The organism is Streptomyces canus, from assembly GCF_030815415.1.
GTDB lineage: Bacteria > Actinomycetota > Actinomycetes > Streptomycetales > Streptomycetaceae > Streptomyces > Streptomyces canus_F.
The window spans coordinates 1,145,268-1,258,356 of record NZ_JAUSWW010000001.1; the positions used below are offsets into that span (position 1 = coordinate 1,145,268).

Consider the following 113,089-nt stretch of genomic DNA (forward strand, 5'->3'; position numbering starts at 1 on the left):
ACGCGGCAGGTCAGCCACGGAGGCGGGACATGGTGGGGTCGAACAGGGGCTCCTCGGCGACGACGGCCTCGACGCGCTGGTCGAAGTAGCCGATGTGCACGGTGGTGCCCGGGGCGGCGAGTTCGGCGGGCAGCCAGGCGTAGGCGATGCCCTTGCCGATCGTGTAGCCGTAGGAGGCGCTGGTGACGTAGCCGACCGCGCGGTCCCCGTCGTACACCGGCTCCTTGCCGAGGACGACCGCCTGCGGGTCGTCGACGGTGAGGCAGGTCAGCTTGCGCCGCACGTTCTCCTTGCGGCGCTCCAGGGCCTCCTTGCCGATGAAGTCGCCCTTGTCGGGCTTGACGGCGAAGCCGACGCCGGCCTCGTAGGCGTCGTGCTCGTAGGTCATGTCGGTGCCGAAGGAGCGGTAGCCCTTCTCCAGGCGGAGGCTGTTGAAGGCGCCGCGGCCCGCGATGATCCCGCCGAGGGGCCTGGCGGCCTGCCAGAGGGTGTCCCAGAGTTTCTGGCCCTGGTCTGCGGTGGTGTAGAGCTCCCAGCCGAGTTCGCCGACGTAGGACAGGCGCATCGCGGTGACCGGGACGCTGCCGATGTAGGCGCGCTTGGCGCGGAAGTACTTCAGGCCGTCGTTGCTGAAGTCCTCGTCCGTCAAGGGCTGGAGGACCTTGCGGGCCAGTGGGCCCCACAGGCCGATGCAGCAGGTGCCGGGGGTGATGTCGCGGACCTGGACGGTGCCGTCGGCGGGGAGGCGGCGGGTGAGCCAGTCGAGGTCGAGGTTGCCGTTGGCGCCGACCTGGAAGAGGTCGCGGGCGAGGCGGGCAACGGTGATGTCGCTGCGGATGCCGCCGTCGTGGTCCAGCACCAGGGTGTACGTCACCGAGCCGACCGACTTGGCGACCTTGCCGGTGACCAGCCGCTCCAGGAAGTCCGCGGCACCGGGTCCGGCGACCTCCAGGCGCTTGAGGGCCGTCATGTCGTACATCGCGACGGTCTCGCGGGTCACCTGGGCTTCGGCGCCGACGATGGGCGACCAGTACCGCGCGGCCCAGTCGTTGGGCGTGGGGATGGAACGGCCCTCGACCAGGCCCGCGTTGGCCTCGTACCACTGGGGGCGCTCCCAGCCGTTCGCCTCCAGGAAGAAGGCGCCGTGCTCCTCCTGGCGGGCGTAGAAGGGGCTCTTGCGGATCGGGCGCGGGTGGCCGGAGGGCTGGAGGGGGTGGAGGATGTCGTAGACCTCGACGAAGTTCTGGCAGTCGCGGGCCAGGACGTACTCCGGGGCGAGCTGGTGCGGCTCGAAGCGGTTGACGTCGCACTCGTGCAGGTCGAAGGACGAGCAGTGGCCGTCCACCAGCCATTCGGCCATCGCCCGGCCGACGCCCGCGGAGTGGGTGACCCAGACCGCCTCGGCGACCCAGAAGCCCTTGACGTCCTGGGACTCGCCGAGCAGCGGGAAGTTGTCGGTGGTGAAGGAGAAGAGGCCGTTGATGCCCTCCTCGACCTTGGCGTCCTTCGTCACGGGGAGCAAGGACTGGGTCTCGGTCCAGGCCGGCTCGAAGTCCTCCTCGGTGAACTTCAGGACGGACGGCATGTCGTCGGCCTCGTCGACGGAGAGGATGTCGTCGGCCGTGATGGGCATCGGGCGGTGGCCGTAGTAGCCGATACCGATGGCGTCGAAGCGGTCGCGGTAGTAGAGGTCGGCGTCCTGGTGGCGCAGGATCGGGCGGACCGCCTCCTCGGTCTGGCCGGCGAGCGCCGGTACCGGGCCGGTCCAGGCGAGCTGGTGGGCGAGCGGGGTCAGCGGGAGGTTCATGCCGGCCATGCGGGCGATCTTCGGGCCCCAGATGCCGGCGCAGCACACGACGATGTCGGCGGGGATCTCGCCCTGGTCGGTGAGGACGCCGGTGACGCGGCCCTCGCTCTGCCGGACGTCGAGGACCTCGTGGCGGGCCAGGAAGCGTACGCCGCGTTCGGTGGCCCGGCGGATCTGCGCCTCGACGGCGAGGACGGCCTTGGCGAGGCCGTCCGTCGGGACCAGCAGACCGCCGAGGACCTTGTCCCGGTTGACCAGGGGGTGCTGCTCGACGCACTCGTCGGCGCTCAGCAGCCTGCTCTCGACGCCCCAGGCGGTGATCCAGCCGTGCCGGCGCCGCAGTTCCACCAGGCGCTCGGGGGTGGTCGCCACCTCCAGGCCGCCGACCTGGAGGAAGCAGGTCTTGCCGTCCACGTCGAGGGAGCAGAACTTCTCGACGGTGTAGCGGGCCAGCTCGGTCATGGTCTTGGAGGAGTTCGTCTGGAAGACCAGCCCCGGGGCGTGCGAGGAGGAACCGCCGGTGGCGGGCAGCGGGCCCTGGTCGACCACGGTCACCTCGGTCCAGCCGCGCGCGGAGATCTCGTCCGCGAGGGCCGCTCCCACGACGCCCGCTCCGATGATGACCACTCGGGGTCCCGCCATCGCCGCACCTCCGGATTGTTGACCAGCCGAGCCGATCGAGTTGCTGTCTGCGCAACGTGACTCAGGTTGCGCAACTCAATGTGCCTTCCGTGCAGGTGGGTGTCAAGGGGGCCGGGACCTCGGAAAACAGGGCGTGACACGGCAATGCCCGGTGGACGGTGCGCGCGGGGTGCGCACCGTCCACCGGGCATGTCCGACCGGTCTTCGACTCCTGGTCCGCCGGGGCTACTTGAGCCAGGCGTCCACCTTGTCGCGGTTGGCCTCGACCCACTTCTTGGCGGCCGCCTCGGGGGTCATCTTGTCGACCGCGATGTACTTCGCCACGACGTTCTGGTCGTCGTTGGTCCAGTTGAAGTTCTTCACCAGGTCATAGGCGGGGCTGCCGGACTTGGCGAACTTCGCACTGACGATCTTGTCCAGGTCGTATACGGGGTAGTCGCAGGCGACCTTCTCCGCGTCGGCGTCGCAGCCGTCCTTGTACGCGGGCAGTTCGACCTTCTTCAGCGGCACCTCGGACAGGAACCACTGCGGCTCGTAGAAGTAGCCGATCACCCATTCCTTGTTCTTCTCCGCATTGCGGAAGGCCTGGATGAGCGCGGTCTCGCTGCCCGCGTACACCACCTTGAAGTCCAGCTTCAGGTTCTTCACCAGGGCCTCGTCGTTGGTGACGTACGACGGGTCGCCGTCGAGGAGCTGGCCCTTGCCACCCGACTCGGAGGTCTTGAACTTCGACGCGTACTTGTTGAGGTTCTTGGAGTCGAGGATGTCGGGGTGCGCCTTGGCCAGCCACGGCGGCACGTACCAGCCGATGATGCCCTTGTTGCCGGTCGAGCCGGCCTCCACGGCGGTCTTCTGGTCGGTGATGTACTTCTTCTTCAGGTCGGGGTGGCCCCAGTTCTCCAGGACGGTGTCGACCTCACCGGTCCCGAAGCCCTGCCAGGCGATCTCTTCCTTCAGGTCCTTCGAGTTGACCTTGCAGCCGAGGTCGTTCTGCGCGACGTAGGCGACGACGGCCGCGTCCGCCTCGTAGCCCACCCACGGGTTGACCGCGAGGTTGAAGGTGCCGCACTTGCCCGACTCACCGGCCGCCGCGGAGTCGTCGCCGACCTTCGCGCCGCCGCAGGCCGTGAGGGTGAGGCCGAGTATCGCCACGCCGGCCGCGCCGGCCCGCCAATGTCTTGCCATGGTGTGGTGCTCCTTATGCGGAGGTGCGGCGAGCCGCTGCCTGAGTGATCCGGTCGAACATGACACCGAGAAGGACGATGGCGAGCCCCGCGGCGAGCCCCTTCCCGTACAGCTGTTGCTGTGAGAATCCGGCCACGACGTCGTAGCCGAGGGCGCCCGCGCCCACCAGGCCGCCCACCACGACCATCGACAGCACGTAGATCAGGCCCTGGTTGGTCGCGAGGGTCAGGGCGCTGCGTGCCATCGGCAGCTGGACCTTGGTGATGATCTGCCAGGTGTTGCACCCGGCGGAGGTGGCCGCCTCCACGGTGGTGGCGGGCACGTTCCGCACGCCGTCCGCGATGATCTTCATGGCGACGGGGGCGGCGTAGACGACGGCCGCGACGATCGCGGTGAAGCGGGTCGCGCCGAACAGGGCGAGGAACGGGACGAGATAGACGAACGGCGGCATGACCTGTGCCGCGTCCAGCGTGGGCCGCAGCAGCCGGTCCGCCAGGGCACTGCGTCCCATCCAGACGCCGAAGCAGATGCCGAGGAGCATCACGAGCACCGTGGCCACGGCGGTCGACGCGAGGGTCGTCATGCTGTCCGACCACACCCCGGTGCCGACGAGCAGCCCTACACACACCGCCGTGGTGATGCCGGCCCGCCATCCGCCGAGGACGACGCCGATCCCGATCAGGGCGGCTCCGACGAGCCACCACGGGGAGTCGGTGAGCAGCGACTGGAACGGGTTGAGCAGGCCGTTGGTGATGGCGTCCCGGAACGCGTTGGTCATACCCGACAGGTTGTCCTGCGCCCAGGTGGTCACGGTGTCCGCGCCGCTGCGGATGGCCCGGCCCGTGCCTCCCTCGCCGGGGAACTCCGCCGCCCACAGATAGGTGTGCGAGAGATAGATCAGGACCGCCGTGACCGCCGCGCCCGCGCCCAGCAGCGGGCGCCGCCAGGCCAGGAAGCGGTTCTTCGAGCGCCGCGCCGCCTCCGCGCGGGTGCTCGCCGCGGTGGTGACGCGGTCCAGCACGATCGCCAGGACGACGATGGCCAGGCCCGCGTTGAAGGCGGTCCCGACATCCAGCGACTGGAGTGCCTGCAGGACGGTCTTGCCGAGGCCGGGCGCGTCGATCAGGGCGGCGATGGTCACCATGGCCAGGGCGGCCATGATGGTCTGGTTCACGCCCATCACCACGGTCCGCTTGGACATCGGCAACAGCACCTTCGTCAGGGACTGCCGTCGGGTGGCGCCGAGCGAGTCGGCCGCCTCGACCGTGGTGTGCGGCACGGAGCGGATGGCGTGCGCGGTGATGCGGATCGTCGGCGGCGCCGCGTAGATCAGCGTGGCGATCGTGGCCGAGGCCGGGCCGATCTGGAAGAACAGGGTCAGCGGGGCCAGGTAGACGAGGGTCGGCATCGTCTGCATGAGGTCCAGGAAGGGCGTGACGATCCGGTCGAACCGGTCGGACAGCCCTGCCCACACGCCCAGCGGGATCGCGAACAGCAGCGCCACGAAGACCGCGGAGACGGTGAGCGCCAGGGTGTCCATGCTCTCCTGCCACAGGCCCTGCAGGCCCAGGAAGGTGAAGCCGGCCACCACAAGGAGCGCGACCCGCCAGTTGCCGACGGCCCAGGAGCCGAAGCCCACGATGCCGACGACGCCGAGCCAGCCGATCTGCGGGACGGGCCGGTCGCCGGTCGGCTGGGAGATCAGCTCCTGCACGAAGGTCACCACGTTGCCGATGACCAGGCGGATCTCGTTGAAGAAGTACAGGAAGAGCGGGTTGGAGTTGCGGTTCGCGCCGATGGAGTCGTTGACGTCGTTGAACCACCGGTGCAGATCGGTCAGGTCGGCCGCTGCCAGCGTGAGGGTCTGCTTGCCGCGCAGTACGGCGAAGAGCACCAGCCAGACGACGAGGATCGCGGCGATCACCATGGACCGGCTGACCCTGCGCACGGGTTTGACGGGCGCCGGCTCCTCCGCGGCCCCGGTCTTCTCCGGTTTCTCCATGACGACGGTCATTACGCGCCGCCTTCCTGCCCGGCGACCACCGCGAGGATCTCCTCGTCGCCGACGATGCCGAGCAGCTTGCCGTTCTCCACGACCTTGACCGGCTTGTCGGCCGCGAGCACCGCCCGGGTGGCCTCCTTGACCACGACGTCCGGACCCAGTTCGGGTCCGTCCAGTTCGTCGCCGTCCGCCGGCGGGCGCATGATCCACCGCAGGGTGAGCACATCGCCGCGCGGTACGTCCTTCACGAACTCGCGCACGTAGTCGTCGGCGGGGGCGCCGACGAGTTCGTCGCCGGTGCCGCACTGGACCATCTTGCCGTCGCGCATGATAAGGATGCGGTCGCCCAGCTTGAGGGCCTCGGAGAGGTCGTGGGTGATGAACACCATCGTCTTGCCGACCTCGTGGTGCAGCCGGATGACCTCGTTCTGCATGTCACGGCGGATCAGCGGGTCGAGCGCGGAGAACGGCTCGTCGAAGAAGAGGACGTCGGGGTCGCCCGCCAACGCCCGGGCCAGGCCCACGCGTTGCTGCATACCGCCGGAGAGCTGGTCGGGGTAGGAGTTCTCGTAGCCCGAGAGGCCGACGAGCTCGACGACCTCCAGGGCCCGCTTGTTCCGCTCGGCCCTGCTCATGCCGCGGATCTCCAGGCCGAACGACACGTTGTCGACGACGCGACGATGGGGCAGCAGACCGAAGTGCTGGAAGACCATGGAGAACTTGCGGCGCCGCAGATCGCGCAGCCGCCGGTCGTCGGCCTTGCGGATGTCCTCGCCCTCGAAGACGATCTCGCCGGCGGTGGGTTCGATCAGCCGGGTGAGACATCGCACCAGCGTGGACTTGCCGGAGCCCGACAGACCCATGACGACGAACACCTCACCGGGCGAGACGTCGAAGTGGACGTCGCGTACGGCGGCGGTGCACCCGGTGCGGTCCATGAGTTCGCGGCGGGTCAGGCCGCGCAGCTCCTCGGAGTCCGGCACCTGGTCCGCCTTCGGCCCGAACACCTTCCACAGCCGGCGCACGGATATGACCGGGGTGGAGCCCGAGTCCTGGGGCGTGCCGCGCCGCGGTGGCACCTCGGTCTGTGTGGTCACGTTCGACCTTCTTTCGGCGTTCAGCCGCTGAACCAGCGCTGCGGACGGGGTTGGATGTTCTGCCAGATGTGCTTGGGCTCTCGGTACTCGTTCAGGCCGGTCGGTCCCAGTTCCCGGCCCACGCCCGAGTGTCCGAAGCCACCCCATTCCGCTTGCGGCACATAGGGGTGGTAGTCGTTGATCCACACCGTGCCGTGCCGCAGCCGCCGGGCGACCCGCTGGGCCTTGCCGGCGTCCTGTGTCCACACGGCTCCGGCGAGTCCGTACTCGGTGTCGTTGGCGATGCGTACGGCGTCGTCCTCGTCGGTGAACCGCTCCACGGTGAGCACGGGTCCGAAGGACTCCTCGTGCACCACCCGCATGTCCTGCCGGCACTCGTCGAGCACGGTCGGCGGGTAGTAGTGGCCGTCCGCGAGGGCCGGGTCGTCGGGGCGCGCACCGCCGCAGCGCAGTACGGCGCCCTCGGCGAGGCCCGCGGCGACGTACGCCTCGACCTTCTCCAGGTGCTGCGCGGAGATCAGCGCACCGGTCTCCGCATGGGAGTCGAAGGGCCCGCCGAGGCGGATCAGACGGGCGCGGCGCACGACCTCGTCGACGAAGGCGTCGTGCAGGGAGTCCTCGACGATCAGCCGGGCGCCGGCCGAGCAGACCTGCCCGGAGTGCAGGAAGACGGCCGTGAGGGCGAAGTCGACGGCCGTTTCGAAGTCTGCGTCGGCGAAGACCACGTTGGGGTTCTTGCCGCCGAGTTCCAGCGCCACCTTCTTCACGCCCGCCGCGGCGGTCGCCATGATGCGCTTGCCGGTCTCCAGGCCTCCGGTGAAGGAGACCATGTCGACGGCCGGGTGCTCGGAGAGCGGTGCGCCCACCTCGGGGCCGGTGCCCAGGACGAGATTGGCGGCGCCGGCCGGGATGCCGGCCTCCTCGAGCGCCTTCATCAGCAGGATCGAGGTGGAGGGGGTGAGTTCGCTGGGCTTGAGGACGATCGTGTTGCCGGCCAGCAGAGCCGGGGCGACCTTCCAACTGGCTTGCAGCAAAGGGTAGTTCCACGGAGTGATCAGACCACACACGCCGACCGGCTCGTACACGACACGACTGACGGCGTCGTCGCGGCCGGTGTCGATCGCGCGGCCGGTGTCGGTGCCGCCGAGCCCGCCGTAGTAGCGGAAGCAGGAGACGACGTCGGCGATGTCGTACTCGCTCTCCACCAGGCGCTTGCCGGTGTCCAGCGACTCGGCGCGCGCGAACTCCTTGGCGTCGCGCTCGAGGATGTCGGCGGTACGCAGCAGCAGCGCGCCGCGCTCGCGTTCGGGGGTGCCGGGCCAGGGGCCTTCGTCGAAGGCGCGGCGGGCGGCGACGATCGCCGCTTCGGTGTCGGGGCGTGTCCCTTCCGAGACGGTCGCCGCGAGCGAGCCGTCAGCGGGACATCGGATCTCCCGGTGCCCGCCGGCCACCGGATCCCGCCATTCGCCAGCCACATACAGGTCTGCCACGCGCCGAGCCTTTCAACGGAAATTCGTTGCGCATCATGCACCCAATTGCTTGTGGTGGAACACAGTGGCGAATGTCCGGACAGACGTCAAGGGGTTCGCCGATGCCGTTCTCACCTTGAGACCACTTGCCCGACCACCCTTGACCGCGGGCCGCACCGAGCCGACCATGTTGCGTATCGCTCACCTTGTTGTGCAATACGCACCAACGGAGGCCGCACATGTCCCCTCGCCCACAACCAGGCCGTGAGTACGTCCTCACCCTCTCGTGTCCCGACAGCGCCGGGCTGGTCCACGCCGTGAGCGGCTTTCTCGTCAGGAACTCAGGAAACATCCTGGAAAGCCAGCAGTTCGACAACCGACTTCAGGGCCGGTTCTTCATGAGGGTCCACTTCGACGTTTCCGATCCGAACGCCGATCTGGAACATCTGCGTTACCGGTTCGGTCCGGTCGCCCAGGCCTACGGGATCACCTGGACGCTGAGCGACGCCTCGACCCCGACCCGGACGCTGATCATGGTGTCCAAGTTCGGCCACTGCCTCAACGACCTGCTGTTCCGCAAGCGCACCGGCTCCCTCAACATCGAGATCCCCGCGATCGTCTCCAATCACCGGGACTTCGAGGGGCTCGCGGAGACCTACGGCATCCCCTTCCACCACGTCCCGGTCACCCGGGACACCAAGGACCAGGCCGAGGCGCGCCTGCTGGAGCTGGTGCGCGACCTGGACATCGACCTGGTCGTGCTGGCCCGGTACATGCAGATCCTCTCCGACGACCTGTGCAAGCAGCTCGAGGGCCGCGCCATCAACATCCATCACTCCTTCCTCCCCAGTTTCAAGGGGGCCCGACCCTACGACCAGGCCTACCAGCGCGGAGTGAAGCTGGTCGGCGCGACGGCGCACTATGTGACCCCGGACCTGGACGAGGGCCAGATCATCGAGCAGGACGTGATCCGGGTGGACCACTCACTGGACCCCGGCGACCTGGTCACGGTCGGACGCGACGTGGAGGCACAGGTCCTCGCGCACGCGGTGAAGTGGCACAGCGAGAGCCGGGTGATGGTGGACGACAACCGCACGGTGGTCTTCCGCTGAGCGACACCGATAAAGGGGCGGGGCCGGATTACGGCCCCGCCCCCTTCGTATGCGAGTCGGTCAGCCGTCCAGCCGGTCGCGCAGCTCGCGACGCCACCGCTCCGTCTCGGCGATCTGGTTGAACGTGAACAGGTGCAGCCCGGCCACACCCGCCGAGGGCGCGGTGAGGGCCTGTTCGGCCCGGGTCAGCAGCCGTTCGGGCGCGTATCCGCCGGGTGCCGCGAACCGCACGAACCACGAAGGGTGCTTCGTCAGGAAGCGTGTCGACTCCCCCACTCCGATCTTCGTCGCCATGGCCAGCAGCTTGGCCCGCTGCACCGGCCCGGCGACGCCCACGTGCACCGGCAGGGTGACGTCGCGGCGCCGCAGCCGGACGATCCACTCCCCCAGGACCCGCGGATCGAAGCAGAGGTTGCTCACGACGTACGTGGCGTGCTCGCGCTTGTCCCACATCGACTGGATGGTGATGTCGTCGTGGATGAGGGGATGGCTCTCGGGATAGCCGGTGACGCCGACCCGTGCGAACGGGCTGCCCAGCTCGCCCAGGGCGCGCAGCACCGGCAGCGCGCCCTCGTAGGCGCCGGCGGGCGGATCGGCGTCCCCCGCGGGGACGAAGACGTCGTCGACGCCGGACTCACGGAGCCGGTCGGACACCTCTTTGAGATGGACCTCGTCGCGCAGCAGCCGCGCGGGCACGTGCGGGACCACCCGGTGGCCGTGCGCCGCGAGCCGCTCGGTCAGGGCGAGGGTCGGTTCCAGGCCCTTGACCGGCGACGCCGTCACGGTGACGACGACGTCGCGCGGCACATGGGCGAGCACCTTGTCCTCGGTCGCCCCGGCGGGCAGCACCTCGTAGCGGACGCTGTCCAGCAGCGCCCGTAGCCCTGTGGCGGCCAACGTCTATCCCGCCTGCTTCTGGGCGTCGCGGTGGCGGTAGAACACGGCCTTCGAGGGCGCGAGCGGTTCCTTGCCGAGGATCAGGTCGGCGGCCTTCTCCGCGACCATCATCACGGGGGCGTAGATGTTGCCGTTGGTGACGTACGGCATCACCGACGCGTCGACGACCCGCAGGCCCTCCACCCCGTGCACGCGCATGCTGGCGGGGTCGACGACGGACATCTCGTCGGTGCCCATCTTGCAGGTGCAGGACGGGTGCAGCGCGGTCTCGCCGTCCTTGGCGACCCAGGCGAGGATCTCCTCGTCGCTCTCCACCGACGGCCCGGGAGAGACCTCGCCGTCGTTGAAGGGGGCGAGCGCGGGCTGGTTGAGCAGCTTGCGGGCCACCCGGATCGCCTCGACCCATTCGCGGCGGTCCTGCTCGGTGGAGAGGTAGTTGAAGCGCAGGGCCGGGTGTTCGCGCGGGTCCTTGCTCTTGATCTTCACCGAGCCGATGGCGTCGGAGTACATGGGTCCGACGTGCACCTGGTAGCCGTGGCCGCCCGCGGGCACGGAGCCGTCGTAGCGGACCGCGATCGGCAGGAAGTGGAACATCAGATTGGGGTAGTCCACGTCGTCGTTGCTGCGGGCGAAGCCGCCGGCCTCGAAGTGGTTGGTGGCGGCCGGGCCCTTGCGGAAGAGCCACTGCAGGCCGATGAAGGGGGCGCGCCACTTCGCCAGGTAGGGCTGCATGGAGACAGGTTGTTTGCAGGCGTACTGGATGTACACCTCCAGGTGGTCCTGCATGTTCTCGCCGACACCGGGGAGGTCGTGGACGACGTCGATGCCGAGGGCGCGCAGCTCCTCGGCGTTGCCGATGCCGGAGAGCTGGAGCAGTTGCGGGGAGTTGATGGCGCCGCCGCACAGGATGACTTCCCTGGCGCGGACCTGCTGGGGGGCGCCCTTGCCGCGCTGGTACTCGACGCCGACGGCCTTCTTGCCCTCGAAGAGGACGCGGGTGACCAGGGCGCGGGTCTTGACGGTGAGGTTGGGGCGCTTGCGCACCGGCTTGAGGTACGCCTTGGAGGCCGACAGCCGGCGTCCGCGGTGGACGTTGCGGTCGAACTTGGCGAAGCCTTCCTGCCGGTAGCCGTTGACGTCGTCCGTGGGGGCGTAGCCGGCCTCCTCGGTGGCCTTCTGGAAGGCGGTGAAGAGCGGGTTGGTGGCGGGGCCGCGTTCGAGGACGAGGGGGCCGTCGTGGCCGCGGAACTCGTCGTCCGGGTCGGCGGCGAGACAGTTCTCCATCCGCCGGAAGTACGGCAGGCAGTGCGCGTAGTCCCAGGACTCCATGCCGGGGTCGGCCGCCCAGCGTTCGTAGTCCAGGGGGTTGCCGCGCTGGAAGATCATGCCGTTGATGCTGCTGGAGCCGCCCAGGACCTTGCCGCGGGCGTGGTAGACGCGGCGGCCGCCCATGTGGGGCTCGGGCTCGGACTCGTACTTCCAGTCGTAGAACCGGCTGCCGATGGGATACGTCAGCGCCGCGGGCATCTGGATGAAGACGTCCCACGGGTAGTCGGACCGGCCGGCCTCCAGTACCAGTACCCGGTTCGCCGGGTCCGCGGAGAGCCTGTTCGCCAGTGCGCTGCCGGCCGATCCGCCGCCGACGATGACGAAGTCGTATTGCAGGGGAGCCATGGTGCCTCGTCTCGCTCGCGCCGTAGATATGCGAGGCATGCTAGCGCCGTAGCGCTATACGCACCAGGTTGCGAACGGCGCAACTTCGGGGACCTTGTTTCAGTACCGTTACTTGCAGTCGTGTTGTTTACTACGCGTATAGTTTCACTGTGAGCAACTACAGCACTGACACAGAAACGTCGAATTCACAAGTCGGCGGCGTGCAGTCCGTGGACCGCGCCATCAGCGTCCTGGAGATCCTCGCTCAGCGTGGCGAGGCGGGCGTCAGTGAGGTGGCGGGCGAGATCGACGTCCACAAGTCCACCGCGTTCCGCCTGCTCGGCGCCCTGGAGGCGCGCGGTCTGGTGGAGCAGGCGGGCGAGCGGGGCAAGTACCGTCTCGGCTTCGGCATCGTGCGGCTGGCCGGCGCGGTGACCGGGCGTATCGACATCACCCAGCAGGGCCGCCCGGTCTGCGAGCGTCTCGCGGAGGAGATCGGCGAGACCGTCAACATCGCGGTCATGCAGGAGCACTACGCGATCAACCTGTACCAGGTGCGCGGTCCGGGGGCCGTCACCGCGCACAACTGGGTCGGCCAACTGACCCCGCTGCACGCCACGTCCAGCGGCAAGATCCTGCTGGCGCACATGCCGGCCAAGGAGCGCGCGACGCTGCTGAGCGAGACCGGCATGAAGAAGGTCACCGCGCGGACCATCACCGCGAAGACGAAGCTCGAGAAGAACCTCGCCGACGCCCGGGAGCGCGGCTACGCCTTCACCCTCGAGGAGCTGGAGATCGGCCTGCACGCCATGGCCGCCCCGGTCCGCAACCGCGACGGCGAGGTCATCGCCGCACTCAGCGCCTCCGGACCCGCGTACCGCTTCACCGAGGAGCGTCTGCACGAGCTCTCCCCGGTGCTCCTCAAGGGCGCCGAGGAGATCAGTCACCGGATGGGTTACCTGGGCTGAGTCACCCTAGGGGTGCGCCCAGACGCTCGTTCACCCAGTCGTGGAAGGCACCGATGTGGTGCTCACTGGGTACCAGGACGCCTCCCTTGGCGTACATCCGGGAGCTCATCCCGGGCTGTGTGCGTTCGCACGCGTCGAAGTCCTGCCGGTTGACCCGGTCGAAGAGCTCCACGGACCGGCTGACGTCCTTGCCGCTCTCGATGACGTGCGGGAGGTAGAGCCAGTCGCACTCGACGATCGTGCGGTCGACGGACACCGGATACATCCGGTGGAAGATCACATGGTCGGGGACCAGGTTGATGAACACCTGCGGCCTGACGGTGATCGCGTAGTAGCGCCGGTCCTGGTCCTCGGCCACCCCCGGAATGCGGTCCAGACCCTCCGAGCCGTCCACGGTGAAGCCCTGGACCTCCTCACCGAACTCGGCGCCGTGGCCCACGTAGTACTGCGCCGCGTAGCCGTCCGCGAACTCCGGGAGCACCTCGGTGAGTTCGGGGTGGATGGTCGCGCAGTGGTAGCACTCCATGAAGTTCTCGATGATGAGCTTCCAGTTGGCCTTCACGTCATAGACGATGCGCTTGCCGACCGACAGGTTGTCGATGTCGTAGCGCTCGATCGACTCCACGTCGCCGAGGCGGGAGACGACCTCACCGATGACGTCCTCCTCGAAGGACGGCGGGTTCTCCGCCAGGCACACCCACACATAGCCCAGCCATTCCCGCACGGCCACGCTCACCAGGCCGTACTCGGTGCGGCCGACGTCGGGCATCTTGGTCAGGTTGGGCGCCGCGACGAGCTTGCCGTCGAGGCCGTAGGTCCAGGCGTGGTACGGGCACTGGAAGGCCCGCTTGACCTCGCCGGACTCCTCCGTGCACAGCTTGGCGCCGCGGTGCCGGCAGACGTTGAAGTAGGCGCGGACGGAGTGGTCACGCGCCCGGGTGACGAGGATGCTCTCGCGGCCGACGTCGACGGTGCGGAAGGCGCCGGGCCTGGCCAGTTCGGAGGCGCGCGCGACGCAGAACCACATGGTCTCGAATATGCGCTCCTGCTCCTGCGCGAAGATCTGCGGATCCGTGTAGGAGGAGCCGGGGAGGGTGGCGATCAGGCTGTCCGGCAGACCGGTCGAGGTCACAGGGCACTCCTCGGGAAACGTCAGGGAGGGGTCATTCACGCGCCGGGAAGAGCGACTCCGGACGGTGTTCTGTATGGAGCAACGCTGCGTGCCATATGCAACCGCAGCATGGGATGCCTGAGAGGCGGTGTCAAGAGCCCGCGGCGGCGAGCTGCTTGCGCCAGCGCGTGAACAGCCGCGGCTGGTTCATACCGAGTACGGCGACCGGATCTCCGGCGCGCCGGTAGACGGCCAGCACGTCACGGTCGTCCGCGGTGCCCGCCTCTATGGTCACGCTGTCGGCGGCGGCCGCGTGCCCGACGAACTGGATCTTCACGCCGTACTGGTCGGACCAGAAATACGGCGGCCGGGGCACACCCGGTTCCAGCGCGCCGCCCGCCAGCAAGGTGGCGATCGCGGCGTCGGGCCGCTCCCGGGCGCCGGTCCAGTGCTCGACACGGCGGTGGAAGCCCGCGCGCGGGTCGTACCAGTTGGCGCAGTCACCGACCGCGACCACCCCGGCCAGCGTGGTGCGGCCGTCGGCCCCGCACTTGACGCCGTTGTCGAGTTCGACGCCCGATCCCGCCAGCCAGTCGACGCACGGACGTGCGCCCACGCCGACGACGACGATGTCGGCCGGGACGCTGCGGCCGTCCTCGAGCAGGACGGCGTCGACCCGGCTCTCCCCGCTCAGCCCTTTGACCCCCACGCCGCACAGCAGCCGTACGCCGTGGTCGGCGTGGAGGGCGGAGACGACGGCCCCCATGGTCTCCCCGAGCGGCGCCGCCAGCGGCGTCGGAGCCACCTCGACGACGGTCACGTGCAGACCGAGCGCGTACGCCGTGGAGGCGACCTCGGCGCCGATGAAGCCGCCGCCGATCACCACCAGCCGTCCACCGCGGGCCAGTTCGTCCCGCAGGGTGCGGGCGTCGTCCAGGGTCCGCAGGGTGTGCACTCCCGCCAGCCCCTCGGAGCCGGGGAGGGTGCGGGCCGCGGCGCCGGTCGCGATGACGATGCCGTCGGCGCGCACCTCACGTCCGTCGGCGAGCCGGACCGCGCGGTCCGTACGGTCGAGTCCGACGGCGCGGGTACCGAGCAGCCACTCCGCCCGCAGGTCCTCGTCACCGGCCTCCAGGGAGAGTTCGGTCTCGCCGAGGGTGCCGGCCAGGAACTCCTTGGAGAGCGGGGGCCGGTCGTAGGGCCGGTGGAGCTCGTCCCCGATGACGACGAGCCGTCCGTCGTAGCCCTGCTTGCGCAGTGAGCGCGCCGCCGACAGACCGGCCAGCGAGGCGCCGACCACGGCGACGGTCCTCACGCGGGACCCCCGGCGAGCCGGGCGGATATGCAGGGCGGGAGGTTGGGCGCCGCCGTGGACACCCGGACATAGACCATGCCGTCCTCGACGAAGACCTCGTGCGTCCGGACCGGCAGCTTGGCCGGCGGGGCGTCGACCGCGCCGGTCCTCAGGTCGAACTTCGAGGCGTGCAGCGGGCATTCCACCTCGCAGCCCTCCAGCCAGCCGTCGGCGAGCGAGGCGTCCTGGTGGGTGCAGGTGTCGTCGATGGCGTAGAGCTCGCCGTCGTCGGTGTGGAACACCGAGACCGGCGGGTCTGTGTCGAGCCGGTGGGCCTCACCTCGCGGGAGATCCGCGAGACGGCACGCGGGAATCATCATGACACCTCGGTGCGTATAGCGAAACGGATTGCGGTAAGCGCAACATCAGTCTGGGGTCGGCCAGAAACCTTGTCAAGGCATTCAGAGAGCACTGTGAGCCGATCGGTTTGTTGCGCACAACAGAACTAAGTCCACATAGAACAACAGCAGCCCGCCGTATCGGCTCACGACAACCGCGAGCCGATACGGCGGGTATGTACGGGTATATAGGGGACGTCCGCGGGCGTCAGAAACCGCGGTCGATCCACTCCTGCACATGCGGAGCCTCGGCGGCGACGGTGGTCGCGTCCCCGTGCCCGGTGTGCACGACGGTCTCGCCGGGCAGCGTGAGCAGCCGGTCCCGGATCGAGTCGACGATGGTCGGGAAGTGGCTGTACGACCGTCCCGTCGCCCCGGGTCCACCGGCGAACAGCGTGTCGCCGCTGAACAGCGCCGTCAGGGCGGGGGCGTGGAGGCAGACCGCACCTGGGGCGTGCCCGGGGGTGTGCAGCACGGTCAGTTCGACGCCGGCCACCGCGAGGACCCAGCCATCGGCCAGTTCACCGTCGGGCGAGCGGTCGGGGTGGGTCTGCTTCCACAGCGGCAGGTCGTCCGGGTGGAGCAGGATCGGGGCGCCGGTGCGCTGCGCGAGTGCGGGCGCCGCGTCGATGTGGTCGTTGTGGGCGTGGGTGCACACGATCGCCCGCACGGTGCGTCCGCCGACGGCCGCCGCGATGGCCTCGGCGTCGTGCGCGGCGTCGATGACGATCACCTCGTCGTCGTCGCCGACGATCCACACGTTGTTGTCGACGTCCCAGGTGCCGCCGTCCAGCGAGAACGTGCCCGAGGTGACGAGGTGTTCGATGCGGGCGGCCATCAGAACACCACCACCGAGCGCAGGACGTCGCCGCCGTGCATCCGCTCGAAGGCCTTCTCCACCTCGTCGAGGGCTATGGTCTCCGTGACGAAGGCGTCCAGGTTCAGGCGGCCCTGAAGATAGAGGTCGACGAGCATCGGGAAGTCCCGCGAGGGCAGGCAGTCGCCGTACCAGGAGGACTTCAGCGAACCGCCGCGACCGAAAACGTCCAGGAGGGGGAGTTCGAGCTTCATCTCCGGCGTGGGCACGCCGACGAGCACGACCGTTCCGGCGAGGTCACGGGCGTAGAAGGCCTGCCGGTACGTCTCGGGGCGGCCGACCGCCTCGATGACGACGTCGGCGCCGAAGCCGCCGGTCAGCTCACGGATCGCCTCGACCGCGTCGGCGTTCCTGGAGTTGACGGTGTGGGTCGCGCCCAGCTTCTTGGCGGTCTCCAGCTTGTTGTCGTCGATGTCGACGGCGATGATCCGCGATGCGCCCGCGAGGCCGGCCCCCACGACCGCCGCGTCCCCGACGCCCCCGCAGCCGATCACCGCGACCGTGTCACCGCGTCCGACGTTGCCGGTGTTGATGGCGGCGCCGATGCCCGCCATCACCCCGCACCCCAGCAGGCCCACGGCCGCCGCCGACGCTGCGGGGTCGACCTTCGTGCACTGCCCCGCCGCCACCAGCGTCTTCTCCGCGAAGGCGCCGATACCCAGCGCCGGCGACAGCTCGGTGCCGTCGAGCAAGGTCATCTTCTGCTTCGCGTTGTGGGTGTCGAAGCAGTACCACGGCCGTCCTCGCAGACACGCCCGGCACTGACCGCACACCGCGCGCCAGTTGAGGATCACGAAGTCACCGGGGGCTACATCGGTGACGCCCTCCCCCACCGCCTCCACGACGCCCGCCGCCTCATGGCCCAGCAGGAAGGGGAAGTCGTCGTTGATGCCGCCCTCGCGATAGTGCAGATCGGTGTGGCAGACCCCGCAGGCCTCGACCTTCACCAGCGCCTCGCCCGGCCCCGGGTCGGGCACGATGATCGTCTCCAGGCTGACGGGGGCGCCCTTGCCCCGCGCGACGACAGCACGCACCTGGTGCGTCATGGCCACTCCTCGGCTGGTCGAGACTCGAATCAGATGTTGCTCATTACGGCACGCATCTCATGTGTCGCAACACAGCATCATGCAGCGCCGAGCGGCGGTCAAGGCACACGACGGGGGGTTCTGACGGCTGTACGGCTCCACTGCCGAGCAGCGCGAACGCCGAGGATGGTGAGGTTCTGCGGGTCGGTGAGTCCGTCGTGGCACCCGGCCTGCCGCCGACGAGCAGCGGCAGACCGGGGACCCGTCGACTTCCGCTTGCGGCTATGCGGCCGAGCCGAAGTCCTGCGTCCAGTAGTAGCCCGGCTGGGCCAGACCGATACCGATCTCCTTGAAGCCGCAGTTGAGGATGTTGGCCCGGTGACCGGAGCTGTTCATCCAGCCGTCCATGACGCTCTCGGGGGCGTTGTACCCGTAGGCGACGTTCTCGCCCGCCGACCTGAACTTGTACCCGACGCGGGCGAGCCGATCGGTCATGGACGACCCGTCGGAACCGGTGTGGGACATGTTCTGGTGATCGGCCATGTCCTGACTGTGGTCCTGAGCGGCCTTGGTGAGTTTGGCGTTCTCGGTCAGCGGCGCGCAACCGGCCTTTTCGCGCTCGGCGTTGACGAGGACCAGCACACGCTCGGTGGGTCCGGGATCGGCACTGCTGACGGACGGACCTGGGGCGCCGCTGGAGCTTGTGGCCTGCGGAGAGGCCGAAGGCGAGGTGGACTCGTCGGGCGCGTCGGAGGCAGGCGGGGCGGACGGACTGCCGGCCGCCGAGGGCGACGCGCTCGGCGCGGCACTGAAGGGAGAGGCACTCGGGGTGCCGGACGGAGCAGCTGTGGCGGAGGTGCCCGAGGCGGTCGCGGACGCGACCGGTGACGCCGAGGGCGTCGGATCGGCCACGGGATCGGACTTGCCCCCTCCCCACCAGGGGAACGAGACGACACGCCAGCCTCCCAGCCCGCTGCCGCTCGCCTGGGCGACGGAAGGAATACCCACGGCGCCCACAACCACCACGGCGACCGCGGCACCGGCTATTTTCTGGCGTTTCGATTTCTGACGGTGCTTGCTCATGCGTGGCCTCATTCGGTGATCCGGAATTCTGCGTCATAAAACGGCATCCCGCATCGCAAGCGGGTGCATTCAGCCGCTCGCCTCGGCCCTGGCGAGCCCGGTCATTATGGGGATCGTCCAGCACACCGGGCAACGAACGCCTGTGCCGTTGCCGGGCGTTGACGCGATGAGTCCTCGGCAGACGAGGCACCGCCGTACGCACGCCCCCTGCCACGCCCGACCAGCCCGAAAGGGCTCCTCCGCAACCGCGATCACCGACATAACGAGCAGTCGAATGAGCCGTTCACGGCGACAACTCCCGATTCGGCTTCAAAAGAGCACAGTTATTACCTTCGGTAACACGTCAATTGATGCCATAGAGCGCAATTCCGTCGTGACACGCATCACGTTAATTCGATGTGTGAGACCGACGGCAACCTGGCGGCGTCCAGTGGCGACCAGGAGGCACCCAGGTCAGTTCTTCTTCAGCTCCTCGGCGAGCATCACAAGGATGCCGCTGGGCCCTCGGAGGTAGGTGAGCTTGTACATGTCCTCATAGGTCGCCACACCGCGAAGCGGACGGCATCCGTGCTTCGCGGCCGCCTCGAGGGCTTTGTCGATGTCGTCGACCGAGAAGGCGACGCGATGCATGCCGATCTCGTTGGGAAGCGTGGGCTCCGTCTCGATCGCTTCGGGGTGGATGTACTCGAAGAGCTCGAGGCGACCTTGGCCGTCCGGCGTCTGGAGCATCGCGATGTTGGCGTGGTTGCGGTCAAGTCCCACGGCGGTGTCGGTCCACTCACCACTGACCGTGTCACGGCCGATGACCGTGAGGCCGAGGTCGGTGAAAAAGGCGATCGTCGCTTCGAGGTCGCGAACGGCGATGCCGACGTTCTCAAGTTTGATGCCCATGCGCCGCATGCTACCGAGCCGGGCCGAAGCCCACTCCGTGACCGCCGCCGTAAGAGGGCGAGGCCGGCCGGATCGCTCTGTCCTCTCGGACTCGCTGCGGGTCCCTGACATCTGTCAGGGACCACTGGGTCCGGCTGCCCTCTACGTTGCTGGACGCACCACCTCTGTCAGTCCGCCACAGCCCGATCCCGCAGAGGCCCCTCCGCTCGACACCCACAGGAGCAACGCGACCCATGCGTCCCCGGCGCCCTCTCCTCGCTACGGTCGGCACCATGACCCTGGTGCCGGCCTCCGTCCTCGCCTCCGGCACGGCCCAGGCGGCCTCGTCCGCCACGTCCGCCGTCGCTCCGACGATCTCGGCTCGACCATCGGGCGCCCGCTGGAGCCGGCGCCGTGGGCGCCGCTGTACGGCATGCTCACCGACCGCTTCGGCGTCACCTGGGTCCTGGACGTCACCGCCCCGTACCACGGCTGAGCCCGACCGACCCCGTCCGGGCCGCCCCTGCCACCTGGGCGGCCCGGACGCGTCACGTCAGGTTCAGGTCGGAGTGCAGCACGTAATGGTCGGAGTACGAGCTGCGTTCCACACTGTGCCTGAGCGGGGTGATGCCTCGCAGGAAGACGTAGTCGAACTTGCTCTGCCACTCGGTGGTCGGCTTGCAGACGCCGACCGAGGCGGGACGGCACTGCGGGTCGGTGTCTGTGGCCAGCGCCCATATCGGGGACAGCTCGGGAGCGTCCGGCACGGCGTTGAAGTCGCCGAGCACGATGGCGCGGTCATGGCGGGCGATTTCCTTGGCGAGTACGCGGGCCTGCTCCGCCCGGACCTCTTCCTGCCGACGTTCGGCGAAGTGCGTGTTGAAGACCCGGAGGGACTGGCCGCCCACCTTGGTCGTGACGGCCATGTAGCCGCGGTCCTCGGACCCACCGTCCGGGTACTCCACATTGACGCGGTCGGTCATCGGTGCCGCCGACAGCAGCGCCTGACCGTAGCCGCCCGGATTCCAGGGCGCTCCCCCGCAACGGCCCCAGTTCTTCAGAACCGACCCGTACTCGACGTGGTAGACCAGCCCGAAAAGGCTCTCCAGATAGTCGCGGATCTTCTTCACGTCAGGCGCGCACGCCTCCTGCACGGCGATGACCTGCGGCGCGTACTCCGCGATCTCCGCCGCCCGGTCGACATTGCTCGCCTCGCACGGGTTGCACAGATTCCACGTCATGACCCGGTTGGGAACGACCTCCTTGACCGCGCCAGTGGGCTCCGCCCTGCCGGAGAGAGCACCGCCCAGTGCACCGGAGCCGACGAGCGCCATGCACGCGACGATCACCGCGCCCGCGAACAACCCCGCGCGCCTACCGAACACCACGGCCTCCCCAATATCGACACACAGGGCATCCGACGTCCTGTACTACGTATGTACGAGGTTATGGGACCCGGTTGCCGCCCACGCATTCACGGCTGATCTCAAGGTGGTCCGTCAGACCGTTCAGGCGCAGCCTGACGAGGTCACAATTCCGTTGCCGGGCACCGGCCGTCTTCGGTCCAATACCTCCATGACTCATGACGGCCCCACGGACCATCTGGAGCAGAACCGGCGGTACTGGGATGACCAGGCGGCCGCCTGGCACGGCCCGCTCGCCCGTGATCACTGGGCGCAGGTGGAACCACGCTGGGGATTGTGGGGGACCCCGGAGTCACAGGTCTCCGTGCTTCCCCCCGACCTCGCCGGGATGCGCACCATCGAGTTGGGCTGCGGTACCGCCTACGTGTCCGCCTGGCTGGCCGGAGCAGGTGCCCATCCGGTCGGGATCGACCTCTCCGAGCAGCAGCTCAACACTGCTCGGGCCATGCAGGCGGAGTTCGGCATCGACTTTCCCCTTGTCCTCGGCAATGCCGAGGAGGTGCCTTACGAGGACGACTCGTTCGACCTGGCGATCAGCGAATACGGCGCCTCGCTGTGGTGCGACCCCTATCGCTGGATCCCGGAGGCAGCCCGGCTTCTCGTTCCCGGGGGCCGGCTGGTGTTCCTGCGCTACTCGCCCCTGTTCGCGCTGTGTGCGGGGCCCGAGGGAGCGGCGTCCACCACCTTGTCCCGCCCGCAATTCGGCCTGACCCGATTGAACGGAGGGGATCATGTGCAGTTCGTCCTGCCGCACGGCGAGACACTTCGCCTGCTCCGGTCCTGCGGGTTCGTCGTCGAGGACCTGATAGAGATTCAGGCACCCCGGCCTGCGCAGCGGGAGTACTCGGAAGTGTCCGCCGACTGGGCCCGGCAATGGCCCAGCGAAGAGGTCTGGAAAGCACGGCTGGCGGACTGATAGTGGTGGTGCGGCCCCGTCATCCAGTCGGTCCGTCAGGAGGCCGGCCTCGAAGGCGTCTCGGTGTCCCAGACGGAAGCGCCGTCACACGGTTCGTCTGGCCCCGTAGTAGCCGTGGCTCATCCGGAACCTCATGGCGTCGGTGCCGTCTGCCTGGATGTGCTTGATCAGCATCGACCTCAGCGGTTTGGGCAGTCCCCTCCCGTGTGCTTCGGTCCACTTGGTGGAGCCGAAGAGTTCGGCCGCCCCGTCGAACCGGTCCGGGCTCGAAGGCCGCGTGGCCGCCGCGGCGAGGACGAGGGCGGGATCCTCGCCCAGGAGCTGCTCCTGCACGGCCATGTCGTACCACTGGAGGCCGCCGGTGTACTCCCTGGAGGGAACTCCGGCCCAGGCCAGGAGGACACGGACCCGCTCGATCCCGTCGGGGTAGCGCTGTCGGCTGAGAGCGGCGAGCCGGGCCTTGGCGTCTCGCAGCCGGCGTGACCAGGCCATGTGGTCGCGCCCCGGTGGGTGTGCCACGTCCGCGGCCGCGTCGGACAGCCCGGCGGGCGCGGCCCGGACCCAGCGCGTCCGGCGCCGGTCGGCTTCGGCCTCCTGTGCGGCCAGCTCCGACTGGACCTCCCGCGAGCGGGTCAGACCTCGCTCCGCGAGCCACTCGGTGAGTGCCGGTCCGTCCCGCAGGTCGGCGTCGCAGTCACCGAGCCCGCGGAGACCGGACTGGTGGTGCAGCACCCAACAGGCGATCAGCTCGCCGTTCACGTCGTGCACCATGACCGTCGGCCAGCCCATGCATCGGCACCGGTCACCCGTGCCGCCGTCCACAATCGCCAACAGCCGGGCCAGGTCGGCGATCTCGGCGCCGCTGACCACGGTCCGTGCCACGTCGGCGCGGTCGACCGCGTCCCGCGGTCCCTCAACGATCACGACGTGCCCGGCACGGTTCAGCACCTCCCTCAGACGAGCCGTCGTCGGGTCGCCCTCGGCCATGCCCGCCGTTCCCTCGTAGATCACGCCCGCGAGGATATCGGCAGCCTCTCGGCACCTCGCCCGGTCAGATCCCCCGGCGCCGGTCCCCGTGGCGACCGGACGGACATCACGGGCCGTTGCTCACCGGTGCCAGAGCCGCCAGTCCGCCCGCGAGCAGCATCAGCACGAGCAGCCATGCGCGCAGACGTCCGTTCAGTTTCTCCCTCACTCCGCCCCTCCTCTTCGGGCCGCGCCCCGGGTCGAGAGCAGCTCGGACCCTCCCTCGTGCTCCAGCCCACCCCCTCGACACCTCGACCGCTCAGATCCCCGGCGCCAGTCCCCGTGGCGACCGGACGGACATCACCCGCCGTTGCTCACCGGTGCCAGAGCCGCCAGTCCGCCCGCGAGCAGCATCAGCACGAGCAGCCATGCGCGCAGACGTCCGTTCAGTTTCCGCATCGCTCCGGCACCCTTCTCTTCTCCCCCGTGCTTCAGCCAACCTAGCGCCGTGCTCAGGGCGTGGACAGGTCGATGGCTCGGTCGATGTCCCGCGGCCGCAGCACGCGGAGAATGCCTTCCAGGAGGTAGTAGTCGGCGTAGGGAAGGGAGATCTCGATCCCGTCCTCGGCGGGCCGGTTGCGGGTGCAGCGGGCCACGGCCGCGTCGGCGCGGGTCGACTTCTGCGTCAGGCAGGTCTGGGACAGGGCGGTGAGCAGGCGTAGCGCCGCGTCGCGATAGGACAGTGTGCCGGTGGCCGTGGCGAGGTCGAGGAGGCCGCAGGCCATGATCGCTCCGGCCGAGGCGTCCTTGATGTCGTGGGGCTGTTGGGGTGCTCGGTAGTCCCATACCGGGATGTGGTCCGGGGTCAGCGCGGCCAGTGCGTAGTCGGCGAGGCTGCGGGCGGTGGACAGGAAGTCGGGGTTTCCGGTCCGGCGGTACATCGTGGTGAATCCGTAGAGGCCCCAGGCCTGTCCGCGTGACCAGCAGGACGTGGGGCTGTAGCCCTGCACGGTGTCCGGGCCGATCGGGGTGCCGGTGTTCGGGTCGAAGTCGTAGACGTGCGGGGTCGATCCGTCCGCGCGCGGGAAGAACCGTCGCGTGGTCTTCGCATGTTCCACGGCGATGTCCAGGTACTTCTGGTCGCCGGTCTGCCGGCTCGCGAACGCCAGCAGGTCCAGGTTCATCATCGTGTCGATGATGACCCGGCCCGCGTTCTTCTGATCGGTCAGTGCGCCCCATGCACGGATGAAGTGGCCGCGCGGGTTGTACCGCTGGATCAGTGAATCGGCCGCCTGCACGGCACCGGTGCGCCAGGCGTCGTCGCCGGTCAGCCGCCAGGCGGTGACCCAGGACGGGTAGAAGAGGAAACCGAGGTCGTGGGTACCGGTGTCGTACTGGCGAGGAGCCAGCTTCCGTGCGGATGCCAGGGCCCAGGTGCGGAAGTCGTCGTCCTGGCTGTGGAGCCATGCCATCCACAGGGTTCCGGGCCAGAACCCGCCCACCCAGTCGCCGTTCTGGGAGTAGACCCATTTCTCGAACCTGGTTCCGACCGGGAACGCCGTCACGTTCGGCGCGACGGTGCGTAGTTTCTCAACGACATAGTCGGCCGCCGAGCGCAGTGCGTGCGGGGTCGGTGCCGGTAACGGGCTTTCGGTCGCGGCCACGGGTGGTGTCGAGGTGGCGAACGACGTCGCGGCACCGGCCGCTGTCGTCAGCACGGTACGCCGGGAAACGCTCATCTCTGTGCCTCCAGCGGGGAGTTGAGGGCTAGTGCCGCGGCAGGCAACGTTTGCCCCGTCGCGACGCCCGGCACGCTCCCCCACTGCCTTGAGGGCGTGGGAGGGGCCCCCACTCGCCGCACCGGCCGAAAGCCCAAGTACGTCCAGTACGAGGGCTTCCGGCCGGCACGCCGAGAGCACGCACCGGACGCCGCTCCTTGACGGGCAAACGTTGCCTGCCGCGGCACTAGCGGTGACAGGTGGAGATGCCCGGAGTCCACCGGCAGGCGATGCCGGCGAAGCCGCCGTTGTCGGTGACGTCGATGTCGAGCGTCTCGCCGCCGCGCAGGACCTGCCGGTCCTGGACGAGTCCGCCGGTGCCGTCGCGGATCGTCTCGACCAGCCATCGTCCGGCGCCGATCGTGAGCGGTACTTCGGCGGTGCGGGCGGTACCGGCGTACACCCCGCCCAGGAACCAGCGGTCGCCGTCGCGGCGGGCGAGAACGGCTTCCTGGCCGGGGTGCCCGGCGAGCAGTCGGGTGTCGTCCCAGGCGGCGGGGAGTTGGTCGTAGAAGTCGCGGGCGAGGGGTCGTTCGTCGTACGACTGGGGTGTGCCGGCGTACATCTGCAGGCCCGACTCGTAGACGACGGCGAGTCCGGTCTCGGCCGCGTCGGAGTTGGGGCGCAGGCCGACGCGCTGGAAGGCGCCGGGGGTGAAGTCCATGGAGCCGATGATGTTGCGGGTGAAGGGCAGGGTGGTGAGGTGGGCGGCGGTGTTGGTGCGCTTCTCCTCGCCCGCGACGCCTTCCAGGGTCATGACCTGGGGCCAGGTGCGTTGCATGCCCTTGGGGATGGTGGAGCCGTGGAAGTCGACCATGAGGTGGTGGGCGGCGGTCTCCGCGAGGATGGCGTCGTACCACTGGAGCATGGACTGCGCCTCGGAGTTCATGAAGTCGATCTTGACTCCCTTGACTCCCCAGCGCTCCAGCGTGGGCAGCCACTGGGCGCGTTCCTCGGGGGTGTCGAGGTCGCGTTGGTGGATCCAGACGATGATGCCGACGCCCTTCGCCCGCGCGTGGTCGACGAGGTCGGGCATCCAGCTGTTGGTCTGCCAGTTCGGGTCGGTGGTGTCCCACTCGTCGGACTTGAAGTACCAGCCCGCGTCGACGGCTTCGTAGGGCCAGCCTCGTTCGGCGGCGTAGTCGACGTAGGCCTTCTGTGCGGTGAGGCTCTGGCCGGCGGTGCGGCCGCCTGCGAGCCAGGTCCACAGGACGGTGCCGGGTCGGATCCAGCCGGGGTCGGGCACCTTGGAGGCGGGTGCCAGGTCGTCGGTGAAGGTGGAGCGGGTGACGGTGGCGAGGTCGCCGGTGACCATGGCACGCCAGGGGGTGGCAAGGGGGCCGGTGGTCCGGACCCGGTCGTCGGCGAGCTTGATCCGGTAGGTTCCGGTGCCTTGGTCGTGGGCGAGACGGGCGCCCGAGTAGGTGCCGGTGAGGTCGGACTCGGCGAGGAGCGTGTAGCCGCCGTCCGTGGCGAACAGGGCCTGAGGCGAGTAGTCGCCGGTGGGGGCCGTCGCCGCGGTGTACTGGGCGAACTGGCCTTCGTTGTCGACCCGGTAGGTGCTGAGCCACGCGGTCGCGTCCTGCGGAAGGCGGAAGGCGGAGGTCTCGGCGAGGACGTCACCGAGGCCGGCGGGCAGGACGTACCGATAGGCGACGCCGTCGGCGGAGGCGCGGACGACGAGGTCGAGCCGGGCGCCCGTGGGTGTGGCGAACGAGAGGCGAGTTTCGTTCATGAGGGCCCGACGCTCCAGCCGCTTGCCGGACTTGGTCCGGTACCGCTCGTCCACGAGGCGGTCCTTGCGGTGCAAGAAGCTCAAGTCCTTGGAGAGGTCGGCCTGTTCGGTGACGATACCGACGGGCGACGGCTCGATGACGGTACGGCGGTCGCGGGTCACGGAGAGGCTGACCGTGCCGGTCGTGTCGTCCAGGGATATCCGCGCGTGGGGTGCGTGCGTCGCGGTCCGCCCCGGGCCGGACACGGTCCAGGTGTGCTCGCGTTGTCCGGCCCGCGCGGGAACGGTCGTGAGAAGGGTGGCCACCAGGCCGGCGCACAGCGCGGCAGCCGCGGTCCTGATCGGAACCGCCATGAGAATCCTCCCTGTTGACGAGGTGAGGCGGGGTGAGGTGGGCGTGTGCGGCTACGGCAGTCCCCAGGCCGGGCCCGGTTCGCTGATGGCGACGGGTGCGATGACGAGGTCGGGGCGGCGGCCGGCGTGGACGAGTACCTCGCGGTCCTTGGGCAGGTCGATGGCGAGGGTGCCATCGCCCAGGTCCTCGGTGTGGGCGGGGGTGCCGTCGTCGAGGAGCACGGTGAGGGTTCCGGTAAGGCCGTGGCGGAGCTTGAGCGGCTCGCCTGCCAGGCTCTTGATCCGGATGAACCGAGTGGTGCCGGCCTTGCGAACCGCGCTGACCAGAAAGGCGCCTTGGGTGCGGAAGTCGTGCAGGGTGAGGTCCTGCCAGGTGGACGGGACGGCAGGGAAGACGCGGATGACGCCGCCCCAGCTCTGGCAGAACATGTCGTGCAGGGACTGCGAGGCGGACAGCGGCGTCTCGATCACCGGACCGGCCTCGGTGTAGTGCGTGTTGGGGCGGCAGGGGTAGCGGGTGCCGGCGTCGAAGAACTTGCGCAGGTAGGCGATCGCGGTGTCGCCGTCGCCGGTCATGGCGTAGATCGACGCGGCGCCTGTGTAGCTGTAGCCGCGGTGGGCTCCGGCCAGCGCGTGCCAGCGGACCACCGACTTCGTGATGAGGTCCCGGTGTTCGGGCCGGTCCCAGTTGACGAGGTACAGCGGGTACACCATCAGCAGGTGCGAGTAGTGGCGGTGGGACTGGGCGTACGGGGTGTCGGCACCGATCATGAAGCCGTTGCCGTCGACCGGGTACGGCGTGAGCCGGGCCAGCACCTCCTGCCAGCGCGGTGTCAACTCGTCGTCGATACCGAGCAGTTCGGCGGACTCGATGAGCGTCTGGCAACCCCAGCGGATGAGCGCCAGGTCGTAGTTGGTGTCCTGCGGCGGCACCACGGGGTATTCGGGCGAGAGGGTGCTCGGCAGGTGGAGCTTGCCGTCGCTGCCCGGGGTGAGGAAGTGCAGGTAGTAGTTGATGGCCCGGCGCAGCACCGGGTAGATCGTGTCGCGCAGCAGCGAGGCGTCCATGGTGTGCCGGTACGACAGCCAGACGTTGTGCAGCGCCCAGGTCAGATCGCCGGTCTCGGCACCGGTGCCCGGCATGCCCACACCGCGGTTGGCGAACATGTCGGAGCTGCGGCCGACGCCGGAGCTGTCGGAGCGGTAGGCGGCGGGCACGTTGGCGATGAGCTGTTCCTGGCTCTGGCGCAACGTCGTGGCGAGCGCGTCGAGTTCCAGGTGGTTGGAGCCGTGGATGAGCCAGTACTCCAGTTGGACGTTGAGGTTCCACCAGACCGCGGGCCACGGTGTCGGCTCCAGCCATGGACCTGAGGTGGCCATGACGGGGCCGCCCGCGCGGCTGGAGCAGGCGACTTTGTAGAGCTGGATCCAGTGGAAGCTCTGCAACCGCTGATCGGGGAACGAGACGAAGCTCTTCCGGTAGAACGCGTGCCACCAGCGGATGTGCCGTCGCCTGAGGACGTCGTAGGACGGGGCGCGCCGGAGGTTGCGCAGCGAGTCGGCCTCGGCGGCCGTGTTGGAGGGGAAGCTGTGGCCGACGCTGAGCAGCAGGTCGTCTCCGGTGCGGCGGTAGGAGGTCGCGGTCCGGCCGCCGCCGGTGAGGGGCTGGAGCGTCTGTTCGGTGCCGTCGGTGGTGGTCCGGGTGGTCCAGGGCGGGTTGGGGATGTAGCCGGCGGGCGGGGCCTCCTGGATCTTCCGGGGGCTGACGGCCTCCTCGGGGTGGAAGGTCCAGGTGGGCTCTTCGTCGCCGTCGGACGTCACACGGACGGCGAGGACCTCGTCGTGGATGAGGGCGGAGAGGGTAAGGGTGCCTGCGGTGGTGGTGATCGTTCCGGTCAGTTCGGCGTTCCACAGGCTCAGTCGCCAGTCGACGGCGGTGATGGTGCCGACCGGTTCGAGGGTGAGCCGGCCGACCGGCAGGCGGGCGGTGCCCCAGCCGCTGCCGAACTCGGGCCGGTGGTCCTGGACGCGGCCGTGCTGGACGGTGAAGCGGATGTGCTGGGTGTTCGGCTCCTGGTAGACCATGGTGCCGAGCAGGCCGTCGCCGAGGAAGGGGCCCTCGTACCAGAGGGTGGGCAGCTTGCTCCAGAGCAGGTCCTGACCGCGCAGGAAGCCTTCCCAGGCGCGGTCGGTGGTCATGGTGTCGCGGAGTTTCCAGGGGCGGCGTTCCTGCTCGGTGGCCAGGCCGTCATCGCCCGACTGCTCTGCCGGTAAGGGCCGTTGGGGCTGTTCGGCGTGGGCCGTCCCGGGCAGGGCCGCGGCTGCCGCGCCGCCCAGGGCCGTGCCGAGTACGGCTCTGCGGGGCATGGGTGAGGTCTTCCCCGACTGCGAGGTCATCGTCGTCCTCCGGGTCTGAAGGGATCATCGATACATCGGGTGTATCGGGGAACGTAGGCATGCGCCATGCAACTGTCAAGAACCTTTACAGTGCCAGGATTCGGCCATCACTGAAGCAGACAGAGGGAGATGAGCTTCAAGGTGGGCCTGAGCTGCCCCGATGCGCCGCCAACTCATCCGATGTATCGGTGCCTAAGCCCGTACTCGGCCGTGCCGGATCACTTCACGAACCGGTGCTTCAGACGGGTCGCGAGCGGGGTGTCGACGACCCGGGCCACTTCGAGGCTCCGCCGACCTGACTCCAACCCGCCGAAGAGCCGCAGCCCGTCGCCCAGGAGCGCCGGCACGACGTGCAGTTGGAGCTCGTCGACGAGACCCGCCTCGAGGTACTGCCGCACCGTGCTCGCACCGCCCGCGAATTCGACGTTCGTCTCCCCCGCGGCGGCCTTCGCCTGCTGGAGGGCGCTGTGGATGCCTTCGCCGACGAACGTGAAGGTGGTGCCGCCCTCCTTGACCGGGGTCGGCCGGGGCCGGTGCGTCAGGACGAACACCGGCGCCCTGAAGGGCGGGTTGTCGCCCCAGCACTCCTCGCCGGTGTCGTACATCGTCCGCCCCATGACCACCGATCCGGTGGCGTCGCGGGCGGGCCGCGCTGTCAGACCCTCATGCCACCGTGGAGGCAGGACGAGGGGAAGGGAGGGCCCCGTCATGGCCGATGTCGACGCACAGTTCCTGCGCAGCCTGTTCGACGAGGAAGGCAGCCTGCACACCGCGGGTCGCACCGCCCTGTATCGGCTGTACGGGCCCGAGGGCCTGCTCTACGTCGGGATCACGATCTGCCCGCTCACCCGGATACGCACCCACCTGCGCGAACAGCCCTGGAGATCACTCGTCATCGCCATCCGGATCGACTATCCCGACGACCCGGAGGCAGCCGAGCGCCAGGCCGTCCGCGACGAGCACCCTCGGTACAACGTCGTCTTCAACGCGCCCGCCCCTCCCCCACCCGCCGACCCTGCCTCACGCCTGAGAACCCAACTGGCCGTAGAAGAACGGCGGCTGGTGGAACTCAACGCCACCGTGCCCGAGTCCTCCACCCACCTGCGCCTGCTCACCCGGGCCATCACCACGAAGAGAACGAGAATCGCGAAACTCACCGAGGCCATCCAAGAAGCGGCGGGCGCGACCGCTCCTGTCCCACCGGAGTCCCGAAAGCGACGCTGATGACCGGATCGGTCCGCTGCCGGACCCGATACGGCCTGTCGTCGGCACACCCGCGCGGATCAGGCTTGGTGCATGACCCGAGCATTGATCGTCATCGACGTCCAGGAGTCCTTCCGCGCCCGCCCACTGTGGGAGACCATTTCCGACCCGAAGATCGCCGACAAGGTGAACCGCCTGGTCCGGCTCGCCCGCCGGGCCGGGGACCAGGTGGTGTGGGTGCTGCACTCCGAGCCCGGCACCGGCGGCGTCTTCGACCCCGCCCTGGGCCAGGTGCGGCTGCTGGAGGAAGTCGAGCCGCCCATGGGCGACGAGCCCCTGATCCACAAAACCTCGCACAACGCCTTCACCACCACCAACCTGCAGCAACGCCTCACCGAGCGCGGCATCCACGAGCTCACCCTGTGCGGCATCCGCACCGAACAGTGCGTGGAGACCACCGCCCGCCTCGCGAGCGACCTCGGGTACCAGGTCACCTTCGTCGTCGACGCGACCGCCACCAACCCCGTCCCGCACCGCGACGCCCCCGAGGACCAGAGCGTGGCCGCACTGCTCGCCGACCCCCGTACCCTGCCCGCCGAGGAGGTCATCCGCCGTACCGAATACGCCCTCGCCGGACGGTTCGCCACCATCGCCACGGTCGACGAACTGGAAGCCGCGGCCGGCCTTCCGGCATGATGACCGAATCGTGAGCCACGTCGTCTTCTTCCTGGTGCCCGGAGTCCATCTGCTGGACCTGGCCGGCCCCGCGCAGGTCTTCTCCACGGCCGCCGATTTCGGGCACCCCTACACCCTCACCTATGTCGCCGAGCAGCCACAGGTGCCCACCGCCCAGGGGCTGCCGCTGGTGGCCGGCCTCGACTGGCCCGCGCTCGGACCCGAGGACCTGATCGTGGTGCCCGGCTGGCGTGCCGTCACCCTGGCGGACTCGCCCGCCATCGGCGAGGCCTCCCTCCAGGTCCTGCGAGACCACCACGCCAAGGGCGGGACGGTGGCCAGCGTCTGCGCGGGGGCGGAGGCGCTCGGGCGGGCCGGGCTGCTCAAGGGCCGGCGCTGCACCACCCATCACGACGTGCAGGACGAACTGACCGTACGCCACCCCGGCGCGCTCATCGTCCGCGACGTCCTGTTCACCTCCGACGACCGCGTGATCACCTCGGCCGGCATCGCCAGTGGCATCGACCTGGCCCTGCATCTGGTAGCCGGCCGGCACGGCCCCGCCGTCGCCGCGCAGGTCGCCCGGGACATGGTCGTCTACGCCCGCCGCAACGGCCATGAGCCGCAGTCCAGCGCGATGTTCCGGCACCGCTCCCACCTCGACGACACCGTGCACCACGCCCAGGACCTCATCGACACCCGCTTCGACGAGCCACTGCCCCTGCCCTCCCTGGCCACGGCCGTCGGCGTCAGCGAACGCACCCTCACCCGCCTCTTCACCCGCGCCACCGGCCTCACCCCCCTCCGCTACCAGCAGACCCTCCGCCTCGAACGCGCCCAGCACCTCATCAGCCACGGCGCCACCGTCGACGCGGCCGCCCGCTCGGTCGGCTTCACGGACCCCCGCATGCTGCGACGCCTTCGCGCCCGTACGGACTGAGTCAGGTCCGGGGGACGTCCTTGATGAACACGATCCCGTCCGTCGAGGTCAGGTGCGCCGGGTCGAACGAGGCGTAGCCGTAGTACGGGGACACCCGGTGAGCGGGCCGGGTGTCGGCGAGGGTGGTGGCCAGGCGGGCGGAGTCGATGACGCAGCGGTCCTCGGGGAGCGCGTACAGGAGCCCTTCGACGGTGTCCGGCGGCGGGGTGGTAACGCCCTGGTGCCGGATCGTGCCGAGGGCCGTGGCCAGGAAGCCGTACTCCTCGCCCAGGCGGGCGCTCACGATCGCGCCGGCACTCCACCACTCCAGCAGGGGGTGGTCCCACATGCGCATCGAGCTCTTCTCCCGCTGGAGATGGGCGTTGTGGGCGAAGACCAGCAGCGGGGTGCGCTCGGCGAGGGGGAGCAGATTGTCGGCCATCATCGAGTCCCGCAGGCCCAGCAGCCGGGTCATGCGGCCCGGTGAGGTGTCGGCCATCCAGAAGTGGTAGCGCAGCAGGCCGGTGGCGGTACGCCCGTACAGGCGCGCCCGGTCCCAGTCGTCCCGCGAGGTCGCCTGGATCAGGTGCGGGGTGTGCGCGTCGAGCAGTGCCACGAGGTCGTCGGCGAGCAGCCGCAGTCGACAGGCTTCGGCCGACTGCCCCACGGACCGGGCCGGGTCCGTCATCGCGGCGGGGTCCGTCCATGGGTCGTCGGCCCCGAGGAGGCGGTCGAGTGTGTCCGCGGTGCACGGGAGCTGGTCCGCGTCGATCTGGGCCGACAGGTAGCCGTGCAGTGCGGTGACGGCCTGCCGGGGGCTTTCGGCGCCGGTGATCTCCAGCGGGCCGTCGAAGCCGGCGAAGCGCAGCCGCTCGGACGGGGGCCGGCCGTCGTTGTGGGCGCGCATCCAGCGCACGAGTTCGCGGTTGGCCGCGGAGGCGCCGAAGCCGTGGCTGAACCCGTGCTCCATGACCTCGTCGAGGGTGCCCCTGCCCGTGGTGACGTACTCGTCCACGACCAGACCTCTCAGGCAGTCGCTCTCGATCGCGATCGTCCGGTAGCCCTCCTCTTCGACAAGCTGCTGGAAGACGTCGTTGCGCAGATCGAGCAGAACATCCTCACCATGGGTCGGCTCCCCCAGGGCGAGCAGCCGCGGCCGGCCCGGGAGCAGCCCCATGACGGCGGCGGCCTCGACGGCATGGACGGTGTCCTTGAAGTCAGTAGCCATGCCTTCAACGCTATCGTTGAACCTTCGTTTGAAACTTTTGCTCGATATCAGCAGGATCATGGGACGAAACCTTCAAAACGGCGAGCGGCTCAGGCCGGTCGACCTGGCCCGCGGGCACGGTCTGTCCACACAGGCGGTCAGGAACTACGAGGAGGCGGGCATCCTTCCGCCCGCCGGTCGCACTGCGCACGGCTACCGCACCTACACCCCGCTGCACGCGCGGGCTCTGAAGGCGTTCCTCGCCCTGGTGCCCGGGCACGGCCACCAGACGGCGACGGCGATCATGCGGGCCGTGAACGAGGACGCGACCGAGGAGGCGATGCGCCTCATCGACGAGAGTCACGCCCAGCTCCTCGACGACCGGCGCACCCTCCGGGCCGTGGAGCGTGCCCTGCGCGACCTGGAGCCCCTGCCCGAGCCCCACGAAGCGGCCCGGTCCGCCGGTGGGTTCATCGGGCCGCTGGCGGGCCGGCTCGGCATCCGGCCCGCGACCCTGCGCAAATGGGAGCGCGCCGGGCTGGTACGCCCGCGCCGCGATCCACGGACCGGGTATCGCGTCTACGACGAGACCGACGTACGGGACGCCCGGCTCGCCCACCAACTCCGGCGCGGCGGCTACCTGCTGGAGCAGATCGCCCCGCTGATCGCCCAGGTACGGGCGGCCGGCGGACCGGAGCCGCTGGAGGCCACCCTGCGCGACTGGCACGGCCGGCTGTCCGAACGCGGGCGGGCCATGCTGACCGGGGCCGCGGAGCTGGAGGCGTACCTCCGCGAACGCGGATAGCGTCCGCCCCTCCTCTCCGGCCTTTGACAGTCCCGGGAGAGCCCGGCTAGCTTCAATCGACGAAGTCAGCAGGGAGGACGCCGGAACATGGGACGCATACGCACCTACGAGTGGGACGACCCCGCGATCACCGCCGCCGCCGTGGGGCGCGCCTCAGGCCTGGAGTTCCTGCGCGAGGTGCGGGCCGGCCGCCTGCCCGCGGCTCCCGTCGCAGCGACCCTCGACTTCACCCTCGACGAGGTGGACGAGGGCAGGGCCGAGTTCTCGTTCACCCCGGGCGAGGAGCACTACAACCCCATCGGCAGCGTGCACGGCGGCGTCTACGCCACCCTGCTCGACTCGGCGGCAGGGTGCGCCGTGCAGTCCACGCTCCCGGTCGGCATGGGGTACACCTCGCTCGACCTGACCGTGAAGTTCCTCAAGCGGATCACCGCCGACACGGGCCGGGTCCGGGCCATCGGCACGGTCGTCAGCCGAGGCCGGCAGACCGCGCTCGCCGAGGCCAGGCTGATCGACACCGAGGAGCGCCTGCTGGCCCACGCCACGAGCAGCTGCATGCTCTTCCCCATGCCCGCCGACTAACGTGCTGCGCCATGCTGTTGGAGGAAGGCCGAGAGAGCGGCCGTGAGTTCTGCAGGCGCGTCTTCCTGGACCAGGTGGCCCGCGCCGGCCAACGGTTCCAGACGTGCGCCGGGGATACGAGCGGCGAGCTCGCGTCCCATCTCCGGGGGGATCCAGGTGTCGTCCTCGCCCCAGCAGATCAGCGTGGGGATCGTGATGTCGGCGTACCGGTCCTGGATCTCGTCGGTGTGGCGCTGGGTCGCCTGGGCGATCTGCCGGTAGAAGGCCGCCTGACCGGAGTCGCCGAGCCACGGCCGGACCAGTCGGTCGAGGACGGCCGGGTGCAGGCCGGGGCTGCTGGCCGAGCTGACGTATTCACGTACCAGGGCCCGGTGGAGTGCGGGCGGCAGTTGTTCGAAGACCGCCGGGTGTTCGCCGACGAGCCGGAAGAACGGTGAGCCCCATGGGGCGAGTGCGACCGGGTCGACCAGGGCGAGCGCCCGGTAGCGGGCTCCGTGCAGCAGATGCGCTCGCAGACTGACGGCACCGCCGAAGTCATGGGCGACCACGAGGGGTTCGTCGAGGCCCCAGTGTGCGAGGAGTTCGGCGAAGACCCTGCCCTGTGCGGCCAGGGAGACGTCCTGACCGGTGGACTTCTCCGAGGCGCCGTAGCCGGGCATGTCCCACACGAACGCCTGGTGGTCGCGGGCCAGCGCGCGGGCCACGGAGCGCCAGACGTACGACGAGAAGGGCGTGCCGTGCAGCAGCACCACCGGGTCCCGGCCGGGTGGGCCGAGGCTGCCCCAGCGCACCTCCCCCGACGTGCTGCGGAACGTCTCGGCCAACTCCCAGTCACTCACGAGTGCTGCTCCTCTCCCACAGCACGGTCAAGGGCGGAGCCGTCACATGTATTCCGCCGGGTCCGTCAGATATTGCCGTGCGATCCGCCGGGTGGCGGGAGACGCTGACGCGGTGACTCAGGTTCAGGAGATCGTGGGGCTGGTCGGCCGTGTGCTGGGCGACAATGCCATCGGCGCCTACCTCCACGGCTCCTCCGTGCTCGGCGGGCTCCGGCCGGCCAGCGACGTGGACGTACTGGTCGTCTCCCGGCGGCGCATGGACGCGCGGGATCCACGGGCCCTCCTCGACGGACTGCTGCGGATCTCCGGCTCCGGCACCAAGGCCCGCCCCATCGAGCTCACCGTGGTCGTCCAGTCCGAGGTGCGGCCATGGCGGTACCCGCCGACCGTCGATTTCCTCTACGGCGAGTGGCTGCGGGCGGAGTACGAGGCCGGGCAGGTCCCCCAGCCGGAGCCGACGCCCGATCTGGCCCTGCTGATCACCATGGTGCTCACCGGCGACCGCCCGCTCACCGGCCCGAGCCCGGCGAGGATCCTCGACCCGGTCCCGCGGGCCGACCTGGTCCGGGCGAGCGTGGCGGGTCTCCCCGGCCTGCTCGACGACCTGGACAGCGACACCCGCAACGTTCTGCTGACCTTCGCCCGCATCTGGACCACGCTCGCCACCGGCCGGATCACGTCGAAGGACGCCGCCGCCGACTGGGCCCTCGCCCGGCTCCCGCCCGAGCATCGCGCCGTCCTCGAACACGCCAGGCAGCTCTACCTCAACTGCCCCTACTCCGAGGAGCGTTGGAGTGACGCGTTGCGGGCGCAGGTGCGTCCGCACGTGGACCGCGTGCTCGCCGAGATCTACCGGCTGTCGGACGAGGCCGCACGGTGACCGACCGGGGTGAGCCGCACTCAGTCACGGCGGGCGTTCAGGGCGTCCACGGCGGCGCGGGCGTCGCCGATCGTCGTGTAGTCGATCGCGATGAAGTTCACGGGCCTGCCCCGCTCCCGTTCGCAGAGCTGGACGCGGTCCAGCACGTACTGGCGGGCGTTGACCTTGCCCGCGTCCAGACGGCTGCCGCCGTTGGCGGTGATGAAGTGGTTGAGGAGGAACAGGCGTTTGCCGGTGCCGCCGCGGTGGGGCACGCAGCTCATCTCATCGGGGCTGCGGAACGCGAACGGCGTCTCCATGCCGTAGCGGTAGAAGTTGCGGTACCAGGCCCGCGGGCCGTCCGCCTGTTCGGCGAAGACGACCAGCCGGCGGCCGCTGCCGATCATGTCGCCCAGCGTCGGCCAGGGCTCCGCGGGATCCGGGTCCGGTGTGTAGACCTCCCGGCCGGCCGCGCTGGTGCGGTCCGTATGTCAGCCGGTCCGTGGTGGTGCGCCGGCGGGGTCCTGGAGGTGCTGGAAGAACTCCTCCAGCAGGGCGATGAGGCCTTCGACGGCACGGGTGTGCTGGTCCTGCGACCACGGCGCGTCCGGGCGGCCCTCGGGGAAGACGATCAGGACGACCTGCGCCCACCAGACGAGGTTCTCGCCCACCCCGTACGTGTCCGCGAGCCACTCCCGAAGACCGTCCAGCACCACTCCGCCGCAGCCCTGGTCGTAGCCGTTGAGATACGCCGTCACCCCCTCGTAGGTGATGCGGCCGACGTGCATCCCCGTCCGGTCCCTGAAGCTCTCCCAGAACCTCTGGTGCGAGTCGACCGGTCGGTGCCTGAACCGGCGCCAGGCGGCCGGGATGTGGGAGAGGTCGGTGCCGATGCCCCAGGTGGAGAACGACACCACGTCCGTACCGACGCCGAGTGCCGTCAGGAGAATGCCGGTGCGGGCGGCCGGGTCGACGGGGCCGGACTTCCTGACCCAGACATACGTTCCCGGCGGATCACCTTGGTGATGGGTGACGACGAAGTCCGTTCCGTCGAGGATGAAGAACGCGGCGCGCACGGCTCCGTTTCCGTCCCATGACTCCTCGATGGTCAGGCTCAGTCGGCGCGCCACCTCGTCGAGGTCCAGGGAGAGCAGGGCCATGGATACCAGCGGGCCGGTCGTGGCCTGGAACATGGAGCACTGCACCGCCGGCTCGGTTGCGGAGTCGTTCGTGGCGTCCGGGATCACAGGTCGGCCTCCGTGAGGATGCGGTGCATACGGGCGGGACGCAGTGCCGGGTTGGCCGCGGCGTCGTCGGCCACGGTCGGGTCGGGGTCCGACAACAGTCGGTCCAGCAGTGCGTCCGTGATGTTGGGGTGACGGGCGACGCCGCGGCGCAGGAAGGGTTCCTCGGCTGCGGCGAGTCGTTGGAGGGCCGGTACGGGCAGCTCGGGGTCCTGGAGGGCGACGTAACGCACATTCGGGGCCGGTTCGTCGACGAACGTACGCAGCGTGTGGCGGGGGAAGTTGGGGTGTTCGACGAGCAGGGGCCGGTGGTGGAAGACGTCGCCGTGGACGCGTACCAGCCGTTCCAGGACGTCCGGTGGTGCGTCCCGGCGGCGGGCGGCGGTGCGGCGGACCGACAACTCCGGGTCGCTGTCCAGCTGTTGCCACGCCTCCTCGGGCAGGTCGCGGCTGCCGGCGAGTACGCGCCGGAATACCGTGTGCGGACTGTCGAGATAGCTCAGACGCTCGTCGAGGGGCGCTTCGCGCATCCAGTCCGGTTCGGTGAAGTTCCAGCTCAATGCCACCTTCGCGTCGATGTCGCCGTCCGCACGCCGGGCTTCCACGAGAGCGTACAGCCGGTCGCGCGTGGCGTCGTCGACATGGCGGCTCTGTGCCACCGCGACCCGCACCAACGGGTCGTCGACATCCAGGAGTTGGGCCGCCATGTCGGCGGTGAGATGGGGGTTGGCGGCCACGGCCCGCTGGATGTCCTCGTCGCCGGTGCGCATGAGCTCGGTGAACTGGTCCCAGGTGAGCGGGATGTACCACGCCACGTTGGCCCGCGTGGCGGGGTCGGCGAGACAGCGGTCCCGCCACTCGGCCGGCACGCCCGGTTGCTTGTGCTGGGTGGCCGCCGCACGCACTTCTGGATCCGGGTCGGCGAGCAGTGCCGTCTGCACCTCGGCCGGCCGGTCGTACCAGGACCCCGCGACCGCGGCGCGCAGCCTGGGGTCGGGCGACAGGGCCAGCGATGTGCGGGACTGGCCGTAGACCTCCTCCAGATCGGCAAGAACGGCCGTCGAGCCACGCTCCACCAGATGCCGGATGAAGTCCGCCCGGGCGTCGCGGATCGCCGGATCGGGGTGCGTGGCGATCCTGCGGCGCATGGCCGGGGAGATCCGTTCCGCGCGAAGGCCGGCGAAGACGTCACCGTCGTCGTGCGCCAGCAGCGCCTCGACCACGGCATCCGGCAGCGGCTCCCGGCGCCGTGCCATCCCGTGCCGGCCGGCCCGGTGTGCCGCGATCCGCACGAGGATGTCCTCGGGGGCTGCCGGATTCCGGGCCAGCCCGGACAGGCACGGATGGTGCAGGTTCGTCATGCCCTCAACATATTCGGCGCACGCGGCCGCTTCTTCGCCGCCCTCGCGGGTAGGGCTGCCGCGGCGCGACGGGGTGTCGCGGCTTTCGTGCCGCGGTCGGTCCGGTCAGTCGGTGGGCGCGCCGTTCAGGACGTCCACCCTGCCGGTGTCCAGCGAGTAGTAGGCGCTCACCACGGCCAGCTCGCCCTCTTCGGCGAGCGGCGACAGGGAGGTGTTGGAGCGCAGCGCGGCGGCGGTCTGTCCGGCGTGGACGCGGATCATGGCGTCGACCGGGTCGGCGGCCTTCTGCGCGACGGTCGCCTCGTACGCGGTGCGCAGGGACTCGGAGATCGACTGGAGGTTTCCGGGCAGCGTCGTGCGGTCGTGCATCGCCTTGTACGCCGCCTTGATGGCTCCGCAGCGCTGGTGGCCCAGGACGACGATCAGCGGGGTGCCCGCGGTGAGGGGTCCGTACTCGACGGATCCGGTGACGACCGGTGCGACCACGTGTCCGCCGGTGCGTATGACGAACAGATCGCCTATGCCGGTGTCGAAGACGAGCTCCGGCGGCACCCGGGAGTCGATGCAGGACAGGACGACGGCGTACGGCTTCTGCTCCTCGGCGACGGCCTCGCGGCGGCGGGGGTCCTGGTCGGGGTGGAGCAGCGCGCCCTTCACCCAGCGCCGGTTCCCCTGCATCAGCCGGGTGAAGGCACCCGAGGGTGAGTCCGGCCGTGCGCTCGCGGACGGTGACGGAATGGATGCCGCACCCGCGGCTCCGACCCGTGCGGTCGGCTCGGCACCGCTGGACGACGAACAACCGGTCAACAGGGCGGCGGTGGCCGCCAGTCCGCCGGTGACGATGGTTCTGCGCTGCGGATTTCCGGTGATGCCCATGATGTCTGTTCCCCTCCGGCCTGCACGCACGGTGCGCCCTTGATGCGTGGGCGTCGTACCGAGGCGTATGAGACTGCTGTGACGTGCTGTCACTCTCGCCGGAGGTCGGCAAGGGGAGATCCAGCGCTGATGCAGCGCACGGAAAGCGTTCGTCCAAGACGCGAAGGGCATCGGCGCCGTCATGGTCTGAACACGGAGCGCTTCCTATCCGTAACGGTTCAAAGGAACCGTGATCGGGTCCCGCACGCATGCAGCCAGGAACGGCCCGACACGTTCAGCCGGGCACGGTCGCGGGCCACCCGTCGTCGAGAGGTCGGTAGTCGCGTGAGCAAAGCAAGGCGAGCAGCGCCCCGCAAGGCAGCTGCGGGAGCTCCCGCGGCTCAGCCGACTCCACCGCCTCAACGGCCTGAGCAGCCGAAAGCGACCGGGCGCAAAAAGGGCATCTCCTTCACCCACAACTGGCGGGTGGCACGGCGACTGCGGGCCATCCTGCTGATCCCGGTCGTGGTCACGCTCGTGCTCGGCGGATTCAGGGTGACGCGCGCCGTGGACACCTGGCAGAGCGCCGACGACGCGGTCCGGGTCGCGGAGTTGGTGCAGGCGGCGAACAAGTACGCCAGTGACGCGATCAACGAGCGTGATCTGTCGGTCGTCCCGTTGCTGCGGGGCGACACCGACTCGAGTGTCGTCGCCAAGGCGCGCAAGATCACCGATCAGGACAGGGCCGCGTTCGACAAGACGGTGGAGCGGATGCCCCGAACCGAGCGTCTGCTGAGAAGGGTCGAGGTCGTCCAGAGCGGCGGCAAGCAACTCGCCGGCATCCGAGACGCGGCGTTCACGTCCGCGCTGCCCGGGGTGCAGACCGAGGAGAAGTACCACCTGATCCAGCACCCGCTGATGGAACTCTCCAACGAGCTCGGCTTCGGCAGCAGCAACCAGGCCAGCTTCGGCCGCGCCCTGTACGCCATCTCGCTCACACAGGCCGCCGAGTCCCTGACCCGGGCCATCGGCACGCACATCCTGGCCGAGGACCGCAGCAAGCTCAAGGAGGGTGAACTCGCCACCCAGCTCGCCTCGTTCCGCTCCTACGCCTATCTCCAGCAGGTCGCGCTGGTGGAGTTCGACGGCGCCGCCACGAGCCAGGACACGACGCGGCTGAAGAAGGCGCTGGCGGCCGCGAAGACCAAGGGCGAGCAGCAGGTCACCCAGGCCGCGGCGCGTGCCGACGCGGCCGGCGAGGACTACGTCGTCCCGCCGGCCATGACGACGATGATCAGTGAGATCGCGTCGGGGAAGTCGGCCGCGGACCTCGCGGAGCAGGGCATCACCACCGACTCCTTCTTCGCCGCCTCCACGCTCTCCTTCGACGCGTACCGCCAGGTCGAGGTCTATCTCAGCGACACCGCGCTCGCCAACGCGAAGGACATCGCCGACAGCGCGCGCCGGGACGCCATCGTCCTGTCGGCCGTGGTCCTCGGCGCCGTGCTCGCCGCGTTCCTGATCGCCGCCGGGGTGGCCCGCTCGATGAGCCGCCGGATGAGTGTCCTGCGCGGCTCGGCGTTCCAGATCGCCGAGCAGCGGCTGCCGGCCCTGCTCTCCCAGCTCAACCGTGCCACTCCCGGCCGGGTCGACACCCGGGTGGCGCCGATCCCGATCACCTCGACCGACGAGATCGGCGAGGTCGCCCGGGCCTTCGACCAGGTGCACCGTGAGGCGGTGCGGCTGGCCGCCGAGCAGGCGGCGCTGCGGGGCAACATCAACGCGATCTTCACCAACCTGTCGCGCCGCAGCCAGTCGCTCGTCGAGGGTCAACTGGCCCTGATCACCGACCTGGAGAACAACGAGGCCGACCCGGACCAGCTGGACAACCTCTTCCGCCTGGACCATCTGGCCACCCGTATGCGCCGCAACGGCGAGAACCTCCTGGTCCTCGCCGGCGAGGAGTCCAACCACCACGGGATGCCGCAACTCGCGCTGATCGACGTGCTGCGGGCGGCCGCCTCGGAGGTGGAGCAGTACGAGCGCATCGAGCTCTCGGGCGTCCCGGAGGCCGAGATCCACGGCCGCGCCGTGAGCGACCTCGTACATCTGCTGGCCGAACTCCTGGAGAACGCCACCGCGTTCTCCACACCGCAGATGAAGGTGTATGTCACCGCGGGCCGGCTTCCCGACGGGCGGATCATGGTGGAGATCCATGACAGCGGCATCGGTCTGACCGCCGAGGACTTCGCCGCCATCAACCACAAGCTCGCCCATCCGCCGACCGTCGACGCCAACATCTCCCGGCAGATGGGTCTGTTCGTGGTCGGCCGACTCGCCGACCGGCACGGCATCCGTGTCCAGTTGCGGCCGTCGCGACAGCAGTCGGGCACGACGTCGCTGATCATGCTGCCGCACACGATCACCTACGCGGCGGCGCATGAGGTTCCCGTCGACTCGGCCGCGGGCTCCCCCTATCCCCTGGAGAACGCACCGCACTTCGCGGGTCCCGACGGGAGCATCGTGGAGTCGTTCTCCCAGGGCGGTCAGAGGGCCCACGCGGCTCGGGACCAGTCGGGCACGGACGCGATGAGCCGCTACCTCTACCGCGAGGAGCGGCGCCGCCTCACGGAACATGACGAGCACGAGGACGTTCCTCGGTAGGCAGCCGGCGAGCCCCCGGGGTGCGACGCCGTCTGCCCAACAGGGTGCCGCACTCCGGCCGGTGGACCCATCAGAGCAATGTTCGACCTGTCGGACATTGTTCGAAACCTCTTGACGCTGCACCACACCCCGTTTGACACTCTCGCAACACGACGTCACACAGCCGAAACGCCAGGGTGTCCACCGCCGAGGCCACCCCCGTCGACGGCCTGCTCCGCCACGCCTTTTTCCCTCCCCCGTCAGCCATGCCTCAGCAGGGAAACCCCACATGACGTACTTCGCACGTCCGCGCACCCGCGCGAGACGCCGGACGGGCCGATTCGCCGGCCTGACCGTCGCAGCGCTGTTCCTCGGCCTCACCGCACCGCTCCTCCCCGCGCAGGCGGCCGACACCGCGGACGTCACCGACGGACTGGCTCTCTGGTACAAGCTCGACGCCTCCTCCGGCACCACCGTCACCGACGCCTCCGGCAACGGCCGGGACGGCACGGTCAACGGGACCGCCGGCTGGACGGGCACCGGCCAGGGCCTCGCCTTCAACGGCTCGGACACCTACATCAAGGTGCCGAACGACGTCATGAAGGGCATGGACTCGATCAGCGTCTCCATGGACGTGCTGATGGACGAGTCGCAGAGCACCCCGTACTTCATCTACGGCTTCGGCAACACCACCAGCGGCGCCGGCAACGGCTACCTCTTCGCCACCGGCAACTCGCTGCGCACCGCCATCGCGTCCGGCAACTGGTCGACGGAGCAGAACACCCGCCCCACCGACTCGCACAACCTGACCCGCTCGGTGTGGAAGCAGCTCACCTACACCCAGACCGGCACCACGGCCGTGCTGTACGAGGACGGCGTGGAGGTCGGCCGCAACACCTCGGTCACCACCACCCCGGGCTCCATCGGCTCGGGCACCACGACCGCCAACTACATAGGCAAGTCGGTCTACACCAGCGACAAGCTCTTCAAGGGCAAGATCCGTGACTTCCGGGTCTACGACCGCGCACTCGCCGGCTCCGAAGTCGAGCAGCTCTCGCTCCCCGTCGCCGAACAGGGCGTCGCCGCCGACAAGGCGGCCCTCACCCTGGGCGACACCAGCGCGGTGACCGCCGATCTGACCCTGCCCAAGACGGGCACCGCCGGCGGCTCCTCCATCACCTGGGAGAGCGACAACACCGACGTCGTCTCCGGCTCCGGCGCGGTGACCCGCCCCGCCTCCGGTCAGCCGGACGGCCACGCCACGCTGACCGCGACCCTGAAGAAGGGCAGCTTCAGCGCCACCAAGACCTTCGAGGTCACGGTCCTGCCCGCCGTCGACGACACGACCGCCGTCCAGCAGGCCGCCGAGGCACTGACCGTGCACAACCTCGACGACGTCCGCGGCAACCTCACCTTCCCGGCCGAGGGCGACCTCGGCACCAAGGTCTCCTGGTCCTCCGCGAACACGGACGTCGTCTCCGCCGAGGGCGTGGTCCACCGGCCCGCGCACGGCGACGGCACCACGACCGTCGAGCTGACCGCCACCGTCACCAAGGGCGACGCGAAGACGACCCGCACCTTCACCGCGAAGGTGCCGGAACTGCCCGAGAAGGAAGCCCTCAAGGGCTACATGTTCAGCTACTTCACCGGCGAGGGCACCTCGGACGGCGAGCAGCTCTACGCCGCACTCAGCAAGGGCAACGACCCGCTGAAGTGGCGGGAGTTGAACGACGGCAAGCCGGTCCTGACCTCCACGCTCGGCGAGAAGGGCCTGCGCGACCCGTTCATCATCCGCTCCCCCGAGGGCGACAAGTTCTACCAGATCGCCACCGACCTGCGGATCTACGGCAACGGCGACTGGGACGCCTCCCAGCGCACCGGCAGCAAGTCCATCATGGTCTGGGAGTCCACCGACCTGGTGAACTGGACCAACCAGCGCCTGGTGAAGGTCTCCCCCGACGCGGCCGGCAACACCTGGGCCCCGGAGGCGTACTACGACGAGAAGCTCGGCGAGTACGTCGTCTTCTGGGCCTCCAAGCTGTACGACAACGAGGCCCACTCAGGCGACACGTACAACCGCATGATGTACGCGACGACCCGTGACTTCTACACCTTCAGCGAGCCCAAGGTCTGGGTCGACCGCGGCTACTCGGTCATCGACTCCACGGTCATCCAGCACGACGGCACGTACTTCCGCCTCTCCAAGGACGAGCGGAACAACACCTCCTCCACGCCCAACAGCAAGTTCATCTTCGAGGAGAAGAGCGACACGCTCCGCAACCTCTCCTGGACCGCCGTCGCCGAGGGCATCGGCAAGGGCGAGATGAGCGCGGCCGAGGGCCCGTTGGTGTTCAAGTCGAACACCGAGGAGAAGTGGTACGCGTTCCTCGACGAGTTCGGCGGACGCGGCTACATCCCCTTCGAGACGACCGACCTGGCCTCCGGCGCCTGGAAGCCGTCCACCGGCTACGACCTGCCCTCCAAGCCCCGGCACGGCACGGTGCTGCCGGTCACCCAGGCCGAGTACGACCGGCTCCTCAAGACGTACCAGCCGGACCAGATCATCACGGGCGTCGAGGACGTCAAGGTCGAGACGCGCATCGGTGACGCCCCGGTCCTGCCCGCCACCGTCATCGCCGAGTCCGCGGGCGGCGTGAAGCGTCCCGTCGCCGTCACCTGGGAGGACGTGGCCGCATCGCAGTACGCGCAGGCCGGCACCTTCACGGTGAAGGGCGACCTGGCGGGCGACTCCGCGATCGGCGTCAGCGCCGAGGTCACCGTCTCCGCCGAGGGCCCGGACGTCCCGGCCGACCTGCTCCTGCACTACGACTTCGACGAGAGCGGCGGCAGCATCGCCCGCGACTCCAGCGGCCACGGCTACCACGGCACCTACGTCCGTACGCCCGACTTCGGCACCGGTGTCGAGGGCGGCTCGTTCAAGATGTCCGGCGGCGACAGCGGCTCCAGCTCGCCGTACGTCAAGATCCCGGGCGGCGTGCTGAAGGACACGAACAGCGTCACCGTCTCCACGTACGTCAAGTGGAAGGGCGGCGACAACTTCCAGTGGCTGTTCGGACTCGGCCCGGACAGCAACAAGTACCTGTTCGCCACCCCGTCCAACGGCAGCGGCAAACTGTTCTCCGCGATCACCAAGGCCACCTGGTCCGGCGAGAAGCAGATGATCGGCGGCTCCCGGCTCACGGCCGGCGAGTGGCAGCACCTCACGGTCACCCTGGACGGCGCGACCGGGACGGCGATCCTCTACGTGGACGGCGCCGAGGCGGCCCGGGTCAACGGGGTCACTGTCAAGCCGTCCGAGCTGTACGACTCGGCGAAGGACTACTCCGGCTACATCGGCAAGTCCCTCTACTCCCCCGACCCGTACTTCGGCGGCGAGGTCGACGACTTCCGGATCTACAACCGGGCCCTGACGCCCGCCGAGATCCTGGAACTCAGCGGCAACACGACCGGGATCGCCGCGGCGACCCACCCGGCGCTCAAGACCGACGCGATCATCACCGACAAGGACAGCAAGATCGTCCTGCCGCTCACCCCGGGCAGCGATGTCACCGCTCTGGCACCGCAGTTCACCCTCGCCCACGGTGCGACCATCAGCCCCGCCTCCGGCACCCTGCACGACTTCACGAAGCCGGTGACGTACGAGGTAACCGGCTCGGACGGCAAGAAGCGCACCTGGACGGTCTCGGCGGCGATCATGAAGAGCCCGGTCCTGCCCGGTCTCAACGCCGACCCGAACGTGGTCCGCTTCGGCGACACCTTCTACATCTACCCGACCACCGACGGCTTCGACGGCTGGAGCGGTACGCAGTTCAAGGCGTACTCCTCCAAGGACCTGGTCCACTGGACCGACCACGGCGTCATCCTGGACCTGGGTCCGGACGTCTCCTGGGCGGACAGCAGGGCCTGGGCGCCGGCCATGGAGGAGCGGAACGGCAAGTACTACTTCTACTTCTGCGCCGACGCGAACATCGGTGTCGCGGTCTCCGACTCACCCACCGGCCCGTTCACGGACGCGCTCGGCAAGCCGCTGCTGAAGGCCGGTGCCTACACGGGCCAGATGATCGACCCGGCCGTCTTCACCGACGACGACGGCACGTCGTACCTGTACTGGGGCAACGGCCGCGCCTATGTCGTCCCGCTCAACGACGACATGGTCTCCTTCGACGCCTCGAAGGTCACCAACATCACGCCGAGCAACTACAACGAGGGCTCCTTCGTCATCAAGCGCAAGGGCACCTACTACTTCATGTGGTCGGAGAACGACACACGTGACGAGAACTACCAGGTCGCCTACGCCACCGGCCCCTCGCCCACCGGTCCCTGGACCAAGCAGGGCGTGATCCTGGAGAAGGACCTCTCGCTCGGCATCAAGGGCCCCGGCCACCACTCGGTGGTCCACGTCCCGGGCACCGACGACTGGTACATCGTCTACCACCGCTTCGCCATCCCCGGCGGTGACGGCATGCACCGCGAAACCACCATCGACAAGATGGAGTTCGACGCCGACGGCCTGATCAAGAAGGTCGTCCCCACCCTGGAGAGCATCGACCCGGTCACCATCGCCCGGGCCGGCGCGGACGCCTCCGGCAAGGAAGGCGACAAGATCCAGCTCAACGGCACGGTGTCCGGCGCGGGCACCGCCAAGTGGACCGCCGAGGCGGGGGCGCCCTGCACCTTCGCCGACGCCGGTGCCGCCCGTACGACGCTCACCTGCACCGACAACGGCACGTTCAAGGTGACGCTGACCGGCGGCCGCAGCAGCGACACGGCGACCGTCGAGGTCGCCAACTCGGCACCGGCCCTCACCTCCGCCGCGGGGCCGAAGTCCCCGGTGTCGGTGGGCAAGCAGGCGGTCGTCACGGCCGGGTTCACCGACCCGGGCACCCGTGACACCCACACCTGCACGGTCGACTGGAAGGACGGCACCGTGCCGACGGCCGGCACGGTCACCGCGTCCGGCTGCCGGGCGGAACACACCTACCGCAAGGCCGGTATCCGCAACCCGGTGATCACCGTCACCGACGACGACGGCGCCTCGGACAGCAGGACGCTCCCCGAGCTGATCGTCTACGACCGAGCCGCCGGACCCGCGTTCGGCACCGGCCTCTTCACCTCGCCGGCCGGGGCCTACCCCGCCAAGCCGACACTGACCGGCAAGGCCGCCTTCTTCTTCACCGCCTTCTACACGAATCTGACCTCCGTCCCCGTCGGGCAGATGTCCCTCGACTTCGGCCCGGCCAAGCTGAAGTTCCGTTCCACCGGCTCCGACTGGCTCGTGGTCACCGGCTCCCAGGCCGTCTACCAGGGCACCGGCACGGTCAACGGCACCGACGGCTACGCCTTCCGCGTCACCGCCACCGATACCCCGGACAGCTTCCACGTCAGGATCTGGAAGAAGTCCGGTGGTGACGTCGTCTACGACAACGTCACCAGCTCGAAGATCACCGGATTGATCACCATCGGCGACCGTCGGGAGTGAACACCCCGGCCGGGCGTACCGGTCACGCCGTCCCCCCACACTCGACGGCCAACCCCCCACAGGAGGACCTCATATGAGCCCACGTCAGGACAAGGAGCACAGTCCTCGAACGGCCATACCCTGGCGCACCACACTGGCCGTCACCGCGCTCGCCGCGGCCCTGCTCGCGGGGCCCGGCGTCGCGCAGGCCGCGCCGAAGGCAGCGCCCGTCCCACAGGAGCAGGTGGCGGCGGCCACCATCACCTGGACCCTGGAACGGGCGAGCAATCCCACGGCGGACCAGCAGACGGCGTACAACCTCATCACGGCGGCCATGAACGCGGCCGTGGCGCGCTACAACAACCTCAGCGACCTGGGGAAGAGCATCACCGTGCGCTACGACCCGGGCGTGCCCACCGCCGACGGCAACATCAACGGCACCATCCGCTTCGGCAACCGCAGCTACATGACCGAGAGGACGGCCCTGCACGAGATCGCCCACACCATCGGGGTGGGAACGAGCTCGGGCTGGTCCGCTCTCGGCGGCAGCGGCACCTGGACCGGCGCGCAGGCCACGGCACTGGTCCGGCAGTTCGACGGCTCCGGCGCCAAACTGTCCACGGGCGGTGGCCACTTCTGGCCCTACGGACTGAACTACGAGAACGAGATGTCCGGTACGGCGGCCGACCGCCATGTGCAGATCGTCGCCGCCATGGTGCGTGACGGGCTGTAATCCACGACCGGGAATGCCTGGGGTGTCGAACCCCCCAGGCATTCCCTTATTTCTGGCGGAGTCGGTCGGCGAGGTCGCTCAAGTCGGCGGCGTGCACGTCGAATCGGTCCGAGGCAGTGGGCGGGTCGCCGGCCGGGCGGGGCACATAGGCGGTGCTCAGGCCGAGGCTCTGCGCTCCGCGCAGGTCCCAGGCATGGGCGGCGACCATCAGCAGCCGCTCCGGTGGTAGCCCGGAGACGGTGACAGCCAGTCGGTAGACGGCCGGGTCCGGCTTGTAGGTCCGGGCGTCCTCGGCGGACAGGGCCTGATGCCAGCGCAGTCCGGCGTGGAAGCGTTGATGCCCAGGAGCGCCGTCCGGCTCGCGTTGGAGAGTCCGATCAGCGGGAACCGTTCGGCGAGCCGGGCGAGCCCCGCGACGGTGTCGGGCCAGGGCGGGAGCCGGCGACCCGACAGGGACAGCGCCGTCACCGCCGCGGGGTCGTCGACTCCGGCGGCGTCGGCGACCACGCGGGCGGCTTCCAGGTCCAGTACGTCGGTGGGGACATAAGCCCGGACACCATCGAGGATGCGGCGCTGCTCGGTCTCGATGTGCCGCTGCCACAACGACAGGAGCTCCTCGATTCCGGGGTCGTCGAGCTTCGGGGCGAACGCACGGATACCGGCGCGCAGACCGGCGGGTTCGTCGACGAGGGTGCCGAGCACGTCGAACACGATGGCGTCGATCTCCGGCTCTGCCATGGGGAGGTCTCCTGGACGAAGCTGGGACGGGTGAGCGCTCGTGGGGACAACGCGACGAGCGGCCACCCCGATTCCCGAACCGGCTACGCGCTTCGAGGCTGCGCGTAGCCCCGCCTGGAGGATGAGGGAAGAGAGCGGGTCCGCGTGGTGAAGTGTGGGCCTCTGACAACTCCGACAGCAGGGAGCGTTCCTTCCGATGACCACACAGCCCGCACGGCCTGAGCGCAGCGGTCCCGAGACCGCCTCGGTGGTGGATGTCTCGCCGTTCAAGGCTTCTCTCGTCAAAGCTGTGTTCAGGGACGTGACCCCGATGCACGTCTCCCGGTCGGCCGCGTGGGCCGCCGCGTCGGTGACGCGGACAGTGCTGGCGGAGATCATCGACGGCGCGAGGAGAGCGGCGGCGGCGGAGGCCCGGAAGAAGCTGATCCCCGGGGACCTTCTCGCGGCGATCGACCGGAACGTCGAGCTCGAGGTGGGGACCAAGTGGTACGACCACAGCCCGACGTTTCGAGGCCTGACCGGTGTCCTGTACGACGCCGAGGGCGTCATCGTGTCTTCTCGCAAGCGCAGCAGGTCGCGCAAACCGAGTGCTGTGGTCGGTGCCCACAGGTTCGAGGCCGGGGTCAAGAAGCTGCTGCGGAGCCGGCGGGCGACGGCCGTCCCGGCGATGGTCCGCGACCTGGACGGAATCGCGAGCGTGCTCCTGACGGACCTCGCCCTGGACGCGGTCAGGGTGGTCCGCGAGGGCGGGGTCCAACGTTTCGGCACGGTCACCCTGGAGATGTCGGGCGAACCGGCCCCTCCCCCGTTCCACAAGGATCCCCTCCGGGCCCTGTCCACCCGCAGGGGGGACGGGCGGACCATCGGCAGGGAAGACATCCTGGCCGCCACCACGATGCAGTTGTTCGGCGGCAACCTCAGGCAGCGAGCCCTCACCGAGGCACGCCGGGCGGCACAGACCACTTCGGCCGGCTGAGCGGTGCGCGGTCACTGATCTCCCGGTGACGATGCCGGTGGGCCGCCCGCTCCGGCATCGGGCTCCGGGAGGCATGGCAAGATCCGCAAGCATGAGCAGCATCGAACAAGCGGATCGCCCCGTCGCCCTGGTCACCGGCTCCACCTCGGGCATCGGGGAGGCCGTCGCGCGCAGACTGGCGGCCGACGGGACGCGTGTCGTCGTGCACTCGCGGCGCAGCGTGGACGCGGGCAGGGCGCTGGCGGCGGAACTCGACGGCGCGTATGTGCGGGCCGACCTCGCGGTCGAGGACGAGGCGCGCGCCCTGGTGGAGGAGACGCTGGGCCGCTACGGCCGGCTGGACGTCCTGGTCAACAACGCCGGCATCAGCTGGCCCATCCCCCACCACGACCTCGCCGCGGCGACACCGGCGGACTGGCGGCAACTGCTGGAGGTCAACCTGATCGCCCCCTGGGTGCTCTGCACCGCCGCCCTTCCCGCGCTGCGCCGGTCCCCCACCGGCGGCTCCGTCGTCAACATCACCAGCCACGCCGGGGTGCGCCCCAAGGGCTCGTCGGTGCCCTACGCGGCGAGCAAGGCCGCGCTCAACCACGTCACCCGGCTCCTCGCGGCCGCCCTCGCACCCGATGTACGCGTCAACGCCATCGCCCCGGGCCTGGTCGACACCCCCATGACCAAGGACTGGACGCAGGCCCACGAACTGTGGCGCGACCGCGCCCCCATGGGCCGCCCGGCCCGGCCCTCCGACGTGGCCGACCTCGTGGCCTCGGTCATCGCCAGCACCTACCTCACCGGCGAGGTCATCGTCCTGGACGGCGGACTCAACCTCACCTGAGCGGTCGCACCTGCTTCCCTGCGCTCCGCGGCGGCCGGCGGCACAGTGGACCTATGGACGCAGACGACAGGAACCTGCTCGCCCGGGGACGCGTGGCGACCCGGCTGCCCGCCCAGGATTTGGAGCGGGCCCGGCGTTTCTATGCCGAGAAGCTCGGGCTGGAGCCCGTCGACGAACGGCCCGGCGGGCTGCTGTACCGGTGCTCGGGCTCGGACTTCGCCCTCTTCGCCTTCACGGGAGCCTCGGCCGGCACCTTCACGCAGATGGGCTGGGAGGTCGACGACATCGAGGCCGTCGTGGCGGAGCTCAAGCGGCGCGGCGTGGTGTTCGAGGACGTCGATGTGCCCGGTCTGCGCACGAAGGACTCCATCGCGGACGTCGAGGGCAACTATCCCAGCAAGGGTGCCCGGGGCGAGCGCGCCGCCTGGTTCCGGGACAGCGAGGGAAACCTGCTGGGCGTCGGTGAGCCCGTCGTCTGAGGGACGGTCCTCGCAGCCGGTGCGTGTCCGGCCGCTTTCCGGGTCTACAGGAGGACGACACATCCTCGTCGTTCCAGCTCGGCGAGGAGCGACGCGGGAGGTTCGCACGCGTTCCAGCGCAGGTCCAGCTTCTCCAGGGCGGGCATCTCCAGCACCCGGTGCGGCAGTTGGACCAGTCGGTTGCTGCGCAGGTCGAGGTGGCGGAGGCGGGGCAGTGCGGTGAGGGGCTCCGGGAGTTCGGCGAAGGCGTTCTCGCGCAGGTCCAGGTGGCGCAGTTCGTGGAGGTCGGCCACGGTCGGCGGCAGGCTTTCGAGTGCGTTGCCCCGGAGCCAGAGTTCGCGCAGGCCGCGCAGGTCGCCGAGGCTGTCGGGCAGGGCGGTCAACTGGTTGTGCTGGGACCGCAGTTCGATCAGCCCGGCCATCAGGCCGATGGTTTCCGGCAGCGCGGTCAGCTGGTTCTCCCCGACGTTGAGGTAGCGCAGTCGGGTCAGGTTGCCCAGGGACTGCGGGAGTTCGACCAGCTCGTTGTCGTGCAGATAGAGGCAGCCGTCGAGGGCGGTCAGGTCTCCGAGCGTCCCGGGCACGGCCGGGAGGAGGTTGTGGCCGAGGTCCAGTGTGGTCAGTCGGTGCAGCCGGCCGATCGCGGCGGGGAGCTCCGTGAGTCCGTTGTCCGCGAGGATCAGCACCTGGAGTTCGGTCCTGTCCCACACCGACTCGGGTACTTCTCCCAGCTGTTGACGCCAGAGGTTCAGGACGTGCGGCACGATGTGTTCTTCCTTCCGGTGTACCAACGGTGCAGAGCCAGTCTCGATCATTCGCGGCTTCTGCCCGTTACTCTTCCGGCGTGTATGCGTACGAGGAACTCACGTCGGCGGAGCGGCAGTTGTGGGACGCGTATCCCACGGGCCGTTCGGTGGACTTCCGTACGGGTGCGGCGGAGGACGACCCCGGCAACGGGGGCGACTGGGGCGACGAGCGGACCGTGCGAGCCGGTGTGGTGGCCGCCCTGCTCCTCGGCGCGAACCCGGCCCGGCCGGGAGGGGTGCCCGCACTGCGGCTCGCGGGCGCGCGGATCAGTGGGGGCCTGGAGCTCGGCGGGGCCGAGATCGGGCATGTCATGCGGTTCGAGGGGTGCTGGTTCGAGCAGGGCGCCGGACTGTACGGCGCGACCACCCGGACGATCCAGATCAAGGGCAGCAGACTGCCGGGGCTCGACCTCAGCATGGCCAGGGTGGAGGGCAGGGTCGCTCTGCGGCACACGGTGGTCAGCGGAGCCGTGAAGCTGCTGAACGCGCGCGTGACCGGTGAGCTGGTACTCAGCCACGCGGCCCTCTCACATCCCGACGGCTGGGCCCTGTACGCCGGCGGGCTCGTCATGGAAGGCGGGCTGTTCTGCCGTACCGCCACCGTGCACGGCGGCGTGCGACTCGTGGGCGCCCAACTGCTCGGCGGCCTGCACATGGAGCGGACGCGGCTGCACCATCCCGGGGGTGTGGCGCTCCTCGCCGACCACGCGGTGGTGAGCAGCATGGCGCTGTCCGAGGGGTTCACGGCCGAGGGGACGGTCAGCCTGCGGGGCACGCAGATCACCGACCAGGTGAGCTTCGACGCCGCCGTGCTGCGGGCCGACGGCACGGCCCTCGACTGTGCCCGTATGCAGGCGGGAATCGTCGTCTTCACCCCGGCCCGGGCGCCGTCCGGCATGGTGGATCTCGAGGACGCCCGGGCCGTCGCCCTCCACGACCGGGAGGGTGTCTGGCCGGAGCGCGTACGGCTGCAGGGCTTCACCTATGGCTCCCTGCACGAGAGCAGCGAGCTCCAGGCGTCGTCCGTGGAGCGTCGTGTGGCGTGGGTGCGACGCCATCCGGGGTACGCGGCCCAGCCGTACGAGCAACTGGCGTCCTGGTACCGGCAGATCGGCCATGACGACGACGCCCGGCGCGTACTGCTGGCCAAGCAGCGCCATCGCAGAAGAACCCTGTCACTGCCCGCCCGGCTGTGGGGCCACCTTCTGGAGGCCACCGTCGGCTACGGCTACCGCCCGTGGCGTGCGGGCGGGTGGCTCGCGGCGCTGATCCTGCTCGGCAGCACGGTCTTCGCCTCCCACACCCCCACGGCGACCGAGCCCGGCCAGGTGCCCCCGTTCAACCCCTTGGTCTACACGCTCGACCTGCTGATTCCCATCGGGGGTCTCGGCCAGCGCACGTCCTGGTACTGGGAGGGCGGTACGGCCGCCTGGCTGTCGTACGCCTTGATCGCGGCGGGCTGGATCCTCACGACGGCGGTACTCGCCGGCATCACCCGGACCCTGAACCGGAACTGATTGCACCCTCCCTCCCCGACATCGCAACCGATGGTTGCGCTAGGGCGTCTTCGGTCGTACTCTGATACGCAACCGATGGTTGCAAAAGGGAGCCGGGTATGGAGTACGGAAGCATCGAGCGCGACCTTCACGTCGACGCGTCGCCCGACGTGGTCTTCGAGGTCGTCAGCCGACCGGAACACATGCGGGAGTGGTGGCCGGACGACGCCCGGTTCGAGCCCGCCGAAGGGGCACCGGGAGAGCTCTTCTGGCGTGACAAGGCCACGGGCGAGACCAAGACCGTCGCGTTCACGGTGGTCGAGGTCGACCCGCCCAAACGGTTCTCGTTCCGGTGGTGCCACACCGGTGCCGAACGCGGCGGTGACTCCCTGCTGGTCACCTTCGATCTCGTGCCGACGCAGACGGGGACCCTGGTGCGGATGACCGAGACCGGGTTCCGCGAGATGGGCTGGGAGATCGCCGTACTCGAGGAGCAGTACCGCGATCACGTGAGCGGCTGGGACCACTACATCCCCCGGCTGGGCGCCTACGCCGCGCGGCTGGCGTCGACCCGATGAGCACGCCGGTCGACGACGACCTGTGGTCCGCGATCGGCGACCCGACCCGGCGCACCATGATCGACCTGCTCCTCGCGTCCGGACCGGGGACCGCGACCTCGCTCAGCGCGAGCCTTCCCGTCACCCGGCAGGCCGTCTCGAAGCATCTCGCCGTTCTCGACCGGGTCGGGCTGGTCCACGCCGAACCGGCCGGACGGGAGCGGCGCTACCGCGTCGACGAGGCCCAACTCGCCCGCGCGGTCGCGCAACTGGCCGCGGTCGGCGCCACCTGGGACGCCCGGCTCCGCCGTATCAAGCACTTCGCCGAAACGATCGAACGAAGCCGCACCACTACGGAAGGAACATGACCATGGTCGACATCCTGCACCGCATCGGCGCCGTCGCGCCGCTGGACGAGGTCTACCGGGCGCTCGCGACACCCGAGGGCCTCGCCGGCTGGTGGACGACCGACACCACGGGCAAGAGCGAGGTCGGCGGCCGACTGGCGTTCCGCTTCGGCGACGTCGGCGGTTTCGACATGGAGATCCTGGAACTCGACCCCGCCGGCCATGTCCGGTGGCGCGTCACGGACGGCCCCGCGGAATGGATCGGCACCGAGATCGACTGGACCCTCAGCCGGACCGACGACTACACGATCGTCCTGTTCAAGCACGAGGGCTGGCGCGAGCCGGTCGAGTTCATGCACCACTGCAGTACGAAGTGGGCGCTCTTCCTGATGAGCCTCAAGGAGTACGCCGAGACGGGCCACGGCAGCCCGGCACCTGCCGATGTCCGGATCAGCGACTGGCACTAGAGGGGCGCTGAGCGCCGAATCCGCGTTGAGCGGGAGTCCGGTCCGTCTTACGGTGGCTCGGTGAGTGATGTGGAGCACGACGTCTACTGCACCGAAATCGGCTCCCGGGCCGACGAGTTGCGCGCGGCTGTGCGGTCCGCCGAGGCGGGGCCGGCCGCGACGCCCGTCCCCAGCTGTCCCGGGTGGAGTCTCACCCAGCTCGCCCGGCATGTCGGGGGAACCCATCGGTGGGCGGCGCGGATCGTCCGTGGCCGGGCCACCGGTCCCGTCGCCCACGACATGGTGGACGATGTCTACTCGCCCGGTCCCGAGTCCGCCGCCGACCTGGACGCCTGGCTCGCCGAGGGGGCGGCGGAGCTGACGGGTGCCCTGCGCGAGGCCGGTCCCGATGCTCCGGTGTGGACCGTCGCGCCGAGTGGTGTCGCGGGTTTCTGGGCCCGGCGGATGGCCCATGAGACGACCTTGCACGCCGCCGACGCCGCCTTCGTCACGGGCGCCCCCTTCGCCGTACGGGAGGAGCTGGCGCGGGACGCCCTGGACGAGTGGATGGGGTTCGGCGCGCTGCCCCGGGTGCTGGAGGCCGCCGGGCCCGACGCCCCGCCGCTCACCGGACCCGGCCGCACCCTGCACCTGCACGCCACCGACGCGCCTCACGCCGAATGGCTGGTGGACCTCACGGGCGTGCCGATCACCTGGAGCCACATCCACGCGAAGGCCTCGGTGGCGGTACGCGCCCCGCTCACCGACCTCGTTCTGCTGCTCTACGGCCGCCGCACCCCGGCCGACCCGTCGGTCGAGGTGTTCGGGGACGGCGATCTGCTGTCCCTGTGGCTGGAGCGCTCCGGCTTCTGGCTCCGCAAATAGGTCAGGGCGCCGGGATCCCGAACTCCACCCACAGCGGGAAGTGGTCCGAGATGTGCCAGGACAGCTCGCCCAGCATCCGGTCGCCGCGCAGCTCGGGCACGAAGTCGAGGTGCCCTCCGGCCAGGGCTTCCAGTGTCAGCACCGGTCGGCGCTTCTGCCCCTTGGTGAACCACGCGATCTGGTCGTAGAAGTGTTCGGCGCCCGGGTCGTCGAAGATCGTGCGCGGCAGGCCGTCCAAGGAGGGGGCGGGGACCAGGCCGGTGGAGGTGAAGGCCTGGAAGAGAGGGTCGCCGGCGCGGTCGATGTTGAAGTCTCCCAGCGCGATGAGGTTGTGGTCCCAGCCGAACTCCTGTTCCGCCCAGGAGGCCAGCCACCGCGCGATCGCCCGCAGTTCCGGTGCCCGATCGGTAGCCTTGTCGCCGTACAGGACGTGCAGGGTGACCAGGGTGAACGTCTGGCCCTGGGAGAGGAAGCTGACCGCGTAGGGCGTACGGGCGAACTGTTTCTCCAGATCGGTCGCGGGAACGCCCGCGTCCTCCTCGATGGGCACCACCAGCTCGCAGGCCAGTCCTGACGGCTTCACCCTGCGGGTGTCGAACAGGAACGCCAGCCGTTCGCTGTTGCCCGCGCTGCCCCGTGTCACATCGGTGAGGATGAACGCCCAGTCGTCGCCGAGGACCTTCAGCAGATAGCGCAGGGAACGCAGGTTGCCGCGCACCTCCTGCACCGCCACGACGTCGAACCGGCGGACGACCGACGCGATCAGGTGGATGTCGGTGAAGTTCCGCTTCGGCGAGGCGCCCTCCGGGGTGGTCCAGGCCTTGGTGAGGTCGGAGAAGGCGCGCAGGTTCCAGGTCGCGATCAGCAGGTTGGTCCCGTCGTCCTTCGCCGGTACCGCTCCGTCGAGGAACGCGTCCCAGCGTTCGACCCGTTCGAGCACCCGTTGGGGCGGCGCCAGGATGTCGGCTTCGGCGGGCACAGATCCTCCTCGACGCTGGGAGCAGAGCGTTTCGAGCCTGCGAGATCGCGCACCGGGGAGCAAGAGGCCGTTGCGGTGACGCGCCTCGTCCGGCCGAACCCGGCGAGCGGCGGGTCCGGGCTTCTCCTTGGCCGGGCCGACCCCGTTCGAGGTGTGGTCCGGCGGTTTCATAGGGTCGGGGCATGGTGAGCGAATTCAGCGAGGCGTTCCTGCTCGAGGCCGAACGACATGCCGCGTGGGGCGCGGCCCAGCTCGATGCGCTGGGCGCGTTCCTGCCCGAGGGGCCGTGGACCGCCGATCTGCCCTCCTGCCTGTATCGGCAGGGGGAGCTGGAGCTGCGGGTGGCGGTGCTGGGCACGTACGACATGGAGCAGCGGTCCTGGATGTGGGGCTGGGCCAATCCTGGTCTGCGGGGCACCGAGGTGGTGGCGCTGACCGGCGCGGTCCGGCGGTACGGGCGGGTGCACGGGATCACCGAACTGACCGAGGACATCGTGCCGTTGTCCGGGTTCGCCGATCCTCGGCGGGCCGCCGAGATGCTCGCCTTCACGGGGATGGGGGTGGCCGAGGCGCCCGGGTACATCGGCGTTCCGGCGGGACCGGCCACTCAGGTCTACTTCCTGCCCGACGACGCCCGGGTCCCCCGTGCCGGCCTGGACCCGGTCACGCTGCCCCGGACGCTGCTCACCGGAGCGGGGCTGATCGGGTACTCGGCCCGGGAGGTCGTCGGCGGCTACTTCGATCACCACGGTGTGCCCCGGAGTTCCGAGGGCGACCGGACCGTCGCGGACCTGGGCGCCGGCAACGCGGTCGAGGTGGGCTTCGACGCGGTGGGGCGGATCTCGGGGGTGCAGGTGAAGGTTCTGCCCTGAGCGGCCGGGGGCGGTCAGCACAGGCGTAGCCCGCCCGGATGCTCGTCCTCGATGATCCCGACCAGCCAGTCGAAGACGGTGGGCCCGCGCCCGGCGCGGGCCTGAGCCAGTTCCGCGCTCACGGAGGGCCGGTTCGTCGGGTGGCAGCGCGCGAGCCGGATGTCGAGCTGCCGTGCGGTCTCGGGGTGGCCGAGGTGACGGCGGGACGCCTCGTGGTCACGCCACTCGATCACGTAGTCGCCGTCCTCCGGCGTGCCGTAGCCGCCTCGGAGGCAGTCGGCGAAGGCATCGAGGTTGCGGCCGAAGTATCCGTCGTCGCCGATGCTCTCCCCGACAACGCGCCAGAAGTTCTCCAGCGTGGTGATCTGCGAGCCGTCCAGTACGTAGGTGGTTGTCACGCCCCGGACAATACGTGCCGTTCGGTGAGCGCCCTCGTGGGACGCATCGACTGCGAACCCTCGGGAGCGGCAGGCAAGATGGCCTCATGACCAAAACATCCGGATCGTCGACACAGCGCACCGACTCGAACTCCTTGTTGTCCCTGTGGTCGCAGGACTCGGTGCTGTCGATCGGATCCGTGGGGTCTGTGCTGTCCATCGGGTCGGTCGGCTCGGCCTTGTCCGTCGGATCGATCGGGAGCGCGCTGTCCGTGGGATCGATCGGGTCGGCGCTGTCGCTGGTCTCGTTCGGGTCATGGCTGAGCACGGGATCGTGTCTGTCCGCGCAGTCGCGGTGGTCGGTGCTGTCCTGGCGTTCGTCACGCACCTTCCGCTCTGCCGGCGTACTGGGGTTGGTGGGCGTGGCCGCACTGTTGGCGGCTCAGCGGTCGCGGCACGGCGAGCGGTCGTGACAGAGGAGTCCGCCGCCGGGGGTCTCAGGACGTCAGTTCCGTCTGTGCCGCTCCCGTGGAGACGGGGTTGTGGCGGATGTACCACTCCGTCGACAGCAGCAGTTCACGGTCGGCTGCCGGGAGGGCGGCGATCAGGCCCGGGGCAGCCCCTCGGGTCACCTCGGTGCGGTGGGCGAGGACGGCGGCGATCTTCTGCTCCAGCCAAGGGCGGACATCGACCGCCGCGGTGACGCGCTCGTCGGGAACGGTGTACATGGCCTTGCCCGTCGGGGCCCAGTGGTCGCCCCACACCGCCATGGCGGAGTGCGGATGCGTGGCCATGTACATGGCTCTCGTGTGCCAGGGCTCGCCGGCGTCGGGGTAGAGGCGTTCGAGGCCGGCCGCCTCGAGCGCGAGTGCCGTGACCCGGTGGGTGTGGACATGGTCGGGATGGCCCGTCAGGCCGCCGTAGGCATCGTGGGTGATGACGATGTCCGGTCGGAACTCCCGGATGTGGGCGACCAGTTGACCCACCAGGTCGTCGAGTGGCGCATCGCAGAACCGTGGGCTGCCCGGGGCCGAGTGAGGAGCACGCGCGTCGGCGTGGCCGAGCATCCGCGGGGCGCCCGCACCGAGGATGCGCAGCGCCTCGGCCAACTCCGCTGCGCGCGGGGTGTCTTCCGCCCAGGTCGCCGTGACGACTGCGGTGCGCGCGCCGGCGGACGCGTGGCGGGCGAGTACTCCGCCCGCCGACAGGGACTCGTCGTCGGGGTGGGCGAAGACGGCGAGCAGGCTCGGCACGGGCACGGTGATCACCTTCCGAGGCGAGTGGTCGGTCGGATCGGGGACGGTGCGACTCGGTTCCTCCCCTGTCACCCTGCGCTCCTCCCGACGCCCGCCACGGCCCGCTCGCCGCTCACGGTGGGGACAGCTTCGCACATCAACTTCCTTGCTCGTGGCCCCAGTTCCGGTCGCCGTTAGCGCTACGGGCGCAGCTCGACGGTGATGTGCGGCGACAGGGCGCGCAGGAAGTCGGGGGCGTCGAAGATCTCGCCGGCGGAGGCGACCCCGACCGTCCTGGTCCGGCCGGTGAGGATGCGGTGGACCGCCTCGACGGCGAGCGGTGCGGTGACGGCGTAGATGTCCCGGCCGCGGGCGACGGCGCGCCGTTCGGTGCCGCCGGAGCGGACGACGGCGTCGACGAGGAAGGTCTGGTCGGAGCGCCCGTCGTCGGTCACGGTGGGCGCCGGTGTGTCGGAGGCGGCGAGTTCCCTGGCCGCCTCGGTCGCCATGTGGGTGCTGACCTCGGGGATGGACAGATGGCTGGGGATGGTGACGACGTCGGCCATCGTGAACTCCCCCATGACGTCCCGGATGCCCATCGGCTCGGGGAAGTGCCACTTCAGAACCGTCGGCTGGTCGTCGTGGTACGCCAGCCGCCCCTTCGTGTAGCGCACGCGCTGCCCGCCGCGTCGGCCGTGGGAGACCTCGCCCGCGGCCCGGGTCCCGGCGGTGGGGTGCCAGCTGCTCAGCCCGTAGGCGATGTGCGCCTCGTCGGCCGTCGTCCAGTCGCCCATCGCGGCGGTGGCCAGGAGGTCGCCGAGGCCGCCGTAGAACGCCATCGCGGGGACGATCACGGCTCTCGCCGCCCGGGCCCGGTCCGCGAAGACAGTGAAGGTGTCGACGTTGGCCTCGATCTCGGCGGCCACGTCCACGTAGGGGATCCCGGCGCGCAGGGCCGCCTCGATCACGGGGGCCGCGGTGGTCGCGAAGGGACCCGCGCTGTTGATCACGGCGTCCGCGCCGACCAGGGCGCGGTCGAGGGCGGCGGTGTCGTCGACGGAGGCGGGCCGGACGTCGAGGCCGGGGAAGGAGGCGGCCAGCTGGCGCAGCTTGTCGGCGTCACGGCCGGAGAGCACGGGGACGAACCCGCGCTCCAGCAGGTGTGCGACCACGAAGCGTCCGGTGTGCCCGTACGCGCCGTACACCGTGACCGTCTGTCCCGATCCCATGAGATCTCCCCTGTGTGCGACTGATCAACGGTGTGCGCTGATCGACTGAGACCATCCTGCCGAGTTCGTACGCCCTTGCGTGAGTGTCCGGAACGACGTGCCCCGTACACTTTCGGACATGGCCTCTCTCGCGCTCGCCGTCACCGACGGAATGCTGCACTTCGAACTGTCCATGGCCTACGAGGTGTTCGCAGCCGCCCCGGTCGGCGTGACCGTCCCCTGGTACGACGTCACCGTCTGCGGTTCCGCCGCCGTGCGGGTGGGCCGGTTCCGCCTCGAGCCCGATCAGGGGCTCGACGGGCTCCGGCATGCCGACACCGTGATCGTGCCGGGCTGGGCGGACGTCGACGTGGACCCGCCCGCCGAGCTGGTCGCCGCGGTGCGCGCGGCCCATGAGGCGGGCGCCCGGGTGGCGTCCCTGTGCACGGGGGCGTTCGTGCTGGCCGCCGCCGGTCTGCTGGACGGGAAGCAGGCGACCACGCACTGGGCGCACACCGACGTGCTGGCCGCCCGGCATCCGCACATCGACGTGGATCCGGACGTGCTCTACGTCGACAACGGCAGCGTGCTCACCTCCGCGGGCAAGGCCGCCGCGATGGACCTGTGTCTGCACCTCGTCCGGCAGGACCACGGCTCGGCCGTCGCCAACGCCGTCGCCCGCCGCTTGGTGGTGCCACCGCACCGGGCGGGCGGCCAGGCACAGTTCGTCGCCGCCCCGGTGCCGACCCGCGACGACCATCCGCTCGGCGCGCTGCTCCCCTGGGTCCTCGAGCGGCTCGACCGGCCGCTGACCGTGGAGGACCTGGCCCGTCAGGCCCGGATGAGCTCACGCCACCTGGGCCGCCGGTTCAGGGAGACGACCGGCACCACCCCGCTTCAGTGGCTGCTCACCCAACGCATCCGCCGCGCCCAGGAGTTGCTGGAGGCCACCGACGACAGCGTCGACGCCATCGCGACAGCCACCGGCATGGGCACCGCCACGACCCTGCGCCGCCACTTCAACCGCACGGTCGGCGTGCCCCCGGACAGCTATCGCCGCACCTTCCGCGCTCGCTCAATGTGACTCACGGCTGACCTCGGACCCGCTGGAGCCGACGAGGAAGTCGAGGTCGGCCCCGGTGTCGGCCTGCAGGACGTGGTCGACGTAGAGCCGCTCCCAGCCGCGTCGGGGAGCGGCGAAGCCGTCGACCGTGGCCTGGTCGGGCGTGCGGTGGGCGAGTTCGTCGTGCGGTACGTCGACGTCGATACGGCGGGCCTCGACGTCGAGGGTGATGAAGTCGCCCGTGCGCACCAGCCCCAGCGGACCGCCCGCCGCGGCTTCGGGGGCCACGTGCAGGACCACCGTGCCGTACGCCGTGCCGCTCATCCGGCCGTCGCAGACGCGGACCATGTCACGGACCCCCTGTTCGAGGAGTTTCTTCGGCAGCGGCATGTTGGAGACCTCGGGCATCCCCGGGTAGCCCTTGGGTCCGCAGCCGCGCAGGACCAGGACGGAGTCGGCATCGACGTCCAGGTCGGGGTCGTCGACACGGGCGTGGAAGTCCTCGATGGAGTCGAAGACGACCGCGCGGCCACGATGGCGCAGCAGGTGCGGGGAGGCGGCGGCCGGTTTGACGAGGGCGCCGTCCGGGGCGAGATTGCCGCGCAGGACGGCGATACCGCCCTCGGCGACAAGGGGTTCGGCGCGGGGGCGGATGACGTCGGCGTCCCAGACGGTGGCGTCGTCGAGGAAGCCGACCAGGGGTTCGCCGGTGACGGTCAGCGCGTCGGGGTCGAGCAGGTCGCGGACTTCGCGCAGGACCGCGAGGAGTCCCCCGGCGCGGTGGAGGTCCTCCATGAGGAAGCGGCCGGCGGGCTGGAGGTCCACCAGGACGGGGACGCGCGAGCCGATGCGATCGAAGTCGTCGAGGGTCAGGTCGATGCCCAACCGGCCCGCGATCGCGAGGAGATGGACGACCGCGTTGGTCGAGCCCCCCACCGCGGCCAGCGCCACGATCGCGTTGTGGAAGGACCCCTTGGTCAGGAAGGTGCCCGGCCGCCGGTCGGCGGCGACCATGTCCACCGCCAGCCGCCCGGTGTGGTGCGCGGCCTCCAGGAGACGGCTGTCGGGGGCCGGGGTGCCGGCCACGCCGGGCAGTACCGTGCCCAGCGCCTCGGCGACCAGCGCCATCGTCGACGCGGTGCCCATGGTGTTGCAGTGCCCGCGGCTGCGGATCATCGAGGACTCGGAGCGGACGAACTGCTCCTGGGAGAGCGTGCCCGCCCGGACCTCCTCCGACAGCCGCCACACCCCGGTGCCGCAGCCCAGCAGGCCGCCGCGGAAGGTGCCGTTGAGCATCGGGCCGCCGGGGACCACGACCGCGGGCAGGTCCACCGAGGCGGCGGCCATGAGCAGCGACGGAATCGTCTTGTCGCAGCCGCCCAACAGGACGACGCCGTCCAGGGGGTTGGCCCGCAGCATCTCCTCCGTGGCCATCGCGGCCATGTTGCGCCAGAGCATCGCGGTCGGCCGCACGTTCGTCTCGCCGAGCGACACGACCGGCAGGTCCAGCGGGATGCCGCCCGCCTCGTAGACGCCGTTGCGCACCGAGGCGGCGACCTCGTCGAGGTGTGCGTTGCAGGGGGTCAGGTCCGAGGCGGTGTTGGCGATGGCGATCTGGGGCCGCCCGGTGAACGCGTCGGCGGGCACGCCCCGGCGCATCCACGCCCGGTGGATGTAACCGTTGCGGTCCTGACCCGCGTACCACTGTGCGCTGCGGAGCCTCACCATGGGGTCCCTTCCAATAGTCGGTACGTCGGTCTACTGTTCGGAACGCGATGAAGCCTACGCAGACGGACGACGGACCGACAGACCCCGGCACGGACGGCGCGACCGGCGTCGACGGCGGCCGGCTCGTGGGTTCGGACCGGGTGCTCGCGGTCCTCAAGGAGCTCGCCCGCCATCCCGGCGGCGTGGGGCTGGAGGAGCTGACCCGGGTGATGGGGAGCCCCAAGCCGACCGTGCACCGAGCGCTGGGGGCGCTGCGGCGGGCCGGGCTGGCCGACCAGGACGCGCGCGGCCGTTATGTGCTGGGGGACGAGTTCCTGCGGATGGCGTTCGCCCACCACGAGGCACGGCCCGATCATGTCCGGGTCCGGCCCGTGCTCGACGCGCTGGCAGGCCGGTTCGGTGAGACGGCGCACTACGCGGTGCTCGACGGCCATGAGGTCGTCTACCGCGCCAAGTTCGACCCGCCCACCGGTGCCGTACGGCTCACGTCGACGATCGGCGGGCGCAACCCCGCCCACACCACCGCCGTCGGAAAGCTGCTGCTCGCGCGGGAGTTGACGTCCCTGGAGGAGGTCGAGGCATGGGCCGGGGCCCCGGGCGGCCTGAATCGCCGTACGCCACGGAGTCTGTGCGCGGCGGCCGATCTGCACCGTGAGCTCGCGGCCACGCGGGAGCGCGGGTACGGCGTCGACGACCAGGAGAACGAGACCGGGGTCAACTGCCTTGCCCTGCCGGTCTATCTCACCTCCCCGACGGCCCCCTCCGGAGCCGTGAGCATCAGCGCGCTCGCCTACCGGACGCCGCTCGCCTCCCTCGTCGACGCGCTCGACGAGATCCGTGCCCTGCTGAACGAGCCGAACGGCTGAAGCCCCCTCACCCCCTGGAGACAGCCCCGTGTACCTCATGCGCATCGGTGCCCCCGGCGCCGAGAAGCCCGTCGCCCGCGTAGACGACGACACGTACGTCGACCTCTCCGATGTCGTCACCGACTTCGACGAGGCGTTCTTCGGTTCGGGCGGCCTGGACCGCGTCCGTCCCGTCGTGGCCGAGCGGACGGCGGCGGGGCGGGTGTCCCGCTTCGCCGGGGAGCGGGTCGGCGCCCCCCTCGCACGTCCGCACCAGATCCTGTGCATCGGGCTCAACTACCGTGACCACGCCGCCGAGAGCGGCATGGCCGTGCCCGACGAGCCGATCCTGTTCACCAAGTCGCCCAACACGCTGATCGGCCCCCACGACGACGTGCGCATCCCGCGCGGTTCCTCCAAGACCGACTGGGAGGTGGAGCTCGGCATCGTGATCGGCCGGCGCGTCGGCTACCTGGATTCGGTGGCGGAGGCCCGCGACGCCATCGCCGGGTATGTGGTCGTCAACGACGTCAGCGAGCGCGGCTTCCAGCTGGAGCGCGGCGGGCAGTGGGCCAAGGGCAAGTCCGCGGAGACCTTCAACCCGGCGGGGCCGTGGCTGGCCACGGCCGACGAGATCGACGACGTCCTCGCACTGGACATGTGGCTGGACGTCAACGGGGTACGGCGGCAGACCGGCAACACCAAGACGATGATCTTCGACCCGTACTTCATCGTGCACTACCTCAGCCAGTTCCTCGTCCTGGAACCCGGCGACCTCATCAACACCGGCACCCCGCCCGGCGTCGGCATGGGACTCACCCCGCCCGTGTATCTCCAGCCGGGTGACGTGATGGAGCTGGGCATCAAGCAGCTCGGCACACAGCGCCAGCACGTGCTCGGGCCCCGGTGAGCGGCTCTCGATGCGCGCTTTCGTACTGACCGGCCCCGGCACCTACGAGGTCCAGGACCTCCCGGCGCCGGTGGCCGGACCCGGTGAGGTCGTCGTCGACGTCGAGCGGGTCGGCGTGTGCGGCACCGACGTGGAGTTCTTCACCGGCGAGATGGCCTATCTCCATCAGGGACACGCCGCCTACCCGATGCGCCTCGGCCACGAGTGGTCCGGCCGGGTCACGGCACTCGGCGACGGCGTCGACCCCGGCCGGCTCGGACGCCGGGTCATGGGCGACACGATGCTCGGCTGCGGCACCTGCCGTCGCTGTCTGCTGGGCCGCGGGCATGTCTGCGAGAAGCGCCAGGAGGTGGGTATCCGCGGGGCCCGGGCGGGGGCGCTGGCGGAACAACTCGCCGTCCCCGCCTCCTCGTTGCACACCCTGCCCGACTCCGTCGACGCCGTACTCGGAGCGCTCGTGGAGCCGGGCGGGAACGCCCTGCGCGCCGCACGGGCCGCCGCGCCGCGTCCCGGTGACCGGGCCCTCGTGCTGGGCCCGGGGACGATCGGCCTGCTGGTCGCGATGTTCCTGCGGGCCGCCGGTGCCGAGGTGCACCTGATGGGGGTCACCGACAGCTCCCTCGCCTTCGCCCGCGACCTGGGCTTCGCGCACGTATGGACGGAAGGGAACCTGCCGGACCTGCCGTTCGACTCGGTCGTGGACGCCTCGACCGCCCCTCATCTCCCCAACCGTGCCCTGGAGTTGGTCGAGCCGGCGGGCCGTGTCGTCTACATCGGGCTGGCCGGCGAACCCGCCCGCCTCGACCATCGCACGCTCCTCCTCAAGGACGTGACGGCCGTGGGCGTGCTGTCCGCCTCCCCGGGGCTCGACGCGACGATCAAGGCCTACGCCGAGGGGTCGGTGGACCCCAGACCGCTGGTCGCCGCCACCGTGGGGCTCGACGAGGTCGGCCCGGTGCTCGCCGGTGAGCGTCCGGCGGGCGCCGGGCCGGGTCCGAAGATCCACGTCGACCCGCACCAATGACTCGCTCGGCGTGAACATCCCGGCGTCGTGAGGGGCCGCACCCACCGCGGGTGCGGCCCCTCACTGTGCGCGGCGGACGGTCGACGGAGCCCTTCCGACGCCTTCCGTCAACGGCGCAGCTTCACCTTGCTGAGCGCGGCGACACCGAGAGCCGCGAGCGCTATCTGGATGAGCCATTCGACCCAGTCGACGCCGTCGGTGTCGGCGACGTCCAGGCCCGAGGCGATGCCGGTTCCGATGAACGCGGCGACGATACCGATCGCGATCGTCCACAGCACACCGATGCGCTGACGGCCAGGAATGACGAGCCGTCCGAGCACACCGATCACTATGCCGATCACGATCGCGCTGATGACACCTGATATCTCCATGAGCGGTATGCCCCCTCACTCGTTGGTGACATACGAGTGCCCGTTCGAGCCGATGCCACGCAGATCCGTTTCACGGCTTCGAAATCGGCTGCGGGCAGGGCCGGTCAAGGCATACCGTCCCGCTGTGCGTTGATCTCCCGGGCGGCGGCCGAGTGCCGCCGTGGACGGTACGGGCGCCCCGGCTGCGGGGCCGCCCCCACAGCCATGCCACCGGCCTCCTGGAGATCACCCATGCCTGCTCCGCGCCCCCTCACCTACGACTCCTTCGTGCAGCTCGCCCTCGCCGACCCCGCCGTCGTCGGCCTGGTCCTCAAAGGCTCCCGCGCCCATGAGGGTATGGTCACCGAGCACTCCGACCACGACCTGTACGTCGTTCTCGCCGACGGCGCGACCACGGATCTCACCCGGTTCCAGGGCCACCGCACCGCCGGGCTCGATCTCGTCGTCATCCCGCTCACCGAGTTCCGCACGGCCGGCATGCCCGGCTTCGAGCGCTACGCCCTCGCCCGCGCCCAGGTCGTGCTCGACCGGCTCGACGGCGGCATCGCGGCGATCCTGGCCGCCAAGGCACTCCTGGACGCCGACGAGGCGTACCGGGACGCGGGCGGCTGGCTCGACGCCTACGCCAACTCCCTCTACCGGTCCCTCAAGAACACGCGCGACGGCCATGGGCTCGCCGCCCGGCTCGACGCCGCCGACAGCGTGCGGTTCCTGCTGGAACTGCTCTTCGCCCTCGACCGCCGCCCCCGTCCCTACAACAAGTACCTGGAGTGGGAACTCGCCCGCCGTCCGCTGCCCGGCTGGGACACCGGCCCGCTCCTCGACGCCGTGGACCGCGTCGCGCGGACCGGCGACGCGGCCCTGCAACGCCGTCTCTTCACCCGCGTCGAGTCGGCGGCCCGGCAGGCCGGGCACGGGGCGGTGCTGGACGCCTGGGGAGCGGACCTGGACCTGATGCGCCCGAGGTGACCGGCCGGTCACCGGCTCACTCGTTGTGCAGCACCTCCGCGATCGCGAGGCCCGCGAGGGCGAGGCCCGTCAGGACCGGGGTGTGCCAGACGTCGGTCATGTACGAGGGCGCCGCGCGGGATCAGACCGGGCGGCGCCGGTACGGGCGGGACTTCCGGCCGGTAAGCCCCGTGTCATCGACGGGCGGCCCGTACGAGGGCATCGAAGAGGCCCTGTTGGGCGGGGTCCTCGTGGGCGACGTCCTCGGGGTGCCACTGGACGGCGGTGAACCAGCCCTGGGCGCAGGGGAGTTCGAGGCCTTCCACGGTGCCGTCGGCGGCGCGTGCCGTGACCGCCAGTCCCGCACCGAGGCGGTCGACGCGCTGGTGGTGGAAGCGGGACGCCTCGACCTTCTCCACCCCTGTGGCCCGTTCCAGCAGGGTGCCCCGCTGAAGGGCCACCGGGTGCACGACGTGCCGGTGTTCGCCGCCGGGGCCGCCCATGTCCTGCTCCAGGGCGACGTCGACGACCTGGAGGCCGCAGCAGCGACGGGCAGGACCTGGTGTCGAAGCTCGTCAACACGGTCCCGCTCGACGGAATCTCCCTGTCCGCGCAGGACTTCGACAACTACTTCCTGCTCCTGGTGGTGGCCGGCAACGAGACCACCCGGCACACCATCTCCCACTCCATGCCGGCCCTGCCGCAACACCCGGAGCAGCTCGCGAAGTTGAAGGACGACCCGTCCCTGATCCCCACGGCGGTCGAGGAGTTCCTGCGCTGGGCCTCCCCGGTCTATCACTTCCGCCGCACCGCGACCCGGGACGTCGAACTCGGCGGCAAGCGGATCAAGGAGGGCGACCAGGTCGTCATGTGGTACGCCTCCGGCAACCGCGACGAGGCGGTCTTCGCCGATCCCTACGCCCTCGACGTCACCCGGCAGCACAACGACCATGTCACCTTCGGCAAGGGCAGCCCCCACCTGTGCCGGGGCAACCTGCTCGCCCGCACCGAGATCCGCATCATGTTCGAGGAGCTCATCCCGAGGATCGCCGGCATCAACCTCAACTGCCGGTCGAGTTCACCCTGGCCTGACCCACCCGGCCGGCACCGTGCCCGCCGTCAGGAAGAACGTGACGGCGTAGGTGAAGCAACCCGTGCGCGCGGCCTCGTCGAACTGGACCACGAACCGGTCCGCGTCCGCCGCGTCGAGGTGGCCGCGGGCCGCGGCCGTGTGCGCCCACGTGCGCAGGCCCATGACGTGGTCGACCGCCGACGGATCGCGGACGACCAGCGTGCGGGCCTCCACCGTGATGTCGTCGAGGCCACGCGCCGCGAGAAGGCCGCCGTGCCGGTGGGCCAGAGTGCCGTTGCGCAGCAGCACGTCGGCGCGGAAGCGCAGCACCCGCCGGGCGAGGTCCTGGTCGTCGATGTCGAGGACCTGGGTGTCGTAGTCGGGGTCCGCCAGCGCGACCCGGCCACCGGGGCGGACCACCCTCAGCAGCTCGTCCAGCACCCGGCCGGGCTCGGCGACATGCTGCACGACCCGGTCGGCCCAGGCCCCGTCGAACCGCCCTGCGCCGAACGGCAGCCGGTGGCCGTCCGCGACGCAGGCCTGCGCCAGCCCTCGCGCGCGGGCCTGCGCGGCCATCGTCAAGGAGCTGTCGACCGCGACGACTTCGGCCCCCCAACGCGAGCGCAGCGCCTGCGCGGCATCCCCCGTACCCGCTCCGACCTCCAGGAACACTCCGCCCGCCGCGGGGCGCAGCAACTCCTGCAACCGCTGCTTGTAGGCGGCGTAGAACGGCTCCGCGGCCACCCGGTCCAGGACCTGCACCCAGTCACCGGGCCGGGCCTGCGAGTCCACCGACGTGAAGCCATGAGCACCACCGGAATCGTCCATGCGAGCACGCTAATCCCCTGGGCAGTGCCCGCTGACGGACTCGCAGGAACACATGGTCCCCCGCGGGATTTGTGCGGGACCGCTCGTCAGTCGCCCGTCGTCACCGCCGCGTCGAGGAGGGGGCCGAGTTCCCGGGCCACGGTCGTCAGGGCGCGGACGTCCCGTTCGGCCCGGGCGATGAGGAGGGCTCCTTCCAGGCTGCTGATCATGAGCGTGGCGAGGTCCCCGGCCCGTTGTCGTGGTACGCCCATGTCGGACAGCGCCTGTGCCACCGGTCCGGTCCAGGTGGCGAACGCGGCGGACGCGGCCTCCCGCGTGGAGGCGGTGGACTCCGCGCAGTCGATCGTGGCGGCGGCGACGGGACAGCCGCCCGCGAAGCCGTCGGCCTCGTATTCGTCGGTCCATTGCCGCACCATCTCGGCGAACAGCGCGCTGGGCGTCGGCTCGTCCAGGGCTGCCAGGAAACGGGCGACGCGTCTGCCCGCGTACCGGCCCGCCCAGCCGACCGCCTCGTTGACCAGTTGTTCCTTGCCGCCCGGGAAGTAGTGCTGGAGCGAGCCGCGCGGCGCGCCGGCGTGGGCGGCGACCTCGCGCATACCGGTGGCGGCGACCCCGCCGCGCCGGATGAGCTGCGCCGCGCTGAAGACCATCCGCTCGCGCGGTCCTCGTTCGGACATCGTCGTCGGTCTCCTCTTCGTCGCGCGCTTCGACGCTCACCCTATGACCGCTGTCATAACGACGGCTACTATGACCGCTGTCATAGCAGGATTCCGCGCGGCCCGGCTTCGGTGGGGGCCGGGAAAGGCGGCGCATCGTGCACGTCGGTTTCGTCGGCCTCGGGCTCATGGGGCAGCCCATGGCGCTGAACCTCGTCCGCGCCGGGACTCCGCTCGTCGTCTGGAACCGCACGCCCGGGCGTTGCGCACCCCTGCGCGCCGCCGGAGCGGAGGTCGCGGCGAGCGCGACCGAGGTCTTCGACCGGGCGGAGACCGTGATCCTGATGCTGGCCGACGAGGCCGCCATGGACGCGGTCCTGGGACGCGGCACCCCGGACTTCGCCGCGCGCGTCGCCGGGCACACCGTGGTCCACATGGGCACCACCTCGGCCGAGTACTCGCACGGCCTGGAGGACGACGTCCGAGCCGCGGGCGGCCGCTACGTCGAGGCGCCGGTATCCGGCTCCCGTGCCCCGGCCGAGCAGGGCGAGCTGGTCGGGATGCTGGCCGGTGACGACGCCGCCGTGGCGGCCGTACGTCCCCTGCTGGCACCCCTGTGCCGGGAGACGTTCGCGTGCGGTGCCGTACCGGGCGCGCTGCTGATGAAGTTCTCGGTGAACCTGTTCCTGATCACCCTGGTCACCGGGCTGACCGAGGCGTTCCACTTCGCCGACCGGCACGGACTCGACCAGCGTCTGCTCCGGGACGTGCTGGACGCGGGCCCGATGGCCAGCGCCGTCTCCCGCATGAAGGCACCCAAGCTGCTGGCCCGCGACTTCGCCGCCCAGGCGGCCGCCGCGGACGTGCTGAAGAACAACCTGCTGATCGCGGAGGCCGCCCGCAAGGCCGACATCGCCTCCCCGCTCCTCGACGTCTGCCACACCCTCTTCGGCGAGACGGTCGACCAGGGCCACGGCGGTCAGGACATGGTGGCCGTCCTGCACGCGCTCGAGACCCGCACCGCCCAGTCTGTCCCCGGGAACCGGGGGCCGGGGCACAAGCGTGGTGATGAGGGAGTGGAGGGCGGGCCCTGACTCTCCACCGGAGCGAATGAGGACGACCCATGAGTGACAAGGCCCGGATCCTGTTCGAAGCCCTCGACCTCGACCGGAACGGGACCCTGACCCGGCAGGAGGTCATCATCGCCCTGCGGTCGAAGGGGCCGACGCTCGCCGCGTCGGGGGCCCTGCCGCCCTGGGCCGTGGGAGACGCCGACGCCTCCTCCGCACTGTTCGACGCCGCCGACCAGAACGGCGACGCCGTACTGACGCTGGAGGAGTTCGCGGCCGTGGTGGACCGTCGTTTCGGCTGGCGCTGACCCCGCCCTACGAAGCCGTGTGCGGCTTCACCAGACCGCTCTGATAGGCGATGACGACGAGTTGCGCGCGGTCGCGGGCGTGCAGTTTGGTCATGGCCCGCTGGATGTGGCTGCGTACGGTCAGCGGGCTCAGGACGAGCCGTTCGGCGATCTCGGCATTGGATCTGCCGTAGGCGGCCAGGGCCGTGACCTCGCGTTCGCGGTCGGTCAGGGCTTTGACGGCGTCGGGGAGGGCGAGGAAGCCGTCGGTGTCGGGGGTGGCCAGGAAGCGGGTGACGAGGGCCCGGGTGGCGGCGGGCGACAGAAGGGCGTCACCGGCCGCCACGGTACGGATGCTCCACAACAGCTCCTCGGGGCGCACCCCCTTGCCCAGGAAGCCGCTCGCGCCCGCGCGCAGGGCCTTGGCCACGTTCTCGTCGTTCTCGAACGTGGTGAGGATCAGGATGTGGGTGTCCGCCAGCTCGGGCCGGGAGCAGATGGCGGCGGTGGCCGCCACCCCGTCGAGGTTCGGCATACGGATGTCCATGATGACCACGCCGGGCCGGTGCTCGGCGGTGAGGTCGACGGCTTCCTGACCGTCGGCGGCCTCAGCGACCACGGTCAGGTCCTCCACCGAGTCGATGAGGATCCGGAAGGTGGCCCGGAGCAGGGCCTGGTCGTCGGCGAGCAGGACTCGGATGGTCATGTGGCGGGGCTCTCGTCGTGGGTGTGCGGCGGCGGGGTGTCGTGGGAGTCCGGCGGCAGGGCACCGTGGTGGTGGAGCGGCAGGGTGCAGGCGACCTCGAAGCCGCCGTGCGGACGCCGGCCGGCGTGGAAGGTGCCGCCCACGGCCGCAGCACGCTCGCGCATACCGAGCAGGCCGAAGCCGCCCCCGGTGGTGGCGGAGGCCACGGGGCGGTCCGGGGTGGTGTCGTTGGTGACGGTGAGGGTCAAGTAGTGGGGTGTGTAGGCGAGTCGGACCTGAGCGGTGCGGGTGGCTGCGTGCTTGGTGACGTTGGTGAGCGCTTCCTGGACGATCCGGTAGGCCGTCAGGTCGAGCACGGGCGGCAGCGGTCGCCGCTGTCCATCGACGGTGACCGTCACCTCCAGGCCGACCATCGAGCAGGTGTCGACCAGCTCGGGCAGCCGGTCCAGTCCCGGCGCGGGAGTCAGGTCGGAGGTGTCGTTGTCCTGGCGCAACAGCCCTACGGCGGCCTTGAGTTCGCGCAGCGCGGCGGCGGTGGTCTCCGGCAGTTTCGCGAGGATGTCGAAGGCCTGCTCCGGGTGCGTGCGCGCGAGGTGCGCCGCGGTGCCGGCCTGGGCGTCGGCCAGGGTCAGGTGGTGGGCGACCACGTCGTGCAACTCCCGTGCGATGCGCATGCGTTCCTGGATCACGCGGTGCCGTGCCTCCTCCTCGCGCTCGCGGACGGCGTGCTCGGCGCGGGCCACCGCGTACTGCCGGCGCACCCGGACATAGGCGCCGAGGGCCGCAGACAGCAGCACCATGGCCACCGGGTTGACGGTTCCGAGGATCGGTGAGTCACGGAACGACGGAACGAGCAGGCCGGTGACGACCAGGCCCGCGGCAGCGGTGAGCGCGCTGTTCCAGCTGGTGCGGCGCGGCGTCCGCACACTGGTGAAGTACTGCGCGACCAGGAGCGGGACCATCACTCCGGCGGTCAGGAGGTAGCCCAGCGCACCCAGGACGATGGTGCACAGCGTCGTCGCGGCGAGTACCCCCACGGGGCGCTCACGGCGCCAGGGCAGCGCGGCGCAGGCCACGGCGGCGAGCGCGATACCGGACCACAGGGGCGGTGTCCCGGACATCACCGCCCGGGCGGCGACGACACTGGCGACGGTGAGGGCGAACAGCAGCACCAGCGTGGTGGCCTCGACGGCTTGGGGACGGGTCGCCGCCCGCCGCTGCCAGCTGTTGCTCATCGCGCTCCGAGAAAGGTTCGAGGACAGTCATGCTCACACACCACGGACCGCGGTGCCGTCTCGCACAAGGGCGCCGCGGTCCGTCGTACGAGATTCAGATCCGGGCCGGTTCCTGCGGCACCGGCTCGCCGGCCTCGTGCCTCTTCGGCCTGCCGAGTCCGGCGCCCTCCACGTCGACGCGGGGCAGCAGCCGGTCGAGGCGTGCCGGCAGCCACCACGCCTTGTCGCCGAGCAGGGCGAGCACCGCGGGCACGATCGCCATGCGGACGACGAACGCGTCGAACAGCACCGCGACGGCGAGCCCGAAGCCCATGGTCTTGATCATCGACTCCTGGGCGCCGATGAAGCCGGAGAACACCGCGATCATGATGACCGCCGCGGCGGCGACGACCCGGGCACTGTGCCGGAAGCCCGTCACGATCGCCTGGGCGGGCCGGTCCCCGTGGACGTACGCCTCCCGCATCCGCGAGACGAGGAAGACCTCGTAGTCCATCGCCAGGCCGAACACGATGCCCACCAGGAAGATCGGCATCAGGCTCATGATGGGACCTGACTGCTCCACCCCGAGCAGTTCCGCGCCCCAGCCCCACTGGAAGACCGCCACGACCGCGCCGAGCGCGGCCAGCACCGACAGCAGGAACCCGAGTGCGGCCTTGAGGGGCACGAGCACGGAGCGGAAGACGACCAGCAGCAGGATCAGCGCCAGCACGATGATGACGGCCAGATAGGGCACGAGCGCGCCCTGGAGGGCCTGGGCGACGTCGATGTTCATCGCGGTGTTGCCGGTGACCTCGAACGTCGCCCCCGTCTCCCGCTCCAGGTCCGGGCGCTCGGAACGGATCGACTGGACGAGGTCCTTGGTCCTCTCGTCGTTCGGACCGGTGGCCGGCACCGCGGAGAGCAGGGCGGCGTCTCCCGTCTTGTTGAACTGCGCGGGAGAGACGGACACGACCCCGCCGGTCGCGCCGATCTCCTCGGCGATGTCGCTCACGGCTGCCTTGGGTTCGGCGACACCCTTCACATCCACCACGATCGTCAGCGGCCCGTTGAAACCGGCACCGAAACCGTCCGCGAGCGCGTCGTAGGCACGCCGTTCCGTCGAGGAGACAGGCTTGGACTCGTCCCCCGGCATGCCCAGTTCCAGCTGTGCGGCGGGCAGCGCCAGCACACCCAGACCGGCGACGCACGTCACCAGCACGGCCACGGGGCGACGCAGCACGAACCGCGCCCACCGGGATCCGCCGTTGCCCTCCGTCGACGCGGCCGCGGCGCCGTTCTTGCGGGTACGGCGGGGCAGTACGGCGTCGGGCCACATGCCCAGCAGCGCGGGGACCAGGGTGAGCGCGATCAGCACGGCGACGACCACCGCACCCGCGGCGCACAGCCCCATCTTGGCCAGCATCGGAACGCCTATGACGGTCAGGCCGGCCAGGGCGATGACGACCGTGAGACCGGCGAACACCACGGCGGAGCCGGCCGTACCGACGGCGAGGCCGGTCGCCTCCCGCGGCTCGTGTCCGTTGGCGCGCTCCTCCCGGTAGCGGGAGACCACGAAGAGGGCGTAGTCGATACCGACCGCCAGGCCGAGCATCGTGGCGAGCGTGCCGGTGGTCATGGAGAGACCGAAGACGCTGCCCAGGGCCATGATGGCGGCCATGCTGACGCCCACGCCGACGATGGCGGTGAGCAGCGGAAGGCCGGCCGCCGCGAGGGAGCCGAAGGTGATCAGCAGGACGACCGCGGCGAGGGCGATACCGATGGCCTCGGAGGCGCCGCCCGCCCCGGGCTGCGTGGCCAGTGCGGTGCCTCCGGCCTCGACCGTGAGGCCGGAGTCGCGGGCCTCGTCGATGGCCTTCTCCAGCGCGGCCTTGTCGGCGTCGGTGAGATCGGCTGCCTTCACCTTGTACTCCACCGTGGCGTAGGCGGTGGAGCCGTCCTTGCTCACCGCGCCCGCCGTGAACGGGCTGGTGGCGCCGGCGACCTGGGGCTCGTCGGCGGCCTCGGCGACGAGCGACTCGATGGCGGCGCGATGGCCGGCCGCCGTCACCTTCTCCCCGTCGGCTGCGGTGAACACGATCCGCGCATCGGCCCCATTGGCGTCCCCGCCGGGGAAACGCTCCCCGATCAGGTCGAAGGCCTTCTGCGCCTCGATGCCCGGCATGAAGGACGTGCCGTCGTCGGAGGCGGCGGGCGCCTTGGCGGCGCCCAGGCCGAGGGCGCCGAGGACCACGGCCCACAACAGCGCCACGAGCAGGCGCCGCCGGAAGGCGGCCCGGCCCATCCGATACAGGAAGGTAGCCACGAGAAACGGATCTCCAGGTCTGGGTTCGGGTAGATCACCAGCCTGGTCTGACAGGGGCACCGAGACATCGTGCTGGTGCTGGCACTCCCCCTTGGTGGCCCTGCACGAGGCGGGGCGCCCGTCTCCTCCTCAAGGACGAGCGCCGACTGCTGCGTGCGGAGGACGCGGGCCGGGGATGCCGGACCGCGACCGTCGTCAGCGCGACCGCGCACCCACAGCGAGGAGTCCCCCGGTACTCGGGCCTGGCCCTAGGGTGGTGGACCCGTGCCCGCACGAGAACTCACGGAGAACACACCATGCTCCCGATGGACCAGCTCCGGGCACGACTGCGGGAACACGACGACCCCGGTCACCTGGAACGCCCCGCGGACTTCGACCGGGACACTTCACGGCGCTGTTTCGCCCGGCTGCTGAGCGCCCTCGAGGAACGCTTCGGGCCGTCCTGCTCAAGCGGCCTGGGTCAGGACAGCAGTTTCTACGGCGTCATCGATGTCCCGGCGGGCGCGACAGGCGTCGACCGGCCCATGGGGGTCGCGATGAGCAACTTCGGCACCTACTTCGTCACCGCGTTCATGAGGGTTGATGAGGGCTCCCCCGGTGGAGAGGCATGCCCGCCCGAGGAGTTCGTGACGTGGCTCGACGGCGTCTGTACGGCCATGGGGTGCACCTTCATCCCGACCGGGCTGCTTCGTGAACCGTACGAGGGGCCGTCGGTCCTGGCGGCGGCGGGAGACCTGGAACTGGCGGCGGTGCTCGTGGCCGCCGGCCTGGCCGAGGCCGAGGACGACGACGAGGAGCTGGGCAAGTCGGACTGGCACGACCGGTACTTCGACTACATGTGAGGCATCTGCGGCTCCGTCGCTCGCGCGTCTTCGCCTCGGCCGTCCCGAACAGGCAAAGGGAGATGTCCGCCCCGGGGAAGACCCGCTCCCGGGCGGTGGTCTTCCCTGTCGGCCACCCGCATCGACGCAAGGGAGCCGATCATGGCCGAAGCAATCCGGCGGACAGGGGCGGACACCGTCGCGTCCAGCGCCGGGCGGCCCTCCGCCAACCGACCGAAGCAGACGGGATCACCCCGACCTCTACTCGGGCAGCCGCTCCAGCGCCGCCGAGATCCCCGAGCGGCCCACCACATCCATCAGCGCCTGTCCGATCACGGAGACGGGCTCGCGGGCCGGGAGCACCAGGCCGATCTGCTCGGAGCGGACGGGCCGGACCAGCGGGACGGCGCGCATGCCCGCGGGGACGCCGAAGACATGGAGCCAGGCGTACGGGACGATGCTCGCCCATTGTCCGGCCCTGACCTGGGCGAACAGGGAGGCGATCGAGTCGGTCTCCACGCGCGGGGTGACGGAGACACCGACGGTCGCGAACACGGCGTCGAGGATCTGGCGGCCCTGCATCCTCGGGTCGAGCAGGCACAGGGGGTACTGGGCCGCCTCCTCCCAGGAGATGTCCACGGGGCCGGTGTCCGGGGCGGTCCGCTGGGTCAGAAGGACGTGGCGTTCCCGGTACAGCGGGACGAACTTGAAGTCGTGGTCCGCGACCGAGCTCTGGTAGGTCACGGCGGCGTCGAGTTCGTAGGCGCGCAGCCGGGTCACGATGTCCTCGGCCCGCAGGTCGGCGAAGACCTGGACGGTCGCCAGCGGGTTGGCGGCGCAGAACGGCTGGGTCAGCAGCCCCACCGCCGTGGAGGCCGTGGGTACGGTCCCGATCCGCAGGCGGCCGCTGAGTCCGGCCCGCAGCGCCTGGATCTCGTTCCGCATGGCGTCCCGGTCGGCGAGGATCCGCTGGGCCCACAGGACGACCCGCTCGCCCTCCGGAGTGAGCCCGTCGAACCGGCGTCCACGCTGGACCAGGGGGATGCCGAGCTCCTCCTCCAGCTTCCGGATGCCCTCGGACAGGGCCGGCTGGGAGACGTAGCAGGCCTGCGCCGCCTTGGCGAAGTGGCGGACCCGGGCGAGGGCGACGAGGTACTCGAGTTGACGGAGCAGCACCCCTCAATGATCCACCGCACGGGGATCCCGGGCCGACAGCTGTGCGGGTGTCATCGGTACGGCCTATCACGCGATAACAACTACCGCTTTGACCTGGACCGATGCGCTGGCGAAGAGTGAAGAGGAGACCAGCTGGGAGAGGGCGTGGTGCTCGATGCGGGACATCGGCGAACCGGATGAGAGCGAGCTGTCGGTGACGGCTCCCAAGACCTGGGCCGCGGGCACTCCAGGCGTCGTGCACGCCCTGCAGTACGCGCTGGGCCAGACCTCGCCGAAACGCACCGCGCTCACCCTGCTCAACCTCAACCAGACGAAGGGCATCGACTGCCCGGGCTGTGCCTGGCCGGAGCCCGCGCCGGGCGAGCGGCACCTCAACGAGTACTGCGAGAACGGCGCCAAGCACATCAGTGACGAGGCCACGTCCCGGCGGGTGACCGCCGAGTTCTTCCAGCAGCACTCCGTCGACGAGCTGAGCCGTAAGTCGGACTACTGGCTCAACCAGCAGGGCCGGCTGACCGAGCCGATGGTGCTGCGCGAGGGCGCGGACCACTACGAGCCCATCGGCTGGGACGAGGCACTCGAGCTCCTCGCCCACGAGCTGCGCGCCCTGGACCACCCGGACGAGGCGCTGTTCTACACCTCGGGGCGGCTGGCCAACGAGCCGGCGTTCCTGCTCCAGCTGTTCGCCCGGGCCTTCGGCACCAACAATCTGCCGGACTGCTCCAACATGTGCCACGAGTCCAGCGGATCGGCGCTGAACGAGACCCTGGGCATCGGCAAGGGCAGCGTCACGCTCGACGACCTGTACAACGCCGACCTCGTCTTCGTCGTGGGACAGAACCCCGGCACCAACCATCCGCGGATGCTGTCCGCGCTGGAGGAGACCAAGCGCCGCGGCGGCAGTGTCGTCGCCGTCAATCCGCTGCCCGAGGCCGGGCTCATGCGCTTCAAGAACCCCCAGAAGGCGCGCGGCGTCATCGGCCGGGGCACGGCCATCGCCGACCAGTTCCTGCAGATCCGTCCCGGTGGCGATCTGGCCCTCTTCCAGGCGCTGAACCTGATGCTGATCGAGGCCGAGGACAAGGAGCCGGGCACCGTCCTGGACCGGGAGTTCATCGACGCGCACACCACCGGCTACGAGGCCTTCGCCGAGCATCTGCGCGCCACGACGTCATGGGACGAGGTCCTGGAGGCCACGGGGCTGAGCCAGGACGAGATCGAGCAGGTGCACGCACGGGTCCTGGAGAGCCGTGGCGTCATCGTCTGCTGGGCCATGGGCCTGACGCAGCACAAGCACGGTGTGCCCACCATCAGGGAGGTCGTCAACTTCCTTCTGCTGCGCGGCAACGTCGGCCGCCCGGGCGCGGGGGTGTGCCCGGTCCGCGGGCACAGCAACGTGCAGGGCGACCGCACGATGGGCATCTGGGAGCGCATGCCCCAGTCGTTCCTGGACCGCCTCGGCGACGAGTTCCGCTTCACCGCGCCGACGGCGCACGGTCTGGACTCCGTCGACTCCATCCGGGCCATGCTCGACGGACGGGCCAAGGTCTTCCTCGGGGTGGCGGGCAACTTCGTGCGGGCCACGCCCGACAGCGACGTCACCGAGCGCGCCATGCGCAACTGCCGTCTGACCGCGCACATCTCGACGAAGCTCAACCGCTCCCACACGGTGTGCGGGCGTACGGCGCTCATCCTGCCCACGCTCGGCCGCAGCGACCGGGACGTCCAGGCGGGCGGGGAGCAGTTCATGACGGTCGAGGACTCCATGAGCGAGGTCCACGCCACCCGCGGCCGGCTCGCCCCCGCGTCCGCGCGGCTGCTGAGCGAGGTCTCCATCATCAGCCGCCTCGCCCGCAAGGTCCTGGGCTCCGCACCCGAGATCCCCTGGGAGGACTTCGAGGCCGACTACGGTCTCGTCCGCGACCGCATCTCCCGGGTCGTCGAAGGCTTCGAGGACTTCGACGAGCGGGTACGGCGCCCCGGCGGTTTCCGGCTGCCCAACCCGGTCAACGACAAGGTGTTCCGGACACCCAGCGGGAAGGCCGTGTTCAGCGTCAACGACTTCACGATGCTCCGGGCCCCGAAGGGCCATCTGATCCTGCAGACCCTGCGCTCGCACGACCAGTGGAACACCGTCCCCTACGCGATGGACGACCGCTACCGGGGCATCAAGGGCGGCCGCCGCGTCGTCCTCGTGAACTCCGCCGACCTCGCCGACCTCGACATCCCGGACGGCGGCCTCGTCGATCTGGTCGGCGTCTGGTCCGACGGCTCGGAGCGCCGCGCGGACGCCTTCCGTGTCGTCGCCTACCCCACTCCCCCGGGTTCGGCCGCCGCGTACTACCCGGAGACCAATGTGCTGGTGCCGCTCGACAGCGTCGCGGACATCAGCAACACACCGACGTCGAAGAGCGTGATCGTCCGCCTGGAACGACGGCAGACTTCGGCGTCGTAGCCTCGGGCCGAGTTGCCTCTACGACGGTGACCGGCCGCGGAGGTCCGCTGTGCTCGCTCGTGTCCCCGTGCCGGGACGGGGTCAGCCGACCGGCGCGGTGCGGATGGCCGCGATGTCGAACTGGAGGCGGACCTTCTCGCTCACCATGGCGCCGCCCTCGGCCAGTTTGGAGTCGTAGTTCAGGCCCCATTCGGTGCGGTTGATGGTGGTGGTGCCGTCGAAACCGGCCCGCTGGTAGCCGAAGGGGTCGGTGACATGGCCTATGTAGGTGAGCTCCAGGACCACGGGGCGGGTGCGGGCCTTGATGGTGAGGTCGCCGGTCATGCGGTAGACATCGTTGCCGACCATCTCCACGGCGGTGCTCGCGAAGCGCATGCGCGGGTAGTTGCGGGCGTCGAGGAAGTCACGGCCCACGAGGTGGGCGTCGCGCTGTTCCACGCCGGTGTCGACGCTGGCGGTCGACAGCACGATCTCCGCCTGCGAGCGGGACGGATCGCGGCCGTCGAAGTACAGGCGGCTCTGGTACTCCGCGAAGGATCCGCGGACCGTGGTCACCATCGCGTGCCGTACGGAGAAGCCGATCCTGCTGTGGGCGGGGTCGATGACCCATTCGCCGGTCAGGGGCGCCAGCGCCGGGTCCGGGAGGAGCGCGGTGCCGCCAGCCGGTGACATGGTGGGGGGCTGGGGTGTGACGGTCTGCTCCGTGCGGCGGAACGAAGTGTCACGGCTGAACAATTTCATGATTCACCTAGTTACTGCACGGGAGTTGTCGCCGCAAGCCCTGACCATCGATGAACAGAAACTCCACAAATTCCCCATGTCATCGTCCAGTTCACTCCTGGTCCGCTCCGACGAGGGTGCGGACCTCGAAGTCCTCGTAGCTTTCGGGCGATTGCGGTCTGCTCAGCACCGAACCCAGCCAGCCGAGGAGGAATCCGGCCGGAATGGAGACAATGCCGGGATTCTGCAGGGGAAACAGGGCGAAATCGGCGGACGGGTAGAGCGAGGAGGGAGTGGAGGAGACCACCGGCGAGAAGACCACGAGCAGGACGGAGCTCAACAGGCCGCCGCAGAGGCTGAGCAGGGCGCCCTGAGCCGTGAACCGCCGCCAGAACAGGGTGTAGACGAGTGTCGGCAAGAGGGCGGAGGCGGCGATCGCGAAGGCCAGGAACGCCAGTGTCGCCGTGTTCGCGCCCCAGGAGATCAGCGCGAGCAGCATGCCCAGGACACCGATGACGGCCGCCGCGAGACGGGCCACGGCCAGTTCCTCGGTCTCCTTCGCCCGGCCCTTGCGGATCACCTCGCCGTAGAGGTCGTGGGCGAGGGAGGAGGCCGCGGCCAGGGTGAGGCCGGCGGCGACGGCGAGGAGGGTGACGAAGGCCAGGCAGGACAGCAGGGCGGTCAGGATGCCCCCGCCGAGGTCCTGGGCCAGCAGCAGGACGGCGGCGTCGCCCTTGCGGTCGGTCCGCGCGATGGTGTCGCGGCCCACGATGGCGGTGGCGCCCAGCCCGAGGATGCCCGCGGCCAGACAGACGAGGCTGACCAGGCCCATGGCCCACACGACCGAGGAGCGCAGCACGCCGACCTGCTTCGGGGCGAGGAGCCGCATCATCACGTGCGGAAGCGCGGCGAGGCCGAGCACGATGGCCAACTGGAGGCTGAAGAAGTCCAGTTTGCTGGTGGTGCTGCCGCCGTAGCGCAGCCCGGGTTCGAGGAACCGCTGGCCCCGACCGCTGTTGTCCGCGGCGGCGGCCAGCAGGGCGTCGATGTTCCAGTCGAAGCGGTGCAGCACCATCACGGCGGTCACGGTGACCCCGCAGATCAGCATCACGGCCTTGACGACCTGGATGAAGGTGGCGCCGGGCATGCCGCCGATGGCGGCGTACACGATGACGATGGTGCCGATGACGACCACGCACAGAGTGCGGGTGGTGGCGCTGGGCTCGCCGGTGAACTGGGTCAACAGCGCCACGCTGCCGACGAGTTGGGCGACCAGATAGAGGGTCGCGATGGCGAGGGTGCAGACGGCCAGGGCGAGGCGTACCGGTCGCTGCATGCGGGGCAGACGGTAGGACAGGGTGTCGCCCAGGGTGAACCTGCCGGCGTTGCGCAGGGGTTCGGCGATGAGCAGCAGGACCATCATCCAGGCGACGGCGGTGCCGCACAGATACAGCAGTCCGTCGTAGCCGGTCAGGGCGACCAGGCCGGTGCTGCCCAGCAGGGTCGCGGCCGACAGGTAGTCGCCGCACATGGCCAGCCCGTTGCGCAGCGGCGACATCATGCGGTTGCCGAGGTAGAACTCGCTGATCTCGTCGCCCTGCGGTGCGGTCAGCAACGCGGTGAAGAGCGTGACGACGACCACGGACAGGAAGAGCACGAGCGTCAGTTGCAGGCTGAAGCGGTCCGCGACCGCGGCGCCGGTCGTCACCATCGGCGGTGGCCCCCCTCACGGGGAGCGGCGCTCAGTCGCGCCCGCGCCCGCCCCGCGGCCTCCTGGTGGCGGGCGAGCCTGCGCAGACCTCGGACGACGGGTGTGATGTGGGTGCGGTGGTGCACGAGGTAGCGCCGCACGATGACGCCCATCAGCACGAACTGCCCGAGCCCCAGGGCCAGTCCCACGGTGAGGTGGCCGCCGAGGGTGCGGTTCATCAGAGCGGGACCGAAGCTGGACAGCAGGACGTACGCCAGGAACCCGCCGACGGCGACGGCCGTGGCCCGGACTCCGAACCGGCGGTGGGTGTGGCGGAGTGTCCGATAGGCGGGATCCTGCGCCACCGGCGACCGCTCCGTGGATTCATGGGGAGTTTCGGAGTTCGGCGGCGGCGCGCCGAACGGCAGGGAGTGCCGTGACACAATGCACCTTCTTCGCTGCTTTGCGCGGAGGCAGGCCAGAGCCACGCTCTGTGCGGACTTCGTGGGGAATTCGTGCACCAGAAATTCGCGTGACGCGAATTGTCACAACGGGGTCGGGACGGGGATTCTCGCAGCGGACACGTTGAACTATCAACGGGCCGAACAAGGCCGGTTCCCGCCCTGACTCATTCCACGCTCCGGCGACTGCGACGACTCCCGCACAGCCTGCGGAAAGGGCTCTCCTGAGATCAGGTCTACACCTTCTCTCGAGCCAGGTTGTCTCAAATGCAGTGCACAGCGAGATAGTTGCCGAAGCCGCCGCACCAAGAACGGCACCAGGGAAGACCAAGATCCGCCCAAGATCACGTCACGCTTTCCCCGCGCTTCGCCATGGTTTGGCAACGCGACGGACCAGCCCCGGACTCGGACATACGTTCGTCGCCGTGAACTCTCAAGACACTCCCCACAGAGCCGGGCGCCGCGCACTTCTGCGCGCCGGGCTCACCGGTGCCGCGGCTCTCGGCACCGGCCTCACGCTCAGCGCTACCCCCGCCTCGGCGACCCCCGCCGGTGCACGTCCTCGACCCGGCACTCCCGACGAGGCGCTGCGGGAACTCGCGGCGGGCAATCTGCGCTGGCGCACCTACCGCGAGCGGCACCCCGACGAATCACCCGCCGTCCGTCAGGCCCTGGCGACGGGACAGCACCCCTTCGCCCTCGTCCTCGGGTGCATCGACTCCCGGGTGCCCCCGGAGCTCGTCTTCGACCAGGGCCTCGGCGATCTGATGACGGTACGCAGCGGTGGTGAGGTGCTGGACGAGGCCGTGCTCGGCAGTGTCGCGTACGGCGTGCTCGAACTCGGCATCCCGCTGGTGCTGGTCCTGGGGCACCAGTCCTGCGGCGCCGTGAAGGCCGCCGTCGAGACCGACGTCTCCGGCGCGCAACTGCCGGCCCACATCCAGTACCTGGCCGACCAGATACGACCGAACATAGACCGCACCAAGGACGGCGCCGCCCGCGTCGACGCGACCATCGACGCCAACATCCGGGCCATCCGCTCCCGCATCGCCGCGGAGCCCGACCTGGCCGCGAAGGTGGCCGCCGGTGAACTGGCCGTCGTAGGGGCCCGCTACGAGCTGACCACCCAGCTCGTGCACCGCCTCTCCTGAACCGAGTGAGCCGATGGCGGGTGCGGCCCCGGGAAGGCTTCCGGGACCGCCCCCGCCATCCCCCTTGTGCGGGCTCAGCGGGTCGGCGTCACGAGGACAGCCACGCGGTGGCGTTCAGCGCGAGCGCCGCGTTGGTGGCGCCGGTGTCGTTCCAGCCGTCGTAGAGCGTGTTGCCGGACTGGCCGGTGCCGTCGTCGATCGGAGAGCTGTCGCCCCAGAAGGCGATCTTTCCGCTGCCGAAGGTGCTGGTCGCGAAGAAGGCTCCGGTATTGCCGGAGTAACCGCTGCGGTAGAGAAGCCCCTTGACGGCCGAGTTGTCGGCGGGCTTGAGGGTGGCCGTCGTACCGCTGGCGATCAGGCTCTTGGTGACGGTTCCGAAGGAGCCGTGCAGCACCGGGTCGGTGCTGTCGCTGATCGCCGCGGGGTAGCCGGAGCTGATGCTGAGCGAGTCGATGGACAGGCCGAACGGGTCGGTGGAGTCGACGCTGTTGTTCGTCATCAGGTCGTTGAGGATTTCGACCGCGTCCTCGCCGTCGTTGTTGCGGTCGGCGCCGGTGTGGTCGGAGATCATGAACAGGCCGCCGCCGTTCTTCACGAAGTTCATGATCGCCGTCTTCTCGGCGGTCGTGAACAGTGTGTTGGGCTCCGGCAGGACGAGGGTGTCGAAGTTCGACAGGTCGGTCGCCGAGGAGCCGCCGTAGGTGAGGCCGGCGCCCGACGGCAGGGTGTCCAGCGCGTAGTCGCCGGTCTGCTGGAGCGCCACTCCCCACGAGGACAGCGCGCCCGTCCAGTCCGTCTCGCCGGAGGGCGAGGAGTCCTCGCCGGTCGGGTCGGGCTGGCTGGTGGAGACGATCCAGTCGGCGTTGCCGGCCGTCTCGGCGTGCGCGTTGTCGAACAGGATGCGGTGGGTGGTGGCGGCGGCCGCCGGACCGGCGGTGGAAGCCTGGACCGCGGCGCCGGTGGCGAGCAGTCCGAACACGGTGACGGCGGTGGTGAATCTGCGGGGGGAGTTGCCGAGGCCGAGCATGCGGTGAACCTCCAGGGTGGGGGGAGCGGGAGGCGGTGCGGGCGCCGAATCTGCGCGCGTAGAACGGCAGTTGCGCGACCGCCGCTCGACACAAGGCTGGACGCTACACACAAGATCCAGAGGGGCGGCAGGGCCTGCTGGGGGTTCACGTAGAGCTCTTACTCGGGAGGCTTCCCCGCGCACTACGTCGATGCGGGGCCGCCCCCGAGCCCGATCTCGTTGCCGTCCGGGTCGTGGTAGGTGATCTTGCGGACGCCGTTGGAGTACGTCTCGCGCTTCGTGGGTTCCAGGCCCCGGTCGGCGATGGCGGCGACGCGGGTGTCGAGGTCGTCGACGAAGAGGGTGTGGAGGGCGTTGCCGGCGCGGGCGGGGAGGTGCTCGACGTAGATGTAGCGGTGTTCCGCCAGCTCCCAGACGGCTTCCGTGTCGTTCGGGAAGAACGCCGGTGCGGTGCCGAAGAGTTGTTCGTACCAGGCCAGGGCCGCCGTGTAGTCGCTGACCGGAATGCCTGCGAAGAGGTCGAGGGAAATCCGCCCATGCTAGGCGTTCGCGCCCCACGCGGCCCTCGCCACGGCCGTTCCCGCCCGCAGCGCGGCCACGGGATCGGCCGCCTCGTCCAACTCGATCAGTACCGTGCCGGCACCCGGCGTGCGGGACATCGCCGCGGCCCAGCCCGGCCAGTCCACGATGCCGTTGCCGAGTTCGGTCATGTACGGCTGCTGTTGGGCGTAGATGGTGTCGTCGACGGTGAGGTGGACGTCGATCGGGCGTACCGCGTCCTTCCAGTGGGCCAGCGCGATCCGCGGGGCGTGCCGGCGGGCGGCGGCCACCGGGTCGCCGCCGCCGAGAGCGATGTGGCAGGAGTCGGGGCACAGCCACACGTAGCGCGGGTCGGTCAGGGCCATGAACAGGTCGATGTCCCGCTCGTACCACAGCGTGCTGTGGGACTCGGTGTGGAAGGCGAGCTTCACGCCGTACCGGGCGACGGCCTCGCCGACGACATGCGCGATGTCGGCCATGCGGGTCATGTAGGCGGCGTCGACGAAGAACGGCGGCCGCGTCCCGTACGTCGTCCGCATCGGCAGCCCGGCGACGAGGAGTTCACCGCCGGCCTCGGCGAGGAAGGCCGCCCGGCGTTCGGCGTCGGCGACGATCGCCTCCAGGTTGTCGCCGTGCCGCCAGTCGGGGGCGTCGCTGCCCGCGATGAACGCGCTCACGACGGACAGGCCCCGGGCCGCGAGCTCGCCGCGGAACACGCGGGCGCTGCCGAAGGCGCGCAGGGCGGAGTCGATGTCGCCGGGGGCGAAGGTCAGCTCGATGCCGGTGACACCGGCGTCGGCCAGGGCGTCCATGACCCGGGCCCAGAAGAGCTCCGGGTGTGCCAGGGCCCATTCGCGTACGGCGTCCGCCGAGGCGAGTTGCCAGAAGTCGGGGTGGTAGAAGGTGATGATGTCGGTGGCGAAACGCGGCATCGTCATTCGGCACCTCCGCGGGCGTTGTAGACGACGCCGTCGCCCTCGTCGACCGCCTTGCGGTAGGCGCGGAACACGGCGAGAGCCTCGTCGCGGAGCACATCACCCACGACCTCGATGCCGCGTGCCGCGAACTGCTGGGCCCAGTCCGCGCCGAGCGGGCCCTCGTCGAAGGTGGTGATCTCCTCCAGTTCCGGGCCCTCACCGGCGACGACGAGTCCGCGCACGCCGGACCACATGGTGGCGCCGTAACACTGGATGCAGGGACGCCAGTTGACGACCAGCTCATGGGCGGGGAGCCCCTCGCCGCCGAGGTCCCAGCCGCCGGTCGCCGTCTGGGCGAGGCCGAGCGCGAGGACCTCGGCGTGGGCGCTGGAGACGCCGGAGGCGAGGACGACGTTCACGCCGACGGAGACGATCCGGCCGGTGTCCCGTTCGGCGACAAGGGCGGCGAACGGGCCGCCGTTGCCCTCGCGCCAGTTGCGGTCGGCCAGGCGGTGGACCAGGCGCATCCGCTCGTCGCGGCCGGGGACGACGGCGGGCACGTCGGCCAGTTCTTCGTCGATCCAGTCCGGCAGGGCCAGGTGGAACTGCTTGGCGATGTCGATCACGGTGGGGCTTCCTGTCAGTGGGCGGCGAGTGCGGTGTTGCGTACGGCCACGGCGCGGGCGGCCCGGATGGCGGTCACCGCGCCGGTCAGGGTGACGTTGGCGGCCATCGCGGTGGGGATGACGCCGTTGCCGGCGAGGTACAGGTTGTCGTAGCCCCACACCCTGCCGTCCGGGTCGCACACGCTGGTGCCGTCGTCGGCGGTGCCGGAACGGACGGTACCGGTCTGGTGCAGGGACGAGCCGGGCGGGAGCAGCGCGCTCTCGGTCGCCGGGTCGAAGGGGCCGAACTCCTCGGCCAGCGACCGGACTTCGGCCAGGGCCCGGTCGATCAGGGTGCGGTCGGCGTCGGAGTAGCCGAACTCGACGGTGATCCGGGGCATTCCGGCGAGGTCGGTCTCGGTGTCGGAGAACACGAGCCGGTTCTCGGGGCGGGACTCGACGGGGGCGTACAGCGACAGGCCCACGGAGTGGGCGAGGGCGCGGCCGCCGTCGTCGACGTATGTGCGGTTCATGATCTGGCCGTGGAACGGCTGGGCCGACCCGTTGTGCGGCAGCCAGAGCGAGTCGGTGCTGAACTCGCCGGGGCGCGGCAGGGGAAGGGTGTCGAGGTCGATGCCGAACCGGTCGAGGTCGAGCAGGACACGGGCGGTGATGAACGCGTGCTCGTTGAGGCGGCGGCCGAGCGCGGGGGGCCGGATGCCCGAGGCGAACAGCAGTTGCGGGGTGCGCAGGGCATCGGCGCACACCACCACGGTGTCGGCGTGGAGTTCGGACGCGGCGCCGTCGGCGACGCGGCGCAGCCGGGCGCCGGTGACCCGGCCGTCCGTGACGAGGAGGGCGGTCGCGAGCGTGCCGGTCAGCAGGGTGAAGGCGCGGTCGCCACCGGTCGCGAGGGCGGGGAAGATCGTCCCGGGAGCCGTGCGGGGCATGGGGCCCGATGCGGTCGGGGTGACGGCCATGGGCATCGGCTGTGGTCGCCGGTCGTGCGGTCCCACGCCGTCGAAGCGTCGGCGCAGGATGTCGAGGACCCGGCTGCCGACCTCGGTCGGGCCGATCGCGGCGGGCGTGACGGCGAGGATCCGGCGCGCGGTGTCCAGGTCCGTCGCCCAGCCGACCGGGTCACCGAAGTCGAACACCTCGTCCCCGGCGGGCCAGGGCGTCGCGGCGGTCCAGTGGACACCCATGCCGCCCGCGTTCCACGCGAGCGCCGCCTGGGGCATCGCCTCGGTGTCCTCGCCGAAGGCCAGGGCGTGGAACATGCCGGGCGTCAGACCGGCGAGGCTGCCCGCGACCTCGCGCACCACCTCGGCGCCGGTGTACATGCCCTGGATACCGGTGGCGACGCGTTCGTTGTACCGGGCCCACAGGTCCGGGTCGTCGAGGTCGTGCAGGTGCAGGCCGGGAGCCGCGCCGATCGTGCTGCCGCCGTCCACCATGGTGATGCGCAGCGCCGGATCGCTGTCGCGCAGTTGGCGGGCCACGACGGATCCCATGATGCCGCTGCCCACGACGAGGACGTCGGTGCGGGGGGTGTCGGTCAAGGTGAGACTCCATGTGTTGTGCCACGGGTGCGGGTGGGGGGCGAGCTGTGGGGGGGGCGGGTCAGGCGCGCGGGACGAGCGGGCCGAACAGTTCGGTGTCCATACGGTCGAGGGCCAGTTTCACGGCGCCGACCAGGGCCGCGTCACGGCCCAGGACGGTGGCGCGCAGTTCGATCTCGGGGGCGCGGGCGTCGCGCATCGCCTCCCGCACCCGGGGCAGCAGCACGTCGGCCGCGTCCTCCAGACCGCCGCCGAGCACGATGAGCGAGGGGGCGACCGTCCACGACAGGATGGTGAGGATCGAGGCCATGTTCTCCACGAACTCGTCGACCTCCACGAGCGCGGACGCCTCACCCGCCCTGGCGGCCTCGCAGCGGGCCAGGGCGACCGCCCGCTGTGCCGGTTCGGGTGAACTCAGCCAGGCCACCGGGTGGTTCTCGACCGAGGCCGTCGGTATCGACCGCGCCTCGACGATCTCACCCGCCGCACCGTCGAGACCGCGGTGCACGGCGCCCCGTATGAGGATGCCGAGACCGGTGCGGTTGCCGAGGATCGCCCAGACGACGTTGTCGTGGTCGCCGGCCACACCCCGCCAACGCTCCGCGAGCGCACCGAGGTTGGTGTCGTTGTCCGCGAACCACGGCATCGGGATACGCCGTTGGAGCTCCTCGGGCAGGTGCACACCTTCCCAGAGCTTCGTGTGCACCAGCCGCCGTACGACTCCCTCGTCGTCGATGGCGCCACCACCCGCGACCGCTCCGGCGCGCAGCCGGTCCACCGACCCGCCCGCGTCGTCGAGTGCCCGAAGGACCAGCGCCGCCGCGTCGTCGAGCGTGGTCTGCGGGTCCTGGTAGGCGCGCAGGGGCCCCTCGGCCCGGCCGAGAATGCGTCCGCGCACATCCGCGACGACCGCGGACGCGCCCGAGGTGGTGATGCAGACGGCCGCCAACAGGGCGTGCTCGGCGCGCAGTTCGTACCGCCGGGCGGGACGCCCCGCAGAGCCGCTGATCGGCAGCCGGTCCAGCTCCGCCACCCAGCCGGCCTCGACGAGCGAGTCCAGGATGAGTTCGATGGTACGGCGGGACAGACCGGCCTGACCGGCCAGCGCGGTCAGCGTCGTCGGCCCGGCCGACACCGCCAGCGCACGCAGGACGACCGAGGTGTTGACGCGTCGGACGGCGCTCTGGTTCATCCCGGACATCAGCACGTTCCCGCCGCCTCGGGCAGCGGCCGTACGACGGGATCGAACGCGCCCGTGGTGTCGGCCACCAGCGGTGCACCGCTACGGCCGTACTCGCGCGCCGGGTCTCCGAGCACCCCGATCGCGCGAGCCCAGTCCGGTCCCTCGCCGTGGAGGAACGCGACCAGGTCGGCGTGCATCGAAGTGGCCAGCTCCCGGGGCGGTTCGGTGCCGAGGGCCTCGGCGATCCCGCCCGCGTCGAGTACGTCGAAGAAGTACGGGATGTCGACGCAGTGCGCGGCACCGCCGAGCACGGGCGAGGGCCATTCGAAGGAGTACAGCCAGGTGCCGGCGCGGGCGGCGCGACGGGAGGCCGCGGCCCGCGGACAGGCGGCGCGGAACAGGGTGTCGGTGCGGCGGGTGCCCGCCGCACGGGCTCCGTGCACGGGACCCGGGCCGCTGTCGAACTCGTCCCCCGTCGCGCCGAGCAGCAGAGGTACGTCGTGCCCGTGCACGGCGAGACCCTCCGCGACCGGCACCGGGAGGATGTCGTCGCCGACGAACGGGCCCAGCACGAGCGCGTCGTCGCCTCCTTCGTCCCGCTGGTCGAGGACGGCCCGCTGGAGGTCCGCCACGCCGCGGGTGCCGAATCCGGCTCGCGTCGCGGGCACACCGAGCCGCTCCCCGAGCCGTCCCAGGAACGCGCGTACCGCTCGTGGTTCGAAGAACCCGCCGGACATACTGACCGCCCGCTGGAAGCGGCCGCGGCCGGCCGGCGACGAGAGCAGCGCGAGCACCGCCGCGCCCCCGGCCGACTGCCCGGCGACGGTCACCCGGTCCGGATCACCGCCGAAGGCGGCGATGTTCTCCCGCACCCAGTCGAGGGCGAGCAGCAGGTCCCGCAGCCCCAGGTTGGTGGGGACGTCGTCCAGGACGGCGAATCCGTCGACGCCGAGCCGGTAGCCGACGGTGACGCAGACGACGCCGTCGCGGGCGAAGGAGCGGCCGTCGTACCAGGGGCTTGCCGGACTCCCCGCGAGGAACCCGCCCCCGTGGATCCACACCATGACCGGGAAGGGCCCGCGGTCGTCGTCCGCCGGCGGGGCCACGACGCCGAGGTTCAGCACGTCGTCTCCCGGCACCGACGGCTCGGGCACGGTGGTCGTGGCGAACAGCGGCACGCGCTGGGCGGTCGGACCGTGCCGGGAGGCGTCGTACGGCTCCCGGAACCGGCCGCGCGCGACGGGTGCGGCGAACCGACGTGCGCCCGTGGGTGGTTGGGCGTAGGGGATGCCGAGGAAGCGGCGTACCTGACGGTGGCGGCGACCGGTGATCGTGCCGGCGGGAGCGTGCACGGTGACCGGCTCGCCCGGCGCCGCAAGGGAGTTCATCACGCTCACCGCATTCCCGTGCCCGAGATGCCCTGCACGAAGTAGCGCTGGAGGAACAGGAAGAGCAGGAGCACCGGCAGCATCACGACGATCGCACCGGCGAGGAGCAGGCCGTAGTCCTTGACGTTGTCGGCCGCCTGGCTGGTGGCGGCGAGGCCCACCGGCAGGGTGTAGCTGTCCATGCTCTGGGCGACGATGAGCGGCCAGATGAAGTTGTTCCACGAGGCGAGGAACGACATGATCGTGATCGTCGCGACGGCGGGGCCGGACAGCGGGAGGAAGATCCTGAAGAAGATCCGGAACTCGCCCGCACCGTCGATCCGGGCCGCTTCGAGGAGTTCGTCGGGGATCGACATCGCGTACTGCCGCATGATGAAGACGGACAGCGGCATCGCCACGCCGGGCAGCGCGATCCCGGTGAGGGTGTCCGCGAGACCGAGGTCGACGGTGATCACGAACTGGGTGACGAACACCGCGGTGAACGGCACCATCATCGCCGCCATGACCGCGCCGAACGCGAGCCTCTTGCCCGCGAAGTCGAGCTTGGCGAGCGCGTAGCCGGCGGCCGACGCCGCGACGATGTTGCCGGCCACGACGATGGCCGCGACCACGACGCTGTTGACCATGAACTGGCCGAAACCCTCGGTGCGGAACAGCCGCAGGAAGTTGTCGAAGGTGACGTGGTGCGGGAGCCAGGCGCCGGGGTCGGAGCGGATCTCGTCGAGGCTGCGCAGCGAGCCGCTGAGCACCCAGAAGAAGGGCAGCGTCGTGAGCAGCGCGCACAGCACCAGCGCGCCGTACAGCAGTGGCCGGGCCACGGGCCGGCGGCGTGGGGCGAGCAGGTCGGTGGTGGTGGAAGTGTTCCGCAACGCGGCGAGAGCGGTCATGTGCGGGGCCTCAGCAGTCGGAACTGGACAAGACTCACCAGGGCCACCAGGACGAGCATCACGAAGGACGCGGCCGAGGACATCCCGAACTCGCCGGCCCCGAACTGGTGGTAGGTGTACAGCGCCACGGACTCGGTGGAGCCGAGCGGGCCGCCGTCCGTGAGCAGATAGGGCTCGTCGAAGACCTGGAGGTAGAAGACGGTCAGCAGCACCGACACCATCAAGGTGGTGGGCAGCAGCAGCGGCAGGGTGATGTGCCGCAGCTGCCGCCACTTTCCCGCCCCGTCGAGGGAGGCGGCCTCGTACACGTCGTCCGGGATGGCCTGCAGACCGGCGAGGAACAGCACCATCGCGGTGCCGAAGTTGCGCCAGACGCCGAGCAGGATGACCACGGGCATGGCGAGGTTCGGGTCGTCCAGCCAGTTCGGTCCGGCGAGCCCGACGGCACCGAGCCCTCTGTTGACGGTGCCGTCGGCGTAGAAGGCGTACTGCCAGATCAGGGCGACCGCCACGACGTTGGTGACGACCGGCGCGAAGAAGAGCGTGCGGAAGGTGCCGCGCAGTCGGCGGATGCCGGAGTTCAGCGCCACGGCCAGGGCGAAGCCGATCGCCATGGTCAGCGGCACGCCGACGGCCACGAACAGGGCGGTGTTCAGGATGTCGCGCAGAAAGCTGTCGTCCTGGAACAGCCGGACGAAGTTGTCCAGGCCGGTGAAGTCGACCGCGAACGGATGCCTGAGGTCGGTGCCCCGCAAATCGGTGAGGCTGAAGCCGAGCGCGGCGACGGTCGGGATGGCCGTGTAGACCAGGAACACCACGGCGAACGGCGCGAGGAACAGCCAGGCGACGGCGGTACGACGGGCGCGCCGCCGGGGGCGCGCCACAGAGGTGGTGGTCATGGGCGGCTCACTTCGCGCCCGTGCCGAGGCTGTCGGCGTACGACTGGATGTCCGCGGCGGCCTTCTCCGCGGTCGACGTGCCCCTGGCGACGGCCTCCATCTCCTTGCCGATCCGGGTCGCGACCTGCTGCCAGGTGCTGACCTGCGGGAACGTCCGGGTGTTCTTGAGCTGCGTGAGGAAGGCGCCGAGGAGCGGCTGCCCCTTGATCGCGGGGTCGTCCCAGGCGGAGACCACCGCGGGCAGCGAGCTGTACGCCTTGTACTGCGCGATCTGGGTGCTCGGCTGCGCTATGTGCCGGACGAGCTTCCACGAGGCGTCCGCGTTGCCGCTGTCCGCGAGGACGCCCCAGCTGCCGCCTGCGGAGAAGGAGACGCTGCCCGAGGACCCGGCCGGCAGGGGGGCGGTGGCGACGTGGGACGCGGTCCAGCCGTCCTTCTTCGCGGCGGTGTCGAGCTGGCCGACCACCCACGGGCCGGTGATCATCGTGGCGGTCTTCCCGCTGACGAAGTACGGCTGCGCGTCGAGGAAGGTGGGCGTGGCGGTGTCGGCGACGCCCGAGGTGAAGAACGACGCGTTGTACTTGAGCGCGTCGATCATCGCCGGGGTGTCGAGTGTCCACTTCCCGCCGGAGGAGAGCAGCGAGCCGCCCGCCTGCCATGCGTACATCGCGACGTCCTGGCCGTTGAAGATGTCCCACCCGATGTCGGCCGCGAGGCCGTGCTTGGCACCGGCCCTCTGGAGAGCCCTGAAGAACGGCACCATCTCGTCCCACGTGGCCGGCGCCTCGACGCCCGCCTTCTTGGCCAGATCGGAGCGGTACACGAGGGCGTACGTGTAGGCGTACCAGGGCACCGTGTAGGCCACGCCGTCGACGACGCCCGCGTCCCAGAGGCTCTTGAAGAAGCTGTTCGGGTCGACGAGGCCGCCCGGCACCGGCTGGAGGATCGACGGGTCGAGGAACTGGGCCTGCGACTCGGGGAAGAACTGGGCGATGTCGGGCCCCTTGCCCGCCGCGACCGCCGACTGCAGCTTGGTGTAGTAATCGGCGTTCGGGATCAGCGTGAACTTCACGGTGACGTCGGGATTGGCGCTCTTGAACGGCTTGATGACCTTGTCGAGCACATCGGCGTCGCCCTGCGCGGCCCAGACCGTGACGGTTCCGGTGGCCGGCGAGTCCCCGATGGGCGAGGCGGAGGACTTCGCGGCGGTGGCGCCGTCCTCGCGTCCGCAGCCGGTGAGGCCGAGGGTGCCGAGGACGGCCATGCCGGCGGTCAGCTTCAGGGCACCGCGTCTGGAGAGGTTGGGCACCTTGGGCTCCTGGAATTTCAGGGGAAAGTAGCGTTTTCGGTCCGGCGGACCCGATGACGAAGCTACGAGGCATGCATTTCGGCCATATGCACGGAGCCGTCGCGAATAATTTCGGAACTTGTAGCGAAATCGAGGTGGCGCCATTCGTTCTGGCGCCGTCTCCGGAGGACGCTCCGGATCAGGACGGGATCAGAAGCGGAGCGCGCCCGGCGTCAGGCCTTCGCCGTGTGCTCCAGGATCGCCGCGGCGAGCGGGGCGTGGACCTGGGGCGGAAGGGCGTGGCCCATCCCGGGGATCTCGACGAGACGGGCGCCGCGGATCACCTGGGCGAGGTGGTGGGCGTGCGGGGGCGGGGCGACGGGTTCGGCCGGGGCGGAGATGACCAGGGTGGGTACGTCGGTGCGGGCGAGTGGTGCGGTGCGGTCCATGCCGGAGGTGTCGGCACGGGCGTGCGCGGTGCTGGTGGCGTGGTGCCCGGTGTGCTCGATGATCGTCCGTTCCCGTGCGCGGGCGTATGCGGCGTCGAAGGGCAGCTGGTCACCGCCCAGTACCTGCCAGTGCTCGACCCGGCGCGCCAACTCGGCCTCCGGGCCCCGGTCCTCCACCGGGCGGGACCACAGCTCCAGGAGATGCGGGGCGACTCCGGGAAGCCGCTCCGGCGGGGTGCGGGTTCCGTCCGGACTCACGTAGGGGAGGGTGCTGAGGGCGGCGGTTCCGATCAGTGTGGCGCTGAGCAGCCGGTCGGGGTGGTCGGCGACAAGGAGTTGGGTGAGCATGCCGCCCAGTGACATTCCGACGACGTGGGCACGTTCGACACCGAGCCGGTCCAGGATGGTGACGGCGTCTTCCGCGAGTCGGGTCAGCGGATAGGGCTGCTCGTCGAACCGCCAGGTGGAGCGCCCGGTGTCCCGGTGGTCGTAGCGGATGACGTGATGGCGGGTGCCGAGCGTGTCGACCAGCTCGTCGGGCCACCCCAGCCCCGACGCCTGCGCGCCCATGATCATCAGCAGCGGGGCGCCCCGACCGCGCCGCGGTCCTCCACCCACAGGCGCACACCGGGGGCCACGTCGACCATGCGTTCCATGTCCGCGCTCCTCCGCATCCACCAAACAAGACGATACGTACCGTATCGCATAGCTCAACACGATGCTTCCCGCCGACCAGGTTTGCCGATCGCCGCCGCCCGTCCGTAAGTTGACCCGATGGGCCTTTTCGACAAGCTGACCGGCACGCGCCACCCCGACCGCGGCATCGCATCGCGTTCCGCCGAGGAGGTCCGGGCCGCGCTGCTCGCCGTCAACAGGCCCGACGCGCCGTACGTCGTGCGCAATGCTCGGCCCGACGAGCGCGCCGACCTGGTCGCGGAGTGGCGGATCGAGGAACCCGCCTGGCACACCTTCTTCGCCCGCACCCAGCTCACGTCGACCCTCCGGACGCGGATGCGCCTGGTCCCGGCCGATCAGGAGGTGCGGGCGGTCGACGAGCAGTGGCAGGTCACCTGGGTCGGGGAAACGCCCCGGCTGGCCATCTCGCGCGAGTACTCGCGTGGGCAGGTCTCCATGGTCAGTCGGCAATGGACGTACGAGCGCGGGGACGACGGCCGGAGGCACAAGACGGAGGTGTTCCGCTTCGATCCCGCGGAACTCAAGGACCCACTGCGCGCGGCGGTCCTCGGCGCGGGATGGACATGGCGCGGCGTGGTCTTCAAGCTGTGACGCGCTGACCAGGCCGAGGCGTCCGTCTCATTTGCCGACCGGCCTGCGCGCCGAGCAACCCATGGCCCAAGATGAGCAGGTCATGCACCAACCCGCCACGCACCGTCCAGCGCCCCTGCCCGTTCTGCGGGCCGCGGTGTTCGCCGTCGTCGGCACGGTGCTGGGGGTGAGCGCCCACCATCTGGCCGCCGAGGGCGCCGTACCGTGGGCGCGGGGTTCGGCCGTGGCCGCCGCGCTGTTCGGTCTGGGGCTGGTCGGCGTACGCCGTCCCCGGCGCATGGGAACGGTCGTGGCCTGCAGTGTCGTAGGCCAGTCCGGGCTGCACCTGTGGCTGACCCTCGGCGCGCACGCACAGCCGCCCGCCCACCAGCACGGTCACCACATGCGGGGCGCCCACCCGGCCTCGTACGACTCCGTGGCGATGGCGGCGGCCCACGCCGTGGCCGCCGTGCTCGTCGCGGTGCTGCTGCACCGCGCGGACGCGGCGTGCTGGACCGTCGCGCGTGGCGTGGCCGCGGTGTTCGACGCGGCGCGTGCCCATGTCGCCGCGGCGCGCGCGTTGTTCACACGGCCCCGGACGGCGGTGCGGAACCGGCCGCCGGTGCTCGTGCCGATGGAGACCGGATGGTCCGCGGCCACCGGTCCGGTGCTCGCGTATGCGGTGGTGCGTCGCGGTCCTCCCGCGTCCGGGTCGGCCGAAGCCAACTGACCCAGCCGGGAGGCCTGTTCAGGCCGCCCCGGCGCACCCCCCTGCCTGGAGACACCCATGTCCCGCACCACCCGCCGCCTCGCCGTCGCCACCGCGGCCGCAGCAACCGCCGTCCTGCTCAGCGCCGTTCCGGCCGCCGCCCATGTGGAGATCGAGGCCGAGAACGCACAGGCCCTCGCCCAGGACGTCGAGCTCACCTTCACCGCCGAGTCGGAGTCGGCGACCGCCGGCATCACCCAGCTCCGGGTGATCCTGCCCAAGGGCATCGCCCCGACCGACGTGACGTACGAGGACGGCCCCGAGGGCTGGAAGTTCGCCACCACGGACGACGGTTACACCGTCAAGGGTCCGGCCGTGAAGGTCGGTGGCGACGCCGAGCACTCGGTCGTCGTACGGCAGCTGCCCGACGCGAAGGAGCTGGCGTTCAAGACGCTCCAGACCTACAGCGACGGCAAGGTCGACCGCTGGATCGAACTGGGCGAGTCCGACGACGGGCACGGTCACGGGCACGGCAACGAGGCCCCGGTCCTCGAACTGAAGGCGGCAGCGCCGGGCGCGACCACGGTGAGCCCCACCCCCAGCGCGTCGCCGACTCCGACGCCGACGCCCACCGCCACGGAGACCGGCGTCTCCCCCACCCCGCAGACCGCCGACACCGAACAAGACGAGGACAGCGGTCTGCCCACGGGCGCGTGGATCGGTATCGCGGCGGCGGTTCTGCTCGTGGCCGGGGCGGTCGTTCTCGTCGTACGGCGACGGGGCGGCGCTCAGCAGTAGTCCGGCGGCACTCCCCAAGGGCCCTCGCACCCACGGCGGTTCGCGGTGCGGGGGCCCTGCCTCAGAAGTTCTTGACGAGCAACGTCGCCAGCCACAACGCGACCACCACCGCGGCGAGCACTCCGACCACCTGGACGGCCCGGACAGGAATCCTGCGCATCGCGTCCACCCTCTCCTCGACTCCTGACGCAGTCCTACCCCGGGCACTGGCCGACGGCACGGTTCACCGCGACGATCCGAGGGAATCCCGACCAATCGGCGGTCAAGGAGAGCCCCTGTGAAGGCCATCGTCCAGAACGCCTACGGCTCCACCGACACACTGCACCTGCGGGACATCGACCGTCCCGTCCCCCGCGCCGACGAGGTGCTCGTCGAGGTGCGGGCCGCCGGCGTCGACCCGAGCGTCTGGCACCTGATGACCGGACGGCCCTACATCGCCCGGCTCAGTCCACAGCTCGGACTGCGCCGCCCCGCCCACACCGTGCGCGGCTGGGACGCCGCCGGACGTGTCGAGGCCGTGGGCGCCGAGGTGACCGGCTTCAAGCCCGACGACGAGGTCTTCGGCCAGTGCGACGGCTCCTTCGCCGAGTACGCGCGCGGCAAGGCCGGACAGCTCGCCGCCAAGCCCGCGAGCCTCTCCTTCGAGCAGGCCGCCGTCCTGCCCGTCTCCGGCGTCACCGCCCTCCAGGCCCTCGCCGTGGCGCGCCCCCGGCCGGGACAGAAAGTCCTCGTCATCGGCGCGTCGGGCGGGGTGGGGAACGTACGCCGTCCAGCTCGCGGCGCACTACGGCGCCCAGGTCACCGGCGTCTGCGGCCCCACCGCGGGTGACCTGGTCCGCTCGCTCGGCGCCACCGACGTCATCGACCACACCCACGAGGACATCACCGACCGGCCCGTCCGCTACGACCTGATCGTCGACGCCGCCGGCAACCGTTCCCTGACCCGGCTGCGCCGTATCCTCGCCCCGCGCGGCACCGCCGTCTTCGTCGGCGGCGAGGACGCGGGCCCCGTGCTCGGCGGCCTGGACCGGTGGGTCCGCGGACTGGTCCTCTCCGCCTTCGTGGGCCAGCGCCTGCGCCCGCTGTTCGCGGTCACCCGGCAGCAGGACCTCCTCACGCTCAAGGCCCTCGTCGAGGCGGGCGCGATCACTCCGGTCATCGACCGCGCCTATCCCCTGGCCGAGGCGGCCGACGCCGTACGCCACCTGGAGAAGGGGCATCCGCGGGGCAAGTTGGTCGTCACGGTCTGAGGCGGCGTGCGGCCGCTGGGGCATCAGTCGGTGCGCGCGCCCTGCTGACCGTCGGGGGATTCCACCCGGGCGAGCCAGGTCGTGAGGAGCGTTTCGAGGGTCGCGGCCTCGCCGGGTGTCAGCAGGTCCAGGAGTCGGCGTTCGTTGCGCATGTGGTCGGTGAAGGCCCGGTCGATCAGGTCGCGGCCGGGCCTGGTGAGGGCGACGATTCGGCCCCGCTGGTCGTCGTCGGCGCGTCGGCGGGTGACCAGTCCGGCACGCTCCAGGCGGTCGATCCGCTTCGTCATCGCGCCGGTGGTGACCATGGTGTGGGCGGCGAGCTCGCCGGGTGCCCGTTCGTAGGGCTCGCCCGCGCGGCGCAGGGCGCACAGGACGTCGAACTCCCCCTCGCTCAGGCCGTAGTCGCCGTAGACGAGGCAGAGCTCCTCGGTCAGCCGGTCGGCCAGGCGGTGCAGTCGGCCGATCACTCCTTGCGGGGTGACGTCGACGTCGGGCCGTTCACGACGCCAGTCGGCCTGGATGCGGGCCACGCGGTCGAGTTCTTCCATGGGGTCACAATACCTTCCCGGGAAGGTATATTAGCTTCCATGGAAGCTAATGCGCGCTGGGTGGCGCTGACCGCGGTCGCGCCGGTGGCCTGGGGGACCAGCTACTTCGTCACGCACGAGTACCTCCCCGCCGACAGTCCGCTGTACGGGGCCGCTCTGCGGGCGCTTCCCGCCGGGCTCGTCCTGCTCGCGCTGTGCCGCAAGCTGCCGCGCGGCGCGTGGTGGTGGCGGTCGGCGGTGCTGGGGCTGCTCAATATGAGCGTGTTCTTCGTGCTCGTCTATGTCGCTTCCCAGCTGCTTCCGACGAGCATCGCCTCGACCGTCATGGCGATGTCCCCGCTGACGATGATGCTCATCGCCTGGCCCCTGGTCGCCGAGCGGCCCGGCCTCGCGCACCTGACCGGCGCGGCGGTCGGGCTCGGCGGCGTGTGTCTGATGCTGCTCACCGGGGAGGGCGGGGTGAACGTGCCGGGCGTCCTCGCCTCGGCCGGGGCGATGCTGGTCTCGGCCTTCGGTCACATCCTGACCAAGCGGTGGAACGCCGGTACGGACCTGCTCGCCTCCACCGCCTGGCAGCTGACCGCCGGAGCGGTGTTCCTGCTGCCGGTCGCCGCGGCCGTGGAGGGTCCGCCACCCACGCTCTCCCCGTCGGCGCTCCTCGCCTTCGGCTATGTCTCCCTGGTCGCCACCGCGCTGGCCTTCACCGTCTGGTTCGCCGGACTGCGCCATCTGCCCGCGGCGACCGTGGGCCTGATCGGGCTGCTCAACCCGGTGACCGGTGTGCTGCTCGGCACGGCCGTCGCGGGCGAGGCGATGACGGGCCGGCAACTGTGCGGGCTGGCGCTCGTGCTGATCGGCGTGGTCCTCGGCAGGCCCGCGCGCCCGGCTCGACGGAACTCCCGTCCGCGAGCCCTCACGCCTCCCGCACCCGAGCCCTCCGCCTGCGATCGCCGGTGAAACCGGTGCAAGGTGGAGGGGTGACCGAACGACGCTTCGACGTATGGGCGGCCGGGGACGCGTACGAGCGGTACATGGGCCGCTGGAGCCGACTCGTGGCCGACGAGTTCGTGGCGTGGCTCCCCTGCCCGCCCGGCGCACGGTGGCTGGACATCGGATGCGGCTCGGGCGCCCTGACGTCCACGGTGGCCGCCCGCTGCCGGCCCCGGACGCTGCTCGGTCTTGACGGGTCCGCCGGGTTCGTCACCACGGCCCGTGCCTCGACCCCCGAACCGGCCCGCTTCGCGGTGGCGGACGCCCGGGCCCTGCCGGTGCGGGACGCGGTCTTCGACGTGGCCGTCAGCGGACTGGTCCTCAACTTCCTCCCCACGCCCGGTGTCGCGGTCGCCGAGGCGGTGCGCGCGGTGCGGCCCGGCGGCCTGGTCGCCGCCTATGTGTGGGACTACGCCGAGGGCATGGAGTTCCTGCGCCACTTCTGGGCTGCCGCGACAACCGTGGACCCATCGGCGGCCGCCCACGACGAGAGCCGCCGCTTCCCGCTCTGCGATCCGACCGCACTGCGCGACCTGTGGGACGAGGCGGGGCTGACCCGGGTGACGGTCGCACCGATCGACATCGCCACCCTCTTCCCCCACTTCGACGACCTGTGGTCCCCGTTCCGCTCCGGCCAGGGCCCCGCCCCCGGTTACGTCGCCACCCTCTCACCGGCCACCCGACAACGGCTGCGTCGGACGCTGCGCGACCGAGTGCCGGCGGGGGCCGACGGCACGATCGCGCTGAGGGCCCGCGCGTGGGCCGTTCGGGGCCACAGGCGAGACCGCTGACGGCGCCTGTGGTCACCGCGGCACGGACACGCCCTGTTTCTGGCGGAGCTCTACCGTGACGCCACGGCGCTCGAGGAGTTGGACGATCTCCTCGAAGTAGGTGAACCCCTCGCCGGACGCGTCGTTGGCGAAGGCCTGCCGTGCGATGTGGGAGTCGTGCCAGACCAGGGTGAAGGGCGCGGCTATGCCGAACCCGCCGCCCAGACAGTCCCTGAACGCGTTCCACTCCCGCCCGAAGTAACGGCCCGGACCCACCAGCGCCTCGGCCATCGCGCAGTGCAGGCCCGGTTCGTCGGTGACGAACCTGCCGTCGAGACGGTGGACGCCACCGGAGCGGTCGGGGCGCCGCTCGCCGACACCGGTGGCCGTGAGTTCGAGCCACTCGTACCGGCCCTCGGTGGTGTACGGAGCCCATTGATTACGGACCGTCGGAGCGCCCCGGTACCAGGTCTCCCAGACCGGGCGGGCCACCAGCGGGCGCTGGTCACCGCCGCCGGTGAGCGTGATGTCGAGGAGGTCGGCACCGAGCACGGACGGGCGTGCCTTCTCGATCCGCAGATACACGTTGTGGCGGTACATCACCCGGCCGTGGCGGTCCAGCGCCCACAGCCCCACCCAGTCCCTGTCCCACTTCCGCCGTCGACCCAGCACCGTGCGCAACGGCTCGGCGGGCTCGCAGCCGACGAGGTGCATGGGGACCGTCCCCCGGCCGTAACGGGAGGCGAACAGTCCCTCCACGTCCAGGCACTGCCCGGCGGGCGCGGCCCCCGCGGTGGTTCCCGCGAACACCTTGAACACCGGCTGGGCCGGCCGCGTGTGCTCCCAGGCGTGTTCCTCTTCGACGCCCGCGCCCACGACGACATCCACCAGTGCCGGATCGCTCCGATTGGGCCGGTGCGCCAGGACGACGGTGTCGACCAGGGTCCACCACTGCAACGGCTGTTCCTCGTCCCAGACCTCGACGCACAGGTCACCCAGCAGCCCGGTGCCCGCGCCGTCCGGCAACAAGGCGTCCCGCAAGGGGCCTTCGGGAGTGCAGCCCCGCAGCGTCAGTACCTCGCGCGGCGGCGGCACCTTGTCGACGAACAGGCCCTCGACACCGGCACACCGTCCCCAGTACTGCTCCTCGCCGTCCGCGTCCTCCTGAACCAGCAGATACCTGACCGGGACATCACGTTCCCAAACCGCATGCTCCGCGCCCTGCACCCATCCCCCGCACTCGAACCGCCCGCACCTGAACCACGCTCGGGATCAGGCCCCCAGAAGCGTGTCACCCGAGCGCGGTTCACGCCTCTCAATTCATTACCGGTACCGGCGGCGGCCACGGGAGAATCGCGCCATGGGGATCGATCTGGAGTTGCACAACGGACGTCCGCACCGGCCCGAGCGGCATCAGAAACCCGAGAGGCAGAGGCCGACGCTGATCCGTCAGTCCTACGAGCATGGCGAGGCGCTCGCCGGACTGATCTCCGAGCTGCCCGTCAACACCTCGGGCAAGCTCTGGATGGTCGACCCGTACAACGACACCCTCTTCAACGAGCAGGTGGCCGAGGCCGCCCTCCGGGAGATCCCCGATCTGCTGAGCCGCTGCACGGACGACGCACAGACCGCGGCGGTCCGGGACCTCGCCGCGTTCCTGGAGGCCTGCGCCACGACTCCCGGCAGCTGCCTCGTGTTCGTCGGAGACTGAGCGGTCTCGCTCATACATCGCTGCTCCTACGTCACCGCTCATACGTCGCCGAGGAACCCCGGATCGGCCGGGCCCAGCTGCCGGGCGAAGTCGGCGGCCACTCCGAGGACTTCGCGCATCGGCACGGCCCGCCAGCTGTTCGCGGCGAGATCGGCGTGGGCCTCCTCGGTCCACAGGAACGGGAAGACGCTGATGCCCTGCGAGAGGTCCAGCGCGGCGGCCTCCGCACGCCAGCCGGGCCGGCGCAGCCCGTCGTAGAACGTCTCCAGGCGGCCGGACAACAGCCAGTGCACCCATGAGGAGTGGCCCATGTCCATCGCCTCCCAGGCCAGGGTGTCGGGCGCGAAGTAGGTCATGCGGCCCGGGGAACCGGGGCGCCCGGACCCGGCGGGATCATGGCCGTTCAGGGCGAACACGCCGCCCAGCGCGTCCTGTCCCACGACGAGTCCGGCCTCGGGAAACCAGTCCGGGTCGAACACGTCGGGGAAGCGGTTGACCTGGGCCAGGCTCGGCAGGCCGCCGCTCGCCCCGGAGCCGCCGCCGAAGACCCGTACCCATCCGTCGTCGAGGACCAGTCCGCCGCAGTTCCAGGCCAGGGCGCCGAGCGTGGAGCGCGCGGTGACCTGCATCTGCAGCACGCTCCGACGCCCCTCGGCCGGGTCGGCGGCGAGCACCCGCACCGGGACGGCACCGGCCGTGAACGCCTCCTGGAGTTCCGGCCAGGCCGGGTCGTCCACCTGTGTGAGTTCGTCGATCTCCCGCATCCGAGGATGATCGCAGCCCATGGAGGGGCGAGGTCTAGGGGGCCGCGGCCTCCAGGTCGGCGACGGTGCCCGACATGATCGTCCGGACGTGTTCGGTGATGTGCTCCAGCGGCCAGTCCCACCAGGCCACCGCCAGCAGCCGGGCGATGTCCTCGTCGCTGTAGCGGGTGCGGATGAGGCGGGCCGGGTTGCCGCCGACGATCCCGTAGTCGGGGACGTCGGAGGTGACCACGGCGCCGGTGCCGATGATGGCGCCGTGACCGATCCGTACGCCGGGCATCACCGTCGTTCCGTGGCCGAACCAGACGTCGTTGCCCACGACCGTGTCACCCCTGTTCGGCAGTCCGGTGAGCAGGTCGAAGTGCTCGGACCAGGAGCCGCCCATGGTCGGGAAGGGGAATGTCGAGGGGCCGTCCATACGGTGGTTGGCACCGTTCATGATGAACCGCACCCCCGTGCCCAGCGCACAGAACCTGCCGATCACCAGCTTCTCCGGCCCGTAGTGGTAGAGCACGTTCCGCGTCTCGAAGGCGGTGGGGTCCTCCGGGTCGTCGTAGTACGAGAACTCCCCCACCTCGATGAGCGGCGACTTCACCAACGGCTTGAGCAGCACCACGCGCGGCTGCTCGGGCATCGGATGAAGGACCGTGGGGTCGGCGGGTACGGGCATGGTGGGGTTTCCTTGCTGATCCGGGTGCCGGGGGTCGCGCACCACGATCGCAGTGGGCCGGGCCCGGCGACACCCCATTACCGCCGCGCCGCGGTGGCCGTCTCGCCCGGATCGGCGCAACAGGTGCTGCCCTGCTGCTTGGCCAGGGAGTCGGCGTCGGCCTTGACGACGTACACCTCCCACGGCTCCTGGCCGGGGCCGCGGACCCAGACCTTGTCCTGGAGGGCGTAGCAGCAGGTGGTGTCGTTCTCGACGTCGGTGGCCAGGCCTTCTCCGCTCAGCCGCGCGGTGGCGGCGTGGACCGCCTCGGTGCTGTCGACCTCGACGCCGAGGTGGTCCATGCGGGTCGTCTCGCCTGCGCTGCCTTCGATGAGGACGAGCTTGAGCGGTGGCTCGGTGATGGCGAAGTTGGCGTAGCCGTCGCGGAGTTTGGCGGGTTCGGTGCCGAAGAGCTTGCTGTAGAAGGCGATGGACGCGTCGAGATCCGGGACGCGCAGGGCGAGTTGTACGCGGGATGTCATGGCGAACCTCCTGGAGTGGGTGCGGGGTTCAGCAGCCGCCGGGCCTGGCGGCCGGGGCGGCGGTGCCGATCTGGAGCGTGGTGGGGGCGGCGCAGCATCCGCCGCCGGACTGTTCGGCGTTCTCCGGCTCGTCGAACAGGCCCGCGCCGCCGCAGACTCCGGTCTCCGGCAGGGTCAACTCGACGCGCTCGGCGGCCTCTTGGTCCCCGGCGATCGCGGCGGTGACGGAACGGACCTGCTCGTAGCCGGTCATGGCGAGGAAGGTGGGGGCGCGGCCGTAGGACTTCATGCCGACCAGGTAGACGTCCCGCTCGGGGTGGGAGAGCTCGTTGACGCCGTGCGGGTAGACCGTGCCGCAGGAGTGGACGTTGGGGTCGATCAACGGGGCGAGGGCCGTCGGGGCCTGGAGGCGTTCGTCGAGGCCGAGGCGGAGCTCGGAGAGGAAGGAGAGGTCGGGGCGGAGGCCGGTGAGGACGATGACCTCGTCGATGGGGTCCGTGCGGCGGCCGTCGTCGGACTCGAGGACCAGTCGGTCGCCGTCATAGGAGACGGCCCGGGTGCGGAATCCGGTGATCGCGCTCGCGTGACCGGCCTCGACGGCCGCCTTGGCGCGCAGGCCCAGGGCTCCGCGTGCGGGAGTTGGTCGGCCTCGCCGCCGCCGTACGTGGTCGCGCCGATGCCCCGGCGCAGGACCCACACCGCATGCGTGCCGGGGGCCTCGGCGGCCAGCTCGGCGAGGAGGGCGAGGGCGGTGAACGCGGAGGCGCCGGAGCCGATCACGGCGGTGCGCCTGCCCGCGTAACGGGCGCGTACGGCCGGGTCGTCGACGTCGGGGACGCGGTAGGAGACGCGGTCGGCGGCCGCCTTCTCCCCGAGCGCGGCCAGGCCGTCCGCGCCCATCGGGCTCGGCGTCGACCAGGTACCGGACGCGTCGATGACGGCGCGGGCGGTGAGGCGTTCCTCACGGCCGTCCGAGGTCTCGATGTGCACGGTGAAGGGCTGCTCGTCGCGGCCCGAGTCGACGATGCGGTCACGGCCGGCGCGGGCGACGCCGGTCACCCGGACGCCGTAGCGGACCGTGTCGCCGAGGACGTCGGCGAGCGGCTGGAGGTACCGCTCGGCCCAGTCGCCGCCGGTCGGGTAGACGGCGGCGTCGGGGCGGACCCAGCCGGTCGGGGCCAGCAGCTTCTCCGCGGCCGGGTCGACGAGCTCGGCCCACGTGGAGAACAGGCGGACGTGCGACCACTCCCGGACAGCGCTGCCCGCGGTCGGGCCGGCCTCCAAGACCAGGGGGTCGAGGCCGCGCTCGACCAGGTGGGCGGCGGCGGCCAGGCCGATGGGTCCGGCGCCGATGACCACGACGGGCAGACGGTCGATGGCGGAGGCGTTCACGAGCGATCCCCTTTATTTCGACGTTCATCGATATAGAAGTCAGCTTGGCCCCTGATTCGACAAGTGTCAACATAGACGCATGTCGAACACCGAGGCGCTGCCCCTGCTCGAGCCCGAGACCTCCGCCACCGCCGCACCGTGCTGCCCGCCCCTGACCGAGCGGCCCCTGACCGCGGAGGAGGCCGAGCGGACCGCCACGATGTTCAAGGCCCTCGGCGACCCGGTACGCCTGCGGCTGTTCTCGCTGATCGCCTCGCACGCGGGCGGCGAGGCGTGTGTGTGCGACATCTCCGACGTCGGTGTCTCCCAGCCGACCGTCTCCCACCACCTGAAGAAGCTCAAGGAGGCCGGCCTGCTCACCTCCGAGCGGCGCGGCACCTGGGTGTACTACCGGGTCGAGCCGTCCGTGGTCGCCGCGATGGGACAGATGCTGCGCACCTTCGGGTGACTGCCCGACGGACCACCCGCGCACGAAGGTCGGCGCCACCAGGGCCGGTTCAGCGCGCCCAGTGCGGCGCCCAGGTCTCCGCGTCGGGGCGACCCGGCCCCGCGCTGTCGAGGTAGGTACGGAGCCTCGCGAGGGCGGGGTGGGGGTTGTCGGACCGCCAGATCAGTGAGTGCGGGTAGACCGGCACCGGGTCGCGCAGCGTGATGCGGCGCAGGTCCTGGTCGGTGGGCCAGACCATGCGGGTCTGTTCGCCGACCAGGGTGGCCAGCTGCGGGGAGTCGGCGATCGTGTCCAGGAGGGGATCGGTGCCGAAGTCGGGTCCGGTCGCCTCGATGGTGAGACCGAACTCCGTGGCGAACTCGTCGTAGTACGCCGCCCATTCGGTACCGGCGACCAGGCCCGGCATCCAGATCCGGTGCCCGGCGAGCTGGGCAGGGGTGACGGCGCGGGCCGTGGCCAGGGCGTGCTGCGGCCCGGTCAGCAGCTGGACGGGCTCGTCGTGGACCCGCGCCGCGGCGATGCCGTCGGGGAGCCGGCGGGCGGGGACGGTGACGGCACGGAAGGAGGCGTCGATCGTGCCGGAGCGGATGGCAGCCACTGCCTCCTTGGCGTCGAAGAGGGTCACCACGTCGAGTTCGACCTGGGGGCACGCGCGGTGGAAGCCGCGTAGCAGTGCGGCCGGGCCCAGCCGGCGGCCGATCACGTCCACGCGCAGAGCACGGGAGCCGGGCCGCACGGAGGCCATGGCTCGCTCCGCGGTGTCGAGCAGCGCCCGGGCGTGCGGCAGGAACGCCTGACCGTCGATGGTGAGCCGCACCCCGCGCGGGGTGCGCGTGAACAGGCGTACGGCGAGCTCCTTCTCGAGCGCGGCGACACGCTTGGAGACCGCCTGCTGGGTGACCGACAGGGTCGTGGCGGCGTCCTGGAGCCGTCCCGTCTCCGCGGCCGTCACGAACGTCCGCACGGCATCGAGGTCCATGGCCGCCATCGTAAAGGCACAACTCTTGGTTGTGTCCGAGCCGCTCGGGGGTTGTTTGATCTCTGGATCCGTCGACCGCTTGGATGTCCGAGGACCAGGGAGAGAGGCGGCGGCATGGGGCGGGCGTTCGGGTGGTTGTGGGCGGCGTACGGCGTCAGTGCGCTCGGCACCGCGCTGGCCCTCCACGCCTTTCCGCTGATCGCGATCCTCGTGCTGCACGCAGGTCCGGCCCAGGTGTCCGCGCTGGCAGCGGCGGGGCTCGCGGTCGGGGCGGTGGTTGCGGTGCCGCTCGGGCCGTGGGTGGAGTTCCGCCGTAAGCGGCCGGTGATGATGGCCATGGATCTCGCCCGGTGCGCACTGCTGCTGAGCGTCCCCGTCGCGTACGCCTTCGGTCGCCTCAGCTTCGCACAACTTCTGGTTGTGTCGGTGCTCGTCGCCGCGGCCGACATCACCTTCACCGCCGCTTCCGGCGCCTGCCTCAAGGCGTTGGTGCCGCCGGAGGATCTGCTGACCGCCAACGGACGGTTCGAGGCCACGATGTGGACCACCACCATGATCGGGCCGCCCCTCGGCGGCGCGGCGATCGGGCTGCTCGGCCCCGTGGTGACCGTCGTCGCCGACGCCGTCAGCTATCTGCTCTCGGCGGTCGGGATCCGTGCCATGGGCGGGAAGAACGAGGTCCGCCCGATACGGCCCGCGACGGGAAACCGGCTCAGGGGCCGTGACCTGCTCGACGGCTGGCGCTTCATCCTCACCGATCCGGTGCTGCGCCCGCTGTTCCTCAACGCCGTCCTCGTCAACGGGCTGATCATGGTGGCCGCCCCGCTGCTCTCCGTCCTCATGCTCGGCGGCCTCCATTTCGCACCCTGGCAGTACAGCCTCGCCTTCGCGGTGCCGTGCGTCGGCGGACTGATCGGCGCTCGGCTGTCCCGGCGGCTCGTCGCACGGTTCGGCCGGCGCGAGGTCCTCGTGACCGCCGGGGCCCTGCGGGTGTGCTGGCCGCTGGGGCTGGCCTTCGTCGGTCCCGGTGTGCCCGGACTCCTGCTGGTCATGGTCGTCGAGCTCGGGCTCATCACCTGCATCGGCGTCTTCAACCCGGTACTGGCCACCTACCGGCTCGAACACACCCCGCCCGACCGTGTCGCCCGCACGCTCTCCGCCTGGTCCATCAGCGCCAAACTGACCATCGCCGCCCTGACCGCGCTCTGGGGTCTGCTGGCCACCCTCACCACCACCCGCACCGCCATCGCCGTGGCCGGACTCCTCCTCCTCGCCACGCCGCTCCTGCTCGGCAGGCGCGCACTGCGGTCGGCCTGACGCGGCAGCGGATCACCTCCGGGGCGTAGGCGCTGCCCCGGCCCTCCCCGCAGACCCGCTCCTCACAGCCGTACGACGATCAGGGCCGTGTCGTCCGTGGCCCCCTCCGGCGGGAGGAGTTCCTCCAGGACCGCGTCCGCCAGCGTCTCCGGATCTGCGTCCCGGTGGCGGGTGAGGGAGTCCGCCAGGCGTTCCAGACCGATCTCGATGTCCTCGCGGCGGCGTTCCACCAGGCCGTCGGTGTAGAGCACCAGGGTGGCGCCGTCGGTGAAGGAGGTCGTCGCCTGCGGTCGCGGTACCGGGTCGGGGCTGGCGTCCAGCGGCGGGTCCGTGGCCGCGTCGAGGAACTCGACCTTGCCGTCGGCGTGGACCAGGGCCGGCGGAGGATGCCCCGCACTGCTGTACGTGACGGTGCGGGCGTCGAAGTCGATGAACGTGATGACCACCGTGGCGGACTCCGCACCGGCCACCACATGCGCGTAGCGCCCCAGGACGTCGAGGGCCTGTGCGGGACCCCCGGCCACCCGCGAGGCGGCGCTCAGCGCGCTGCGCAGCTGACCCATCGCGCAGGCCGCCGCGAGCCCGTGGCCGACGACGTCACCGACCGCGACACCGATGCGGTCGCCGCCGACCAGGTCCACGAGGTCGTACCAGTCGCCGCACACGTTCAGCGCGCTGACCGCCGGCCGGTAGCGGACGGCGACCCTGTGGTCCCCCTTCAGGCGGGGTGTCGGCAGCATGGCCTCCTGGAGCGCCAGCGCGACCTCCCGCTCACGGGCGTGGGCCTTTCTGAGGCGCTCGTTGACCTCCTGCAACTCCCGGGCCCGGATGTACAGTTCGGCCTCCAGCGCCCGGGCCCGGGTGCCGACGGCTCCGCCGCGGTCGCGGATGAACTCGGTGACCTCCTCCACCCGGAGCACGAGGAGCGCGACCTCGCCGTCGGGGCCCAGCACGGGGGCGTTGACCGGGCTCCAGTAGTGCTCCTCCCAGCGCCCCGGCAGCTCCAGGGACCGGACGTCGTAACGCTGCACGGCCATGGTGTCGCGCTCGCCGGTGGTCAGGACACGCTGCAGGGAGGCGGCGAGATTGCGCATGCCGGAGGCGCCCGGGTCCTCCGGGTTGTCCGGGAAGACGTCGAAGAGGTAGTGGCCGACCAGCTGCTCCCGGCTGCGGCCGGACATACGGACGAAGTCCTCGTTGGCGTCCACGTACACCAGACCGGGGTTCAGGACCGCCACCATGCCGGGCAGGGCCTGGAACACCGCCGCGTAGTCGATCCCCGCGTCCGCCATGGCACTGCCGCCTCGCTGCCGATATTGCATCACTTCCCACGATATGAGGCGACGGAGTCCGGCGGGCGGTTCTCGCAGATCACGGGCGCCGTAATTGGGTTGCCCCGGCCCCGTCCCCACGGGCTAGATTCCGCGCATGGCAGACATTCGGGGCTCGTACGACGATCTGTTCACCGCCGTGCCGAACGCGCTGGCCGGTTTCCTCGACGCCGGGGACGTCGGCGGCTCGGCCGCGGTCTTCGTGGACGGTGAGCCCGTGGTGGACGTCTGGGGCGGCTTCGCGGACGCCGGCCGCACGGCGGCGTGGGAGCGGGACACCGTCACCAACGTCTGGTCGGTCACCAAGACGATGACGGCACTGTCCGCGCTGGTGCTGGCGGACCGGGGCGATCTCGACCTGGACGCGCCGGTCGCCCGGTACTGGCCGGAGTTCGCCGCGGCGGGCAAGGAGAAGGTGCTCGTACGGCATCTCCTCTCGCACACCGCCGGTCTGCCGGACTACGACGGGCCGGTGGAGGAGCTGTACGACTGGGCGGCGGTCACCGCCCGGCTGGCCGCGCTGGCGCCGCAGTGGGAGCCCGGGACCGCGGCCGGGTACCACTCGCTGACGCAGGGGTTCCTCGTCGGCGAGGTCGTCCGCCGGATCACGGGCCGGACGCCGGGCGCGTTCTTCGCCGAGGAGGTGGCCGGGCCGCTCGGCGCCGACTTCCTGATGGGGCTGTCCGCCGGGCACGACCACCGCGTCGCGCTCGCCGTACCGCCGCCCGGCCAGGACGAGGACTACGTCGCCGGGGCCGCGGGTCAGGACCCGACCCCCTCCACGGCCACCGGGATCCGGCTCCGGGACGGCAACAGCGTGTCCTGGCGCCGGGCCCAGATCCCCGCGGCGAGCGGCTTCGGCAACGCCCGCTCGGTCGCCCTCGTCCAGTCGGCGATGGCCTGCGCGGGCTCGGTGGGCGGGGTCCGGCTGCTGTCCCCGGCGGGCTGCGCACGGGCCTGGGAGGAGCAGTACAGCGGCGAGGACCGCATCCTGGGCATGCCGATGAGCTGGGGCCTCGGCTACGGCCGCTTCGGCACCACGTACGGCTGGGGCGGCTGGGGCGGCTCACTCGTCATGATCGATCCGGACGCCCGCATGACAGTGGCGTACGTGACGAACCAGATGCGCGAGCCGGGGACGGACCAGCGGGGCCTGGAACTGGTGATGGCGGCCTACGAGGGGTTGCAGGGGCTTGCCGGCTGAGCCCGGCGCCGGGGGGTGCAGCGCGGGGCGCCGGGGGCGCGGGACCGGGCCAGGCTGGGCACCGGTACGGCCCGGTGCCGGCCCGGTGCCGGTGCCGGTGCCGGGACGAGTACAGGATGCCGGACCGGGTCCGCGGCGCGGGGGCACAGAGCCGAGACCCGGGGCACGGAAGCCCACGGGGCTCGAGTCCAGGGCCGGGTCCGGGTGCCGGGCCCAGTCCGCGGCGCGGGCACACAAAGCCGAGACCTGGGGCACGGAAGCCCACGGGCCCGAGACCGGGGCGCGAGTCCAGGGACGGGCACAGGGACGGGCCCGGGTGCCGGACCGAGTCCGCGGCGCGGGCACACAAAGCCGAGACCTGGGGCGTGGGAGCGTACGGGCCCGAGACCGGGATACGCGGCGCCCGCTCCTCATCAGGCCCTCACCGTCTGACCGAGGGCCCGGGGGCCGGCAAGTGTCCTGCGCGCGGCGTGCTGCCGCGGAGGGCGCCCCGCCGAAGGTCCGTGCCTGCGCCTCGCACCCGGGGCTTCGGGCCGTCCGACCTTGCGGGGCACCGAACGCCCCGCCCGACTTCCCTCACATCTGTCCCACGCGGATGCGCCGCAGGCCCCTCGTGGCGCATTCTTGCTGTGTGTCGCCCGTGGGACGGTGCAAGGACAAGGCAGGCCGATGACCGGGAGCGGCGAGGACGCGCACCGGACGCCGGGACGGCTGGCCGCGCTGCTGATCGACGCCTCGACGGAGGCGATCGGCGCGGGCGGTGGTCACGCCGGCGGCGTCTACCTGCGTTCGAGCACCCCCGGAATGCTGCGTCTGGCGGTGCTCGCCGGGCTCCCGGGACCGTTGTTCCGGCCGTGGTGGCGGCTGCACGCCGACCGTCCGTTCCCCGTCGCCGACGCCTACCGGCTCGGGGTGCAGGTCGTGCTGCCGAACGCCACGGAGACCATGCGCCGCTACCCTCAGTTCGCGGCCGGTCTGCCGTTCCAGTTCGGATCGCTGTACGTACCGGTCGTGGGGAGGTCCGCGACCTTCGGCGTGCTGACCGTGCTGCGTCCTTCCGTCGCGGACGCCACCGAGGTGCTGGCCGAGCGGGAACGGGTGGCGCGGGTGGCGGAGGATCTGGCCCGCCGCCTTGAGGAGCTGCGGGACACCGAGCCGGTCGCCTGGGACGGTGAGCCCTTGTGCGTGCGGCCGCCGACCGCGCAGGTGTCGGCGGGACGGCTCGGACGGTTCGCGTGGGATCCGGCGACCGGCGTGGTCACCGCGGACGCGCATCTGCACGCCCTGCTGGGCGTGGCTCCCACGGAGTTCGGCGGCACGATCGAGGCGCTGGCCCGGGCCGTGGCCCCCGACGACACCCGGCGTGTGCTCGCCGCACTGCGGGAGGCCGCCGCGAGCACACCGTCGCTGCCGCTGTATCTGCGGGCCACGGACGGCGGGCTGCGGCTCATGGAGTT

Annotated in this window: 101 protein-coding genes and 8 pseudogenes (1 of these 109 running past the window's edge); 46 read left to right on the forward strand and 63 right to left on the reverse strand. The window is 70.6% G+C overall.

Annotated features, from left to right (window positions below):
- Window positions 1–10: 10 nt before the first annotated feature.
- The 5 genes from QF037_RS05345 to QF037_RS05365 all read right to left on the reverse strand — a co-directional run bounded on the left by QF037_RS05345 (window position 11) and on the right by QF037_RS05365 (window position 8,223).
- The gene (locus QF037_RS05345; RefSeq protein WP_307022331.1) at window positions 11–2,449 is read right to left on the reverse strand and encodes a GcvT family protein; all 2,439 of its coding nucleotides are present in this window, start codon (window positions 2,447–2,449) and stop codon (window positions 11–13) included.
- A 225-nt stretch (window positions 2,450–2,674) separates the two neighbouring features.
- On the reverse strand, window positions 2,675–3,634 hold the full coding sequence (locus QF037_RS05350; protein ID WP_307022333.1) for an ABC transporter substrate-binding protein: 960 nt from the start codon (window positions 3,632–3,634) through the stop codon (window positions 2,675–2,677).
- Between the two features lie 13 nt (window positions 3,635–3,647).
- Window positions 3,648–5,648, reverse strand: a complete 2,001-nt coding sequence (locus QF037_RS05355) for an ABC transporter permease (RefSeq protein WP_307022335.1) — start codon at window positions 5,646–5,648, stop codon at window positions 3,648–3,650.
- Window positions 5,648–6,733: a quaternary amine ABC transporter ATP-binding protein gene (locus QF037_RS05360; protein WP_307022337.1), complete on the reverse strand. Its 1,086-nt coding sequence runs from the start codon at window positions 6,731–6,733 to the stop codon at window positions 5,648–5,650. Before QF037_RS05360 ends, QF037_RS05355 begins: the two co-directional genes overlap by 1 nt.
- 20 nt (window positions 6,734–6,753) lie before the next feature.
- Window positions 6,754–8,223, reverse strand: a complete 1,470-nt coding sequence (locus tag QF037_RS05365; protein WP_307022339.1) for an aldehyde dehydrogenase family protein — start codon at window positions 8,221–8,223, stop codon at window positions 6,754–6,756.
- Window positions 8,224–8,441: 218 nt separating this feature from the next.
- On the opposite strand from QF037_RS05365, the gene purU reads away from it, so the two are divergent.
- The gene (gene purU / locus QF037_RS05370; protein WP_307022340.1) at window positions 8,442–9,314 is read left to right on the forward strand and encodes a formyltetrahydrofolate deformylase; all 873 of its coding nucleotides are present in this window, start codon (window positions 8,442–8,444) and stop codon (window positions 9,312–9,314) included.
- A gap of 60 nt (window positions 9,315–9,374) precedes the next feature.
- Here purU and QF037_RS05375 read toward each other — a convergent pair whose 3' ends face one another.
- On the reverse strand, window positions 9,375–10,211 hold the full coding sequence (locus QF037_RS05375) for a 5,10-methylenetetrahydrofolate reductase (protein WP_307022342.1): 837 nt from the start codon (window positions 10,209–10,211) through the stop codon (window positions 9,375–9,377).
- Window positions 10,212–10,214: 3 nt separating this feature from the next.
- Window positions 10,215–11,885 carry a choline dehydrogenase gene (gene betA / locus QF037_RS05380; protein ID WP_307022344.1) on the reverse strand — a complete coding sequence of 557 codons (1,671 nt, stop codon included), beginning with the start codon at window positions 11,883–11,885 and terminating at the stop codon, window positions 10,215–10,217.
- Window positions 11,886–12,085: 200 nt separating this feature from the next.
- On the opposite strand from betA, the gene QF037_RS05385 reads away from it, so the two are divergent.
- Window positions 12,086–12,832, forward strand: a complete 747-nt coding sequence (locus QF037_RS05385) for an IclR family transcriptional regulator (protein ID WP_307036997.1) — start codon at window positions 12,086–12,088, stop codon at window positions 12,830–12,832.
- Window position 12,833: 1 nt separating this feature from the next.
- Here QF037_RS05385 and QF037_RS05390 read toward each other — a convergent pair whose 3' ends face one another.
- From QF037_RS05390 to QF037_RS05420, 7 genes are all read right to left on the reverse strand, one after another.
- On the reverse strand, window positions 12,834–13,964 hold the full coding sequence (locus QF037_RS05390; protein WP_307022346.1) for an aromatic ring-hydroxylating oxygenase subunit alpha: 1,131 nt from the start codon (window positions 13,962–13,964) through the stop codon (window positions 12,834–12,836).
- 130 nt (window positions 13,965–14,094) lie between these two features.
- Complete coding sequence (locus QF037_RS05395) at window positions 14,095–15,258, reverse strand: NAD(P)/FAD-dependent oxidoreductase (protein WP_307022347.1); 1,164 nt, start codon at window positions 15,256–15,258, stop codon at window positions 14,095–14,097.
- The gene (locus QF037_RS05400; protein WP_307022349.1) at window positions 15,255–15,617 is read right to left on the reverse strand and encodes a bifunctional 3-phenylpropionate/cinnamic acid dioxygenase ferredoxin subunit; all 363 of its coding nucleotides are present in this window, start codon (window positions 15,615–15,617) and stop codon (window positions 15,255–15,257) included. Before QF037_RS05400 ends, QF037_RS05395 begins: the two co-directional genes overlap by 4 nt.
- Before the next feature lie 226 nt (window positions 15,618–15,843).
- Window positions 15,844–16,473: an MBL fold metallo-hydrolase gene (locus tag QF037_RS05405; RefSeq protein ID WP_307022351.1), complete on the reverse strand. Its 630-nt coding sequence runs from the start codon at window positions 16,471–16,473 to the stop codon at window positions 15,844–15,846.
- On the reverse strand, window positions 16,473–17,558 hold the full coding sequence (locus QF037_RS05410; protein WP_307022353.1) for an S-(hydroxymethyl)mycothiol dehydrogenase: 1,086 nt from the start codon (window positions 17,556–17,558) through the stop codon (window positions 16,473–16,475). Before QF037_RS05410 ends, QF037_RS05405 begins: the two co-directional genes overlap by 1 nt.
- A 261-nt stretch (window positions 17,559–17,819) precedes the next feature.
- Window positions 17,820–18,620, reverse strand: a complete 801-nt coding sequence (locus tag QF037_RS05415) for a CAP domain-containing protein (RefSeq protein WP_307022355.1) — start codon at window positions 18,618–18,620, stop codon at window positions 17,820–17,822.
- 453 nt (window positions 18,621–19,073) lie between these two features.
- The gene (locus tag QF037_RS05420; RefSeq protein ID WP_307022357.1) at window positions 19,074–19,511 is read right to left on the reverse strand and encodes a VOC family protein; all 438 of its coding nucleotides are present in this window, start codon (window positions 19,509–19,511) and stop codon (window positions 19,074–19,076) included.
- Window positions 19,512–19,869: 358 nt separating this feature from the next.
- On the opposite strand from QF037_RS05420, the pseudogene QF037_RS05425 reads away from it, so the two are divergent.
- A pseudogene (locus QF037_RS05425) lies at window positions 19,870–19,986 on the forward strand (VOC family protein); the annotation flags it as partial.
- A gap of 52 nt (window positions 19,987–20,038) precedes the next feature.
- On the opposite strand, the gene QF037_RS05430 reads toward QF037_RS05425, so the two are convergent.
- A complete protein-coding gene (locus QF037_RS05430) occupies window positions 20,039–20,902 on the reverse strand; it encodes an endonuclease/exonuclease/phosphatase family protein (protein WP_373463943.1) in 864 nt (287 codons plus the stop codon).
- 163 nt (window positions 20,903–21,065) lie between these two features.
- Between QF037_RS05430 and QF037_RS05435 the strand changes: the two genes are divergently transcribed.
- On the forward strand, window positions 21,066–21,830 hold the full coding sequence (locus tag QF037_RS05435) for a class I SAM-dependent methyltransferase (protein ID WP_307022359.1): 765 nt from the start codon (window positions 21,066–21,068) through the stop codon (window positions 21,828–21,830).
- An 84-nt stretch (window positions 21,831–21,914) separates the two neighbouring features.
- On the opposite strand, the gene QF037_RS05440 is transcribed toward QF037_RS05435, so the two are convergent.
- The 5 genes from QF037_RS05440 to QF037_RS05460 all read right to left on the reverse strand — a co-directional run bounded on the left by QF037_RS05440 (window position 21,915) and on the right by QF037_RS05460 (window position 29,677).
- Complete coding sequence (locus QF037_RS05440; RefSeq protein WP_307022361.1) at window positions 21,915–22,841, reverse strand: hypothetical protein; 927 nt, start codon at window positions 22,839–22,841, stop codon at window positions 21,915–21,917.
- Window positions 22,842–23,308: 467 nt separating this feature from the next.
- Entirely contained in the window at window positions 23,309–24,535 is a 1,227-nt protein-coding gene (locus QF037_RS05445) for a glycoside hydrolase family 88 protein (protein WP_307022362.1), read from the reverse strand.
- A 226-nt stretch (window positions 24,536–24,761) separates the two neighbouring features.
- Window positions 24,762–26,663 (reverse strand): glycoside hydrolase family 97 protein, encoded by a 1,902-nt coding sequence (locus QF037_RS05450; RefSeq protein WP_307022365.1) that lies wholly within the window; start codon window positions 26,661–26,663, stop codon window positions 24,762–24,764.
- Window positions 26,664–26,714: 51 nt separating this feature from the next.
- Window positions 26,715–29,060, reverse strand: a complete 2,346-nt coding sequence (locus QF037_RS05455) for a glycosyl hydrolase family 95 catalytic domain-containing protein (protein WP_307022367.1) — start codon at window positions 29,058–29,060, stop codon at window positions 26,715–26,717.
- A gap of 218 nt (window positions 29,061–29,278) precedes the next feature.
- The gene (locus tag QF037_RS05460; protein ID WP_373463668.1) at window positions 29,279–29,677 is read right to left on the reverse strand and encodes a dihydrofolate reductase family protein; all 399 of its coding nucleotides are present in this window, start codon (window positions 29,675–29,677) and stop codon (window positions 29,279–29,281) included.
- A gap of 91 nt (window positions 29,678–29,768) precedes the next feature.
- Between QF037_RS05460 and QF037_RS05465 the strand changes: the two genes are divergently transcribed.
- The 3 genes from QF037_RS05465 to QF037_RS05475 all read left to right on the forward strand — a co-directional run bounded on the left by QF037_RS05465 (window position 29,769) and on the right by QF037_RS05475 (window position 31,878).
- Window positions 29,769–30,284 (forward strand): GIY-YIG nuclease family protein, encoded by a 516-nt coding sequence (locus QF037_RS05465; RefSeq protein ID WP_307022369.1) that lies wholly within the window; start codon window positions 29,769–29,771, stop codon window positions 30,282–30,284.
- A gap of 72 nt (window positions 30,285–30,356) precedes the next feature.
- Window positions 30,357–30,959: an isochorismatase family protein gene (locus tag QF037_RS05470; protein ID WP_307022371.1), complete on the forward strand. Its 603-nt coding sequence runs from the start codon at window positions 30,357–30,359 to the stop codon at window positions 30,957–30,959.
- 10 nt (window positions 30,960–30,969) lie between these two features.
- Window positions 30,970–31,878, forward strand: a complete 909-nt coding sequence (locus QF037_RS05475; RefSeq protein ID WP_307022373.1) for a GlxA family transcriptional regulator — start codon at window positions 30,970–30,972, stop codon at window positions 31,876–31,878.
- A gap of 1 nt (window position 31,879) precedes the next feature.
- Here QF037_RS05475 and QF037_RS05480 read toward each other — a convergent pair whose 3' ends face one another.
- Window positions 31,880–33,085: an erythromycin esterase family protein gene (locus QF037_RS05480; protein ID WP_307022374.1), complete on the reverse strand. Its 1,206-nt coding sequence runs from the start codon at window positions 33,083–33,085 to the stop codon at window positions 31,880–31,882.
- Window positions 33,086–33,143: 58 nt separating this feature from the next.
- On the opposite strand from QF037_RS05480, the gene QF037_RS05485 reads away from it, so the two are divergent.
- Both QF037_RS05485 and QF037_RS05490 read left to right on the forward strand, forming a co-directional pair.
- Window positions 33,144–33,869, forward strand: a complete 726-nt coding sequence (locus QF037_RS05485; protein ID WP_307022376.1) for a TioE family transcriptional regulator — start codon at window positions 33,144–33,146, stop codon at window positions 33,867–33,869.
- A gap of 87 nt (window positions 33,870–33,956) precedes the next feature.
- Window positions 33,957–34,451, forward strand: coding sequence for a PaaI family thioesterase (locus QF037_RS05490; protein ID WP_307022378.1), 495 nt, complete (start codon window positions 33,957–33,959; stop codon window positions 34,449–34,451).
- Here QF037_RS05490 and QF037_RS05495 read toward each other — a convergent pair.
- Window positions 34,448–35,290, reverse strand: coding sequence for an alpha/beta fold hydrolase (locus tag QF037_RS05495; protein WP_307022380.1), 843 nt, complete (start codon window positions 35,288–35,290; stop codon window positions 34,448–34,450). The genes QF037_RS05490 and QF037_RS05495 overlap by 4 nt on opposite strands.
- A gap of 112 nt (window positions 35,291–35,402) precedes the next feature.
- Here QF037_RS05495 and QF037_RS05500 point away from each other — a divergent pair, with 112 nt between their 5' ends.
- On the forward strand, window positions 35,403–36,170 hold the full coding sequence (locus tag QF037_RS05500; RefSeq protein ID WP_307022382.1) for an aminoglycoside adenylyltransferase family protein: 768 nt from the start codon (window positions 35,403–35,405) through the stop codon (window positions 36,168–36,170).
- Window positions 36,171–36,190: 20 nt separating this feature from the next.
- Here QF037_RS05500 and QF037_RS05505 read toward each other — a convergent pair.
- The 4 genes and pseudogenes from QF037_RS05505 to QF037_RS05520 all read right to left on the reverse strand — a co-directional run.
- Window positions 36,191–36,607 (reverse strand): annotated as a pseudogene (locus QF037_RS05505) (hypothetical protein); the annotation flags it as partial.
- Window positions 36,608–36,640: 33 nt separating this feature from the next.
- Entirely contained in the window at window positions 36,641–37,396 is a 756-nt protein-coding gene (locus QF037_RS05510) for a hypothetical protein (protein WP_307022384.1), read from the reverse strand.
- Window positions 37,393–38,754, reverse strand: coding sequence for a hypothetical protein (locus QF037_RS05515; RefSeq protein WP_307022386.1), 1,362 nt, complete (start codon window positions 38,752–38,754; stop codon window positions 37,393–37,395). Before QF037_RS05515 ends, QF037_RS05510 begins: the two co-directional genes overlap by 4 nt.
- A gap of 105 nt (window positions 38,755–38,859) precedes the next feature.
- Window positions 38,860–39,630, reverse strand: a complete 771-nt coding sequence (locus QF037_RS05520) for a carbonic anhydrase (RefSeq protein WP_307022388.1) — start codon at window positions 39,628–39,630, stop codon at window positions 38,860–38,862.
- 465 nt (window positions 39,631–40,095) lie between these two features.
- On the opposite strand from QF037_RS05520, the gene QF037_RS05525 reads away from it, so the two are divergent.
- The 3 genes from QF037_RS05525 to QF037_RS05535 all read left to right on the forward strand — a co-directional run bounded on the left by QF037_RS05525 (window position 40,096) and on the right by QF037_RS05535 (window position 48,464).
- On the forward strand, window positions 40,096–42,273 hold the full coding sequence (locus QF037_RS05525) for a sensor histidine kinase (protein ID WP_307022390.1): 2,178 nt from the start codon (window positions 40,096–40,098) through the stop codon (window positions 42,271–42,273).
- A 268-nt stretch (window positions 42,274–42,541) separates the two neighbouring features.
- The gene (locus QF037_RS05530) at window positions 42,542–47,752 is read left to right on the forward strand and encodes a family 43 glycosylhydrolase (protein WP_307022392.1); all 5,211 of its coding nucleotides are present in this window, start codon (window positions 42,542–42,544) and stop codon (window positions 47,750–47,752) included.
- 73 nt (window positions 47,753–47,825) lie between these two features.
- The gene (locus QF037_RS05535) at window positions 47,826–48,464 is read left to right on the forward strand and encodes a hypothetical protein (protein ID WP_307022394.1); all 639 of its coding nucleotides are present in this window, start codon (window positions 47,826–47,828) and stop codon (window positions 48,462–48,464) included.
- A gap of 46 nt (window positions 48,465–48,510) precedes the next feature.
- Here QF037_RS05535 and QF037_RS05540 read toward each other — a convergent pair.
- Window positions 48,511–49,202: pseudogene (locus QF037_RS05540) on the reverse strand (haloacid dehalogenase type II).
- 196 nt (window positions 49,203–49,398) lie between these two features.
- Here QF037_RS05540 and QF037_RS05545 point away from each other — a divergent pair.
- The 3 genes from QF037_RS05545 (at window position 49,399) to QF037_RS05555 (ending at window position 51,492) form a co-directional block, all read left to right on the forward strand.
- Entirely contained in the window at window positions 49,399–50,178 is a 780-nt protein-coding gene (locus QF037_RS05545) for a hypothetical protein (RefSeq protein WP_307022396.1), read from the forward strand.
- A gap of 91 nt (window positions 50,179–50,269) precedes the next feature.
- The gene (locus tag QF037_RS05550) at window positions 50,270–51,013 is read left to right on the forward strand and encodes an SDR family NAD(P)-dependent oxidoreductase (RefSeq protein WP_307022398.1); all 744 of its coding nucleotides are present in this window, start codon (window positions 50,270–50,272) and stop codon (window positions 51,011–51,013) included.
- A gap of 53 nt (window positions 51,014–51,066) precedes the next feature.
- Window positions 51,067–51,492: a VOC family protein gene (locus QF037_RS05555; protein ID WP_307022400.1), complete on the forward strand. Its 426-nt coding sequence runs from the start codon at window positions 51,067–51,069 to the stop codon at window positions 51,490–51,492.
- Window positions 51,493–51,536: 44 nt separating this feature from the next.
- On the opposite strand, the gene QF037_RS05560 is transcribed toward QF037_RS05555, so the two are convergent.
- On the reverse strand, window positions 51,537–52,256 hold the full coding sequence (locus QF037_RS05560; protein WP_307022402.1) for a leucine-rich repeat domain-containing protein: 720 nt from the start codon (window positions 52,254–52,256) through the stop codon (window positions 51,537–51,539).
- A gap of 80 nt (window positions 52,257–52,336) precedes the next feature.
- On the opposite strand from QF037_RS05560, the gene QF037_RS05565 reads away from it, so the two are divergent.
- The 5 genes from QF037_RS05565 to QF037_RS05585 all read left to right on the forward strand — a co-directional run bounded on the left by QF037_RS05565 (window position 52,337) and on the right by QF037_RS05585 (window position 56,029).
- Complete coding sequence (locus QF037_RS05565; RefSeq protein WP_307022404.1) at window positions 52,337–53,815, forward strand: oxidoreductase; 1,479 nt, start codon at window positions 52,337–52,339, stop codon at window positions 53,813–53,815.
- A 98-nt stretch (window positions 53,816–53,913) separates the two neighbouring features.
- Window positions 53,914–54,372 carry an SRPBCC domain-containing protein gene (locus tag QF037_RS05570; RefSeq protein ID WP_307022406.1) on the forward strand — a complete coding sequence of 153 codons (459 nt, stop codon included), beginning with the start codon at window positions 53,914–53,916 and terminating at the stop codon, window positions 54,370–54,372.
- Window positions 54,369–54,719 (forward strand): ArsR/SmtB family transcription factor, encoded by a 351-nt coding sequence (locus tag QF037_RS05575; protein WP_307022408.1) that lies wholly within the window; start codon window positions 54,369–54,371, stop codon window positions 54,717–54,719. The genes QF037_RS05570 and QF037_RS05575 overlap by 4 nt, the downstream gene beginning before the upstream one ends.
- Entirely contained in the window at window positions 54,716–55,165 is a 450-nt protein-coding gene (locus QF037_RS05580) for an SRPBCC family protein (protein WP_307022410.1), read from the forward strand. The genes QF037_RS05575 and QF037_RS05580 overlap by 4 nt, the downstream gene beginning before the upstream one ends.
- Before the next feature lie 60 nt (window positions 55,166–55,225).
- Window positions 55,226–56,029 carry a maleylpyruvate isomerase family mycothiol-dependent enzyme gene (locus tag QF037_RS05585; RefSeq protein ID WP_307022412.1) on the forward strand — a complete coding sequence of 268 codons (804 nt, stop codon included), beginning with the start codon at window positions 55,226–55,228 and terminating at the stop codon, window positions 56,027–56,029.
- A gap of 1 nt (window position 56,030) precedes the next feature.
- Here the strand turns inward: QF037_RS05585 and QF037_RS05590 are convergent, their stop codons facing one another.
- Window positions 56,031–57,008 carry an endonuclease/exonuclease/phosphatase family protein gene (locus QF037_RS05590; RefSeq protein WP_307022414.1) on the reverse strand — a complete coding sequence of 326 codons (978 nt, stop codon included), beginning with the start codon at window positions 57,006–57,008 and terminating at the stop codon, window positions 56,031–56,033.
- A gap of 182 nt (window positions 57,009–57,190) precedes the next feature.
- Between QF037_RS05590 and QF037_RS05595 the strand changes: the two genes are divergently transcribed.
- Entirely contained in the window at window positions 57,191–57,880 is a 690-nt protein-coding gene (locus tag QF037_RS05595; protein WP_307022416.1) for a DUF6882 domain-containing protein, read from the forward strand.
- Between the two features lie 14 nt (window positions 57,881–57,894).
- Here the strand turns inward: QF037_RS05595 and QF037_RS05600 are convergent, their stop codons facing one another.
- On the reverse strand, window positions 57,895–58,278 hold the full coding sequence (locus QF037_RS05600) for a barstar family protein (protein WP_307022418.1): 384 nt from the start codon (window positions 58,276–58,278) through the stop codon (window positions 57,895–57,897).
- Between the two features lie 86 nt (window positions 58,279–58,364).
- On the opposite strand from QF037_RS05600, the gene QF037_RS05605 reads away from it, so the two are divergent.
- Window positions 58,365–58,730, forward strand: a complete 366-nt coding sequence (locus QF037_RS05605; protein ID WP_307022419.1) for a hypothetical protein — start codon at window positions 58,365–58,367, stop codon at window positions 58,728–58,730.
- A gap of 24 nt (window positions 58,731–58,754) precedes the next feature.
- Here the strand turns inward: QF037_RS05605 and QF037_RS05610 are convergent, their stop codons facing one another.
- On the reverse strand, window positions 58,755–59,516 hold the full coding sequence (locus tag QF037_RS05610) for a PIG-L family deacetylase (RefSeq protein WP_307022421.1): 762 nt from the start codon (window positions 59,514–59,516) through the stop codon (window positions 58,755–58,757).
- A 176-nt stretch (window positions 59,517–59,692) separates the two neighbouring features.
- Window positions 59,693–60,721, reverse strand: a complete 1,029-nt coding sequence (locus tag QF037_RS05615) for a saccharopine dehydrogenase family protein (RefSeq protein WP_307022423.1) — start codon at window positions 60,719–60,721, stop codon at window positions 59,693–59,695.
- A 118-nt stretch (window positions 60,722–60,839) separates the two neighbouring features.
- Here QF037_RS05615 and QF037_RS05620 point away from each other — a divergent pair, with 118 nt between their 5' ends.
- Window positions 60,840–61,784: a helix-turn-helix domain-containing protein gene (locus QF037_RS05620; protein ID WP_307022425.1), complete on the forward strand. Its 945-nt coding sequence runs from the start codon at window positions 60,840–60,842 to the stop codon at window positions 61,782–61,784.
- On the opposite strand, the gene QF037_RS05625 is transcribed toward QF037_RS05620, so the two are convergent.
- Entirely contained in the window at window positions 61,776–63,491 is a 1,716-nt protein-coding gene (locus QF037_RS05625; RefSeq protein ID WP_307022427.1) for an IlvD/Edd family dehydratase, read from the reverse strand. The two genes, QF037_RS05620 and QF037_RS05625, sit on opposite strands and share 9 nt — an antisense overlap.
- Before the next feature lie 47 nt (window positions 63,492–63,538).
- On the opposite strand from QF037_RS05625, the gene QF037_RS05630 reads away from it, so the two are divergent.
- From QF037_RS05630 to QF037_RS05640, 3 genes are read left to right on the forward strand one after another with little or no spacing between them, the layout of a single operon-like run.
- Window positions 63,539–64,357: an IclR family transcriptional regulator gene (locus tag QF037_RS05630; protein ID WP_307022429.1), complete on the forward strand. Its 819-nt coding sequence runs from the start codon at window positions 63,539–63,541 to the stop codon at window positions 64,355–64,357.
- 28 nt (window positions 64,358–64,385) lie between these two features.
- Window positions 64,386–65,246 (forward strand): fumarylacetoacetate hydrolase family protein, encoded by an 861-nt coding sequence (locus tag QF037_RS05635; RefSeq protein ID WP_307022431.1) that lies wholly within the window; start codon window positions 64,386–64,388, stop codon window positions 65,244–65,246.
- A 10-nt stretch (window positions 65,247–65,256) separates the two neighbouring features.
- Window positions 65,257–66,270, forward strand: coding sequence for a zinc-dependent alcohol dehydrogenase (locus tag QF037_RS05640; protein WP_307022433.1), 1,014 nt, complete (start codon window positions 65,257–65,259; stop codon window positions 66,268–66,270).
- A 107-nt stretch (window positions 66,271–66,377) separates the two neighbouring features.
- Here QF037_RS05640 and QF037_RS05645 read toward each other — a convergent pair whose 3' ends face one another.
- A complete protein-coding gene (locus QF037_RS05645) occupies window positions 66,378–66,641 on the reverse strand; it encodes a GlsB/YeaQ/YmgE family stress response membrane protein (RefSeq protein ID WP_307022435.1) in 264 nt (87 codons plus the stop codon).
- 231 nt (window positions 66,642–66,872) lie between these two features.
- Here QF037_RS05645 and QF037_RS05650 point away from each other — a divergent pair, with 231 nt between their 5' ends.
- Complete coding sequence (locus QF037_RS05650; protein ID WP_307022437.1) at window positions 66,873–67,610, forward strand: hypothetical protein; 738 nt, start codon at window positions 66,873–66,875, stop codon at window positions 67,608–67,610.
- 173 nt (window positions 67,611–67,783) lie between these two features.
- Here QF037_RS05650 and QF037_RS05655 read toward each other — a convergent pair.
- Window positions 67,784–68,134, reverse strand: a pseudogene (locus QF037_RS05655) (gamma-glutamyl-gamma-aminobutyrate hydrolase family protein); the annotation flags it as partial.
- Between QF037_RS05655 and QF037_RS05660 the strand changes: the two are divergent.
- Window positions 68,110–68,652: pseudogene (locus QF037_RS05660) on the forward strand (cytochrome P450); the annotation flags it as partial. The pseudogenes QF037_RS05655 and QF037_RS05660 overlap by 25 nt on opposite strands.
- 15 nt (window positions 68,653–68,667) lie before the next feature.
- Here the strand turns inward: QF037_RS05660 and QF037_RS50895 are convergent.
- Window positions 68,668–69,489 carry a methyltransferase domain-containing protein gene (locus QF037_RS50895; protein ID WP_373463669.1) on the reverse strand — a complete coding sequence of 274 codons (822 nt, stop codon included), beginning with the start codon at window positions 69,487–69,489 and terminating at the stop codon, window positions 68,668–68,670.
- Window positions 69,490–69,575: 86 nt separating this feature from the next.
- Window positions 69,576–70,166 (reverse strand): TetR/AcrR family transcriptional regulator, encoded by a 591-nt coding sequence (locus tag QF037_RS05670; RefSeq protein ID WP_307022439.1) that lies wholly within the window; start codon window positions 70,164–70,166, stop codon window positions 69,576–69,578.
- Window positions 70,167–70,303: 137 nt separating this feature from the next.
- On the opposite strand from QF037_RS05670, the gene QF037_RS05675 reads away from it, so the two are divergent.
- Both QF037_RS05675 and QF037_RS05680 read left to right on the forward strand, forming a co-directional pair.
- Window positions 70,304–71,239: an NAD(P)-dependent oxidoreductase gene (locus tag QF037_RS05675; protein WP_307022441.1), complete on the forward strand. Its 936-nt coding sequence runs from the start codon at window positions 70,304–70,306 to the stop codon at window positions 71,237–71,239.
- A gap of 29 nt (window positions 71,240–71,268) precedes the next feature.
- Window positions 71,269–71,523 (forward strand): EF-hand domain-containing protein, encoded by a 255-nt coding sequence (locus QF037_RS05680; RefSeq protein ID WP_307022443.1) that lies wholly within the window; start codon window positions 71,269–71,271, stop codon window positions 71,521–71,523.
- Between the two features lie 7 nt (window positions 71,524–71,530).
- Here the strand turns inward: QF037_RS05680 and QF037_RS05685 are convergent, their stop codons facing one another.
- From QF037_RS05685 to QF037_RS05695, 3 genes are all read right to left on the reverse strand, one after another.
- A complete protein-coding gene (locus QF037_RS05685) occupies window positions 71,531–72,208 on the reverse strand; it encodes a response regulator transcription factor (protein WP_307022445.1) in 678 nt (225 codons plus the stop codon).
- Window positions 72,205–73,443: a sensor histidine kinase gene (locus QF037_RS05690; RefSeq protein ID WP_307022447.1), complete on the reverse strand. Its 1,239-nt coding sequence runs from the start codon at window positions 73,441–73,443 to the stop codon at window positions 72,205–72,207. The genes QF037_RS05685 and QF037_RS05690 overlap by 4 nt, the downstream gene beginning before the upstream one ends.
- Before the next feature lie 94 nt (window positions 73,444–73,537).
- The gene (locus QF037_RS05695) at window positions 73,538–75,745 is read right to left on the reverse strand and encodes an MMPL family transporter (RefSeq protein ID WP_307022449.1); all 2,208 of its coding nucleotides are present in this window, start codon (window positions 75,743–75,745) and stop codon (window positions 73,538–73,540) included.
- Between the two features lie 305 nt (window positions 75,746–76,050).
- Between QF037_RS05695 and QF037_RS05700 the strand changes: the two genes are divergently transcribed.
- The gene (locus tag QF037_RS05700) at window positions 76,051–76,587 is read left to right on the forward strand and encodes a hypothetical protein (protein ID WP_307022451.1); all 537 of its coding nucleotides are present in this window, start codon (window positions 76,051–76,053) and stop codon (window positions 76,585–76,587) included.
- 240 nt (window positions 76,588–76,827) lie between these two features.
- Here the strand turns inward: QF037_RS05700 and QF037_RS05705 are convergent, their stop codons facing one another.
- The gene (locus QF037_RS05705; RefSeq protein ID WP_307022453.1) at window positions 76,828–77,742 is read right to left on the reverse strand and encodes a LysR family transcriptional regulator; all 915 of its coding nucleotides are present in this window, start codon (window positions 77,740–77,742) and stop codon (window positions 76,828–76,830) included.
- Window positions 77,743–77,896: 154 nt separating this feature from the next.
- On the opposite strand from QF037_RS05705, the gene QF037_RS05710 reads away from it, so the two are divergent.
- Complete coding sequence (locus tag QF037_RS05710) at window positions 77,897–80,197, forward strand: FdhF/YdeP family oxidoreductase (RefSeq protein ID WP_307037001.1); 2,301 nt, start codon at window positions 77,897–77,899, stop codon at window positions 80,195–80,197.
- An 81-nt stretch (window positions 80,198–80,278) separates the two neighbouring features.
- Here the strand turns inward: QF037_RS05710 and QF037_RS05715 are convergent, their stop codons facing one another.
- The 3 genes from QF037_RS05715 to QF037_RS05725 all read right to left on the reverse strand — a co-directional run bounded on the left by QF037_RS05715 (window position 80,279) and on the right by QF037_RS05725 (window position 82,972).
- Window positions 80,279–80,938: a YceI family protein gene (locus QF037_RS05715; protein ID WP_307022456.1), complete on the reverse strand. Its 660-nt coding sequence runs from the start codon at window positions 80,936–80,938 to the stop codon at window positions 80,279–80,281.
- A gap of 91 nt (window positions 80,939–81,029) precedes the next feature.
- Window positions 81,030–82,628, reverse strand: coding sequence for a sodium/solute symporter (locus tag QF037_RS05720; RefSeq protein WP_307022458.1), 1,599 nt, complete (start codon window positions 82,626–82,628; stop codon window positions 81,030–81,032).
- Window positions 82,622–82,972, reverse strand: coding sequence for a DUF485 domain-containing protein (locus tag QF037_RS05725; RefSeq protein ID WP_307022459.1), 351 nt, complete (start codon window positions 82,970–82,972; stop codon window positions 82,622–82,624). Before QF037_RS05725 ends, QF037_RS05720 begins: the two co-directional genes overlap by 7 nt.
- A gap of 521 nt (window positions 82,973–83,493) precedes the next feature.
- Here QF037_RS05725 and QF037_RS05730 point away from each other — a divergent pair.
- Window positions 83,494–84,219, forward strand: a complete 726-nt coding sequence (locus QF037_RS05730) for a carbonic anhydrase (RefSeq protein WP_307022461.1) — start codon at window positions 83,494–83,496, stop codon at window positions 84,217–84,219.
- An 88-nt stretch (window positions 84,220–84,307) separates the two neighbouring features.
- Here QF037_RS05730 and QF037_RS05735 read toward each other — a convergent pair whose 3' ends face one another.
- The 11 genes and pseudogenes from QF037_RS05735 to QF037_RS05785 form a co-directional block, all read right to left on the reverse strand.
- A complete protein-coding gene (locus tag QF037_RS05735; protein ID WP_307022463.1) occupies window positions 84,308–85,246 on the reverse strand; it encodes a hydrolase in 939 nt (312 codons plus the stop codon).
- 182 nt (window positions 85,247–85,428) lie between these two features.
- The gene (locus tag QF037_RS05740) at window positions 85,429–85,776 is read right to left on the reverse strand and encodes a VOC family protein (RefSeq protein WP_307037003.1); all 348 of its coding nucleotides are present in this window, start codon (window positions 85,774–85,776) and stop codon (window positions 85,429–85,431) included.
- A 9-nt stretch (window positions 85,777–85,785) separates the two neighbouring features.
- Window positions 85,786–86,724 (reverse strand): sugar phosphate isomerase/epimerase family protein, encoded by a 939-nt coding sequence (locus tag QF037_RS05745; protein ID WP_307022465.1) that lies wholly within the window; start codon window positions 86,722–86,724, stop codon window positions 85,786–85,788.
- Entirely contained in the window at window positions 86,721–87,329 is a 609-nt protein-coding gene (locus QF037_RS05750; protein WP_307022467.1) for a nucleoside deaminase, read from the reverse strand. The genes QF037_RS05745 and QF037_RS05750 overlap by 4 nt, the downstream gene beginning before the upstream one ends.
- Window positions 87,330–87,343: 14 nt before the next feature.
- Window positions 87,344–88,870, reverse strand: coding sequence for a GMC oxidoreductase (locus QF037_RS05755; protein ID WP_307022469.1), 1,527 nt, complete (start codon window positions 88,868–88,870; stop codon window positions 87,344–87,346).
- Window positions 88,871–88,931: 61 nt separating this feature from the next.
- Window positions 88,932–90,062, reverse strand: coding sequence for an ROK family transcriptional regulator (locus QF037_RS05760; RefSeq protein ID WP_307037005.1), 1,131 nt, complete (start codon window positions 90,060–90,062; stop codon window positions 88,932–88,934).
- 8 nt (window positions 90,063–90,070) lie between these two features.
- Window positions 90,071–91,441, reverse strand: a complete 1,371-nt coding sequence (locus QF037_RS05765; protein ID WP_307022471.1) for a carboxylesterase family protein — start codon at window positions 91,439–91,441, stop codon at window positions 90,071–90,073.
- A gap of 5 nt (window positions 91,442–91,446) precedes the next feature.
- Window positions 91,447–92,328, reverse strand: coding sequence for a carbohydrate ABC transporter permease (locus QF037_RS05770; RefSeq protein ID WP_307022473.1), 882 nt, complete (start codon window positions 92,326–92,328; stop codon window positions 91,447–91,449).
- Window positions 92,325–93,227, reverse strand: a complete 903-nt coding sequence (locus QF037_RS05775) for a carbohydrate ABC transporter permease (protein ID WP_307022475.1) — start codon at window positions 93,225–93,227, stop codon at window positions 92,325–92,327. Before QF037_RS05775 ends, QF037_RS05770 begins: the two co-directional genes overlap by 4 nt.
- Window positions 93,228–93,234: 7 nt before the next feature.
- Window positions 93,235–94,536 carry an extracellular solute-binding protein gene (locus QF037_RS05780; protein ID WP_307022477.1) on the reverse strand — a complete coding sequence of 434 codons (1,302 nt, stop codon included), beginning with the start codon at window positions 94,534–94,536 and terminating at the stop codon, window positions 93,235–93,237.
- A gap of 212 nt (window positions 94,537–94,748) precedes the next feature.
- A pseudogene (locus QF037_RS05785) lies at window positions 94,749–95,620 on the reverse strand (alpha/beta fold hydrolase).
- 118 nt (window positions 95,621–95,738) lie between these two features.
- Here QF037_RS05785 and QF037_RS05790 point away from each other — a divergent pair.
- The 5 genes and pseudogenes from QF037_RS05790 to QF037_RS05810 form a co-directional block, all read left to right on the forward strand.
- Window positions 95,739–96,251, forward strand: coding sequence for a hypothetical protein (locus QF037_RS05790; protein WP_307022479.1), 513 nt, complete (start codon window positions 95,739–95,741; stop codon window positions 96,249–96,251).
- Between the two features lie 82 nt (window positions 96,252–96,333).
- Window positions 96,334–96,960 (forward strand): hypothetical protein, encoded by a 627-nt coding sequence (locus QF037_RS05795; protein ID WP_307022480.1) that lies wholly within the window; start codon window positions 96,334–96,336, stop codon window positions 96,958–96,960.
- A gap of 57 nt (window positions 96,961–97,017) precedes the next feature.
- Window positions 97,018–97,737, forward strand: a complete 720-nt coding sequence (locus QF037_RS05800; RefSeq protein ID WP_307022482.1) for a DUF1775 domain-containing protein — start codon at window positions 97,018–97,020, stop codon at window positions 97,735–97,737.
- A gap of 415 nt (window positions 97,738–98,152) precedes the next feature.
- Complete coding sequence (locus QF037_RS05805; RefSeq protein WP_307037007.1) at window positions 98,153–98,566, forward strand: alcohol dehydrogenase catalytic domain-containing protein; 414 nt, start codon at window positions 98,153–98,155, stop codon at window positions 98,564–98,566.
- Window positions 98,553–98,987 (forward strand): annotated as a pseudogene (locus tag QF037_RS05810) (zinc-binding dehydrogenase); the annotation flags it as partial. The gene QF037_RS05805 and the pseudogene QF037_RS05810, both read left to right, overlap by 14 nt.
- Window positions 98,988–99,010: 23 nt before the next feature.
- Here QF037_RS05810 and QF037_RS05815 read toward each other — a convergent pair.
- Complete coding sequence (locus QF037_RS05815; protein WP_307022484.1) at window positions 99,011–99,535, reverse strand: MarR family winged helix-turn-helix transcriptional regulator; 525 nt, start codon at window positions 99,533–99,535, stop codon at window positions 99,011–99,013.
- Window positions 99,536–99,574: 39 nt separating this feature from the next.
- Here QF037_RS05815 and QF037_RS05820 point away from each other — a divergent pair, with 39 nt between their 5' ends.
- Both QF037_RS05820 and QF037_RS05825 read left to right on the forward strand, forming a co-directional pair.
- The gene (locus QF037_RS05820; protein WP_307022486.1) at window positions 99,575–100,492 is read left to right on the forward strand and encodes an EamA family transporter; all 918 of its coding nucleotides are present in this window, start codon (window positions 99,575–99,577) and stop codon (window positions 100,490–100,492) included.
- Window positions 100,493–100,512: 20 nt separating this feature from the next.
- Entirely contained in the window at window positions 100,513–101,316 is an 804-nt protein-coding gene (locus tag QF037_RS05825) for a class I SAM-dependent methyltransferase (RefSeq protein WP_307022488.1), read from the forward strand.
- Between the two features lie 12 nt (window positions 101,317–101,328).
- On the opposite strand, the gene QF037_RS05830 is transcribed toward QF037_RS05825, so the two are convergent.
- On the reverse strand, window positions 101,329–102,522 hold the full coding sequence (locus tag QF037_RS05830; protein ID WP_307022490.1) for a barstar family protein: 1,194 nt from the start codon (window positions 102,520–102,522) through the stop codon (window positions 101,329–101,331).
- Window positions 102,523–102,655: 133 nt separating this feature from the next.
- Here QF037_RS05830 and QF037_RS05835 point away from each other — a divergent pair, with 133 nt between their 5' ends.
- Window positions 102,656–103,006 (forward strand): hypothetical protein, encoded by a 351-nt coding sequence (locus QF037_RS05835; RefSeq protein ID WP_307022493.1) that lies wholly within the window; start codon window positions 102,656–102,658, stop codon window positions 103,004–103,006.
- A 38-nt stretch (window positions 103,007–103,044) separates the two neighbouring features.
- Here QF037_RS05835 and QF037_RS05840 read toward each other — a convergent pair whose 3' ends face one another.
- From QF037_RS05840 to QF037_RS05855, 4 genes and pseudogenes are all read right to left on the reverse strand, one after another.
- The gene (locus QF037_RS05840; protein ID WP_307022495.1) at window positions 103,045–103,770 is read right to left on the reverse strand and encodes a DUF2625 family protein; all 726 of its coding nucleotides are present in this window, start codon (window positions 103,768–103,770) and stop codon (window positions 103,045–103,047) included.
- 34 nt (window positions 103,771–103,804) lie between these two features.
- Complete coding sequence (locus QF037_RS05845) at window positions 103,805–104,440, reverse strand: CatB-related O-acetyltransferase (protein WP_307022497.1); 636 nt, start codon at window positions 104,438–104,440, stop codon at window positions 103,805–103,807.
- A gap of 77 nt (window positions 104,441–104,517) precedes the next feature.
- Entirely contained in the window at window positions 104,518–104,961 is a 444-nt protein-coding gene (locus tag QF037_RS05850) for an ArsI/CadI family heavy metal resistance metalloenzyme (protein WP_307022499.1), read from the reverse strand.
- A 28-nt stretch (window positions 104,962–104,989) separates the two neighbouring features.
- Window positions 104,990–106,353, reverse strand: a pseudogene (locus tag QF037_RS05855) (FAD-dependent oxidoreductase).
- Window positions 106,354–106,432: 79 nt separating this feature from the next.
- Between QF037_RS05855 and QF037_RS05860 the strand changes: the two are divergent.
- Window positions 106,433–106,801: an ArsR/SmtB family transcription factor gene (locus tag QF037_RS05860; protein ID WP_307022501.1), complete on the forward strand. Its 369-nt coding sequence runs from the start codon at window positions 106,433–106,435 to the stop codon at window positions 106,799–106,801.
- 49 nt (window positions 106,802–106,850) lie between these two features.
- On the opposite strand, the gene QF037_RS05865 is transcribed toward QF037_RS05860, so the two are convergent.
- Window positions 106,851–107,780, reverse strand: a complete 930-nt coding sequence (locus tag QF037_RS05865; RefSeq protein WP_307022503.1) for a LysR family transcriptional regulator — start codon at window positions 107,778–107,780, stop codon at window positions 106,851–106,853.
- Window positions 107,781–107,894: 114 nt separating this feature from the next.
- Here QF037_RS05865 and QF037_RS05870 point away from each other — a divergent pair, with 114 nt between their 5' ends.
- Entirely contained in the window at window positions 107,895–109,097 is a 1,203-nt protein-coding gene (locus tag QF037_RS05870; RefSeq protein WP_307022507.1) for an MFS transporter, read from the forward strand.
- Between the two features lie 62 nt (window positions 109,098–109,159).
- On the opposite strand, the gene QF037_RS05875 is transcribed toward QF037_RS05870, so the two are convergent.
- Window positions 109,160–110,389, reverse strand: coding sequence for a PP2C family protein-serine/threonine phosphatase (locus tag QF037_RS05875; protein WP_307022509.1), 1,230 nt, complete (start codon window positions 110,387–110,389; stop codon window positions 109,160–109,162).
- Between the two features lie 136 nt (window positions 110,390–110,525).
- On the opposite strand from QF037_RS05875, the gene QF037_RS05880 reads away from it, so the two are divergent.
- The gene (locus QF037_RS05880) at window positions 110,526–111,632 is read left to right on the forward strand and encodes a serine hydrolase domain-containing protein (protein WP_307022512.1); all 1,107 of its coding nucleotides are present in this window, start codon (window positions 110,526–110,528) and stop codon (window positions 111,630–111,632) included.
- A gap of 669 nt (window positions 111,633–112,301) precedes the next feature.
- Window positions 112,302–113,089, forward strand: partial view of a SpoIIE family protein phosphatase gene (locus QF037_RS05885; RefSeq protein ID WP_307022514.1) — the start only. Its footprint extends 1,669 nt past the window's final position; only the first 788 of its 2,457 coding nucleotides appear in the window; the start codon lies at window positions 112,302–112,304; the stop codon falls past the right edge of the window.

Bases quoted from the DNA above. Each gene is read 5' to 3' on its own strand.
- QF037_RS05515 (WP_307022386.1), bottom strand. From the start codon at position 38,754: ATGACGAACCTGCACCATCCGTGCCTGTCCGGGCTGGCCCGGAATCCG.
- QF037_RS05615 (WP_307022423.1), bottom strand. From the start codon at position 60,721: ATGGGATCGGGACAGACGGTCACGGTGTACGGCGCGTACGGGCACACC.
- QF037_RS05650 (WP_307022437.1), top strand. From the start codon at position 66,873: ATGCCTGCTCCGCGCCCCCTCACCTACGACTCCTTCGTGCAGCTCGCC.
- QF037_RS05690 (WP_307022447.1), bottom strand. From the start codon at position 73,443: ATGAGCAACAGCTGGCAGCGGCGGGCGGCGACCCGTCCCCAAGCCGTC.
- QF037_RS05670 (WP_307022439.1), bottom strand. From the start codon at position 70,166: ATGTCCGAACGAGGACCGCGCGAGCGGATGGTCTTCAGCGCGGCGCAG.
- QF037_RS05575 (WP_307022408.1), top strand. From the start codon at position 54,369: ATGAGCACGCCGGTCGACGACGACCTGTGGTCCGCGATCGGCGACCCG.
- QF037_RS05860 (WP_307022501.1), top strand. From the start codon at position 106,433: ATGTCGAACACCGAGGCGCTGCCCCTGCTCGAGCCCGAGACCTCCGCC.
- QF037_RS05710 (WP_307037001.1), top strand. From the start codon at position 77,897: ATGCGGGACATCGGCGAACCGGATGAGAGCGAGCTGTCGGTGACGGCT.
- QF037_RS05640 (WP_307022433.1), top strand. From the start codon at position 65,257: ATGCGCGCTTTCGTACTGACCGGCCCCGGCACCTACGAGGTCCAGGAC.
- QF037_RS05350 (WP_307022333.1), bottom strand. From the start codon at position 3,634: ATGGCAAGACATTGGCGGGCCGGCGCGGCCGGCGTGGCGATACTCGGC.
- QF037_RS05415 (WP_307022355.1), bottom strand. From the start codon at position 18,620: ATGAGCAAGCACCGTCAGAAATCGAAACGCCAGAAAATAGCCGGTGCC.
- QF037_RS05595 (WP_307022416.1), top strand. From the start codon at position 57,191: ATGGTGAGCGAATTCAGCGAGGCGTTCCTGCTCGAGGCCGAACGACAT.
- QF037_RS05835 (WP_307022493.1), top strand. From the start codon at position 102,656: ATGGGGATCGATCTGGAGTTGCACAACGGACGTCCGCACCGGCCCGAG.
- QF037_RS05480 (WP_307022374.1), bottom strand. From the start codon at position 33,085: ATGGCTACTGACTTCAAGGACACCGTCCATGCCGTCGAGGCCGCCGCC.
- QF037_RS05400 (WP_307022349.1), bottom strand. From the start codon at position 15,617: ATGATGATTCCCGCGTGCCGTCTCGCGGATCTCCCGCGAGGTGAGGCC.
- QF037_RS05625 (WP_307022427.1), bottom strand. From the start codon at position 63,491: ATGGTGAGGCTCCGCAGCGCACAGTGGTACGCGGGTCAGGACCGCAAC.
- QF037_RS05435 (WP_307022359.1), top strand. From the start codon at position 21,066: ATGACTCATGACGGCCCCACGGACCATCTGGAGCAGAACCGGCGGTAC.
- QF037_RS05770 (WP_307022473.1), bottom strand. From the start codon at position 92,328: ATGACCGCTCTCGCCGCGTTGCGGAACACTTCCACCACCACCGACCTG.
- QF037_RS05760 (WP_307037005.1), bottom strand. From the start codon at position 90,062: ATGAACCAGAGCGCCGTCCGACGCGTCAACACCTCGGTCGTCCTGCGT.
- QF037_RS05850 (WP_307022499.1), bottom strand. From the start codon at position 104,961: ATGACATCCCGCGTACAACTCGCCCTGCGCGTCCCGGATCTCGACGCG.
- QF037_RS05355 (WP_307022335.1), bottom strand. From the start codon at position 5,648: ATGACCGTCGTCATGGAGAAACCGGAGAAGACCGGGGCCGCGGAGGAG.
- QF037_RS05680 (WP_307022443.1), top strand. From the start codon at position 71,269: ATGAGTGACAAGGCCCGGATCCTGTTCGAAGCCCTCGACCTCGACCGG.
- QF037_RS05570 (WP_307022406.1), top strand. From the start codon at position 53,914: ATGGAGTACGGAAGCATCGAGCGCGACCTTCACGTCGACGCGTCGCCC.
- QF037_RS05555 (WP_307022400.1), top strand. From the start codon at position 51,067: ATGGACGCAGACGACAGGAACCTGCTCGCCCGGGGACGCGTGGCGACC.
- QF037_RS05870 (WP_307022507.1), top strand. From the start codon at position 107,895: ATGGGGCGGGCGTTCGGGTGGTTGTGGGCGGCGTACGGCGTCAGTGCG.
- QF037_RS05455 (WP_307022367.1), bottom strand. From the start codon at position 29,060: ATGACCTCGCAGTCGGGGAAGACCTCACCCATGCCCCGCAGAGCCGTA.
- QF037_RS05580 (WP_307022410.1), top strand. From the start codon at position 54,716: ATGACCATGGTCGACATCCTGCACCGCATCGGCGCCGTCGCGCCGCTG.
- QF037_RS05765 (WP_307022471.1), bottom strand. From the start codon at position 91,441: ATGAACTCCCTTGCGGCGCCGGGCGAGCCGGTCACCGTGCACGCTCCC.
- QF037_RS05715 (WP_307022456.1), bottom strand. From the start codon at position 80,938: ATGAAATTGTTCAGCCGTGACACTTCGTTCCGCCGCACGGAGCAGACC.
- purU (WP_307022340.1), top strand. From the start codon at position 8,442: ATGTCCCCTCGCCCACAACCAGGCCGTGAGTACGTCCTCACCCTCTCG.
- QF037_RS05630 (WP_307022429.1), top strand. From the start codon at position 63,539: ATGAAGCCTACGCAGACGGACGACGGACCGACAGACCCCGGCACGGAC.
- QF037_RS05550 (WP_307022398.1), top strand. From the start codon at position 50,270: ATGAGCAGCATCGAACAAGCGGATCGCCCCGTCGCCCTGGTCACCGGC.
- QF037_RS05805 (WP_307037007.1), top strand. From the start codon at position 98,153: ATGACCGGACGGCCCTACATCGCCCGGCTCAGTCCACAGCTCGGACTG.
- QF037_RS05775 (WP_307022475.1), bottom strand. From the start codon at position 93,227: ATGACCACCACCTCTGTGGCGCGCCCCCGGCGGCGCGCCCGTCGTACC.
- QF037_RS05410 (WP_307022353.1), bottom strand. From the start codon at position 17,558: ATGACGCACCAGGTGCGTGCTGTCGTCGCGCGGGGCAAGGGCGCCCCC.
- QF037_RS05795 (WP_307022480.1), top strand. From the start codon at position 96,334: ATGCACCAACCCGCCACGCACCGTCCAGCGCCCCTGCCCGTTCTGCGG.
- QF037_RS05820 (WP_307022486.1), top strand. From the start codon at position 99,575: ATGGAAGCTAATGCGCGCTGGGTGGCGCTGACCGCGGTCGCGCCGGTG.
- QF037_RS05535 (WP_307022394.1), top strand. From the start codon at position 47,826: ATGAGCCCACGTCAGGACAAGGAGCACAGTCCTCGAACGGCCATACCC.
- QF037_RS05605 (WP_307022419.1), top strand. From the start codon at position 58,365: ATGACCAAAACATCCGGATCGTCGACACAGCGCACCGACTCGAACTCC.
- QF037_RS05840 (WP_307022495.1), bottom strand. From the start codon at position 103,770: ATGCGGGAGATCGACGAACTCACACAGGTGGACGACCCGGCCTGGCCG.
- QF037_RS05485 (WP_307022376.1), top strand. From the start codon at position 33,144: ATGGGACGAAACCTTCAAAACGGCGAGCGGCTCAGGCCGGTCGACCTG.
- QF037_RS05530 (WP_307022392.1), top strand. From the start codon at position 42,542: ATGACGTACTTCGCACGTCCGCGCACCCGCGCGAGACGCCGGACGGGC.
- QF037_RS05645 (WP_307022435.1), bottom strand. From the start codon at position 66,641: ATGGAGATATCAGGTGTCATCAGCGCGATCGTGATCGGCATAGTGATC.
- QF037_RS05450 (WP_307022365.1), bottom strand. From the start codon at position 26,663: ATGGCGGTTCCGATCAGGACCGCGGCTGCCGCGCTGTGCGCCGGCCTG.
- QF037_RS05620 (WP_307022425.1), top strand. From the start codon at position 60,840: ATGGCCTCTCTCGCGCTCGCCGTCACCGACGGAATGCTGCACTTCGAA.
- QF037_RS05465 (WP_307022369.1), top strand. From the start codon at position 29,769: ATGGCCGATGTCGACGCACAGTTCCTGCGCAGCCTGTTCGACGAGGAA.
- QF037_RS50895 (WP_373463669.1), bottom strand. From the start codon at position 69,489: ATGGACGATTCCGGTGGTGCTCATGGCTTCACGTCGGTGGACTCGCAG.
- QF037_RS05720 (WP_307022458.1), bottom strand. From the start codon at position 82,628: ATGGTGACGACCGGCGCCGCGGTCGCGGACCGCTTCAGCCTGCAACTG.
- QF037_RS05445 (WP_307022362.1), bottom strand. From the start codon at position 24,535: ATGAGCGTTTCCCGGCGTACCGTGCTGACGACAGCGGCCGGTGCCGCG.
- QF037_RS05880 (WP_307022512.1), top strand. From the start codon at position 110,526: ATGGCAGACATTCGGGGCTCGTACGACGATCTGTTCACCGCCGTGCCG.
- QF037_RS05865 (WP_307022503.1), bottom strand. From the start codon at position 107,780: ATGGACCTCGATGCCGTGCGGACGTTCGTGACGGCCGCGGAGACGGGA.
- QF037_RS05700 (WP_307022451.1), top strand. From the start codon at position 76,051: ATGGACCAGCTCCGGGCACGACTGCGGGAACACGACGACCCCGGTCAC.
- QF037_RS05460 (WP_373463668.1), bottom strand. From the start codon at position 29,677: ATGGGGCGGACGATGTACGACACCGGCGAGGAGTGCTGGGGCGACAAC.
- QF037_RS05735 (WP_307022463.1), bottom strand. From the start codon at position 85,246: ATGCTCGGCCTCGGCAACTCCCCCCGCAGATTCACCACCGCCGTCACC.
- QF037_RS05745 (WP_307022465.1), bottom strand. From the start codon at position 86,724: ATGACGATGCCGCGTTTCGCCACCGACATCATCACCTTCTACCACCCC.
- QF037_RS05845 (WP_307022497.1), bottom strand. From the start codon at position 104,440: ATGCCCGTACCCGCCGACCCCACGGTCCTTCATCCGATGCCCGAGCAG.
- QF037_RS05470 (WP_307022371.1), top strand. From the start codon at position 30,357: ATGACCCGAGCATTGATCGTCATCGACGTCCAGGAGTCCTTCCGCGCC.
- QF037_RS05420 (WP_307022357.1), bottom strand. From the start codon at position 19,511: ATGGGCATCAAACTTGAGAACGTCGGCATCGCCGTTCGCGACCTCGAA.
- betA (WP_307022344.1), bottom strand. From the start codon at position 11,885: ATGGCTCCCCTGCAATACGACTTCGTCATCGTCGGCGGCGGATCGGCC.
- QF037_RS05790 (WP_307022479.1), top strand. From the start codon at position 95,739: ATGGGCCTTTTCGACAAGCTGACCGGCACGCGCCACCCCGACCGCGGC.
- QF037_RS05875 (WP_307022509.1), bottom strand. From the start codon at position 110,389: ATGGCGGACGCGGGGATCGACTACGCGGCGGTGTTCCAGGCCCTGCCC.
- QF037_RS05490 (WP_307022378.1), top strand. From the start codon at position 33,957: ATGGGACGCATACGCACCTACGAGTGGGACGACCCCGCGATCACCGCC.
- QF037_RS05545 (WP_307022396.1), top strand. From the start codon at position 49,399: ATGACCACACAGCCCGCACGGCCTGAGCGCAGCGGTCCCGAGACCGCC.
- QF037_RS05815 (WP_307022484.1), bottom strand. From the start codon at position 99,535: ATGGAAGAACTCGACCGCGTGGCCCGCATCCAGGCCGACTGGCGTCGT.
- QF037_RS05520 (WP_307022388.1), bottom strand. From the start codon at position 39,630: ATGGGCATCACCGGAAATCCGCAGCGCAGAACCATCGTCACCGGCGGA.
- QF037_RS05685 (WP_307022445.1), bottom strand. From the start codon at position 72,208: ATGACCATCCGAGTCCTGCTCGCCGACGACCAGGCCCTGCTCCGGGCC.
- QF037_RS05405 (WP_307022351.1), bottom strand. From the start codon at position 16,473: ATGGCCGCCCGCATCGAACACCTCGTCACCTCGGGCACGTTCTCGCTG.
- QF037_RS05800 (WP_307022482.1), top strand. From the start codon at position 97,018: ATGTCCCGCACCACCCGCCGCCTCGCCGTCGCCACCGCGGCCGCAGCA.
- QF037_RS05345 (WP_307022331.1), bottom strand. From the start codon at position 2,449: ATGGCGGGACCCCGAGTGGTCATCATCGGAGCGGGCGTCGTGGGAGCG.